At 62.4% G+C, this 110,394-nt stretch carries 108 protein-coding genes, 2 tRNA genes and 1 pseudogene; 55 read left to right on the top strand and 56 right to left on the bottom strand.

The window, feature by feature from the left end:
- Positions 1-11: 11 nt before the first annotated feature.
- The 7 genes from M511_RS19535 (at position 12) to M511_RS11030 (ending at position 5,578) form a co-directional block, all read left to right on the top strand.
- The gene (locus tag M511_RS19535; protein ID WP_085502257.1) at positions 12-731 is read left to right on the top strand and encodes a recombinase family protein; all 720 of its coding nucleotides are present in this window, start codon (positions 12-14) and stop codon (positions 729-731) included.
- A 280-nt stretch (positions 732-1,011) separates the two neighbouring features.
- Positions 1,012-1,563 carry a thioredoxin family protein gene (locus M511_RS11010; protein WP_085502211.1) on the top strand — a complete coding sequence of 184 codons (552 nt, stop codon included), beginning with the start codon at positions 1,012-1,014 and terminating at the stop codon, positions 1,561-1,563.
- Entirely contained in the window at positions 1,564-2,247 is a 684-nt protein-coding gene (gene gph, locus M511_RS11015) for a phosphoglycolate phosphatase (RefSeq protein WP_010399119.1), read from the top strand.
- Between the two features lie 108 nt (positions 2,248-2,355).
- Positions 2,356-2,784: a protein tyrosine phosphatase family protein gene (locus tag M511_RS11020; RefSeq protein WP_010399121.1), complete on the top strand. Its 429-nt coding sequence runs from the start codon at positions 2,356-2,358 to the stop codon at positions 2,782-2,784.
- Positions 2,785-3,033: 249 nt separating this feature from the next.
- Positions 3,034-4,854 carry a translational GTPase TypA gene (gene typA, locus M511_RS11025; protein ID WP_010399124.1) on the top strand — a complete coding sequence of 607 codons (1,821 nt, stop codon included), beginning with the start codon at positions 3,034-3,036 and terminating at the stop codon, positions 4,852-4,854.
- An 89-nt stretch (positions 4,855-4,943) separates the two neighbouring features.
- Entirely contained in the window at positions 4,944-5,129 is a 186-nt protein-coding gene (locus tag M511_RS19210) for a hypothetical protein (RefSeq protein WP_240547608.1), read from the top strand.
- Positions 5,126-5,578 (top strand): hypothetical protein, encoded by a 453-nt coding sequence (locus M511_RS11030; protein ID WP_240547609.1) that lies wholly within the window; start codon positions 5,126-5,128, stop codon positions 5,576-5,578. Before M511_RS19210 ends, M511_RS11030 begins: the two co-directional genes overlap by 4 nt.
- 14 nt (positions 5,579-5,592) lie before the next feature.
- Here M511_RS11030 and M511_RS11035 read toward each other — a convergent pair whose 3' ends face one another.
- The 5 genes from M511_RS11035 to M511_RS11055 form a co-directional block, all read right to left on the bottom strand.
- Complete coding sequence (locus M511_RS11035) at positions 5,593-5,916, bottom strand: 2Fe-2S iron-sulfur cluster-binding protein (protein ID WP_010399129.1); 324 nt, start codon at positions 5,914-5,916, stop codon at positions 5,593-5,595.
- A 165-nt stretch (positions 5,917-6,081) separates the two neighbouring features.
- A complete protein-coding gene (locus M511_RS11040) occupies positions 6,082-7,290 on the bottom strand; it encodes a beta-ketoacyl-[acyl-carrier-protein] synthase family protein (protein ID WP_085502258.1) in 1,209 nt (402 codons plus the stop codon).
- A gap of 137 nt (positions 7,291-7,427) precedes the next feature.
- The gene (locus M511_RS11045; RefSeq protein WP_085502212.1) at positions 7,428-7,688 is read right to left on the bottom strand and encodes an acyl carrier protein; all 261 of its coding nucleotides are present in this window, start codon (positions 7,686-7,688) and stop codon (positions 7,428-7,430) included.
- Between the two features lie 47 nt (positions 7,689-7,735).
- Entirely contained in the window at positions 7,736-8,830 is a 1,095-nt protein-coding gene (lpxD, locus tag M511_RS11050) for a UDP-3-O-(3-hydroxymyristoyl)glucosamine N-acyltransferase (protein WP_085502213.1), read from the bottom strand.
- A 28-nt stretch (positions 8,831-8,858) separates the two neighbouring features.
- The gene (locus M511_RS11055) at positions 8,859-10,505 is read right to left on the bottom strand and encodes a L,D-transpeptidase family protein (RefSeq protein ID WP_254901052.1); all 1,647 of its coding nucleotides are present in this window, start codon (positions 10,503-10,505) and stop codon (positions 8,859-8,861) included.
- A gap of 305 nt (positions 10,506-10,810) precedes the next feature.
- Between M511_RS11055 and M511_RS11060 the strand changes: the two genes are divergently transcribed.
- Complete coding sequence (locus M511_RS11060; RefSeq protein WP_010399140.1) at positions 10,811-11,371, top strand: peptidoglycan L,D-endopeptidase MepK; 561 nt, start codon at positions 10,811-10,813, stop codon at positions 11,369-11,371.
- Between the two features lie 70 nt (positions 11,372-11,441).
- Here the strand turns inward: M511_RS11060 and M511_RS11065 are convergent, their stop codons facing one another.
- Both M511_RS11065 and M511_RS11070 read right to left on the bottom strand, forming a co-directional pair.
- Complete coding sequence (locus M511_RS11065) at positions 11,442-12,194, bottom strand: SseB family protein (RefSeq protein ID WP_085502215.1); 753 nt, start codon at positions 12,192-12,194, stop codon at positions 11,442-11,444.
- Positions 12,178-12,795, bottom strand: coding sequence for a uracil-DNA glycosylase family protein (locus M511_RS11070; protein WP_010399144.1), 618 nt, complete (start codon positions 12,793-12,795; stop codon positions 12,178-12,180). The genes M511_RS11065 and M511_RS11070 overlap by 17 nt, the downstream gene beginning before the upstream one ends.
- Positions 12,796-13,002: 207 nt before the next feature.
- On the opposite strand from M511_RS11070, the gene M511_RS11075 reads away from it, so the two are divergent.
- Genes M511_RS11075 through kdsA form a run of 3 tightly spaced genes read left to right on the top strand, consistent with a single transcriptional unit; the run spans position 13,003 to position 16,215 of the window.
- On the top strand, positions 13,003-13,656 hold the full coding sequence (locus tag M511_RS11075) for an ABC transporter ATP-binding protein (RefSeq protein WP_010399146.1): 654 nt from the start codon (positions 13,003-13,005) through the stop codon (positions 13,654-13,656).
- Entirely contained in the window at positions 13,640-15,385 is a 1,746-nt protein-coding gene (locus M511_RS11080) for a KpsE/RkpR family capsule polysaccharide export protein (protein ID WP_085502216.1), read from the top strand. The genes M511_RS11075 and M511_RS11080 overlap by 17 nt, the downstream gene beginning before the upstream one ends.
- Positions 15,382-16,215, top strand: a complete 834-nt coding sequence (kdsA, locus tag M511_RS11085; protein ID WP_010399153.1) for a 3-deoxy-8-phosphooctulonate synthase — start codon at positions 15,382-15,384, stop codon at positions 16,213-16,215. Before M511_RS11080 ends, kdsA begins: the two co-directional genes overlap by 4 nt.
- On the opposite strand, the gene M511_RS11090 is transcribed toward kdsA, so the two are convergent.
- On the bottom strand, positions 16,216-17,445 hold the full coding sequence (locus M511_RS11090; RefSeq protein ID WP_085502217.1) for a BaiN/RdsA family NAD(P)/FAD-dependent oxidoreductase: 1,230 nt from the start codon (positions 17,443-17,445) through the stop codon (positions 16,216-16,218).
- A 95-nt stretch (positions 17,446-17,540) separates the two neighbouring features.
- Between M511_RS11090 and M511_RS11095 the strand changes: the two genes are divergently transcribed.
- Positions 17,541-17,615, top strand: a tRNA-Gln gene (locus M511_RS11095).
- Between the two features lie 325 nt (positions 17,616-17,940).
- Here M511_RS11095 and miaB read toward each other — a convergent pair.
- Positions 17,941-19,281 carry a tRNA (N6-isopentenyl adenosine(37)-C2)-methylthiotransferase MiaB gene (gene miaB, locus M511_RS11100; RefSeq protein ID WP_085502218.1) on the bottom strand — a complete coding sequence of 447 codons (1,341 nt, stop codon included), beginning with the start codon at positions 19,279-19,281 and terminating at the stop codon, positions 17,941-17,943.
- Between the two features lie 65 nt (positions 19,282-19,346).
- On the opposite strand from miaB, the gene M511_RS11105 reads away from it, so the two are divergent.
- Both M511_RS11105 and M511_RS11110 read left to right on the top strand, forming a co-directional pair.
- Positions 19,347-19,679, top strand: a complete 333-nt coding sequence (locus M511_RS11105; protein WP_085502219.1) for a TfoX/Sxy family protein — start codon at positions 19,347-19,349, stop codon at positions 19,677-19,679.
- 132 nt (positions 19,680-19,811) lie between these two features.
- Positions 19,812-21,173, top strand: a complete 1,362-nt coding sequence (locus M511_RS11110; RefSeq protein WP_040602310.1) for an aminotransferase — start codon at positions 19,812-19,814, stop codon at positions 21,171-21,173.
- A 19-nt stretch (positions 21,174-21,192) separates the two neighbouring features.
- Here the strand turns inward: M511_RS11110 and M511_RS11115 are convergent, their stop codons facing one another.
- The gene (locus M511_RS11115; RefSeq protein ID WP_010399665.1) at positions 21,193-21,462 is read right to left on the bottom strand and encodes a DUF3572 domain-containing protein; all 270 of its coding nucleotides are present in this window, start codon (positions 21,460-21,462) and stop codon (positions 21,193-21,195) included.
- Between the two features lie 115 nt (positions 21,463-21,577).
- On the opposite strand from M511_RS11115, the gene M511_RS11120 reads away from it, so the two are divergent.
- The 3 genes from M511_RS11120 to M511_RS11130 all read left to right on the top strand — a co-directional run bounded on the left by M511_RS11120 (position 21,578) and on the right by M511_RS11130 (position 24,228).
- On the top strand, positions 21,578-22,966 hold the full coding sequence (locus tag M511_RS11120) for a diguanylate cyclase (RefSeq protein ID WP_085502220.1): 1,389 nt from the start codon (positions 21,578-21,580) through the stop codon (positions 22,964-22,966).
- 105 nt (positions 22,967-23,071) lie between these two features.
- Entirely contained in the window at positions 23,072-23,506 is a 435-nt protein-coding gene (locus M511_RS11125) for a DUF983 domain-containing protein (protein ID WP_085502221.1), read from the top strand.
- Positions 23,503-24,228 carry an NUDIX domain-containing protein gene (locus M511_RS11130; protein WP_010399672.1) on the top strand — a complete coding sequence of 242 codons (726 nt, stop codon included), beginning with the start codon at positions 23,503-23,505 and terminating at the stop codon, positions 24,226-24,228. The genes M511_RS11125 and M511_RS11130 overlap by 4 nt, the downstream gene beginning before the upstream one ends.
- Before the next feature lie 21 nt (positions 24,229-24,249).
- Here the strand turns inward: M511_RS11130 and M511_RS11135 are convergent, their stop codons facing one another.
- From M511_RS11135 to M511_RS11165, 7 genes are all read right to left on the bottom strand, one after another.
- Positions 24,250-25,020, bottom strand: a complete 771-nt coding sequence (locus tag M511_RS11135; protein WP_010399674.1) for an enoyl-CoA hydratase-related protein — start codon at positions 25,018-25,020, stop codon at positions 24,250-24,252.
- A 63-nt stretch (positions 25,021-25,083) separates the two neighbouring features.
- The gene (locus M511_RS11140; protein WP_010399675.1) at positions 25,084-25,536 is read right to left on the bottom strand and encodes a cytochrome c-type biogenesis protein; all 453 of its coding nucleotides are present in this window, start codon (positions 25,534-25,536) and stop codon (positions 25,084-25,086) included.
- 3 nt (positions 25,537-25,539) lie between these two features.
- Positions 25,540-27,501: a heme lyase CcmF/NrfE family subunit gene (locus tag M511_RS11145; protein ID WP_085502222.1), complete on the bottom strand. Its 1,962-nt coding sequence runs from the start codon at positions 27,499-27,501 to the stop codon at positions 25,540-25,542.
- Positions 27,502-27,589: 88 nt separating this feature from the next.
- Positions 27,590-28,120, bottom strand: coding sequence for a holin family protein (locus tag M511_RS11150; protein ID WP_406611634.1), 531 nt, complete (start codon positions 28,118-28,120; stop codon positions 27,590-27,592).
- The gene (locus M511_RS11155; RefSeq protein WP_085502224.1) at positions 28,111-28,722 is read right to left on the bottom strand and encodes a holin-associated N-acetylmuramidase; all 612 of its coding nucleotides are present in this window, start codon (positions 28,720-28,722) and stop codon (positions 28,111-28,113) included. Before M511_RS11155 ends, M511_RS11150 begins: the two co-directional genes overlap by 10 nt.
- 75 nt (positions 28,723-28,797) lie before the next feature.
- Positions 28,798-29,241 (bottom strand): cytochrome c maturation protein CcmE, encoded by a 444-nt coding sequence (gene ccmE / locus M511_RS11160; RefSeq protein ID WP_010399685.1) that lies wholly within the window; start codon positions 29,239-29,241, stop codon positions 28,798-28,800.
- Between the two features lie 18 nt (positions 29,242-29,259).
- On the bottom strand, positions 29,260-30,072 hold the full coding sequence (locus M511_RS11165; RefSeq protein ID WP_010399687.1) for a glutamate racemase: 813 nt from the start codon (positions 30,070-30,072) through the stop codon (positions 29,260-29,262).
- Between the two features lie 487 nt (positions 30,073-30,559).
- Between M511_RS11165 and M511_RS11170 the strand changes: the two genes are divergently transcribed.
- Both M511_RS11170 and purL read left to right on the top strand, forming a co-directional pair.
- Positions 30,560-31,480, top strand: a complete 921-nt coding sequence (locus M511_RS11170) for a LysR family transcriptional regulator (RefSeq protein WP_010399690.1) — start codon at positions 30,560-30,562, stop codon at positions 31,478-31,480.
- A gap of 303 nt (positions 31,481-31,783) precedes the next feature.
- Entirely contained in the window at positions 31,784-33,952 is a 2,169-nt protein-coding gene (purL, locus tag M511_RS11175) for a phosphoribosylformylglycinamidine synthase subunit PurL (RefSeq protein ID WP_085502225.1), read from the top strand.
- Between the two features lie 345 nt (positions 33,953-34,297).
- Here purL and M511_RS11180 read toward each other — a convergent pair whose 3' ends face one another.
- Positions 34,298-34,561 (bottom strand): DUF7716 domain-containing protein, encoded by a 264-nt coding sequence (locus tag M511_RS11180; protein WP_139824576.1) that lies wholly within the window; start codon positions 34,559-34,561, stop codon positions 34,298-34,300.
- Positions 34,562-34,741: 180 nt separating this feature from the next.
- Positions 34,742-35,788: a DUF6630 family protein gene (locus tag M511_RS11185; protein ID WP_221397286.1), complete on the bottom strand. Its 1,047-nt coding sequence runs from the start codon at positions 35,786-35,788 to the stop codon at positions 34,742-34,744.
- Between the two features lie 183 nt (positions 35,789-35,971).
- Here M511_RS11185 and M511_RS11190 point away from each other — a divergent pair, with 183 nt between their 5' ends.
- Entirely contained in the window at positions 35,972-36,130 is a 159-nt protein-coding gene (locus M511_RS11190) for a hypothetical protein (protein WP_176224543.1), read from the top strand.
- Positions 36,131-36,276: 146 nt separating this feature from the next.
- Here the strand turns inward: M511_RS11190 and M511_RS11195 are convergent.
- The 10 genes from M511_RS11195 to coaBC form a co-directional block, all read right to left on the bottom strand.
- Positions 36,277-36,353: transfer RNA gene (locus tag M511_RS11195), tRNA-Arg, on the bottom strand.
- A 46-nt stretch (positions 36,354-36,399) separates the two neighbouring features.
- On the bottom strand, positions 36,400-37,611 hold the full coding sequence (locus tag M511_RS11200; protein WP_085502228.1) for a cysteine desulfurase: 1,212 nt from the start codon (positions 37,609-37,611) through the stop codon (positions 36,400-36,402).
- Positions 37,608-38,195, bottom strand: coding sequence for a Yip1 family protein (locus tag M511_RS11205; RefSeq protein ID WP_085502229.1), 588 nt, complete (start codon positions 38,193-38,195; stop codon positions 37,608-37,610). The genes M511_RS11200 and M511_RS11205 overlap by 4 nt, the downstream gene beginning before the upstream one ends.
- Positions 38,192-38,680 (bottom strand): hypothetical protein, encoded by a 489-nt coding sequence (locus M511_RS11210; protein ID WP_085502230.1) that lies wholly within the window; start codon positions 38,678-38,680, stop codon positions 38,192-38,194. Before M511_RS11210 ends, M511_RS11205 begins: the two co-directional genes overlap by 4 nt.
- Positions 38,677-40,023 carry a SufB/SufD family protein gene (locus tag M511_RS11215; RefSeq protein ID WP_085502231.1) on the bottom strand — a complete coding sequence of 449 codons (1,347 nt, stop codon included), beginning with the start codon at positions 40,021-40,023 and terminating at the stop codon, positions 38,677-38,679. The genes M511_RS11210 and M511_RS11215 overlap by 4 nt, the downstream gene beginning before the upstream one ends.
- Positions 40,023-40,778: a Fe-S cluster assembly ATPase SufC gene (gene sufC / locus M511_RS11220; RefSeq protein WP_010395188.1), complete on the bottom strand. Its 756-nt coding sequence runs from the start codon at positions 40,776-40,778 to the stop codon at positions 40,023-40,025. Before sufC ends, M511_RS11215 begins: the two co-directional genes overlap by 1 nt.
- Before the next feature lie 10 nt (positions 40,779-40,788).
- Positions 40,789-41,100: a heavy metal-binding domain-containing protein gene (locus M511_RS11225; protein ID WP_010395189.1), complete on the bottom strand. Its 312-nt coding sequence runs from the start codon at positions 41,098-41,100 to the stop codon at positions 40,789-40,791.
- Positions 41,097-42,623: a Fe-S cluster assembly protein SufB gene (gene sufB, locus M511_RS11230; RefSeq protein ID WP_085502259.1), complete on the bottom strand. Its 1,527-nt coding sequence runs from the start codon at positions 42,621-42,623 to the stop codon at positions 41,097-41,099. The genes M511_RS11225 and sufB overlap by 4 nt, the downstream gene beginning before the upstream one ends.
- A gap of 1 nt (position 42,624) precedes the next feature.
- On the bottom strand, positions 42,625-43,692 hold the full coding sequence (locus tag M511_RS11235) for a cysteine desulfurase family protein (protein ID WP_010395193.1): 1,068 nt from the start codon (positions 43,690-43,692) through the stop codon (positions 42,625-42,627).
- Positions 43,692-44,945, bottom strand: a complete 1,254-nt coding sequence (gene coaBC / locus M511_RS11240; RefSeq protein ID WP_085502260.1) for a bifunctional phosphopantothenoylcysteine decarboxylase/phosphopantothenate--cysteine ligase CoaBC — start codon at positions 44,943-44,945, stop codon at positions 43,692-43,694. The genes M511_RS11235 and coaBC overlap by 1 nt, the downstream gene beginning before the upstream one ends.
- A gap of 133 nt (positions 44,946-45,078) precedes the next feature.
- Between coaBC and M511_RS11245 the strand changes: the two genes are divergently transcribed.
- Together M511_RS11245 and M511_RS11250 are read left to right on the top strand one after the other, a co-directional pair.
- Positions 45,079-46,593 (top strand): YifB family Mg chelatase-like AAA ATPase, encoded by a 1,515-nt coding sequence (locus tag M511_RS11245; RefSeq protein WP_085502261.1) that lies wholly within the window; start codon positions 45,079-45,081, stop codon positions 46,591-46,593.
- A gap of 162 nt (positions 46,594-46,755) precedes the next feature.
- Positions 46,756-47,060 (top strand): annotated as a pseudogene (locus M511_RS11250) (integrase core domain-containing protein); the annotation flags it as partial.
- A 175-nt stretch (positions 47,061-47,235) separates the two neighbouring features.
- On the opposite strand, the gene gshB reads toward M511_RS11250, so the two are convergent.
- The 3 genes from gshB to rsmI all read right to left on the bottom strand — a co-directional run bounded on the left by gshB (position 47,236) and on the right by rsmI (position 49,582).
- A complete protein-coding gene (gene gshB / locus M511_RS11255) occupies positions 47,236-48,192 on the bottom strand; it encodes a glutathione synthase (RefSeq protein ID WP_085502232.1) in 957 nt (318 codons plus the stop codon).
- A gap of 69 nt (positions 48,193-48,261) precedes the next feature.
- A complete protein-coding gene (locus M511_RS11260) occupies positions 48,262-48,633 on the bottom strand; it encodes a YraN family protein (RefSeq protein WP_176224544.1) in 372 nt (123 codons plus the stop codon).
- Between the two features lie 19 nt (positions 48,634-48,652).
- Positions 48,653-49,582, bottom strand: coding sequence for a 16S rRNA (cytidine(1402)-2'-O)-methyltransferase (rsmI, locus tag M511_RS11265; protein WP_010395205.1), 930 nt, complete (start codon positions 49,580-49,582; stop codon positions 48,653-48,655).
- Between the two features lie 103 nt (positions 49,583-49,685).
- On the opposite strand from rsmI, the gene M511_RS11270 reads away from it, so the two are divergent.
- The 3 genes from M511_RS11270 to murJ all read left to right on the top strand — a co-directional run bounded on the left by M511_RS11270 (position 49,686) and on the right by murJ (position 55,256).
- Entirely contained in the window at positions 49,686-50,888 is a 1,203-nt protein-coding gene (locus tag M511_RS11270) for a penicillin-binding protein activator (protein WP_010395207.1), read from the top strand.
- Between the two features lie 65 nt (positions 50,889-50,953).
- Positions 50,954-53,701: a [protein-PII] uridylyltransferase gene (locus M511_RS11275; protein ID WP_406611653.1), complete on the top strand. Its 2,748-nt coding sequence runs from the start codon at positions 50,954-50,956 to the stop codon at positions 53,699-53,701.
- Between the two features lie 10 nt (positions 53,702-53,711).
- Entirely contained in the window at positions 53,712-55,256 is a 1,545-nt protein-coding gene (murJ, locus tag M511_RS11280) for a murein biosynthesis integral membrane protein MurJ (protein ID WP_085502235.1), read from the top strand.
- Here murJ and M511_RS11285 read toward each other — a convergent pair.
- A complete protein-coding gene (locus M511_RS11285; protein ID WP_010395214.1) occupies positions 55,247-55,960 on the bottom strand; it encodes a rhomboid family intramembrane serine protease in 714 nt (237 codons plus the stop codon). The genes murJ and M511_RS11285 overlap by 10 nt on opposite strands.
- Positions 55,961-56,043: 83 nt before the next feature.
- Here M511_RS11285 and trpS point away from each other — a divergent pair, with 83 nt between their 5' ends.
- Both trpS and bmt read left to right on the top strand, forming a co-directional pair.
- Entirely contained in the window at positions 56,044-57,063 is a 1,020-nt protein-coding gene (gene trpS / locus M511_RS11290) for a tryptophan--tRNA ligase (RefSeq protein ID WP_010395218.1), read from the top strand.
- A gap of 87 nt (positions 57,064-57,150) precedes the next feature.
- Positions 57,151-58,110 carry a betaine--homocysteine S-methyltransferase gene (bmt, locus tag M511_RS11295; protein ID WP_085502262.1) on the top strand — a complete coding sequence of 320 codons (960 nt, stop codon included), beginning with the start codon at positions 57,151-57,153 and terminating at the stop codon, positions 58,108-58,110.
- Here the strand turns inward: bmt and M511_RS11300 are convergent, their stop codons facing one another.
- Entirely contained in the window at positions 58,111-59,193 is a 1,083-nt protein-coding gene (locus M511_RS11300; RefSeq protein WP_085502236.1) for a PA0069 family radical SAM protein, read from the bottom strand.
- A 164-nt stretch (positions 59,194-59,357) separates the two neighbouring features.
- On the opposite strand from M511_RS11300, the gene M511_RS11305 reads away from it, so the two are divergent.
- The gene (locus M511_RS11305; protein ID WP_192826986.1) at positions 59,358-59,522 is read left to right on the top strand and encodes a hypothetical protein; all 165 of its coding nucleotides are present in this window, start codon (positions 59,358-59,360) and stop codon (positions 59,520-59,522) included.
- A gap of 92 nt (positions 59,523-59,614) precedes the next feature.
- Here the strand turns inward: M511_RS11305 and M511_RS11310 are convergent, their stop codons facing one another.
- From M511_RS11310 to M511_RS11320, 3 genes are all read right to left on the bottom strand, one after another.
- Positions 59,615-59,851 (bottom strand): hypothetical protein, encoded by a 237-nt coding sequence (locus tag M511_RS11310; protein ID WP_010395224.1) that lies wholly within the window; start codon positions 59,849-59,851, stop codon positions 59,615-59,617.
- A gap of 281 nt (positions 59,852-60,132) precedes the next feature.
- Positions 60,133-60,729: an HNH endonuclease gene (locus M511_RS11315; protein ID WP_010395226.1), complete on the bottom strand. Its 597-nt coding sequence runs from the start codon at positions 60,727-60,729 to the stop codon at positions 60,133-60,135.
- A gap of 134 nt (positions 60,730-60,863) precedes the next feature.
- A complete protein-coding gene (locus M511_RS11320; protein ID WP_085502238.1) occupies positions 60,864-61,184 on the bottom strand; it encodes a DMT family transporter in 321 nt (106 codons plus the stop codon).
- Positions 61,185-61,278: 94 nt separating this feature from the next.
- On the opposite strand from M511_RS11320, the gene M511_RS11325 reads away from it, so the two are divergent.
- Entirely contained in the window at positions 61,279-61,713 is a 435-nt protein-coding gene (locus tag M511_RS11325) for a VOC family protein (protein WP_010395231.1), read from the top strand.
- Between the two features lie 187 nt (positions 61,714-61,900).
- On the opposite strand, the gene M511_RS11330 is transcribed toward M511_RS11325, so the two are convergent.
- The 3 genes from M511_RS11330 to M511_RS11340 are packed head-to-tail and all read right to left on the bottom strand — an operon-like array spanning position 61,901 to position 63,829.
- On the bottom strand, positions 61,901-62,557 hold the full coding sequence (locus M511_RS11330; protein WP_010395238.1) for an alpha/beta hydrolase: 657 nt from the start codon (positions 62,555-62,557) through the stop codon (positions 61,901-61,903).
- 10 nt (positions 62,558-62,567) lie between these two features.
- Complete coding sequence (locus M511_RS11335; RefSeq protein ID WP_085502239.1) at positions 62,568-63,194, bottom strand: DNA-3-methyladenine glycosylase family protein; 627 nt, start codon at positions 63,192-63,194, stop codon at positions 62,568-62,570.
- Entirely contained in the window at positions 63,194-63,829 is a 636-nt protein-coding gene (locus M511_RS11340; RefSeq protein ID WP_010395242.1) for a GntR family transcriptional regulator, read from the bottom strand. Before M511_RS11340 ends, M511_RS11335 begins: the two co-directional genes overlap by 1 nt.
- A 65-nt stretch (positions 63,830-63,894) precedes the next feature.
- Here M511_RS11340 and M511_RS11345 point away from each other — a divergent pair, with 65 nt between their 5' ends.
- The 6 genes from M511_RS11345 (at position 63,895) to purF (ending at position 69,728) form a co-directional block, all read left to right on the top strand.
- The gene (locus M511_RS11345; RefSeq protein ID WP_010395245.1) at positions 63,895-64,581 is read left to right on the top strand and encodes a pyrimidine 5'-nucleotidase; all 687 of its coding nucleotides are present in this window, start codon (positions 63,895-63,897) and stop codon (positions 64,579-64,581) included.
- Between the two features lie 42 nt (positions 64,582-64,623).
- Complete coding sequence (locus tag M511_RS11350) at positions 64,624-64,821, top strand: hypothetical protein (RefSeq protein WP_010395247.1); 198 nt, start codon at positions 64,624-64,626, stop codon at positions 64,819-64,821.
- A gap of 18 nt (positions 64,822-64,839) precedes the next feature.
- Entirely contained in the window at positions 64,840-66,030 is a 1,191-nt protein-coding gene (locus M511_RS11355) for a UbiH/UbiF family hydroxylase (protein WP_085502240.1), read from the top strand.
- Between the two features lie 45 nt (positions 66,031-66,075).
- On the top strand, positions 66,076-67,440 hold the full coding sequence (gene radA, locus M511_RS11360) for a DNA repair protein RadA (RefSeq protein ID WP_085502241.1): 1,365 nt from the start codon (positions 66,076-66,078) through the stop codon (positions 67,438-67,440).
- A 52-nt stretch (positions 67,441-67,492) separates the two neighbouring features.
- Positions 67,493-68,098: a CvpA family protein gene (locus tag M511_RS11365; protein ID WP_010395254.1), complete on the top strand. Its 606-nt coding sequence runs from the start codon at positions 67,493-67,495 to the stop codon at positions 68,096-68,098.
- Positions 68,099-68,231: 133 nt separating this feature from the next.
- Positions 68,232-69,728, top strand: a complete 1,497-nt coding sequence (gene purF, locus M511_RS11370) for an amidophosphoribosyltransferase (RefSeq protein ID WP_138918315.1) — start codon at positions 68,232-68,234, stop codon at positions 69,726-69,728.
- 59 nt (positions 69,729-69,787) lie between these two features.
- On the opposite strand, the gene M511_RS11375 is transcribed toward purF, so the two are convergent.
- Genes M511_RS11375 through gmk form a run of 3 tightly spaced genes read right to left on the bottom strand, consistent with a single transcriptional unit; the run spans position 69,788 to position 71,996 of the window.
- Positions 69,788-70,840, bottom strand: coding sequence for an ATP-binding protein (locus M511_RS11375; protein ID WP_085502263.1), 1,053 nt, complete (start codon positions 70,838-70,840; stop codon positions 69,788-69,790).
- Positions 70,840-71,367: a gamma carbonic anhydrase family protein gene (locus M511_RS11380; protein WP_085502242.1), complete on the bottom strand. Its 528-nt coding sequence runs from the start codon at positions 71,365-71,367 to the stop codon at positions 70,840-70,842. Before M511_RS11380 ends, M511_RS11375 begins: the two co-directional genes overlap by 1 nt.
- Positions 71,364-71,996 (bottom strand): guanylate kinase, encoded by a 633-nt coding sequence (gene gmk / locus M511_RS11385; protein ID WP_029371855.1) that lies wholly within the window; start codon positions 71,994-71,996, stop codon positions 71,364-71,366. The genes M511_RS11380 and gmk overlap by 4 nt, the downstream gene beginning before the upstream one ends.
- Positions 71,997-72,189: 193 nt before the next feature.
- Between gmk and M511_RS11390 the strand changes: the two genes are divergently transcribed.
- Positions 72,190-72,933 (top strand): PAS domain-containing protein, encoded by a 744-nt coding sequence (locus M511_RS11390; protein ID WP_085502243.1) that lies wholly within the window; start codon positions 72,190-72,192, stop codon positions 72,931-72,933.
- A gap of 69 nt (positions 72,934-73,002) precedes the next feature.
- Here the strand turns inward: M511_RS11390 and M511_RS11395 are convergent, their stop codons facing one another.
- Positions 73,003-74,412 (bottom strand): class II 3-deoxy-7-phosphoheptulonate synthase, encoded by a 1,410-nt coding sequence (locus M511_RS11395; RefSeq protein WP_085502244.1) that lies wholly within the window; start codon positions 74,410-74,412, stop codon positions 73,003-73,005.
- Positions 74,413-74,528: 116 nt separating this feature from the next.
- Here M511_RS11395 and M511_RS11400 point away from each other — a divergent pair, with 116 nt between their 5' ends.
- From M511_RS11400 to M511_RS11425, 6 genes are all read left to right on the top strand, one after another.
- Positions 74,529-75,542 (top strand): GlxA family transcriptional regulator, encoded by a 1,014-nt coding sequence (locus M511_RS11400; protein ID WP_085502245.1) that lies wholly within the window; start codon positions 74,529-74,531, stop codon positions 75,540-75,542.
- Between the two features lie 122 nt (positions 75,543-75,664).
- On the top strand, positions 75,665-76,849 hold the full coding sequence (locus M511_RS11405; RefSeq protein WP_010395274.1) for an ABC transporter substrate-binding protein: 1,185 nt from the start codon (positions 75,665-75,667) through the stop codon (positions 76,847-76,849).
- Positions 76,850-76,955: 106 nt separating this feature from the next.
- Positions 76,956-77,834, top strand: coding sequence for an ABC transporter ATP-binding protein (locus M511_RS11410; protein WP_085502264.1), 879 nt, complete (start codon positions 76,956-76,958; stop codon positions 77,832-77,834).
- Positions 77,834-78,544, top strand: a complete 711-nt coding sequence (locus M511_RS11415; protein WP_085502246.1) for an ABC transporter ATP-binding protein — start codon at positions 77,834-77,836, stop codon at positions 78,542-78,544. The genes M511_RS11410 and M511_RS11415 overlap by 1 nt, the downstream gene beginning before the upstream one ends.
- A 2-nt stretch (positions 78,545-78,546) precedes the next feature.
- Entirely contained in the window at positions 78,547-79,548 is a 1,002-nt protein-coding gene (locus tag M511_RS11420) for a branched-chain amino acid ABC transporter permease (protein ID WP_010395281.1), read from the top strand.
- Between the two features lie 13 nt (positions 79,549-79,561).
- The gene (locus tag M511_RS11425; RefSeq protein WP_085502247.1) at positions 79,562-80,902 is read left to right on the top strand and encodes a branched-chain amino acid ABC transporter permease; all 1,341 of its coding nucleotides are present in this window, start codon (positions 79,562-79,564) and stop codon (positions 80,900-80,902) included.
- A 53-nt stretch (positions 80,903-80,955) separates the two neighbouring features.
- On the opposite strand, the gene purN is transcribed toward M511_RS11425, so the two are convergent.
- The 3 genes from purN to bhcR all read right to left on the bottom strand — a co-directional run bounded on the left by purN (position 80,956) and on the right by bhcR (position 83,509).
- Positions 80,956-81,552, bottom strand: a complete 597-nt coding sequence (gene purN / locus M511_RS11430; protein WP_085502248.1) for a phosphoribosylglycinamide formyltransferase — start codon at positions 81,550-81,552, stop codon at positions 80,956-80,958.
- Entirely contained in the window at positions 81,549-82,595 is a 1,047-nt protein-coding gene (purM, locus tag M511_RS11435) for a phosphoribosylformylglycinamidine cyclo-ligase (RefSeq protein ID WP_085502249.1), read from the bottom strand. The genes purN and purM overlap by 4 nt, the downstream gene beginning before the upstream one ends.
- Before the next feature lie 83 nt (positions 82,596-82,678).
- On the bottom strand, positions 82,679-83,509 hold the full coding sequence (gene bhcR, locus M511_RS11440; protein WP_010395292.1) for an HTH-type transcriptional regulator BhcR: 831 nt from the start codon (positions 83,507-83,509) through the stop codon (positions 82,679-82,681).
- 182 nt (positions 83,510-83,691) lie between these two features.
- On the opposite strand from bhcR, the gene bhcA reads away from it, so the two are divergent.
- The 8 genes from bhcA to M511_RS11480 all read left to right on the top strand — a co-directional run bounded on the left by bhcA (position 83,692) and on the right by M511_RS11480 (position 92,660).
- Positions 83,692-84,882 (top strand): L-aspartate--glyoxylate aminotransferase BhcA, encoded by a 1,191-nt coding sequence (gene bhcA / locus M511_RS11445; RefSeq protein WP_010395294.1) that lies wholly within the window; start codon positions 83,692-83,694, stop codon positions 84,880-84,882.
- Between the two features lies 1 nt (position 84,883).
- Complete coding sequence (gene bhcB, locus M511_RS11450) at positions 84,884-85,843, top strand: beta-hydroxyaspartate dehydratase BhcB (RefSeq protein ID WP_217809606.1); 960 nt, start codon at positions 84,884-84,886, stop codon at positions 85,841-85,843.
- Between the two features lie 10 nt (positions 85,844-85,853).
- Positions 85,854-87,017, top strand: coding sequence for a 3-hydroxy-D-aspartate aldolase BhcC (bhcC, locus tag M511_RS11455; RefSeq protein WP_010395298.1), 1,164 nt, complete (start codon positions 85,854-85,856; stop codon positions 87,015-87,017).
- Complete coding sequence (gene bhcD / locus M511_RS11460) at positions 87,017-87,979, top strand: iminosuccinate reductase BhcD (RefSeq protein ID WP_085502250.1); 963 nt, start codon at positions 87,017-87,019, stop codon at positions 87,977-87,979. Before bhcC ends, bhcD begins: the two co-directional genes overlap by 1 nt.
- Before the next feature lie 36 nt (positions 87,980-88,015).
- Positions 88,016-89,497, top strand: a complete 1,482-nt coding sequence (locus tag M511_RS11465) for a nucleobase:cation symporter-2 family protein (RefSeq protein ID WP_010395302.1) — start codon at positions 88,016-88,018, stop codon at positions 89,495-89,497.
- Positions 89,497-90,840: an 8-oxoguanine deaminase gene (locus M511_RS11470; RefSeq protein WP_010395303.1), complete on the top strand. Its 1,344-nt coding sequence runs from the start codon at positions 89,497-89,499 to the stop codon at positions 90,838-90,840. Before M511_RS11465 ends, M511_RS11470 begins: the two co-directional genes overlap by 1 nt.
- Before the next feature lie 16 nt (positions 90,841-90,856).
- Positions 90,857-91,207 carry a hydroxyisourate hydrolase gene (gene uraH, locus M511_RS11475; protein ID WP_010395305.1) on the top strand — a complete coding sequence of 117 codons (351 nt, stop codon included), beginning with the start codon at positions 90,857-90,859 and terminating at the stop codon, positions 91,205-91,207.
- A 205-nt stretch (positions 91,208-91,412) separates the two neighbouring features.
- On the top strand, positions 91,413-92,660 hold the full coding sequence (locus M511_RS11480) for a urate hydroxylase PuuD (protein ID WP_010395308.1): 1,248 nt from the start codon (positions 91,413-91,415) through the stop codon (positions 92,658-92,660).
- An 84-nt stretch (positions 92,661-92,744) separates the two neighbouring features.
- Here M511_RS11480 and M511_RS11485 read toward each other — a convergent pair whose 3' ends face one another.
- On the bottom strand, positions 92,745-93,641 hold the full coding sequence (locus M511_RS11485; RefSeq protein WP_010395310.1) for a LysR family transcriptional regulator: 897 nt from the start codon (positions 93,639-93,641) through the stop codon (positions 92,745-92,747).
- Positions 93,642-93,759: 118 nt separating this feature from the next.
- On the opposite strand from M511_RS11485, the gene xdhA reads away from it, so the two are divergent.
- The 4 genes from xdhA to guaD are packed head-to-tail and all read left to right on the top strand — an operon-like array spanning position 93,760 to position 99,507.
- On the top strand, positions 93,760-95,205 hold the full coding sequence (xdhA, locus tag M511_RS11490; RefSeq protein ID WP_085502251.1) for a xanthine dehydrogenase small subunit: 1,446 nt from the start codon (positions 93,760-93,762) through the stop codon (positions 95,203-95,205).
- Positions 95,202-97,502: a xanthine dehydrogenase molybdopterin binding subunit gene (xdhB, locus tag M511_RS11495; protein WP_010395317.1), complete on the top strand. Its 2,301-nt coding sequence runs from the start codon at positions 95,202-95,204 to the stop codon at positions 97,500-97,502. The genes xdhA and xdhB overlap by 4 nt, the downstream gene beginning before the upstream one ends.
- Positions 97,499-98,242, top strand: coding sequence for a xanthine dehydrogenase accessory protein XdhC (xdhC, locus tag M511_RS11500; protein ID WP_010395319.1), 744 nt, complete (start codon positions 97,499-97,501; stop codon positions 98,240-98,242). The genes xdhB and xdhC overlap by 4 nt, the downstream gene beginning before the upstream one ends.
- Complete coding sequence (gene guaD, locus M511_RS11505; protein ID WP_010395321.1) at positions 98,230-99,507, top strand: guanine deaminase; 1,278 nt, start codon at positions 98,230-98,232, stop codon at positions 99,505-99,507. The genes xdhC and guaD overlap by 13 nt, the downstream gene beginning before the upstream one ends.
- Before the next feature lie 21 nt (positions 99,508-99,528).
- On the opposite strand, the gene M511_RS11510 is transcribed toward guaD, so the two are convergent.
- The 8 genes from M511_RS11510 to M511_RS11545 all read right to left on the bottom strand — a co-directional run bounded on the left by M511_RS11510 (position 99,529) and on the right by M511_RS11545 (position 109,776).
- On the bottom strand, positions 99,529-100,188 hold the full coding sequence (locus tag M511_RS11510) for a response regulator transcription factor (protein WP_010395323.1): 660 nt from the start codon (positions 100,186-100,188) through the stop codon (positions 99,529-99,531).
- A gap of 8 nt (positions 100,189-100,196) precedes the next feature.
- The gene (locus tag M511_RS11515; protein WP_010395324.1) at positions 100,197-101,339 is read right to left on the bottom strand and encodes a sensor histidine kinase; all 1,143 of its coding nucleotides are present in this window, start codon (positions 101,337-101,339) and stop codon (positions 100,197-100,199) included.
- A complete protein-coding gene (locus M511_RS11520; RefSeq protein ID WP_085502252.1) occupies positions 101,339-102,052 on the bottom strand; it encodes an MgtC/SapB family protein in 714 nt (237 codons plus the stop codon). The genes M511_RS11515 and M511_RS11520 overlap by 1 nt, the downstream gene beginning before the upstream one ends.
- Positions 102,053-102,075: 23 nt before the next feature.
- Entirely contained in the window at positions 102,076-102,267 is a 192-nt protein-coding gene (locus M511_RS11525; protein ID WP_085502253.1) for a hypothetical protein, read from the bottom strand.
- Positions 102,268-102,455: 188 nt separating this feature from the next.
- Positions 102,456-105,155 (bottom strand): magnesium-translocating P-type ATPase, encoded by a 2,700-nt coding sequence (gene mgtA, locus M511_RS11530; RefSeq protein ID WP_085502254.1) that lies wholly within the window; start codon positions 105,153-105,155, stop codon positions 102,456-102,458.
- 777 nt (positions 105,156-105,932) lie between these two features.
- On the bottom strand, positions 105,933-108,167 hold the full coding sequence (gene ptsP, locus M511_RS11535; protein ID WP_085502256.1) for a phosphoenolpyruvate--protein phosphotransferase: 2,235 nt from the start codon (positions 108,165-108,167) through the stop codon (positions 105,933-105,935).
- 29 nt (positions 108,168-108,196) lie between these two features.
- The gene (locus M511_RS11540; RefSeq protein WP_010395338.1) at positions 108,197-109,453 is read right to left on the bottom strand and encodes an aspartate kinase; all 1,257 of its coding nucleotides are present in this window, start codon (positions 109,451-109,453) and stop codon (positions 108,197-108,199) included.
- Positions 109,454-109,575: 122 nt separating this feature from the next.
- Entirely contained in the window at positions 109,576-109,776 is a 201-nt protein-coding gene (locus M511_RS11545; protein WP_010395341.1) for a hypothetical protein, read from the bottom strand.
- A 345-nt stretch (positions 109,777-110,121) separates the two neighbouring features.
- Here M511_RS11545 and M511_RS19215 point away from each other — a divergent pair.
- Positions 110,122-110,394: transposase (locus M511_RS19215; protein ID WP_139824578.1), on the top strand; the 273-nt coding region annotated here is incomplete at its 3' end.

Genomic DNA, 110,394 nt, shown 5'->3' on the forward strand with positions numbered 1-110,394 from the left:
ATCGCCCGGGGCTGGAAAACGTGCTGAGAGCGCTGAAACCCGGCGATACGCTGGTGGTCTGGCGGCTCGACCGCCTTGGCCGGTCGCTGACCGATCTGGTGAAATTCGTCGAAGAGCTGGGCAGAAAAGGGTGCGAGTTCCGGTCGCTCAACGAATCCATCGACACCCGCACCTCGGGCGGGCGGCTGATCTTTCACATCATGGCCGCCTTTGCCGAGTTCGAGCGCAATCTGATCAGCGAGCGCACCCGCGCGGGCCTGGTGGCCGCCCGCCAGCGCGGCAGCCGGCTTGGCCGTCCGCGCATCGTGCTGACCGAGGCGGAAATCAACGAGGCACGGCGCGCCATCAAGGAAAAGCAGCAGACGTTGGACGAAATTGCCGCAGGTTATCAGATCTCATCCACCACCCTGAGGCGGCGGCTGGAGACGGCTCTGACCCGAGAGCGTGGCAAGGATCACATCTTGGCAAAACATGCGAACAGCCCACGTATGGCGAAAAGCCGGGCTGAAAATGAGAAAGATGGATGCCGCGACCTCGAAATGAGCAAGGGCGCTATGGCAGACACGCAGCAATCCTTCGATCTCTGCACGTCTTCAGAAGACAGCCGGCAGTTGCTTGCGGACGCGAGAAAAGGCCCCCGCCTGTGTCCGGGTGACAGGTGGAATCGGCCCGCAAAACTGGATACCGGACGGACAGAGAGGACAAAGCCATGTGCTCCTCCACCGTGCTGATCCCGTATCCCTTGGCGGTATCGGCTGCAACCGGCCACTGTTCGCAACAGCCCCGGCAATGGCCCGCATTACGGTCGATCGCAGGGACCGACCTGTGGCGGTTGTCAGTGCTGTTGCTGCCCCTTCATCCCCAATACACCGCCCGTACGAAGCTGCGGCAATAGGACGAACCGGGGACAAGCCGGGCAGCGCCCTTTCTTTCCCTGATGGCGCGGCATAGTCTGACCCGCGAATCCGCATGGGCGACAGCCCCGTCATCACCCACAAGAAAGGAGATCTCATGGCGGTCAGTCCTCCTGTCTGTGAATTTGGTGCCAAGGCGCCCGCCTTCACCCTGCCCGATCCCGATGGGCGCATGGTCTCATGGGCCGATATCGCGGGGCCGCGCGGGACGCTGGTGATGTTCATCTGCAATCACTGCCCCTATGTGCAGGCCGTCATCGACCGCATCCGGCGCGATGCAGCAGATCTGCAAAAACTGGGCGTCGGAGTCGTTGCGATCTCGGCGAATGATGTCAGCCAGTATCCCGAGGACTCACCCGGGAAGATGAAGGCGATGGCCAAGGAGCACGGCTTTACCTTCCCCTACCTCTATGACGAAAGTCAGGAGGTTGCGCGCGCTTATGGCGCTGAATGCACCCCTGATTTCTTCGGCTACAATGCGGCCGGAGAGCTGCAATATCGCGGCCGGCTCGATGCCTCGGGCCGCAATCCTGCGCCCCCCGACGTAAGGCGCGAACTTTTTGAGGCCATGGTGCAGATTGCAGAAACCGGTCAGGGCCCGCGCGAGCAGGTCGCCTCGATGGGCTGCTCGATCAAATGGAAGGTGTGAATGAACGTTTGTCTTGCCCCCCGCCCGGTTATCTTTGACCTCGACGGCACGCTGATCGACAGTGTTCCCGACATTCATGCCTGTGTGAACGCGGTCCTGCGCCTGCATGACATCCGGCCGCTGACACTGGATCAGGTGCGCGGCTTTGTCGGCGGCGGCGTCGATCTCCTCTGGCAAAAGATCTCGGGCGCGACGGGCTTGCCGCGCGAGGCGCATCGCGACCTCGTCGCCTCATTCATGACCCGCTATCACGGCGCAACCAACCTGACCCGGCTTTATCCCCATGTGACCGAGGCGCTGGGAGTGCTGGCTGATCGCGGCTATCCTTTGGGGATCTGCACCAACAAACCGCTTGGCCCCACACAAAAGGTGCTTGACCACTTTGGCATCGCCCAGCTTTTCCGCGTGGTGATTGGCGGCGACTCGCTGCCCCAGCGCAAACCCGACCCCGCACCGCTGCGCGCGGCATTCGCGGCGCTTGGTGCCGACTCCGAACAGCCACGCGGCGTCTATGTCGGCGACAGTGAATTCGACGAGGAATGCGCCCGCAATACCGGCGTTCCGTTCCTTTTGTTCACGCGCGGTTACCGCAAGACCCCGGTCGAGCAGATGACCCATCAGGCTGCCTTCGACGATTTCGCGACCCTGCCCCTGCTTGTCGAAGAGGCGGCCGCCATCGCCTGACATCCTGGTTCATGCGACGCTTGACAGTCGGGCGAAACAGGACGATCCGTCCTTCATGGCGCCTCGCGGCGCAACCATAGCCGCCCAATCGAAATCAGGGAGCCCCGCATGGACCTGCGTCAACTGACCCCCGATCTTGCCGTCTCGGCCCAGATCCAACCCGAGGATCTGCCCGCTCTGGCCGAGGCCGGGTTCCGTGTGCTGATCAACAACCGCCCCGACCAGGAAGTCGGACCGGACGAGGATCACGAGGCGATGCGTGCCGCAGCCGAGGCCGCAGGGCTTGCCTATCATTATAACCCCTTCGTTCCCGGCCAGATCACACCCGAAATGATCGCGGCACAGGCCGAGGCGCTGGCCACCCCCGGACCGAAACTTGCCTATTGTCGCTCGGGCAACCGCTCGACCGTCCTGTGGGCCCTGTCGCGCGCAGGCCAGGAACCAGTCGAGGATCTGCTGACCACGGCGGCCAAGGCGGGGTACGATATCTCGGGCATCCGGCCGCTGATCGAATCCCTCGCAAAACAAGAGGTCTAGGCGGCGACGGCCGGAACCTTTTTTACTTGCGGCGGGTTTTGTCAAAGACACCGTCCATCAACAGGATGGGGCATCTAACGGTCACCCAAGGGAGGGGAAACCGCCATGAACTCGATCATCTATCTTGTCGGCCTTGTCGTCGTGGTGCTGTTCATTCTCGGGCTTCTGGGACTGCGCTGACGTCGATTGGCGCTGGTGTTTTGCGGCACTCTGCGCTACCGGGGGCGCAAATTCTGACAAAGGCCCCCAATGGACATCCGCAATATCGCGATCATCGCCCACGTTGACCACGGCAAGACCACGCTGGTCGACCAGCTCCTGAAGCAGTCGGGCAGCTTCCGCGAAAATCAGGCCGTGGCCGAACGCGCGATGGACAGCAACGACATCGAGCGCGAGCGTGGCATCACCATCCTTGCCAAGGCCACTTCGGTCGAGTGGAAGGGCACGCGCATCAATATCGTCGACACCCCCGGTCACGCCGATTTCGGCGGCGAGGTCGAACGCATCCTCGGCATGGTTGACGGCGTCTGTCTGCTGGTCGACGCTGCCGAAGGCCCGATGCCGCAGACGAAATTCGTGACCTCCAAGGCGCTGGCGCTGGGGTTGCGGCCGATCGTCGTGCTGAACAAGGTCGACAAACCGGCCGCCGATCCTGACAAGGCGCTGGATGAGGTTTTTGACCTCTTCGCCAACCTCGGCGCAAGCGACGAACAACTCGACTTTCCGCATCTTTATGCCTCGGGCATCGGCGGTTGGGCGGATGAAGCCCTCGACGGGCCGCGCAAGGACATGTCGGCGCTGTTCGATCTCATCCTGCGTCATGTCCAGCCGCCCAAGCAGATCTCGCGCACGGACGAGCCGTTCCAGATGCTGGCGACGACGCTTGGCGCCGACCCGTTCATCGGCCGCATCCTGACCGGTCGGGTCGAGGCCGGCCGTGCACGTGCAGGCGACACTGTCAAGGCGCTGTCGCGCGACGGCCAGCGCATCGAACAGTTCCGCATTTCAAAGGTTCTGGCCTTCCGTGGCCTGACCCAGCAACCGATTGATGAGGCGGTCGCGGGCGATATCGTCACCATCGCCGGCATGTCCAAGGCAACCGTGGCAGACACGCTTTGCGCACCCGAGGTCGATGCCCCCCTGCCCGCCCAGCCGATCGACCCGCCGACGATCAGCGTCACCTTCGGCATCAACGACAGCCCGCTGGCTGGCCGCGATGGCAACAAGGTCCAGTCGCGCGTCATCCGCGAACGGCTGATGAAAGAGGCCGAATCAAACGTCGCAATCCGTGTCGAGGATACCCCGGGCGGCGAGGCTTTCATCGTCTCGGGCCGCGGCGAATTGCAGATGGGCGTTCTGATCGAAAACATGCGCCGCGAAGGGTTCGAGCTTTCGATCTCGCGCCCCCGCGTCATTTTCCAGGAAGAAGACGGCCAGCGGCTTGAACCGATCGAGGAAGTCATCATTGATGTTGATGACGACTACACCGGCGTCGTGATCGAAAAACTGACCGGCGACCGCAAGGGCGACATGGTCGACATGCGCCCGGCAGGCCATGGCAAGACCCGCATCGTCGCACATGTGCCGTCGCGCGGGCTTATCGGCTATCATGGCGAGTTCATGACCGACACGCGCGGCAATGGCGTACTGAACCGCATCTTCCACGGCTGGGCGCCATGGAAAGGCCCGATCCAGGGCCGCCGTCAGGGCGTGCTCGTCTCGATGGAGGACGGGGTCTCGGTCGCCTATGCGCTGTGGAACCTCGAAGAACGCGGCAAGCTCTTCATCGGCGCACAAGAACAGGTCTATCAGGGCATGGTCATCGGCGAGCATTCGCGCGACAACGACCTTGAGGTGAACCCGCTCAAGGGCAAAAAGCTCACGAACATCCGCGCCGCCGGCTCGGATGAGGCGGTGCGGCTGACGCCCCCCGTGCGGATGTCGCTCGAAGAGGCCATCGCCTATATCGACGACGACGAACTGGTTGAGGTCACGCCGAAAAGCATCCGTTTGCGCAAACGCTACCTCGATCCTCACGAGCGCAAGCGCCAGGCCCGCGCCGAAGGCTGAGAAAATAGTCTCCTGCAAAATCAGAATACAGGCTTCCGCAATAGCGGAAGTCTGTTAAGTTTCCAGATGCATGGCGTCAGGAGCAAACGATGGAACGCCCAGGCAACCTCTATCAAAAACTGATTTTTGCAGCACAGTCATTTCTTGAAGAAACCGGCCGCATGCCTGCCGATGCAGGCGAGCTGGCCCGACACATTGATATGGATGAGGGGGAGATCCTTGAGGTCTTTCCTCAGTTCAGGACCTGCACGAAGGTCTCGTCTACCACGCCGTGACACTGCTTAATGACCGGCAGAATCGCGACCTGGCAGACGCCAATATCACCGACCCAATCGAACAGCTGAACTGCTTTCTGCAGAGCTATCTTGACTGGGCCGACGAAAACCCGGTGTTTTTCGAGGTCATGGCCAGGGGGCTCAGCAGTCCGATCAAACCCGACGGCACGCTTCAACGTTACACCTTGTCGATGCGCGATCTCTGCCTACGCAAACTGCGCGAGGCACAGCAGCTCGGCATCCTGTCTGCGGATCTGGATATCGAAACCGCAGTGATGATGATGCACTACCTCGTCAAAGGCACAAACATGGTCTTTGCGACCCGCAGCATTGATCCATGGCTAAAATGTGACCCTCGCCCTTTCCGCGAACTGTCAGGGCACATCTTTTCCGAATTCATGCGCTACATGACCCAAGCCAACGCGCCGGCGAGTACCGAAAACGCGTAGGCCAAGGATCAATCTCAGATCTGGCGTTCGGGCAGGTTCACCACCAGCCCGTCCAGTTCAGGCGTCACCTTGATCTGGCAGGTCAGGCGCGAACGCACCGGATCAGGCTGCCAGGCAAAGTCAAGCATATCCTCTTCCATCGGATCCTTGGCCGGCAGGCGGTCTACCCATTCCGCTGCAACATAGACATGGCAGGTCGAACAGGCACAGGCCCCACCGCAATCCGCATCAATCCCCGGAACGCCATTGTCACGCGCTCCTTCCATGACTGTCATGCCGGGTTTGACGTCGATTTCATGGACGGTGCCGTTGTGCTCGATATAGGTGATCTTCGCCATGGGTGCCTTCCTTGGTTTTCCCTGCGCAAATAGGTCATCGCGCCAGCAGAGAAAAGCCCCAGATCGACGCACCCAGATGATTGAGCACAACCCCCGCTTCTTTCGTGCCCAAATATCCCGGGGGATGAGGAGCGGTAGCGACGAAGGGGGCAGAGCCCCCTTACCTCACGCCTTGCGCAGCGCAATCACCGCATTCAGCCCGCCAAAGGCAAAGGCATTCGACAACACCGCCTCAACCTTCGCCTCGCGCGCCTCGTTCGGAACCACATCCAGCGCACATTCCGGATCCGGCTCCTCATAGCCGATCGTCGGCGCGATCACCCCGTCGCGCAGCGCCATGATGCAGGCCAGCAGCTCGACCGCTCCCGTCCCGCCAATCAGATGACCATGCATCGACTTGGTCGACGAGATCATCAGCCGGTCGGCATGATGACCAAAAGCATGGGCAACCGCCGCGCATTCGGTCTTGTCATTGGCAGCAGTGCCGGTGCCGTGGGCATTGATATAGCCGATCTCGTCGGGCCGTATATGCGCATCCAGCATTGCACCGGCAATGGTACGCTGCGCACCGATAGCCGAGGGCATGACGATGTCCTGCGCATCGGCCGACATAGCAAAACCCACCACTTCGGCAAGGATATCAGCACCACGCGCAACCGCGTGTTCCCAATCCTCAAAAACGAATATCCCGGCGCCTTCGCCCTGCACCATACCGTTGCGGGTGGCCGAAAAGGGCCGGCAGGCGTCCTTGGACATCACGCGCAGACCTTCCCAGGCCTTGACGCCGCCAAAGCACAGCATCGCCTCGGACCCGCCGGTCAGCATCACCGTCGCCGCACCCGAGCGCACCATGTTAAAGGCAAGCCCCATCGCGTGGTTCGAGCTGGCACAGGCAGTCGCAACAGTAAAGCTGGGCCCCAGCAGCCCGTACTCCATGCTCAGATGCGAACATGCCGCATTGTTCATCAGCTTGGGGACGACAAAGGGGTGAACGCGGTTCTTACCCTCTTCGTAAACGGTGCGGTAATTTTCGTCCCAGGTGTTCATGCCGCCCGCCGCGGTACCAAGAACCACGCCAGATTGCGTGCCCAGCTCACCCTCGAAAATCAGGCCGGACTGCGCCACCGCCTCACGCGCGGCCAGCAGCGTGAACTGGGTGAACTTATCGTAAAGAACGATCTGCTGACGGTTGAAATAGGTCTCTGGCTCCCAGTCGCGGACCTGACCGCCGATGCGGATCGCCAGCCGCTCGACATCGCGGAACTCCAACGGGCCGATGCCGCAGCGCCCTTCCCGCATAGCCTCAAGCGTTGAGGGCACGTCGCGTCCCAGCGCATTGATGGTGCCCATGCCCGTGATCGCAACGCGGCGCATCCCATTGGCATGGCGGCCCATGATGACGCGGCCCAACATGGCACGCGCCAGCTTGGTGGCGGTCTTGACCTTTCCCTTGACCTTACCGGCCTTGCGTTCGGACTTGGGCTGCTTTTCGCCCTTGATCTTTTTGGCGCTCATGCCTTTTCGGCAACCAGTTTTTCCACGGCGCCGATGATGGCGCCAAGGCTGGAAATGTCGAAGTCCGACTTTTCGGGTTCATTGGCGTTAAAAGGCACCGAGATGTCGAAGGCTTCCTCGATAGCAAAGATGGATTCGACCAGCCCAAGACTGTCGATACCGATTTCCTCCGGCGACATTTCAGGCTTCAGCTCGGACGGGTCCAGCATCGCCTGTTCTGCGATGATCTGGATGATGCGCTCGCGGATTTCTGTCATCTCGGCCTCCGTTCTGTCCCGGTCAGGGACGATTACCTGCGGAAATGCTATCCCGCGCCGCCCTTGTCGAGCAGTTTCTTAACAGTTTCACGAAGCTCGGCCACTTGCGCATAGAGTCGCGGCAAACGGCGGATGTTCTTTTGCGCCTCAACATGGGTTTCCATCTTTACCGCGGGACTGCCCAGCAGCACGCGACCGGCGGGGGCGTTGGTAAAGATCTTGGTCGCTCCGCCCGCAATCACATCGTCACCGACAAAGATATTGTCCGAGACACCGACCTGCCCGCCCAAGACCACGCGGTTGCCGATCCGGGCCGAGCCCGCGATACCGACAAGGCCGCATAGCAGGCAATCCTCGCCCACGATGCAGTTATGGCCGATCTGGACAAGGTTATCGATCTTGGTGCCGCGCCCGACACGGGTCGCGCGGATAGTGCCGCGATCCACGGTCGAATTGGCCCCGATCTCGACATCATCGCCGATCTCGACCCCGCCCAGAGAATGAATGCGGGTCCAGTGCTGCTGGCGAATCTCGTTTCTCGCGCCAAGGGTCTCGCGGATTTCCTCCACCCCCGATTTCTCGGGCGTGACAAAGGAGAACCCGTCTCCGCCCAGCGAAACGCCAGGGTTCAGGATCACCCGGTCGCCAAGGGTGACACCATGGGCAATACGCACACCGGGATGAATCAACACATCGCGGCCGATCACCGTATCGGCCCCGATCGAAACATGAGACGCGATGCGTGCCCCAGCGCCGATCCGCGCACGTGGGCCAATCACCACAAAGGGTCCGATGGCCGCGCCTTCGCCCAGTTCGGCGGTCGGGTCGATCACCGCAGTGGGATGGATGCCGGGTGCGATCCCCGGACCGGGGTCAAAGGCGCGGGTCAGCCCGGCCATGGCAAGGCGCGGTCGCGCGACCAGAATCGCTGCGCGCAGACCCAGCGCCTCGGGGTCCGAGCTGTCGGCCAAAAGCGCCATGCCACCGGGGGCAAGCTTTGCGGCATAAGCCTCGGTCGTGGCAAGCGCGATCTGATCTTCACGCGCCTGCCCGGCCTCGGCCGCTCCACGGACGATCAGGCTTCCATCACCCCACAGGCGGGCATCAAGGGCGCGGGCCAGTTCCGAGATGGTCAGTGTCATGCGGAGACTCCCCCTTGGTTGGGTTCATCTATTCATCCATGGCAGCAGAATCCAGCCCGGCCTTGACCAGCGCCGCATGGATCAGCGCATCACGGCCATAGATGTCGGGGAAACGATGGATCTGCCCGGTTTCATCCGGGAAAGCGGTGAAATAGACCAGATGCACAGGCAACGGAGGCCTGATGTTCAGATAGGTCTCGCGCCCTGAACGCAGCGCCTTGTCAAAGACCGCCGCCGGATCGGCGACCTGTCCGCGCAGCAGTTCATGTGCAAGATCAATCGGCCGTCCGACACGGATGCAGCCATGCGAATAGGCCCGGCTCGACTGATTGAAAAGATGCCGGGTCGGGGTGTCGTGCAGGTAAATGTTCCACGGGTTGGGGAACATGAACTTGACCTGACCCAAGGCATTGTCGTCGCTGGGCTTTTGCCGCATGCGATAGGGAAAGGTCTTGGCGGTGTATTGACGGAAATCGATGCGGTCGCGCGGGATCACGTTCCCCGCCCCGTCCACCACATCAAGATGGCTGACCGCGTTACGATTCGCCTGCAACCGGGGCAGATACTCTTTGACGGTGATCGAGCGCGGAACGTTCCAGCGCGGATTGACCACCATATATTTCATCGTCTCGGTGAATTCGGGCGTCTCGAAATCAGGCTTGGCTTTGCCGATTACGACGCGGGTCTCAAAGATCTCTTGCCCGGCCTCATAGATGCGGGCGTTGAATTCGGGCAGGTTTACCCAAACGTGGCGGGCATTGAGGTCATGGCCGTACATCCAGCGCATCCGCTCAAGCGCGGCCAGGATCGGGGCCGCCTCGGCCCCCGGGCCACGGTTGATCCGCGCTACGGTCCGCGGGCCGGCCACCCCGTCAGCCGGCAAACCGGCCGCCTGCTGAAAACCGGCGACGGCTTGCGCCAAAGGGGCATCAAAGGTCAGCGGGCTGCCGGCTGGCGCAGCCGCAAATCCGACCGAAGCCAGACGCACCCGCAAGGCGGCAATGGCCGGGTCGCTCATCCCCTCGCGCCACAGTCCTTCGGGCACCTGCGGCGCATCAGAAGGGGCGACCAGCCGCGATTGCTTCGCCAACGCCTTGCGCAGCGCCTCGTAACGGGGGTCTTGCGAAGGCAATGCGGCCAGCATCGCCGCCGGATCGGCGCTGGTCGCAAACTCACGCAGCAGATCGCCCGGGCGCGGACGCAGAACCTCACGCTTGATTCCCGGCTCAACCCTGGCCGGATCAAGGATACCGCCGGTGATGTCGTGGCTCCAATCGGCAAAGACACGGGCAAAGCGGATCTCTTCCTCAGCGGTATCAACCCCCTCACGGTCCAGCTGCCGCAAGAGCTGCGCCCGATAGCGCGAAGGCGGCAATCCGTGCGAGGCAGCCTCGTCAATAGCCGCGATCAGGGCCGCGCGGCGTACAGCGCCCTCCGGCCCCGAAAACAGCGGTTTCAACCCGTTCGTCCCATAGAAATCGGCCAGCCCCGGATAGGCAGCCGCCTGCCGGGCAAGCAGCATCTCTTGTTCCGAGAAGGTCAGCCGCGGCGCGGGCAACGCTGCTACGGGTGCGGTTTCCAGCGCCTGGGCAATCGCAAGACGGGGCACAGCCGTCAGAACAGCACCCAGAACGGTCGCGACAACCGTTGCGCGAATCAATCCGGAGAGACGCACCCGACACATCCTTTCCCTAGTGTTGGAAATCTTCGCACCAGCCTGTTTTACGGTCCAGCGAGCCGCGACGTTTTCCCTGATCAATGATGCAGCGCAAGCACAGCCATGCAGAAACGTGGAATCGGGTTCCATCGGGACTTTCATTCGGCGGATTCTTGCCGAGAATGGCAAGTATCCGCCGCGCCCTGAATCAAACGCTTCCCTCGGGTCGCGCGCTGGTGACATATTCTTCACAGGTTCCGGCTAAACCGGGGCAGCCGTTCAAACAGGCGGCAAAACAACGAAAGCAGGACAGGCGATCTGACATGACGTTTGAATCTATCTCGCGTCGGGGCATCCTAGGTGTCTTCGCGGCGACGACGGTGGCAGCAGCGCCGGTTATGGCCAATGCCTTCGGACTTTTGCGTGGCGCTGGCGACATCCGCCGCATCCGCATGTACTCGGGGCGTACGGGCGAAAGCCTCGACACGGTCTATTGGGTCGATGGCAAGTATATCCGGGACGCTCTCAATGAAATCAATATCTTCATGCGCGACTGGCGGACCGGTCAGGTGATCGGAATCGACCCGCGCACAGTTGATATCGCTGCAGCCTCGCACCGTCTGCTGCAAACCAACGAACCCTACATGATGTTGTCGGGCTACCGCTCGCCCAAGACCAATGCGATGCTGCGTTCGCGTTCGTCCGGCGTTGCCCGGAACTCGCTGCATATGGTCGGCAAGGCTGCAGACCTGCGGCTGAAATCGCGTTCGGTTTCCCAAATGTACAAGGCTGCTTCTGCCTGCCAGGCAGGTGGGGTTGGCAAATACTCGCGCTCAAACTTTGTCCACATGGACTGCGGCCCGATCCGCCATTGGGGCGCCTGACTCGCATCAGATCAACTTGCAGTGATCTTGCTAAGACCCGCCCCTTGGGGCGGGTTTTCGCTTTTACCCCCTACCGCAAACGAGGCGGGGCAGCAGGATCGCGTCGCGCCGGTTCAGGCGCAGGCGGGGGTGACGGCGGCTCAATAACCAACGCGCCCGCCGGATAATCACCTTCAGAAAACCCGATATCAACGCCACCCGGCAGCTCTGGCAGAAAGGCCAGCAGTTCGGCCAGCGCCTTGGCCACAGCAGCTTCATGAGCCGAATCAACCCCACGCAAAATCAATGCGTGGCGCTGTCCATCGCCATCCCATTCGGCCGAAACCAGGGCGAGCTGCCCGACCAGCCCCGACATATCGCCCAGCCGCTGAGCCAAGGGCTCGGCCAAAAGCGCGACCGCTTCTGGTGTCGGCGCCCCCAAAGCACGCGCCGCCTCGGTCGTTGCTATGCTCGGCCGCGCCTGAAGTGCCTGCACCAGCCAGCCCAGCACCCCGGCATCAAGCATCAATTGCGAGGGATGGCCGGGATTGACCAAAAGCCCCCGCCCCTCTTCGGCCAGTGCACCGGCGAGTATCCGACCCGGCAATGCAACATAGGCAACCGGGGCGCCAATGAACCCTGCCAGCCGCTCTTCCTGATCACAGGCCAGTGCAAAGCGGCCCTCGGGCAGATCATAGATCTGCAGTTCGACATTATCCCCCACCGGCTCGGCCACCAGTGCCGCGAACAGTTCGGTGTCGGCAAGACGCGACAGGATACGGGCGCGCGCGGGGGCGTCGGCCTCGTGAAAGGGGACCTGGCAAAGCTCATCCAGCGGGGTCATCAGAACCTCTCAACAGCTTGGCAACGGCGGCGCGCAGCTCGGGCAACAGCTCGGCCTCAAACCAGGAATTGCGCCGCAACCAGCCGGTATTGCGCCAGGACGGATGAGGCAAGGGAAAGATCTGCGGCGCATGATCGCGCCAGGCAGCAACAGTCCGGGTTACCCCCTGTCTCGCAGCAGCGCCCAGATGCCAGCACTGCGCGTGACCTCCGACAAGCAGAGTGAGCCGCGGACGCAGCTCAGTCATCACCTGCTTGCGCCATGTTTGCGCACATAGCGGCGGCGGCGGCAGGTCAGCCCCCCTGGCGTCATAGCCGGGAAAGCAAAACGCCATGGGCACGATGGCAATGCGGCTGCGGTCATAGAACTCGGCCTCAGAAACACCCATCCAGTCACGCAACCGATCACCCGAGCGATCTGCAAAGGGCCGCCCGGCCAGATGTACGCGCATCCCTGGTGCCTGACCGACCACAAGAAGCCGCGCCCCCGGCTGAAACCACACCACGGGCCGCGGGCTGTGCCGCGTCGCCGTTGCCGCAAAACGCGGCGCACATAGACGGCAGGCGGAAATTTCGCGGACAAGACCGGTCAGTTTCGACATGATTGGCACATAGAGAGCCAGGGGCAGCCAGAAAAGGGGGGAGCGTTCACTATATCTCAACCCTTGATCGCCATGGTGGACAGCGCAATTACCCGGACATATTGTGCCGACCGCGGCAGCCGGGCCGTTCAGGCTCGGTCAGAGACAGTGTATATAGTAGCTATTGTAAACCTGCACTGAGGCAGGCGAAGGGATCAGGCCGGCCAGATGATCGAATTCGATAACGTTTCCAAGTCGTTCTGGACTGGAACCCAGCGCAAGGTGATCCTTGACCGCGCCTCGTTCCGGATCGAGCTTGGCAAGTCTATGGGGATTCTGGCCCCGAATGGCACCGGGAAAACCACGATCATCAATATGATGTGCGGGCTGGAAAAACCTGATGAGGGCACGATTCGTTCGGATTGTCGCGTTTCATTTCCGCTGGGCTTCATGGGCGGGATCACATCAAGCCTGACAGCGACCGAAAACGCCCGCTTTATTGCCCGCATTTACGGGCTCGACCCTGACTATGTCGAAGCCTTCTGCCGCTGGCTTACCGATGTCGGCGAATATTTCGACATGCCGGTCGGCACCTATAGCGCCGGTATGCGCGCGCGCTTTACATTCTCACTGATGTTGGCGCTGGAATTTGATATCTACCTGATCGACGAGGGGATGCCCGCAACAACAGACCCGGAGTTCAACCGCAAAGCCGGATCGGTGCTATACGAACGCCTGAAATCCGCCACCGTCGTGGTCGTCTCGCACCAGGCGGAAACCATCGAGAAGTTCTGCAGTTCAGCTTCCGTCCTGCGCGACGGCAAGCTTTATCACTTTGAAACCCTCGAAGAGGCAAGGCAATATTATGACTACACCGCCTAAGGCGCGCGCCTATCGCATCAACCGCGAAGAATCGGTTCTGGCGACCGGCACGGCCTCGCGCGCAGTCGAAACGGCTCGCAAGGTACAGGTGCAGGTTCACAAGCACAATCCGCCCCCCGCGTCCGGAAAGGCGCCGGAGCAACTCTTCAGCACCAACGAGGATGGGTTTGGCGACATGCGCTTTCCCGGTGCGGAGCCGAAACCGGCCAAAGCCGTCGAGCGCCCGCCGGACGCCTTGACAGAAGAGCAGATCGCCGGAGTGCGGGCAGAAAACCTGACCGACCGCCAGCTGCGCATGGCCCGCCGCATCGCTGCCATGCACGAGATCGAGGTTCAGTCGGACTACGAGGCCGTCGTGCGTCTGCGCGAACGCGGCATCGACCCCTTTCACCGCGCCTCGGTTGGCAAACTGCTGTCCGAAGAGGGCGCGCGGCTGCAAGGCCCGGGCCATCCGGACAGGAAAGGCGGCTCCAATATGCCGGTCCCCGCCCCGAACGGCGGACGCCGCCGCGGGACCGAAATCGTTCCGGTACCACCCGGCGGACCCCAGCTTCCTTCCCGCGAGGCGATGACCGAGGATCGCCGCGCCGCCGAGATCCTGCGGATCCAGCAGGACATCGCCCGCCGTCGCCGGCGCAAGCTGATCATGCTGTTCCTGCGCCTAGCGGCTTTCGTCGGCCTGCCGACGCTGATCGCGGGGATCTACTATTTTACCATCGCAACGCCGCTGTACTCCACGATATCGCAGTTCCAGATCCAGCAGGCCGAAAAGGCCGGATCCAGTGGTGTAGGGGGGCTGTTTGGCGGCTCGATGCTTGGCAACAACACCGATTCAGTCTCGGTGCAAAGCTATCTGACCTCACGCGATGCCATGTTGCGGCTGGACAAGGATCTGGGCTTCAAGCGCGCTTTCCAGGCTCCTGAGATCGACCCGATCCTGCGTCTGCCCCCTGATGCGACGAACGAGCAGGCCTACAAACTGTATAAAAGCCTGGTAAGAATCGGCTACGACCCCACCGAGGGCGTGATCAACATGGAGGTGATCGCCCCCAATGCGAACCTCAGCCAGGAATTTTCTATGGCCCTGATAAAATATGCCGAGGGTCAGGTAGACCAGATGACCGCCCGTCTACGCTCTGATCAGATGAAGGGCTCGATCGAAAGCTATGAGGACGCCGAAGCGAAGGTGCAGCAGGCGCAGCGCCGCGTTCAGGAATTGCAGCAAAAGCTGGGTGTACTTGATCCCGCGGCCGAGGGTTCGGTGATCATGAACCGGATTGCTGAACTTGAACGCCAGATCTCCGGGAAAAAGCTTGAGCTGGGGCAGTTGCTGTCCAACGAGCAACCCAACCAAAGCCGTGTTGCGGGGGTCAGGGGCGATATCAGCCGGCTTGAAGAGATGTTGGCCGAGACGCGCGATCAGCTGACCGAGGGCGATGACGCCCGCGGTTCTTTGGCTGCGATTTCGGGTGAAATCCGCATCGCAGAATCTGATCTGCTTACCCGGCAGGAACTGCTGGCCACCGCCGCTGCACAGATGGAAGCTGCGCGGGTCGAAGCGAACAAGCAGGTGCGTTATCTTTCCCTTTCGGTCGCACCGGTCCCCCCGGACGAGGCGACCTATCCTAAAGCACTTCAAAATACGATCGTGGCGCTCCTGATCTTTTCGGGAATTTACCTGATGCTTTCGCTGACGGCCTCGATCCTTCGCGAACAGGTATCTTCATGAAACATGTCCAGGCTGGAAACGTCACCTTTGGAAACGATCTGCCGCTGGTGTTGATTGCTGGCCCCTGCCAGCTTGAAACTCTGGATCATGCCCTGATGATTGCTGAAACCATGGCAGAGGCATGCCGCAAGGCTGGTGCGGGGTTCATCTTCAAGGCCAGCTATGACAAGGCCAACCGCACCTCTCTGAAGGGCCGGCGTGGCATTGGCATTCAAGAGGGGCTGCGCATGCTGGAAGAGGTGCGCAGCCGCATCGGCTGTCCGGTCCTGACCGATGTTCATGATATCGAGCAGGCGCAAACAGCCGGGACCGTGGTCGATGTGATCCAGATTCCGGCATTCCTGTCGCGACAGACCGATCTGCTGCTGGCAGCGGGAGAGACGGGGGCAGTGGTAAATATCAAGAAAGGCCAGTTTCTTGCCCCTTGGGACATGCCCAATGTCGCCGAAAAGGTCGCCTCTACCGGCAATGAGCGAATCCTGTTGACCGAACGCGGCGTCAGCTTTGGTTACAACACTCTGGTCGCCGATATGCGCAGTCTGCCGATCATGGCGCGCACCGGCTGGCCGGTGATCATGGACGCTACCCATTCGGTGCAGCAGCCCGGCGGCCAAGGCGGAGCGTCGGGCGGACAGCGCGAGTTTGCCCCCGTTATGGCCCGTGCCGCAGTGGCCATCGGCGTTGCCGGCGTCTTTATCGAAACGCATCAGGACCCGGACAACGCGCCCTCTGACGGACCGAATATGATCCGGCTTGAGCGGATGCCGGCGTTGATCGAATCTCTGATACGCTTTGACGCGCTGGCAAAGTCCGATCCGGTGATGGAGTAATCAGCTGGCGGCCACTACTTTGGCCGCCGCAATCGCCTTGCCTGCAGCATGAGCCGAGGCCCATGCCCATTGGAAATTATAGCCACCAAGCCAGCCGGTTACATCCACTACCTCTCCAATGAAATAGAGGCCCGGGATTGATTTCACCTGCATGGTCCGGGAATCAAGCGCCCGGGTATCGACACCGCCGACGGTAACCTCGGCGGTGCGCCAGCCCTCTGAACCGACCGGGCGCAGCGTCCAGCGATTGACCCGCGCTGCCAGCCGGTCAAGCACAGCATTGTTTTGATCAGCAAGGCGCGCACCATCTGATCCGGTCTCAGCGGCAATTGCATCAGCCAGCCGGGCCGGTAACCAGCGCGCCAGCGCAGTTGCTACAGCGACGCGCCCGCTCTCACCACGAAGCGCGCGCAGCTCAGCAGCCAGATCGGTGTCTGGAGCCAGATCGACTATGATCTGCTCTCCCGCCCGCCAAAAATTCGAGATCTGCAGAATCGCCGGCCCCGACAGGCCACGATGGGTGAAAAGCAGCCCATCGCGGAACCGGCTGCGACTGCGGCCTGCCCCATGGCTGACCTCGGCCGACACCGACAGCCCGGCCAGAGGGCGGCAGAGATCCAGATCCTGCTGAGCAAAGGTCAGAGGCACCAGCCCTGCCCTCGGCTCGATCAGCGACAGCCCAAAGCGCGTGGCGATGTCATAGCCAATGCCGGTCGCGCCCATCTTCGGGATGGATTTCCCTCCCGTCGCCACAACCACCTGCTGTGCAGTAATCACACCTTGCGAGGTCGCTATCCTGAAGCCGCCCTCCGGTTCCGGTTCGACCCCCTCTGCCGTGATCCCAAGCCGTAGCTCAGCCCCGCGCATACGATGAAGCAGCAGATCGATGATCTGCCGGGCGCTGCCGTCGCAAAACAGCTGCCCGAGGGTCTTTTCGTGCCAGGCAATTCCCGCCCGGTCAACCAGCGCGACAAAGTCGGCAGGCCTGAAACCCGCCAGCGCAGAGGCGGCAAAGCGCGGGTTGGCCGAGACAAAGCGATCCGGCGCTGTAGCAAGGTTGGTAAAATTGCATCGCCCGCCGCCCGAGATGCGAATCTTTTCCCCCGGTGCACGGGCATGATCTAGGATCAGGACCCGGCCCGCCCGCTCACTCAGCAGCTCAAGAATCGTACCGGCACAGAAAAGACCTGCGGCGCCGGCGCCCAGAATGACGGTGTCGACCTGTTCCATGCGCGGCGCATAGAATGTCTGTCAGCTATCCACAAGATTTTTCCTTTTTGCCTCTTGCACCCCTCGGACAGCTTGGCTAGATACCCCCACACAGTTGGGGCGTGGCCAAGTGGTAAGGCAACGGTTTTTGGTACCGTGTACCGTAGGTTCGAATCCTACCGCCCCAGCCAAAAACTTCCTCTGAAATTTCAGTAGCTTACCGTCACAGCGGTTGCCTTTAGGTGTTGCACGTTTCCGAACCTCAAGCCCGTAACGAATGACAAAGAAGCGTTTCTCTTTGTTAGCAAGACGGGACCGCAAGCACCCCTCGGCAGGGTACGGCAGCGCCGAAACTGCTGGCCGATAGCGCCAGTAACATTCGATCTGCAGGGCCAAGAACCTATCCAGATCGCCCCCCCACAAAGCGCAGAGAGGGCCTGCACGGTTGCTCGGCCCTGAAACTAAAAAGCCCGCCATTCACAGGCGGGCTTTGTGTTTGCGAGCCTACAGACTGCTTCAGGCAGCCAGTTCGCCAGCCAACGAGTTCGGGGCGCTGTAGGTGATGCGCACCCGGACCAGATCGCCAACCCTGGCCTCAGGCGCCTCGACAAAGACCGCATGAAGATAGTCGGACTTGCCGACCATCTGTCCCGGATTGCGGCCCGGTTTTTCGAACAGGACACCCAGTTCGCGCCCGACCATGCTTTCCTGAGCCGCACGCTGCTGGCTTGTCAGCAGGGTCTGCAACTCTTGCAATCGCGCATCGGCAACCGCGTCGTCAATGCAAGGCCGTTCATAGGCCGGTGTACCGGGGCGTGGGGAATATTTGAAACTGAAAGCCGTGCCGAAATTCACCTCGCGCACAAGCGCCAGCGTGTCACGATGGTCCTGATCAGTCTCTCCCGGAAAGCCGACGATAAAATCGCTGGTCAGCATGATGTCAGGACGGGCGTTGCGGATACGCTCGACCAGACGCAGGTACTGGTCCACGGTATGCCGCCGGTTCATCGCCTTCAGAATGCTGTTCGAACCAGATTGCACCGGCAGATGCAGATAAGGCATCAGCTTTGGCTCATCCCGATGCGCCTCGATCAGGTCATCAGCCATGTCATTGGGATGGCTGGTGGTATAGCGGATGCGGTCCAGCCCCTCGATCTCGGCAATGGCGCGGATCAGGCGGCCAAAACCCCATTCGCGGCCCTCGGGCCCCTCGCCATGCCAACCGTTGACGTTTTGCCCCAACAGCGTGATCTCGCGCACACCACGAGAGACCAGATCGCGCGCTTCGGCCAGAATGCGCGAGACGGGACGCGAGACCTCGGCCCCGCGGGTATAGGGCACCACGCAGAAGGCGCAGAACTTGTCGCAACCCTCTTGCACGGTCAGGAAGGCCGCGGGGGCGCGGCGGGTTGCGGCAGCAGGTTTGGGCAGATGCTCAAATTTGTCCTCTGCCGGGAATTCGGTATCGACGCCCCGCCCGGCACGAGCCATTGCCGGCAAGCGGTGATAGGCCTGCGGTCCGACCACCAGGTCAACGATGGGCATACGGCGCTGGATCTCTTCGCCCTCGGCCTGCGCGACGCATCCCGCGACGCCGATCTTCAGATCAGGCTTTTCCAGTTTGAGCGGTTTAAGCCGGCCAAGATCGGAATATAGCTTTTCTGCCGCTTTTTCACGGATATGGCAGGTGTTCAGCAAAACCATATCAGCTTCGGCCTGGTTCTCGGTCAGGACGTAGCCCTCGGCGCCCATGGCCTCGGCCATGCGCTGGCTGTCATAGACGTTCATCTGGCAGCCATAGGTCTTGATGAAAAGTTTCTTCACCACCGGAGCGGTCTTGCTGGCTTCGTCACTCATGCCGTGCTGTCCTTGAGGTCCGCATGCTGATACAGGAATAAGCCCGGCTTGGAAAGTGTGGCGAGATGAGCGACCTGACCTCAGTCCCGAATATCGGCCCTGCGACCGCCCGCACCCTGATCGGGGCCGGGATCCCCGATGCCGCGACCCTGCGCCGCCTCGGCGCGCATGAGGCCTATCGCACCCTGATCAACGCCGGAGAGCGGCCCCATTTCATCGGCTATTACGTCCTGCATATGGGGTTGCAAGGCAGGCCGTGGAACGATTGCCGGGGCGCAGAAAAAGCGGCGCTGCGCGCGCAATTCGATGCGCTGGTGGCCGAGACACGCGCCAACCCGCTCAGCGCCATCGAGGCTGAGCTTGACCAGATTGGCCTGCCTCGCCCGGCGGCAGTTTAACCGTCCCGGCTGGCAGTTTGCCAAAGGGCGACCCCCGCGCCCGGCACTTGGCCCAAAGGGCCACACCGCCCCATTGAACCGCCTCTGACGCCCGGATAGCCTGCAGATAAAGCGCAGATGGAGGCTGACGAGATGAACAAACCGCAAAGCTGGGAAGCCCGGGCCGAGACCTATTCGCTCTATGGTTTCACCGACATGCCTTCGCTGCATCAGCGCGGCACGGTCGTCGTGACCCATGGCGAGGGACCCTATATCGTCGATGTGAATGGCCGGCGTTATCTGGACGCCAACTCGGGCCTGTGGAACATGGTCGCGGGCTTTGACCACAAGGGGCTGATCGACGCCGCCAAGGCCCAATACGAGCGTTTTCCCGGTTATCACGCCTTTTTCGGCCGCATGTCCGATCAGACGGTAATGCTGTCGGAAAAGCTGGTCGAGGTGTCGCCCTTTGATTCGGGCCGGGTGTTCTATACAAACTCGGGGTCCGAGGCGAATGACACCATGGTCAAGATGCTATGGTTCCTGCATGCAGCCGAGGGCAAACCGCAAAAGCGCAAGATCCTGACCCGCTGGAACGCCTATCACGGCGTGACCGCCGTTTCGGCCAGCATGACCGGCAAGCCCTATAATTCGGTCTTTGGCCTGCCGCTGCCGGGCTTTGTGCATCTGACCTGCCCGCATTACTGGCGCTATGGCGAAGAGGGCGAAACCGAAGAGCAGTTCGTCGCCCGCCTCGCCCGCGAGCTGGAGGAAACGATCCAGCGCGAGGGCGCCGACACCATCGCCGGTTTCTTTGCCGAACCGGTGATGGGCGCGGGCGGCGTGATTCCTCCGGCCAAGGGGTATTTCCAGGCGATCCTGCCAATCCTGCGCAAATATGACATCCCGGTCATCTCGGACGAGGTGATCTGCGGTTTCGGACGCACCGGTAACACCTGGGGCTGCGTGACCTATGACTTTACACCCGATGCAATCATCTCGTCCAAGAATCTTACAGCGGGCTTTTTCCCCATGGGGGCGGTGATCCTTGGCCCGGAGCTTTCCAAACGGCTGGAAACCGCAATCGAGGCGATCGAGGAATTCCCCCATGGCTTTACCGCCTCGGGCCATCCGGTCGGCTGTGCTATTGCGCTGAAAGCAATCGACGTGGTGATGAATGAAGGGCTGGCTGAGAACGTCCGCCGCCTTGCCCCGCGTTTCGAGGAAAGGCTGAAACATATCGCCGAGCGCCCGAACATCGGTGAATATCGCGGCATCGGCTTCATGTGGGCGCTGGAGGCTGTCAAGGACAAGGCAAGCAAGACGCCGTTCGACGGCAACCTGTCGGTCAGCGAGCGTATCGCCAATACCTGCACCGATCTGGGGCTGATTTGCCGGCCGCTTGGTCAGTCCGTCGTCCTTTGTCCGCCCTTTATCCTGACCGAGGCGCAGATGGATGAGATGTTCGATAAACTCGAAAAAGCCCTTGATAAGGTCTTTGCCGAGGTTGCCTGACCTGACTTGGGCGACCCCCCTACCAGGGGTCGCCCCCACCCAGAACCACACGCGCCATCTGCACCCGCTGCGGGGCGATATGTTCGCTTTCAGCGAAATCCAGCACGCGCTGATCATTTTCAAGCAGAAAATCCAGCACAAAAACCGCGAATTCCGGCCGCGCAGCCATGGCACGCAAACCAGCGGCATCGCTGCCCGATTGCATCAACAGCACCCGGACCAGTTCTGCATCCCTGGCGATATAGGCAAAGCCTGCATCTGCGATATCTCGCGCCTCTTTCGGTGTCATGCTGCTCTCACATTCTTGAACGATCAGGGCGATTTCACGCGACCCGGAAAGGATTTGTTAAACAATCTGGCGCATGATTGCGGGGCGGGAAAGCTGATAAGAAGCGAAATTGACCATGACAGGGCATATTCTTGTCGTCGACGGCGTACCGACCAATCGCATCACCATGAAGGTGCGGCTGGCTGCGGCATGTTATGAGGTCACGACCGCCACTACGGGGGTCGAGGCGCTGCAGCTCGCCCGGCAGATCCATCCGGATATCGTCCTGATCGGAGGCAGCCTGCGCGATATGGAAGGCGCCGCACTTTGCACGGCTTTGCGGTCGCTGCCCGGCGGCGCCAAGCGGCCAATCCTCGTTCAGGCAAGTGGCGGCGAGCGGGTCGAGGCTCTGCGCGCCGGCGCAGCAGGACTGATTGACCCCGGTGGGGACGATCTGACCTTGCTGGCCCGCATTCGCGGATTGATGCGGCATGAATGCGCAGCGGCCGAGGAATCGATTCCCGGCCTGGCCGAGGAACCTGCGCCATTCCTGGACGACAGCCACTCGCGCGCAGTGTTTATCGCCGACCAGCCAAGCACGGCAATGGGATGGCGCAATGCCCTGCAAAACCGGGTCGATTTCTCCATCTCGATCAGCGAAAGCGAGCGCGCCCTGGCCGAGGCCACCTCGGGGCGGGCTGCCGATCTTTATCTGATTGCGGCGGATATTCAGCAGCCTGGCGACGGGCTGCGTCTCTTGTCCGAACTGCGCTCGCGTCCGCTGTCGCGCGACGCAGGCCTCGTCGTCGCGCTGCGGCCAGATCAGGCGGTAATGATGCCGGTCGCGCTGGATCTCGGCGCGGGGGATGTACTGCCCTGGAACCTTGCCAGCCCACAGACCGCGCCCGAAGCGGCGATTCGCCTGCAAACGCAACTTGCACGCAAGCAGCTCGCCGACCACCGCCGGCAAGAGACTCAGCGCAACATGCGCTGGGCGATGACCGATCCGCTGACCGGGCTTCACAATCGGCGCTTTGCCCTGCCACGCCTCGCAGAGCTGGCCGCCGAAGCCCGCGAAGTTCAGATAGATCTGGCCGTGATGCTGCTGGATCTCGACCGTTTCAAACAGGTCAATGACATCCACGGCCATCCCGCCGGCGACGCGGTACTCACCGAAACGGCCGCCCGCCTCGCTGCCACTTTGCCCGAACACGCCTTGCTTGCCCGCATAGGCGGAGAAGAGTTCCTGGCAGTCGTACCCGATTGCTCTGGGCAGGGGGCGCGGCGTGTGGCTGAGCAGATGCGCCACGCGGTCATGGCCAGCCCCGTCACCCTGCCCCCGGGGGGGCTCGGCAAGGAGCTGACCGTCACCGTTTCCGTCGGCGTGGTGGTCGGTCAGGGACGAGGTGACGCGCTTTCGCTTGAACCCGACGTTCTGCTTGCCAGCGCCGACCGGGCGCTTTTGAATGCCAAATCCTCGGGGCGAAACCGCATCGTCATGGCCTCGCATATAGCTATGGCATGAACTCCGCATGCAGCCGATTGTCGCGCCCGGATCCGACTCCCGCCGTACTTTCCTTTCGGGGGCGGTTGTCCTACATAGTTTGGGAACAGGAAAGGAACGTGCCCAATGGCTCATGCCGCCTCGCCCAATGCCTATTCCGATGCCGCCCAGCCCGAGCGTCCCGTCAAGCCCGCGATCCTGCGTGGCGCTATGGGCCGCTGCCCAAGCTGTGGGCATGGCCGGCTGTTCAAAGGCTATCTGACCGTCCGCGCAGCATGCCCGCATTGCGGAGAAGAGCTGCACCACCAGCGCGCCGATGACGGGCCGGCTTACCTGACCATCCTTTTGGTCTCGCATCTCGGCGCGCCGCTGCTTTTGGCAATCTTCATGGCATATCGGCCCTCGGCCATGGCCATGCTGATCGGCTTTGGCCTTGGCGCGGTGGTTCTGTCTCTGCTGCTGCTGCCGCGGATCAAGGGAGGGATGATCGGCTTTCAATGGGCGCGCCGCATGCATGGCTTTGGCGGGAACTCAGCCAGAGTCGAGGCCGGCGCGCCGTGACTACCGCAACCGGGATCCTTACCCCCAATCGCGCCACCAGAGAGCAGCCGATCCGCGATGCCGCCACCGTCATTGTGCTTGATCGCAATACGCCGGATGGGCCATCGGTCCTGATGGGCCAAAGGGGTGCTTCGGCCGCCTTCATGCCCTCAAAGTACGTCTTTCCTGGCGGCGCAGTCGACGCGGCCGACGCAGATGTGCAATTTGCTGCGGAGTTGCAGCAACAGACGGCCGCACTATTGGCGGCAGAACCACGTGAAGATGTGCAGGTGTCGCCCCGTGCACTCGCCGCCGCCGCTCTGCGCGAGCTCGCTGAGGAAACCGGGCTGATGATCGGCCCCCCCGGCCCCGCCCCAAGCGGATGGAGCCATTATGCCGACGCGGGTCTGGCCCCCGATCCCTCAACGCTGATCTATATGTTCCGCGCGATCACCCCGCCCGGCCGTCCGCGCCGTTTTGATGCACGTTTCCTGCTGCTTGACGCCGAGCGGCTGCATGGCAACCGGCATGATTTCAGCGGCGCCTGTGACGAACTCTCACATCTGCACTGGGTGCCGTTAACCGAGGCGCGGGCACTAGATCTTCCCTTCATCACCGAGGTGGTGTTGGCCGAGGTGGCAAGCCTGCTGTCCAGCGCCGGCACCGGGCCACTTGGGCCACCGCAGTCCGTACCATTCTTTGACAACCGGGCGGCGACACCACGATTTATGCGTATCGCCTGAAGCCGCCCGGCTATCTTGGCTTCACCGCCCCCTAAAGCGGGGGGCGCGTTTTTCCAGAAATGCCGTAACACCCTCTGCGAAATCGGCGGTTCGGGCCATTTCTCCCTGCAATTTCGCCTCAAGCTTCAGTTGGCTGGCCATATTGTTTCCACTTGAGGCCCGCAGAGCCTGGCGGATGGCCAGAAAGGCCGCTGTCGGCCCTTCGGCCAGCGATTTGGCGCGGGCAGCAATCACCGAATCAAACTCAGCGTCCGAAACCGCCTCCCAGATCAGGCCCCACTCTGCCGCCTTGGCAGCCGGGATACGGTCGGCGAAAAGCATCATCCCCATGGCCCGCGGCACCCCGACCGAGCGTGGCACGATATAGGTCCCGCCCGCGTCGGGGATCAGCCCGATGCGACTGAATGCCTGCACAAAACCGGCACTTTCCGCAGCGATCACCACGTCGGCGGCCAGCGCCAGATTAGCCCCCGCCCCTGCCGCGATCCCGTTTACCGCTGCAATCACCGGGACCGGAGCATCGGCGATCGCGGCCAGCATCGGCTCATATTCCTCGCGCAGGATCTCTTCGACGTTGAAGCCCGCAGTCGCATCCGTCAGATCCTGACCCGAACAGAAACCGCGCCCGTTCCCGGTCAGCACCACACAGCGTGTGCCCTGCGGCAGGTTCATCATCGCAGAAACAATCTCAGCCCGCATGGTGCGGTTAAGCGCGTTCACAACGTCAGGCCGATTCAGCGCCAGACGTGTGATTCCGTCCTGACTCGTCAGTTCAATTGTCTGAAAGCTCATCCTCATTCCCCTCTTTCAGCCATCCTGCCGAAGAGCGGCACAGGGGGAAAGCCCGACCCAGCGTCAGTCGCGCATGATCTTGTCAAGCCGGGCCTTTTCCTCGTCGCTAAGCTCAGTCGGGCCCACTTCGGCCACATTCCGCGACCGCAGGAAGCGCCAGCCCAGCACAAGTGCAAGCAGCGCCATGACCGGTCCGGCAAGATAAAGCAGCCAATTCACGCCCTGCGCCGGAGGTTCAAAGAGAACGTATTCACCGAAACGGTCTGCGACCGCCTGAATCGCCTGATCATTACTGTCGCCTGCGACCAGCCTCTCGCGCAGATAAAGCCGTAGGTCACGGCTGATCGGAGCGTTTGATTCGTCGATCGTCTCACCCTGACAGACTGGGCAGCGCAGCACGCGCGAGATCTCGCGCGCCCGTGCCTCAAGCGCGGGATCGGCCAGCACCTCGTCGGGCTGAACCGCAAAGGCAGGAAACGCGAATACAAGCGACAGGCAAAGAAGCAGGATGCGCATGTTTCACTCGGCCGGCTGAGGGCTGGGACGGGACTGACGCGCACCGGCTGCAACGCGATAGCGACGGTCCGACAGGCTGATGCAACCGCCAAGCGCCATCAAAGCCACACCAAGCCAGATCCAGCTGGCAAAGGGTTTGATATAGGTGCGGACCGCCCAGCCTCCGTCAGGCTGCGTATCGCCGATCACCAGATAAAGGTCGCGGAACATACCGTTCTGGATCGCCGCCTCGGTCGTTGGCATTGCCTGAACCGGATAGATCCGCTTTTCGGGATAAAGCACCGCGACCTGACGGCCATCACGGGTGACCTTCATCGTCGCAACGGTGGCCTGATAGTTCGGGCCGGGACGCTCGTCTACCTCGGTAAGGGTGATGTCATAGGCAGAGACGCGGAACGTCTCGCCAATGTGGGCGACGCGAATATCCTCGACCTGCCAGGCCATCAGAAGGCTGATGCCGATAAAGGTAACGCCCAGCCCGGCATGGGCCACCGCCTTACCCCAATCAGCGCGCGGCAGCCGCCGCAGGCGCGCAAAACCCGAACTTCCGGTGCGCAACCACAAATCCGCAACCGCGCCGCCGACCAGCCATACCCCCAGCCCGCCTCCGATCACGGCAAGCGCAGAACGCCCGGTCGAGACCGCAAAGATCAGCGCCATGACAGCCCCGGTCAGTACCAGTGCCCCGCGCAGCGGATATAGCACACGGGCAAGCCGGCCGCGTTTCCACGGCAGGATGGCCCCCAGCGGCAGAATGATCGCCAGCGCCACCATGAAGGGCGTAAAGGCCTGCTCAAAGAACGGCGCGCCAACCGATAGCTTGCGATCCCACAGCATTTCGGCAACCAGAGGCCACATCGTCCCGACAAAGACCACAAAGGCTGAGACAGCCAGCAGGATGTTGTTGAGCACCAACGCCCCTTCGCGTGATACGGGGGCGAATGCACCCCGCGCCTGCATCGCCGGGGCACGGAAGGTGAACAGCGTCAGCGCCCCACCCAGAAATACCCCGAGGATCAGCAAGATGAACACGCCGCGCTCGGGGTCGCTGGCAAAGCTGTGAACCGAGGTGATGACGCCAGAACGCACAATGAAAGTACCGATCAGCGAAAAGCCAAAGGCCATGATCGCCAGCAGGATGGTCCAGCTTTTCAGCACTTCGCGCTTTTCGACGACAATGGCCGAATGCAGCAGCGCAGCCGCAATAAGCCAGGGCATGAAGCTGGCATTTTCGACCGGGTCCCAGAACCAGAAGCCACCCCAGCCGAGTTCGTAATAGGCCCACCACGAACCAAGGCCGATACCGATGGTCAGAAATATCCAGGCGGCCAGCGTCCAGGGCCGCACCCAACGCGCCCACGCGGCATCGACACGCCCCTCGATCAGCGCGGCGACCGCAAAGCTGAAGGCCATGCTAAGCCCGACATAGCCAAGATAAAGAAACGGCGGATGAAAGGCGAGGCCCGGGTCCTGCAGCAACGGATTCAGGTCGCGGCCATTGAAAGGCGGGCTAGCCATGCGCAGGAACGGGTTCGAGGTGAATAGAATAAAGGCAAGAAACGACATGCCAATTGCCGCCTGCACTGCCAGCACCCGCGCCCGCAGTTTCGGCGGCAGGTTGGCGTCAAAGACCGCGACCGCCGCCCCAAAAAGCGACAGGATCAACACCCACAGCAGCATCGAGCCTTCGTGGTTTCCCCAGACGCCGCTGATCTTGTAGATCATCGGCTTGGCGGTATGCGAGTTCTCATAGACCAGTGCGACCGAAAAATCCGAGGTGACAAAGGCCACGGTCAGCGCCGCAAAGGAAATGCCGATCAGGCCGAATTGCGCCAGCGCAGCGGGGCGCGCGGCCTCGATCCAGCCACTCCACCCCCGGGCGGCACCGACCATCGGCACGATGACCTGAAAGATCGCCACCGCAAGGGCGAGGATCAGGGCGAAATGGCCAAGTTCGGCGATCATAGGCTTCCTCCGGGTGGCTGGCCCGCACAATAGCGACGGCGCGGACAGCAAACCAGCCCTCCGCGCCTGCCATCTTGTCACAGCCTCGCTAGCGTGTCCCGCCAGCAGCAAGCCAATCGCTCAAGGCCGGGTTGTCGGCTACACTCTCGGCCCGATCTGCCTGTGCCGTCGCAAGAGGTTTTACCCCCATCTGTCCCGGACCTGCACTTGCCGGAATGATCGGCCGGGTACGGAAATAATGCGCCTCACGCGCACCAAAGTAAAAGCTGATGACAGCACCCAGCAGCCACCACAACGGTTCGGGAACAAGGTTCAGCCCCTGCATACGCAGACCGAACCCTTCGGGATCAGCCATGGCATAGACGAACAGTCCGACCGTCCCCAGCGTCATCAGCGGTCGCGGCAGACGGTTCAGCCCGTTCATCAGGCTGTCGAACCAGTTGCAGGGCTGGATCGAGAACTCGGCCCCGTACTGGGCAATCGCGCGGGCATAGGCCTCTTCGTCCAGCTCCATGCGGCGGGTCGCGTTCTCACGAAACAGTCCCGCCATGCCGGTTGCGGCATTGGTTACGGTGGCGACAGCGGCGCCGGCACCCAGGAAACGATCCATTACCCCCATTTTGCGATCCTCTCGCGATGTTCTGTCATGGTCAGGTGATAGCGGGCCGAGATAAATTCTTCGGCACGCCGGATCCATCCGCCCTTGCCCCCCGAACGCGTACGGGCGAATTTTCGGCTGGCCGGACGGGTGTCAGCCAGCGCGTAGTAGTAATTGCGCCTCGCAATACCATAAGCGTCAGCGAAATGATCGGGCGCAGCGGCATCGGCCTGATGTGCCGCAGTGATCGTCAAAGGCCCGACGATGCCGTCATCCGCGATCAGAAACCCCATCTGAGAGATCAGCCGTTGCAGGATCTTCACTGCATTGGCCCCGGCATTGACATACATGTCAAAGACGGACGGCTGCACCGATTGAGGCAGCTCGGCAAGACGCGGCCTGCGAAAGTAATGCTCGACAAGAATGGCGTTCGCGTCAGCGCGGGTCAGTGCCTTGACATCCGCCGCATCAATCCGCCCGTCGCCGGTCTTGTCGATACCAAGCCGCCTTAACGTCGCAAGTGTGACGCCGAAATTTGTCGCCCCACCCGGATCGTCGGGATCGTTTACATATCCACCTTCGCGGGCGACGATTTCGGCCGCGATCTGTTCTACAGTCTTCATTCCAGCCCCCGGTCTGAAAGAGACCAAAAGCTGGAGAAGTCAGGTTAACGGGCGGTTACCACAGCGCGCGTTGCGTCAGGAGTTCGGATCCTCGTAAACGCCCTGTTCCTTAAGCGAATCTATCACCTCACGAGGCATATAATTCTCGTCATGCTTGGCGAGAATTTCGGTGGCGATGAAGGTGTCACCCTCCATCCGACCGGTACCGATCATGCCCTGACCCTCGGCGAAAAGGTCGGGCAGAACACCGGTAAAGCGCACGGGAATGCTCGCGCCGCCATCCGTGACGCGAAAGCTGACCGTTTCACCCGCGCCACGGATCAGGGTGCCGTCCTCGACCAGGCCTCCAAGGCGGAAAATCTCGCCCAGAGATGGCGGATTCTCGGCCATCTGGCTGGGCGAACGGTAAAGGTTGATGCCATCACGAAACCCATATCCGATCAGCCCCACCGCCAGAACAAGGGCCACCGCAGCAGCGATGATGATCTGGATACGACGCTTTTTCTTAAGTGATTTCATGGTATAAACTTCCCAAGTTCAGGCACCTTCAAACCTGATCGAATGGCGCATGAACTGTGTTGCCTTGCCCGAAACCCGCGTGGGATCGCCGGTGGTCAGAAAACGCGAGACCGTGCCTTTCCCGACCATTTCCGGGTGGCGGCCCAGATAATCCTCAAGGCTTTCGGCAACCAGGTTGGGCTGGGAGTAAACCTTGACCTTAGGCCCCAGCGCCTTCTGGAACGCGTCCTGAACAAGAGGATAATGGGTGCAGCCAAGGATCGCCGCCTCGGGATGGGGCATCCGGCGCAGCAGCGCCTCGACATGAGAGGTCACCAGCGCCTCGGCCAGAATTTCATCACCCATCTCGATCGCATCGACGACACCGCCGCAGGGCTGCGCCTCGACGTCGACGCCAATGGCACGGAACGCAAGCTCGCGTTGAAAGGCGCGGCTGGCGACCGTCGCGGGGGTGGCAAACAGCGCCACATGCTTAACTGCGACCTCGCGCGGCGGAGAGTTGTCACCCCAGCCCCGTTCCGTCAGCGCCTCGATCATCGGGACAAAGACGCCAAGCACCCGCTTATCCGAAGGAAGCCAGGTCTCTTGCATGCGTTTCAGCGCAGCGGCCGAGGCCGTGTTGCACGCAAGGATAACCAGATCGCAACCTTCGGCCCACAGCCGTTCGACCCCGGCACAGGTCAGGTTGAAAATGTCATCGGCATCGCGCACGCCATAAGGCGCATGGGCGTTGTCGCCCAGATAGACCAGCGGCAGGTCAGGCATTCGGGCGGCTATTGCGGCCAGCACTGTCAGACCGCCCAAACCCGAATCGAATACGCCTACTGCCATGATCAGCCTCCTGCACGCGACGCGCCTTTTTAGGACGCACGGCCTCTGATTGCCATGATTTATGTCAGGCTGCACCCGTTGGGGCAGCCATGCCCGACCAAGGCCGCAAAACACATACACCGCAAGTCCTTACGGGCCCGGTGCTGCCCTGCCGTGCGCCATGCTTGACCTGCGGCGCAAGGTCGCGCATCACGGCTTTGCCTTTAGCCCAGCTTCGTCGCATTGTCCTGAACGCCAGCCAAAGGCCTTGGGCCGGGCATTGCTGTTCAAAACGGCGTGACCGCCCCTTGGGTTGAATCGCCAGCGCACATGGAATTTTTATGTGCTCTTGCAGCCCTCATCCTTGGCTTGGCCGCTCGCGCGGCAGGACAAGTCAGCAACACTGACCGAGAAACAGTTTTCCCGGCATCTTGCAGACTTGTTCCGCTAACCTACTGTGATAAGGGTTGCACAAAATGCATGGCTGATGCCGCAAGAAAGCATTGTTATGGATTGGGACAAGTTAAGAATATTCCACGCCGTCGCCGACGCGGGCAGCCTGACCCACGCGGGCGATGTGTTGCACCTGTCCCAATCTGCCGTCAGCCGTCAGATCCGTGCGCTTGAGGATTCTCTGGGCACGACCCTGTTCCACCGGCATGCCCGGGGTCTGATCCTGACCGAACAGGGCGAATTGCTGTTCGAGGCGACCTCGTCCATGGTGCGCAAGCTCGACACCACCGCTGCCCGGATCCGCGACAGCGAGGAAGGCGTTTTCGGCGAGCTGAAGGTGACGACCACCACGGGCTTTGGCACGCTGTGGCTGGTGCCGCGTCTGGCCAAGCTTTATGACCGCTATCCCGATCTCAAGATCGACCTGATGCTGGAAGAGCGCGTTCTCGATCTGCCCATGCGCGAGGCAGACGTCGCCATCCGTATGAAAGAGCCGAACCAGCAGGACCTGATCCGCCGCCGGCTGCTCAATATCCGCATGCGCCTTTATGCAACGCCGGAATACCTTGAACGGGCCGGCACCCCCGAACGGGTCGAGGATATGGGCGCGCACCGGCTGATCTGCCAGAACCCGCAGACGCCTCAGGTCAGTTCGGGGGCAGTCCTGTCGCAAATGGTCCTGGCGCAGAACATGAAATCGACGCTGATGGTGAACAACTATTTCGGCGTGCTGCAAGCGGTGCTCAGCCATGTCGGCATCGGCGTGCTGCCTGACTATCTTAGCGTGGACTTTCCAAACCTGATCCGCGTGCTGCCTGATATTCAATCAGGCGAAGTGCCGGTGTTTCTCGCCTTCCCCGAAGAGCTGCGCACCTCGCGCCGGGTCGCGGCCTTCCGTGACTTCGTGCTGGAAGAGATCCAGTCCCTGCGCCGTCAGCAGACCGAGGAGGAAATTGCCAATCCATCCGTGGATTGACCGGTAAAGCGGCAGGAATTCTGCCGTTTTGCACGAGGCATTCGCAGATTGCATATCGGCCATGTGCTGCAATGCGGAAATCAGCCTTGAACCATTCGCCAACTGCACATATTTCCGATCTCGAAGGGGATGATTTGAGGAAACTCTCATCACCTTCAACCTCCCTGTTGGACTTGAGCCGGGCTTTATGCCCGGCTTTTTTTTCGCCCTTTCGTGACCTTGGTGCCGTCCACGCGCGCGAGCCTCTTTCCTAACCGGGCCGTGGCGCTTAAAAGGCCGCAAACCGGGGAAAAGGGCGCCAAGATGAACGAACCGCAGATCACCGAGGAACTGATCGCCGCACATGGGTTAAAGCCTGATGAGTACCAGCGCATCCTCGAGATCATCGGCCGCGAGCCGACTTTCACCGAGCTTGGCATCTTTTCAGCCATGTGGAACGAGCATTGTTCCTACAAGTCGTCCAAGAAATGGCTGCGTACCCTGCCGACCACCGGCCCGCAGGTGATCTGTGGCCCGGGCGAGAATGCAGGTGTTGTGGATATTGGCGACGGTCAGGCCGTGGTCTTCAAGATGGAGAGCCACAACCACCCAAGCTATATCGAACCCCATCAGGGTGCCGCGACCGGTGTTGGCGGCATCCTGCGCGACGTCTTTACCATGGGTGCCCGCCCCATCGCCGCCATGGACGCGCTGTCCTTTGGCCGCCCCGAGCACCCCAAGACCGCCCATCTCGTCAAGGGCGTAGTCGAGGGGATCGGCGCTTATGGCAACGCTTTCGGCGTGCCGAACGTCGGCGGCGAAGTACGCTTCCACAGCAGCTATGATGGCAACTGCCTGGTCAACGCCTTTGCCGCGGGCCTGGCTGACGCCGACAAGATCTTTTATTCGGCGGCCTCGGGCGTCGGCATGCCCGTCGTCTATCTGGGTGCCAAGACCGGCCGCGATGGCGTTGGCGGCGCGACCATGGCCTCGGCCGAATTTGACGACACCATCGAAGAAAAGCGCCCGACCGTGCAGGTCGGCGACCCCTTCACCGAAAAATGCCTGCTCGAAGCCTGCCTTGAATTGATGCAGACGGATTCGGTGATCTCGATCCAGGATATGGGCGCGGCGGGGCTGACCTGTTCGGCCGTCGAGATGGGCGACAAAGGCGGTCTTGGGATCAAGCTGGTGCTCGACAACGTGCCCCAGCGCGAAACCGGCATGACCGCCTACGAGATGATGCTCTCGGAAAGCCAGGAGCGGATGCTCATGGTCCTGAAACCCGAGAAAGAAGCCGAGGCCCGCGCGATCTTTGAGAAATGGGATCTGGATTTTGCCATCGTCGGCGAAACCATCGCCGAGGATCGTTTCCTGATCGTGCACGGAAATGAGGTCAAGGCGGATCTGCCGCTGTCGAAACTCAGCTCCAGCGCCCCTGAATATGACCGTCCCTGGGTCGAGATCCCGGCCGCGGCCGAGATGCCCTCTCTGCCCGCCATCACCCCGATCGCTGCGCTCAAGGCGCTGATCGGCAGCCCCAACCACGCCCATAAAGGCTGGGTCTGGGAACAATATGACACGCAGGTCGGTGCTGATACCGTCCGCCGCCCCGGCCTTGGCGCCGGCGTGGTGCGCGTCCATGGCACGCAAAAGGCCCTGGCCTTTACCAGCGACGTGACCCCGCGCTATGTCCGCGCCAATCCCTATGAAGGCGGCAAACAGGCCGTGGCCGAGGCCTATCGCAACCTGACCGCCTGTGGCGCCCTGCCCTTGGCCGCAACGGACAACCTGAATTTCGGGAATCCTGAAAAACCCGAGATCATGGGGCAATTCGTCGGCGCAATCCGCGGTATCGGCGAGGCATGCAAGGCGCTCGACTTCCCGATCGTTTCGGGCAACGTCTCGCTTTACAATGAAACCGACGGCAAGGGTATTCTGCCCACCCCGACCATTGGCGGCGTCGGCTTGATTGCCGATCTGGACGATCTGATCGCGGGCCTGCCGTCCGAGGGTGATCTGGCGCTGGTCATCGGTGAAACGCGTGGCCACCTTGGCCAGTCGGCGCTTGCCGCCGAGGCCTTTGGTATCGAGGCCGGGGACGCCCCCCATGTGGACCTGAGCGCCGAACGTCGGAATGGTGAATTCCTGCGCGCCGAGCGCAAGCTCGTTTCGGCCGCAACCGACCTGTCGGATGGTGGCCTGGCCCTCGCCGCCTTCGAAATGGCCGAGGCAGCTGGGCTGGGTGTCACGCTTGACAGCGCCGAAATCGCCCAGCTTTTCGGCGAAGATCAGGCCCGCTATCTCGTCGCCTGCTCGTCCGAAAACGCCGCCAAGCTGACCGAGGCCGCCCATGCCGCCGGCGTGCCGCTGGCACAGGTTGGTCGCTTTGGGGGGGAGCAGGTTCAGTTCGGTGGCGATGCAGCACCCTTGGCCGAACTGTCGGGTCTCTACCGTACTGCCTTTGAAAAAAGCCTTAAGCTCGAAGTTTGAGGCGGCCTGCATAAGATCCGGGTGCGCCTTGCCTGGGCGCACCCCCATACCGCTTTGTCCTTGTTGGTCACTGCACCCGCCCAGAACAGCCCCTGCTCTAGCTGATCCGGTGTACAGTCTCAAACACTGATGGTCGGTTTGACAGATGATGGATGGCTAAGCTACATACGGGCCAAAGCCATAATGGGCCCATCGCGTCTCCCTGCCGCGCAGATGCGCATAGCAGCAGAAAAACACTGAAAATCAAAAGCCTATAGCATTGAGACTCTGCCATAGCGATGCGGCAGATCTGCCTGACGATCCCCCCAAAAGCGTTCGGCAAATTCTGATAGATGCCTACGAAGGTCAGAGCACTGCGCCACCGCGAACACCTGCACCCTGCCGAGCTTCACGGGCAACCGCCCATGATGTGCCCAGATCGCACCAAGGCCGATGCCAGGCTTCCGGCAGGTCGTCTTCGCCGTCGTCGACATCGTCCGGATCGTGAACGATACAGGCCGTCGCCAGCGTCAGCCCCTGCGACCTGTCAGCGAAAAGCGCATCGCCCCACAGAAAAGCAGGACAATCAGACAGCACGGCAGCCAACGACAGCATCTGGTGTTGAGTCATATCTGCTGGCTCCTATCGGCCTTGAAGCCATTACGGGTTAATCGTTCTCATGCACCTGCCAGACTCTCCGTCACTGGAAACTGATCCATCGCACCCCTGCCAAGATTGAGCCCCCAAAGGGGGTAGCGCAGTCGGCGACCCCGCAAATACATGTACGGATTGCAGTAGACTGCAGCGGGATCATCGTGACCGGAAGAGTCCGGACAGGCGGCGTGCCCAGCTTGGCTGCAACTGGTCGTTTGGAGAGAGCATTGTTATCTCAAGATCAAGACATTGGCCGAGTTCGATGAACTCTCTCGTCTTCGATAACTCCAACAGGGTGAATAGATAAGAGTCTCCGCCATTGCTGATGAGCACGATGCTCCAGCCCAATTGCTTGAGTTGGCTAGCAGCGCAAAGTAACCAGTAGTCCGCCGTACGATTCTCGCCGTCACTGCTGAGTTTGATAGTCTGCTTGTATTTCGGCGTTACCGCTGCAAGTATAGCGTTGACGTTCCAGGCGACATCTTCTGCATCCGCCTTCCAATCGACCTCGCAGATGTACCGGCTTTCATTGAAGAACCCATCGAAAACGATCGAGCGCCAGGAAAAGTGGCGGCAATCGTGCCCTGACATGCCAGCAAGCAAGCCCTGCGCCATAAGGTAGTTATGCGGGTTGAAGGCCGCAAAAATTACATGGTCCTCAATGTAGGAGCGCGTTTCATGGGTATCGCGCCCGAGAATGGTGCAGAACGCCGCCAGTTCGTCCAGAGGCACGTCATATCGATGAACCATCCGGAGTTTATCTTCGTCGTTCGTCTGAAGGTGGCCGTGCTCGATGGCGTAAGCTTCTACGGCAACGAAGTGCGACACCATCTCCGCCACCATATCCGTAGAAACAAGAGGCGCCCAATACGCTTCAATCTCCTCTATGGTCGGCGTATCGTTCCCCTGCCAAGGCGACCTTTGGGCGCCGGATCGCGTAAAACGTGCGTCCACAACGTCATCAAGAAGGCAGAGGTGAAAGCCTGCAGCATCTGGCTGCATGCGGCCGAAACTGATCGATCGAGGAACATAATATCCCTTGTAGTCGTCATGGGCGTCAGCGCGACGGGTGAACCAGAGCCCACTGAGGCCTGCGCTAAAGCCGTTAGGTAGCGCATCAGCAAGTCGTTCAACGCGTGTGCGAGTTACTACCTCGGAAATGAGTGGGGCGAGCGCTTCGCGTTTCAAATAGTACGGCATCATGGCTCCCGATGGATATCACAAGGGCTCGACAGGAGACTTCCAGCAGAACGGACAGCGGGCGGCATGCATGCCCTGCACCTGATCACGCTGCAAAAGGAAGAGGGGATTGCTCCGTGAAGGCAGGTGCCTTCCGTCGGTAGAGGCTTGGATCTTACAAGCCATGGGCCAGGTTGAGGGGCGAGAATGAACGAAACCGACGAACTGATACGCGCCGAGATTGCCGCTCTCATTAGAGACACCGCACGTATCCGCGAACGACCTGTCTGGCAGCCTATGTTGGCTGGCGCCGCAATTGTTGTTCCGGGTGTCACCCTTGGCGCTGCTCTGGCTTCGCTTAGCTAAGGTGTGAACGTTGTAGCCGCTATATCTGTGGGGTGCGCGGACACTATTGCGATCTATTCCAATGATTTATGAGGTATTCAGCCTGATCGCGAGGCAGCTCCCGTGATCAAAAAGGCAAAACTATCTGCCTTTTCTCAGTTCTGAAATGGCGCACCCGACAGGATTCGAACCTGTGACCTTCGCCTTCGGAGGGCGACACTCTATCCAGCTGAGCTACGGGTGCAGCGCCCCCGCTGCTTAGCCGCAAAAACGCGGCTCTGCAATGGGGTTCAGGCGAAAAGCTCGCGGCAAAAAACAAGCCCGTCGATCAGCGCATCGACCTCGGCGCGGGTGTTGTAAAGGGCAAAGCTGGCCCGAGCCGTCGCGCTGGCGCCAAAGAAATCCAGCAGCGGCATGGCACAATGAGTCCCCGCGCGAACCGCAATGCCGCGCTTGTCGAGGATGGTCGAAATGTCATGCGCATGCGCGCCCTGCATCGTCATCGAGAAGATGGCGCCCTTGTCCGCCGCGTCGCCCTGAACCGACAGCCAGTTCAGACTGCGCAGCCGTTCGCGCGCATAATCACGCAGGTCACGCTCATGCGCGGCGACATTCTCCATGCCCAGCGACATCAGATATTCCAGCGCCGCACCAAGTCCGATCTGATTGACGATACCGGGCGTTCCCGCCTCGAAGCGCAGAGGTGGGTCGGCATAGTCAACAGCATCCCGGGTCACCGTGCGGATCATGTCACCGCCACCCATAAAGGGCCGCATCTCGGCCTGACGCTCGGCCCGGATCCAGATCGCACCCGAGCCCGAGGGGCCATATAGCTTGTGCCCGGTGATGCAGTAGAAATCAACGCCAAGCAACGAAAGGTCCACCGGCATATGAACGGCCGCCTGGCTGCCATCTACCAGAACCGGAACCGAAGTGCTGCGTGCAATCGCCCCCACATCGACTACGGTACCCGTTACGTTCGACATATGGGTGACGGCGATCAGCCGGGTGCGCGGACCGACCGCGGCCAGCACCTTTTCTGCCGGAAGTGAACCGTCGGCCTCGGGCTCAACCCATTTCAGCTGCACGCCCTGACGTTCGCGCAAAAAATGCCAGGGCACGATATTGGCGTGGTGCTCAAGCACCGAAAGCACAATTTCATCCCCGGCCTGCAGGCGCGGCGCGGCCCAGCCGTAAGAGACAAGGTTGATCGCCTCGGTCGAGCCCGAGGCGAAGATCACCTCATCTTCACGCGGGGCGTTCAGGAAACGGGCGATGATGGCGCGGACACGCTCATAATTCTCGGTCGCGAGGTTCGACAGGAAATGCAGGCCACGATGAACATTCGCATATTCGGCCTCATAGGCACGCGTCACCGCGTCGATCACCACGCGCGGCTTTTGTGCCGAGGCACCGTTGTCCAGATAGACCAGCGGGCGGCCATTCACCTGCCGCGACAGGATCGGGAAATCGGCACGGACCTTTTCGACGTCGAAGCTCATGGTGTCACCTCGGGGACAATGCCGAATGCAGCCGCAAAGAGCGACAGCACAAAGCCAATCAGAAAGATGCTGCCGATCAGCCCCACCACCACCTTGCCGGTGCTGGTAAACCCGTGCAGCGCCTTGGTCATGATCACGGCAAGATAAAGGAATAGGCCAAAGGCCAGCATCGAAAGCAGCGTGGTCGTGGCGGGAAACAACGCCATCATCACCACCTGCACCGCTTGCAGGCCGACAAGCATCAGCTCGACCCAGCCGACCACCAGCAGCGCATCGGCAAAGTTGCCACGCCCACCGAAAAGCCGTCCGATCTGGGCCACGCACAGCGCCGACAGCACCATGGCGCCAAGCTGGATACCCGCCAAAGTCATCGGCTCGGAAAGCATGCGAGAGACCGGGTTGTCCACCTCGATCGGAAACAGCATCAGGGACAGCCCGGCCAGCAGCGTCGAAAGCGTCACCGCCAGTAACAGCACCATCCAGCGCGCCACCATCGGCAGATCAAGACTACGCAGTACCCGAAGGGCACTTTCGGGGTCGCGCAGAGTCAGAACCGTCAGATCGCCAAGATCACTGAACCTCATCGCCCGCCCGCCAGACTGCGCAGCCCGGCGCCCCAAATGCAAAGGAACCCAAGCCCTGCAAGCGACTGCGTCAGGGTCAACGCCCTGCCCGGCCCCACCAGACCCGCCGTCAGCCCGGCAAGCAACATGGCGGGAGCAACCGCCAACAGTGCCCAGAACAGCGCCAGCCGCGAATCCTGCGGGGCGACTGGCCATGGCGTCAGCCGCGACAGGGCTGCAACCAGCGCCGCAAGGCCATAGGCGACCAGCGGCATGATGAACATGACCGCCAGCAAGGCCCCGCCCATACGCGCACCCAAGGGGACATCGGGCTGCAATTGCGCAGCCCGGGCATGGCCCGGTGCCTGCGCGATCAGAAAGATCAGCATCGCCGTCATCAGCACGACGATCAGCACCCGGTCGGGCATGCCGCGCAAGGAAGCAACCACCCTGCCCGGCGCCCACCAGCTTTGCAGGATGCGCGGGACGATGCCAGCCTGGCTCATGCCTTGCCCTGATTGCCCGCGCGCTGGGTCAGCCAGTCTTCCAGACGGCCGAGGATGTCGTCGCGCAGCCGCTCATCTTCGATCTCTTCCAGAGCATCGGCAAGGAAGGACAGGATCAGCAGCACGATCGCACGCTCTTTCGGCACCCCGCGCGAACGCAGGTAGAAAAGTGCCGTCTCGTCCAGCGCACCGGTAGTCGAGCCATGCGAGCATTTCACGTCATCGGCATAGATCTCAAGCTCGGGCTTGGCGAGGAACTGGCTGCCTTCGTCCAGAAGCAGCCCTTGGCTGATCTGGTAGCCGTCGGTCTTTTGTGCGCCCGGCTTGACAAGAATCTTGCCCTGGAACACGCCTTCGGCACTGTTTTTCAGCACCTTCTTGAACACCTGCCGGCTTTCGCAACGCTCAGCCCCATGGATGATAAAGACGGTGTCATCATGGTGGAAACGGCCGGTGTCGCCATCACCGAGAACGGCAGCGGCGATATGGGCTATCGCATCATCGCCGGCGATGTCGATCACCGCCTCATTGCGCATCATCCGTCCGTTGACGGTCAGGGCAAAGGACTTGAACAGCGCCTCGCTCTCAACCCGGGCAAAGATATGGCCGATCCCCAGTTTGGGATCATTGGCCCGCTTGGCGCTGACATGGTGGAAACGCGCGCCTTTGCCGACCTCAACCTCCAGCACCACGTTCGAGCGTGCGCCGATGGCCCCGGTCTCAAGCAGGGTCAGTTCTGCCCCCTCCTCAAGCTTGACAACATGGTGCAGGGAGACATCCGCATCCACAGCCGAGCGGTGATAGGTAATGTGAACCGGACGCCCGATCCGGCCAGTAACCCGGATCAGCACACCATCCGAGGCGGTCAGTGTGTTCAACACCGCAAAGGGACGTTTGACCGGCTGCTGACCAGCCGCCTCAAGCTTGCCATAAAGGCCCGCCGCCCAGTGGTCAGCACGACCCTCGGCCGAAGCGAGGTTCTCAATCTCGACCCCTTCGCCCTCCAGCTTGTCCGAAGCCGCGGCGTCAAAGCGCCCGTCAACAAAGACGAGGTTCAGCCGCTCGATTTCTGTGAACAGCGTCGAGGAATCGCCAGCAATTTCGGCCGCTTCGGGCCGGGCGGCATTAAACAGCGCGGGATCGGTATAGCGCCAGTATTCGTCGCGCGGGCCAGGCAGGCCCATGGCCTGAAGCCGCTGCGCCGCATCCTCGCGCGCAGCGCGGGTAAACCCGCCCTCAGGCAAGGTCAGCACGTCAAGACGCGCAGCCAGCGCGGCATCACCTGGACGAGCCTTGTCGGCACTGGCCGCGGCCTGCGCTGCAAGAACAGCCGTGTCCGCCATTATCCGACCTCCGCCAGAAGATCTCCGTAACCGTTTTGTTCGACCTCCAGCGCCAGTTCAGGACCGCCGGTGCGCACAATACGGCCATTGGCCATGATGTGGACGACATCAGGGCGGATATGGTCAAGCAACCGCTGGTAATGGGTGATGACAAGGAAGGCACGGTCGGGCGAACGCAGCGCGTTGACGCCATCGGCGACCAGCCGCATCGCATCGACGTCAAGGCCCGAGTCGGTTTCATCCAGAATGCACATGCGCGGCTCAAGCACCGCCATTTGCAGGATCTCATTGCGCTTCTTTTCGCCGCCAGAGAAGCCGACGTTGACCGAACGCTTCAGCATCTCGCTGTCGATTTTCAGCGTCTTGGCCTTTTCACGGATCAGCTTGAGAAAATCCGCCGCGCTAAGCTCGGGCTCACCCCGGGCTTTGCGCTGCGCATTGGCAGCGGTGCGCAGGAAGGTCAGGTTGCCAACGCCGGGGATTTCGACCGGGTATTGGAAAGCCAGGAACAGGCCTGCGCTGGCGCGCTGTTCAGGTTCCATTTCCAGCAGGTCCTGACCGCCCAGCCTGGCCGCGCCGTCAGTCACCTCATAGCCGTCACGGCCCGACAGAACGTAGGACAGCGTCGATTTACCCGAACCGTTCGGACCCATGATCGCATGGACCTCACCAGCCGGGACAGTCAGATCGACGCCTTTGAGGATCTGCTTGTCCTCATCCTCAAGCTTGACGTGCAGATTCTTGATTTCCAGCATAGTTCGGTTCCTATTCGACAGTCACGGCGGTGCCCGAGGCGGACACCATCAGCATGTTGTTGATCACTTCATAGTCCAGATCGACGCCGACCACGGCATTGCCGCCCAGTTCGCGGGCGCGGTCCTGCATCTCGGACAAAGCGGTTTCGCGGGCCGAGGCCAGCGCGGTTTCGTAGGCGCCTGAACGGCCGCCCACGATATCGCGAATCCCGGCAAAAAGGTCACGGAAGATATTGGCACCGATGATGGTCTCGCCCGTCACCACGCCATGATAGGCACTGATACGACGGCCCTCGATGGTGGGAGTGGTAGTGACGATCATCCGACCGACCCCTCCAGCGAGATGGCGACCAGCGACTGCGCCTCCATGGCGAACTCCATCGGCAGGGCCTGCAGCACCTCGCGGCAGAAGCCGTTCACCACCAGCGCCACCGCCTCTTCTTCGTCCATGCCGCGCTGACGGCAATAGAAGAGCTGGTCATCATCAACCTTGGAGGTTGTCGCCTCATGTTCGACGCGCGACGAGGTGTTCTTGACCTCGATATAGGGCACGGTATGGGCACCGCATTTGTCGCCAATCAGCAAGCTGTCGCATTGCGTATAGTTGCGGCTGTTCGTTGCACGGGGATGCATCGACACAAGGCCGCGGTAGGTGTTCTGCGCATGCCCGGCAGAAATCCCTTTGGAAACAATGCGTGAGCGGGTGTTCTTGCCAAGATGGATCATCTTGGTGCCGGTGTCAGCCTGCTGATGGTTGTTAGCAATTGCGATCGAGTAGAACTCACCCTGGCTTTCCTCGCCGCGCAGGATGCACGACGGATATTTCCAGGTGATGGCCGAGCCGGTCTCTACCTGCGTCCACATCACTTTGGCCCGCGCCTCGCGGCAGTCGGCACGCTTGGTGACAAAGTTATAGATGCCGCCCTTGCCTTCCTCGTCGCCCGGGAACCAGTTCTGGACAGTCGAGTATTTGACCTCGGCATCCTCCAGCACGACAATTTCGACCACGGCGGCGTGCAGCTGGGCAACGTCGCGCTTGGGCGCAGTGCAGCCTTCCAGATAGCTGACGTAAGAGCCCTTGTCGGCGATGATCAGCGTACGCTCAAACTGGCCGGTGTTCTCGGCATTGATGCGGAAATAGGTCGACAGTTCCATCGGGCAGCACACGCCCGGCGGAACATAGACAAAGCTGCCGTCCGAAAAGACCGCCGAGTTCAGCGTCGCAAAAAAGTTGTCCGACTGGGGCACGACCGAGCCAAGATATTTGCGCACCAGTTCGGGATGTTCGCGGATCGCCTCGGAGATCGAGCAAAAGATCACGCCGGCCTTTGCCAGTTCGTCCTTGAAGGTGGTGCCCACGCTGACGCTGTCAAAGACCGCATCGACCGCAACCTGGCGCGCCTCGGCCGGGGCGCCTTCGGCACCTTCGATCCCGGCAAGGATCATCTGCTCTTTCAGCGGGATGCCCAGCTTTTCATAGGTGGCAAGCAGCTTCGGATCGACCTCGTCCAGCGACCTGGGCTTGACCTCCATGCTTTTCGGGCGGGCGTAGTAATACTGATCCTGATAGTCGATCTCAGGATAGTTCAGCATCGCCCATTTGGGTTCGGTCATGGTCTGCCAGCGGCGGAAAGCCTGCAGGCGCCATTCCGTCATCCATTCGGGCTCTTCGTTCTTTTTCGAGATCAGCCGGACGATGTCCTCATTGATGCCCTTGGGGGCATATTCCATCTCGATCTCGGTGTCCCAGCCGTATTTATAGGACCCCATGTTCTGCACGGTCTCGACGGTCTCGCGGTCTACGCCCTCGCGGATCTCGATTGCATCGCCGATCTGTTCAGTCATTTCAAACCCTTCCCGCGGTCGCCCGCCGATCATCCCTTTGCCGCCAGCGGTCATAGGCCGCAAGCCAGGCCTCTGCGAAACGCATCACGTCCCGAGCTTCCGTCGTCGGACCGATCGAGACGCGGATCGCATCACCCGCCAATTCCGGCGCGATTCCCATGGCGGTCAGGACCGAGCTTGGCCGGACCTTGCCGGAAGAACAGGCCGAGCCTGCCGAAACGGCAAATCCGGCCAGGTCCATCTGCATCACCTGCGTCTCTCCGCGCCATCCCGGCGTCAGAATCGACAATGTATTCGGCAGGCGACGGGCCTCGCGCCCCGGGAATGTAACCATTTCCGCCCGGGATTCCAGAGCAGCCATCAGGGAATCGCGTAAATGCGACACTTTTTCTCCGATTCCTTGATCCAGATCATTCTGGGCTGCTTTTGCCGCCGCCGCAAAGCCCATGATGCCGATCAGGTTCTCGGTTCCGGCGCGGCGGCCCTGCTCTTGTCCGCCGCCCTTGATGCGCGCCTCGATCTCGGTGCCGCGGCGGACGACCAGCGCGCCTGTTCCACGTGGTCCGCCAAGCTTGTGGGCCGATACAAAGCCCGCCTGAATGCCCAGCCAGTTAAAGGCGAAAGGCACCTTGCCAAAGGCCTGCGTCAGGTCGCTGACCGCCAGCCCGGCCGGCAGATCCTGCAGAACGCCGGTTTCGGAATTGGCCATCTGCAGTGCCGCACGGGAAGGATCGGACACCGTCACCAACCCCGCTGCGTCGGTATCAAGCACCGCCTCGCACCAGGCCAGAACCGCGGCATGTTCGACCGCAGAGCAGGCAAGCCCGCGTCCCGCCAACACCAGTGCAGCAGCCTCGGTCGCGCCCGAGGTAAAGATCACATCCGCCCCTTCGGCGCCAAGTGCCGCCGCGACATCCTCGCGCGCCTGCTCCAGCGCGGCCTTTGCCGCCCGCCCCTCGGCATGGACCGATGAGGGGTTGCCGACAATCTCCATCGCCGCCCGCATCGCCTCGCGCGTCTCGGGACGCAGCGGGGCGGTCGCATTCCAGTCCAGATAGACCCGCTCCATCACCGACCCTCCCCGACAAGCACATCGGCCATGCGCTCGGCCAGGCGGCGCCCGACATCGCCCTTGGACAGGCGCGGCCAGCTTTCTGCCCCCGCCTCCGAGATCAGGGTGATCGCATTCTCGGACCCGCCCATGATCCCGGTCGCCGGGGTGACGTCATTGGCAACGATCCAGTCACACCCCTTGCGCAGCCGCTTGCGGGTCGCGTTTTCCAACACATCGTCGGTTTCGGCGGCAAAGCCCACGACAAGCCGCGGCCTGCCCTGCTGCAACTGACTGATCCACGCCAGAATGTCGGGGTTTTCACTGAACTCCAGTGCCGGAGGCCGTCCAGATCCGTCCTTTTTGATCTTACCCGCCCCGGCATTGGCAACATGCCAGTCCGCCACGGCGGCGGCCATGACCGCCGCATCAGCGGGAAGAGCCGCCTCAACAGCGGCCCGCATCTCGCGCGCGGTCTGGACGGTGATGACCTCAACCCCCTCGGGCGGCGCGGCCTCGGCGGGACCCGTGATAAAGCTGACCCGCGCACCCAAATCGCGCAAGGCGGCAGCAATCGCGGTACCCTGCGCACCGCTTGAGCGGTTGGCGATATAGCGCACAGGGTCGATCGGCTCATGGGTCGGACCCGAGGTCACGATCACATGCTGCCCGCTCAGCCTTTGTGACGGCAGCGAGATTGCGGCTTCGGGTGGCAGGCGCAGGGGCTTTTGCCGACCAAGCGCAGCCCGGATCGCCTCAAGGATCGCCTCGGGCTCGGCCATGCGTCCGGGGCCAAATTCACCGCAGGCCATATCGCCGTCTTCCGGGCCGACAAAACGGATGCCGTCATTCTCTAGCGTCTCAAGATTGCGCTGGGTGGCCGGGTGCTGCCACATGCGCACATTCATTGCCGGGGCAGCCAGCACCGGCTTGTCGGTCGCCAGAAGCAGCGTCGAGGCCAGATCATCGGCCATGCCCGCCGCCATCCGCGCCAAAAGATTGGCAGTCGCGGGGGCGACCACGACCAGATCGGCAGCCCGCGACAGCTGAATATGGCCCATTTCGGATTCGCGCGTCAGGTCGAACAGCTCGGTATGGCAAGGGGCTTCGGCCAGCGCCGAAAGCGTCAGCGGAGTGACGAATTCAGCGCCTGCCTTTGTCAGCACCGGGACGACCGAACCGCCCTCTCGCCGGATCATGCGGATCAACTGGGGAATCTTGAAGGCGGCGATTCCCCCGCCGACGATCAGCAATATGCGGCTGCCCTGCATGGTCGCCTCCTGTACCTTGATGGTTGCTTTGCACATAGGCGGATCAGGCGCGCACGACAAGCAAGCGACGACGTTAACTTAACATTAAGACCTGCCGGATTAGACCGTCCCGGATGTGACGCTGGGGGCGCTGATGGCGGCGATTGCATATACCGTTGCCTTCGACGGGATCGAGGCACGGCTGGTCGAGGTGCAATGCTCGGTCTCGCCCGGACTTCCGGGCTTCGGCATCGTCGGCCTGCCCGACAAATCAGTCAGCGAGGCCCGCGAGCGGGTCAAGGCCGCCTTTGGCGCGCTATCAATCGCCATGCCCTCGCGTCGGGTGACAGTGAACCTCTCACCCGCCGACCTGCCGAAAGAGGGTTCGCATTTTGACCTGCCCATCGCTCTTGCCGTGCTGGCGGCGCTGGAGATCGTGCCCGCCGACGCGTTAGAGCGCGTCGTCACCCTTGGCGAGCTCGCGCTGGACGGCCGCCTTGCGCCCATCGCGGGCGCCCTGCCCGCCGCCGTAGCAGCGGCCGAGGACAACCGCGCCTTGCTCGTCCCCCACCCTTGCGGCGCCGAAGCTGCCTGGGTCGATGCTGTACCTGTCTTTGCCCCGCGCAACTTGCGTGAGGCGGTCGATCATCTAAGCGACCGTGCCCCACTTGGCCGCACCGCCGCAGGGACGCTTGCCGAAACCGTTCATGACCTTGACCTGGCCGAGGTCAAAGGACAGGAGCGTGCGCGACGCGCCCTGGAAATCGCTGCTGCCGGGCGTCATCATCTGTTAATGGTGGGACCGCCCGGGGCCAGCAAATCCATGCTCGCCACCCGGTTACCCAGCATCCTGCCGCCCCTGACACCGCAAGAGGCACTGGAAACCTCGGTCATCCAATCAGTGGCCGGCTTATTGTCAGACGGTAAAATCTCACGTGCTGCGCCCTTCTGTCAGCCACATCACACCGCCTCTATGGCGGCGATGGTCGGTGGCGGACGCAATGCCCGGCCCGGGCAGGTCAGCCTTGCGCATAATGGCGTGCTGTTTCTCGACGAACTGCCCGAGTTTGAACGCCGGGTCATCGACGCCCTGCGCGAACCACTCGAAACCGGAGAGATCCATGTCTCTCGTGCCAACGCCCATATCCGCTACCCGGCGCGTTTTCTTTTGGTTGCCGCGGCGAATCCCTGCCGCTGCGGAGACATTGCCGATGCCGCTCGGGCTTGTTCAAAGGCGCCACGCTGCGGAGCAGATTACATGGGGCGGGTCTCGGGCCCGATGATGGATCGTTTCGATCTGCGCATCGAAATGCCTCAGGTCTCGATCGAGGACCTGTCCCTGCCGGCAACAGGCGAGAGCTCTGCCACAGTGGCGGAACGGGTCACCGCCGCGCGAGCCATGCAGACCAAACGCTTTGCTGGCCATCCCAAAGCGCGGGTGAACGCAGACGCATCAGGTCGCCTGCTAGAAGAAATCGCGCCGCTGGACAAGGATTGCCAGTCCTTACTGACCCTTGCAGCCAACCGGCTGGGCCTCACTCCGCGCGGCTATCACCGCATCCTGCGCAGTGCCCGGACCATTGCCGATCTGGATCAATCTGCTGAAATCCGCCAACCGCATTTGGCCGAAGCGCTTTCATATCGCCTGCCTTTCGGCCGCGCAGATTAAAAGCCGGCGCTGTTTTTGCAGAAAACAAGAAGTAAGGGGAGAGGTGGTTTGATTAACCTGAACAGGTCCCCTGCATTTTCCAGGTGCTTTTCCGCCTCAGCTACCCCGCCACCGCTTCGGGCATTGGCGGTTTGAAGCAGGCCTGATCGGGAGGGTACCCTACGCCGCCCGCCACCGGGATGTATTCGCCACACGGATCGCGGCGCGCAATACTGCGCCCATGACTACCAGAAACTTTTGCGCAAAAACGGGTCAAGGTATCAATGAGTGACAAGGGCAACTGTTATGATAACCCGGCCGTCGAGAGCTTCTTCAAGTCCCTGAAGGCAGAATTGGTCTGGAGGCGCACCCGGCGCGACGTCGAAATCGCCCTCTTCGGATACATCAATGGCTTCTACAACCCGCGGCGCAAACACTCAGCCCTCGGCTGGAAATCACCCGCGGCCTGCGAGCAGAGGGCCGCTTAACATGAGCACCTCACCGGAACAGAACCGGGGCAGGTTCAAGGTGCTCATGGGACATCATGTTACGTTTCAAGCTCATCCCTCATGCAGAGTGAACCTGAAACGCTAATGCTGGATCAGCAGAACTTCTCGCGTCCGCATATCTTAAAAATGCCGACGGGACGCAAACAGCCCGCAGTCACTCTGGCCCTTTCTCACCCAATCTCCGCTCGATGGCTTCCCAAATCAACGCTGCCGCATTGATCCCATCAAAGCGCTCCAGCTCTTGAATGCCGGTAGGAGAGGTCACGTTGATTTCGGTCAGCCAGCCGTCAATAACGTCGATGCCAGTGAAAATCAGTCCCTTCTCGCGCAGAACCCGACCAATCCGGGTACAAATTTCATGCTCACGTTCCGTTAGTCCGATCTTTTCAGGACGACCGCCCACATGCATGTTTGACCGCGCCTCACCCGCTGCCGGAACGCGATTGATGGCTCCGACCGGCTCTCCGTCGACTAGAATGATACGCTTGTCCCCCTTGACCACGGCGGGCAGATATTTCTGCGCAATGATCGGCTCGCGGCTGTTGGCAAGGAAGGTCTCGACCAGAGAAGAAAGGTTCGGGTCATCCGGGCGCATATGAAAGATGCCGACCCCGCCGTTGCCATAGAGTGGCTTCAGGATGAAATCCCCATGCCGCTCGCGGAAGGCGCGGATCTGCTCAAGATCGCGGGTAATTAGAGTGGGGGGTGTCAGGTCAGGGAAATCAAGAACGAGCAGCTTTTCAGGGCAGTTGCGTACCCAGAACGGATCGTTGACTACATAGGTATCTGGATGCACACGTTCGAGAAGATGGGTTGTGGTGATATAACCCATATCGAAAGGCGGGTCCTGACGCAGCCAGACCACATCGAATTCCGCTAGATCGACATCGACCCAGTCGCCGAAAGTAACATGGTTCCCTAGCTCACGCCGCAGCGTGATGTGACGGCCGCGGGCCATGATCCGGCCTTCGCTATAGCTCAGCCGATCAGCGGTATATTGAAACAACCGGTGACCACGGACTTCAGCTTCAAGCCCGAGCCGGAAGGTGCTGTCGCCATTAATCGAGACATCCTCGATCGGGTCCATCTGCAGAGCCACATAGAGACTCATCTTATCAACTCCCGCCTGTTACGTGCAGGGTTGTCGCGCGCAAAGCAGAGCTTTGCAAGTCAATGCAGATCAGTTGGCACCAAAGGCGTTCTCGATTATCTCGACACGCCCGAACTGATCGACAAGCGCGGCATCAAACCTCATGGCGGTCAACAGCCCGGCAGGAAGGCGGCCGCAATATTCCAGCGCAGCATTACAGATGCGCGCGATCTGTCTGGCACCAAGCCTGAGCGCCGCCCAATCATGGCTGCGCGACTTCTTGACCTCGACAAAGATGTATTCGTCACCCTTGCTCAGGATCAGGTCGATTTCGCCGCTACGCCCGCGCCAGCGTTCAGACATGACCTGATAGCCGCTCTGAGAGTATTCCCGAGCCACCGCCTCTTCTGCAAGCCGGCCAGCGGAGCAGGAAACAGCACCGCGATGGGCATTCCAGCTCATCACCGCGGGGGCCTCCGTTTTAACCTTCTTCCTCATTCCCACTTTCGCCTTCCTTTCTCATTTCCACGGCCAGCGCATAAACCTCGCGCCGGGGCAGACCAAATCGGGTTGCCACCTCTGCAGCGGCCTGCTTGACTGGCAGTTTATCCAGAAGAGCACCCAAGGCGGAACGCAGGCTCGGTTCATCAGCTGCGACCGGCTCTGGCCGCCCGAACAGCACGACGACCTCACCGCGCAGCCCCTCATCAGGGATTCGCGCAAGCAGTTCCGCCGCAGTGCCGTGCATCACCTCTTCGAACTTCTTTGTCAGCTCTCTGCAAATCACCGTAGGACGATTCGCCTCACTCTCGCACAAGTTTTCCAACAATTGCTTAACGCGTCTGGGGCTTTCAAAGACGATCACGGTGGCATCGACCCCTTGCCAGCTTTCGATCCATTTGCGCCGCGCTCCTGCCGCCGCCGGAGGGAACCCGACAAAGAGAAACCTGTCGCTTGGCAGCCCCGACACCGAAAGCGCCGCGAGCGCGGCCGAAGGTCCGGGCAGCGCGCGGACCACAAAGCCCGCATCGGCGGCATCCCGCGCAAGGCGGTAGCCGGGATCAGCCACCAGCGGCGTGCCCGCATCCGAGGCATAGGCGACCGACTTTCCCTCTCCCAAGGCGGCAAGAATAGCTGGGCGCTGACGATCAGCGTTGTGATCGTGATAGGCGACAAGCCGGCGCCCGCGCAAAGGAATGCCGTGAATATCCAGCAAATGTCGTAGGTTACGCGTATCTTCTGCGGCAAGAACATCTGCCGCATTCAGCACATCGAGCGCCCTTAGCGTGATGTCCCGCGCCGCCCCGATGGGGGTGGCGACAAGATAAAGCCCGGGCCCGGGGCTTGCCGACGAGACGGTCAGGGACAGCGACCTCGCGCCCGTTCCTGCTGCATTGGCGCTGTATTCCATCGCCGCTTCCTTTCTCATTGCCGGGGCAAGTTGCCATGCCCGGAATATGGCAATAACCTGCCCGCAGCAAACCCCCAGCCTCGATCCAACAGGGAATCACGCCATGACCGTCCTGAAAACGATCCGCGGCGCCTTCGGCCTGCGCCGTCCGCTCGTGCGCATCGGAGCCGTCCTTTCCGCCCTGGTCCTAGCCGCTTGCGAACCGGTCGAGATGGGGGCCTCGGGCCCTCAGACCGGACAAGCCATTGATCCGTCGCAACCCGTCCCGGTTGCGCTGCTGGTGCCCGGCGGTACGGGCAGCGCAGATCTGGACTGGCTTGCCCGCTCGCTGACGAATTCGGCGAAAATGGCTGCGGCCGATGCGCGCGGGGCCACCATCGACCTGCGCATCTATAATGCAGGATCCGAACCCGGAACCGCAGTTGCACAAGCCAATAAGGCCGTGGCCGAAGGGGCCAAGATCATCCTTGGCCCGTTGTTCGCCGACAGCGCCAATGCGGTTGGCAATGCCATGGCTCCACAGGGCATCAACGTGCTGTCTTTTTCCAACAACACCGACATTGCCGGCGGCAACGTCTTTGTGCTGGGCAATACCTTCGACAACGTCGCCGACCGCTTGGTCAAATACGGCGTTCGCAATGGCAAGCGCCGCATCCTGATGGTGGCCGAGGATGACGCCGCTGGTCAGGTCGGCGCCCGCGCCATCGAGCGCGCGATCCAACGAAACCGCGCGACGCTGGTCGGAACCGCCGTCCACCCGCTGTCAAAGCAGGGTATTGACGGCATCGTGCCGAACGTGGCCCAGGCGGCGCTGTCGGGCAATGTCGATGCGGTCTTTCTGACCGCAAACCAGGGCGCAGTCCTGCCCTATCTGACCGATAAGCTTGCCGATGCCGGCGTGACCTCGGCCAGCGTGCAGATGATGGGGCTGACGCGCTGGGATCAGCCTTCGGCCCGGCTGCAGCTGCGCGGCGTGCAGGGCGGCTGGTTCGCCATCCCCGATACGACGATGAAGGCGCAGTTCGACCAGCGTTACCGTGCCGCCTATGGTGAAACCCCGCATGAGCTGGGCTCGCTGGCCTATGACGGCGTTTCGGCCATCGCCGCGCTGGTACGGGCAGGCAAGCGCAATGCGCTGACCACCTCGGGCCTGACGCAAAACGCAGGTTTTGCCGGGGTTTCGGGCGCATTCCGCCTGCGGCGCGATGGCACCAACGAGCGTGCATTGGCAGTCGCCACCGTCCGCGGCGGGCAGGTCGTCGTGCTGGATCCCGCTCCGCGCAGCTTTGGCGGCTTCGGGTTCTGATCTTGAACGCCAAGGATAGCGAGAATTTGCCGCAAAGCGCCCCGGCTCTGCCCGGGGCGCATTCACTGTTTGCGCCCGAGGTCTTTCTGCCCACGCTGGCCGGGGCGCTGCAGCACCTCTCGGAACCGCGCGAGATCAGGGCACGTACAGTTGCCATTCTGGCCGAGGCCCGCGCTGCGGCTCTGGCCGATATCGCCACAGGCTTTATGTCCCACCCGCGTGCCGCACGGGAAACCGTGCGCGCCATCGCCAGCCTGACCGACGCCACGGTCACGGCGATCCATCACGTCGCCACCACCATCCTGCACCCTTCGCAGAACCCCACCGATGCCGAGCGGTTGGCAATCCTTGCCATCGGCGGTTACGGTCGCGCCGAAATGGCCCCGCAATCCGATGTCGATCTGCTGTTTCTGACCCCGTGGAAAGTCAGCGGCTGGGCGGAAAGCGTCGTTGAATCGATGCTGTACATGCTGTGGGATCTGAAGCTGAAAATCGGCCAGTCCACGCGGTCAATCGACGATTGCCTGCGGTTGGGTGCAGGCGACATCACCATCCGCACCAGCCTGCTGGAACACCGGCTGATCTGCGGTCACGCCCCCGCCGCCGAGACCCTGCGCGACCGGCTGTGGTCCGAGCTTTTCGACAAGACCGTCCCTCAGTTCATCGAGGCCAAGCTGGCCGAGCGAGCCGAACGCCACCGCCGTCAGGGTGGCCAGCGCTACGTGCTTGAGCCGAACGTCAAAGAAGGCAAAGGCGGCCTGCGCGACCTGCAGACCCTGTACTGGATCGCCAAATACATCCACCGGGTCGACCGTGCGGTCGAACTGGTCGATCTGGGCTTTTTCACCCGTGAAGAGCATCTGACCTTCTGGCAGGCCGAGGATTTCCTTTGGGCCGTGCGCTGCCATCTGCATCTGATCGCCGGGCGTCCTCAGGATCAGCTGACCTTTGACATGCAGGTCGAGGTTGCCAGGCGCATGGGCTATCGCGACCTCGGCGGGCGCCGCGCGGTCGAGATCTTTATGCAGGACTATTTCCTGCACGCGACCAGGGTGGGTGAGCTGACACGGGTGTTCCTCGTCGCGCTGGAGGCACGCCACCTCTACAAAGCGCCGATCATGAACATGCTGTTTCAGCGTCGGCGCCGTGTCCGCACGGGCTTTCGCGTTGATCGCGGCCGGCTGACCTATGCCGATGAAAAGCAGTTCCTGTCCGATCCGCTGAATATTCTGCGGCTGTTTGAAGAGGCGCTAAGAACCGGCATCCTGATCCACCCCGACGCCATGCGCGCCGTGACCGCCAATCTGGACCGTATCGACGACAGTATGCGTTCGGACCCCGAGGCGGTGCGCATCTTTCTTGATCTCTTGCTGAAACATGGCAACCCCGAACGCTCGCTCAGGCGGATGAATGAACTGGGCGTACTGGCCGCCTTTATCCCCGAGTTCGCTCCGGTGGTGGCGATGATGCAGTTCAACGTCTATCACCATTACACGGTGGACGAGCACCTGATCCAATGCGTTGCCGCCCTTGCCGCCATCGAGCGCGGCGATGATGCCGAGGACCTGCCCGTGGTCAGCAAGATCATGAAGGGCAAGGTGAACCGGCGGGTAATCTATCTGGCGGTGCTGTTGCATGACATCGGCAAGGGCCGGACCGAGGATCACTCGATCCTTGGCGCACGCCTTGCCCGGCGTGTCTGCACCCGTTTCGGCCTGCCTGCGGATGAGATCGAAACCATCGAATGGCTGATCCGCAACCACTTGCTGATGTCGGATGTGGCGCAGAAACGCGACATTGCCGATCCGCGTACGCTGCGGGACTTTGCCAAGGCGGTCAAGACCACCAAGCGGCTGGATATGCTGCTGGTGCTGACGGTTTGCGATATCCGCGGCGTCGGCCCCGGCACCTGGAATAACTGGAAAGCGATGCTGCTGCGCAAGCTGCATCAGGAAACCGAACGCGGGCTGGAAAACGGCCTCGAAGAGCTGAACCGCGACAAGCGCATCGGCGAGGCCAAACGCTCGCTGCGCCATCTGCTGGCCGCCAAGGGGTGGGAGCCGAAAGAGATCAAGGCAGAGCTGGCCCGCCATTACGACAACTACTGGCCCGGGCTGCCGACCGATACGCATTACGTCTTTGCCGAGATGCTCAAGGATCTGGGCGACGACGAGATCCGCACCGACCTGCATCCCGACACCGACCGCGACGCAACCCGGGCCGCATTTGTGCTGGCCGACCATCCGGGGATCTTTTCGCGTATGGCCGGGGCTCTGGCGCTGGTTGGCGCGAATATTGTCGACGCGCGCACCTATACCACCAAGGACGGTTTTGCGACGGCGGTGTTCTGGCTGCAGGACGCGGACGGCCATCCCTATGCGTCCGACCGCCTGCCCCGCCTGCGCGCCATGATCCAGCGCACGCTGAAGGGCGAGATCGTCGCGCGTGAGGCGCTGGCCGGCCGCGACAAGCCGAAAAAGCGCGAATCCGCATTTCGCTTCCCGACCCATATCACCTTCGACAACGAGGCATCGGACGTCTATACGGTGATCGAGGTCGATACCCGCGACCGTCCCGGCCTGCTATACGACCTGACCCGGACGCTGGCCGACAATCACATCCAGATCGCCAGCGCGGTTATCGCGACCTTTGGGGCGCAGGTGGTGGACACCTTCTATGTCAAGGACATGTTCGGACTGAAACTGCATCAGCAGAACCGCCGCGAGGCGCTGGAGAAAAAGCTGCGTCAGGCGATCAAGGACGGGGCCGAGCGCGCCGAACGGGCCGAGCGCCCCCTGGGCCGGACGTTCTAAGGGACAAGGGATGCAACCGATCAGACTTATTCGCGGCTTTCTCTCGGTCGGCGCGTGGACGCTGGCAAGCCGCATCGTCGGCTTTGTCCGCGATGTGATGATCGCCGCCTATCTGGGCACCGGCCCTATAGCGCAGGCCTATATCGTCGCCTTCACCCTGCCCAACATGTTCCGCCGCTTTTTCGCCGAAGGCGCATTTAACACCGCTTTCGTGCCGATGTTCGCCAAGCGGCTGGAAAGCAACGACAACCCGCGCGGCTTTGCCGAAGAGGCGTTCTCGGGGCTCTTTACAGTCGTGCTGGCGGTGTCGCTGATCGCGCATCTGGTGATGCCGTGGCTTGTGCTTATGCAGGCAGCGGGCTTTCAGGGGGACGAGCGGTTCGAACTTGCGGTAATCTATGGCCGCATCTGCTTTCCCTATATTCTGTTTATCTCGCTGACGGCGCTGCTGTCGGGGTTGCTGAATGCGGGAGGGCGCTTCATGGCCGCCGCCGCCGCGCCGGTGCTGATGAACCTGATCCTGATTGCGGCGATGCTTCTGGCCGACTGGCGCGGCTGGGATATGGGGCTGGCGATGGCATGGTCAACGCCGGTCTCGGGGCTGGCGCAGCTTTTCACCGTCTGGTGGGCGGCCAGGCGCATGGGCTTTCCGCTGCGCCTGCGCAGGCCAAGGCTTTCGCCCGATATGCGCCGCCTGCTGGCTATCGCCGCACCCGCCGTCCTTGCGGGGGGGGTGGTGCAGGTCAACCTGCTTGTCGGGCGGCAGGTGGGTTCATTCTTTGACGGGGCGATTGCCTGGCTGACCAATGCCGACCGGCTGTATCAACTGCCGCTGGGGGTGGTCGGTATCGCTATCGGGATCGTGCTGCTGCCCGATATCTCGCGACGGCTAAAGGCCGGGGACACGGATGGTGGCCGTCATGCCTATAACCGCGCCGCCGAATTCGCGCTGTTTCTGACCGTGCCCGCCGCCGTGGCGCTGGTGGTCGCGGCCGAGCCGCTGATCTCGGTCCTGTTCCAGCGCGGCGCCTTTCTTGCCGCTGATGTCGGGCCGACAGCGCTGGCGCTGGCAATCTATGGGCTGGGTCTGCCTGCGTTTGTCCTGCAAAAAGTGCTGCAGCCGCTGTATTTCGCGCGAGAGGATACGCGCACGCCCTTTCGCTTTGCCATCTGGTCGATGATCGTCAATGCGGTGGCAGCGCTGGGGCTTGCCCCTTTTATCGGCTTTTCTGCAGCCGCGCTTGGCACGACTATCGCTGGCTGGACCATGGCCGCACAGCTTTGGCGCGGGACCAGAGCCTTTGGCGAGGCGACCCAGCTTGACGCGCGCTTTCGCCATCGCCTGCCCCGCATCTGCGCCGCCTCTGTGGTGATGGGCGCGGTGATCTGGGGGCTGATGCTGGTGTTCGAAGAGGCGTTGCATACCCCCGGCACGCGCTATCTGGCGCTGGCCGCGCTGGTCTTTGGCGGAATAGCAACCTATGGCGCTGCGGCGATGGCCCTTGGGGCTTTCCGTCCCTCGGACCTGCGCGCAGGCTTCCGGCCTCAGCGTTGACGGATCTGGCGCATCACGCGCCCGATCCCGCCCGGGATCAGCACAAAGGACAGCAGGAACCCGCAGCCAAAGCCCGCGATCTCGGCGATCCAGGTCATGCTGCCGTCCTGAAACAGGATGGCAAAGACCAGTTGAAAGGCCAGCAGCATCCCGATCAGCGTAAAGGCACGCAACCGGTTCGCGTTCTCTTGCCCAAGCCGGGTCCAAAGCAGAAAGGTGAATGCACCGACAAAGCCATAGACCGCCGGATAGCCCCCGATCAGCGCCTGAAAGCGGAACTGCGGCAAAAGCGCATCCGCCAGCGTATAGACCAGTGCTCCACCAATCGCCGAGCCAAAGAACAGCGCCAGAACCGCCCATGCGCGGAACTGATGCGCGATCAGGTTCCCCAGCGCGAGTGTAAAGACGATCACAAACAGCGCATGCGTCAGTGACAGATGCACAAAGGGATAAGTGACGATGCGCCAGCTTTCATCAAGGAAAAAGGTCCGCAGCTGCCACTGGCGCACCAGCAGGTCGGGAATAAAGGCAACGCGTTCGACTGCCAGCTGGCGCATGGCCAATCCCATGCCTTGCGCGCCCCCTCCGACAAAGCCAAGCTTTGCCAGACCGAACACAGCCTCGCAGGCGATCATCGGCAGGGCAAGTACCCAGACCACGGCGGGCACGGGATTCAGGGGCGATTCATCGTAACCGGGGCGCATCGTGGTTCCTCTGTGGTGGGCGGTTGCGCCCGGACTGGTCAAGGGGTAAGCCAGCGACCGGGAATTTCCAAGCAGGTAGTGCCATGACCACGAGCTTCGCTCCGCGCATCTTTTCCGGCATCCAGCCCTCGGGCGGATTGACGCTGGGCAATTACCTTGGCGCGCTGAAACGCTTTGCCGATTATCAGGGCCAAGGGGCCGAGACGATCTATTGCGTCGTCGACCTGCATGCGATCACCGTCTGGCAAGACCCCGAAAAGCTGCGCCACAACACCCGCGAGGTAGCGGCGGCCTTTATGGCTGCGGGTGTCGATCCTTCGGTGTCGGTCCTGTTCAACCAGAGCCAGGTCAGCCAGCATGCCGAGCTTGCCTGGCTTTTCAACTGCGTCGCGCGCATCGGCTGGATGTACCGGATGACGCAGTTCAAGGACAAAGCCGGCAAGAACAGCGAAAACTCCAGCCTTGGGTTGCTTGCCTATCCTTCGTTGATGGCCGCCGACATTCTGGCCTATCACGCGACCGCCGTCCCGGTGGGCGAGGATCAGAAGCAGCATCTTGAGCTGACCCGCGATATCGCCGCCAAGTTCAACCATGACTATGGCGTGAACTTTTTCCCGATCACCGAACCGCTTATCGAAGGAACCGCGACCCGGGTGATGAGCCTGCGTGACGGCAGCAGGAAAATGTCGAAATCCGATCCTTCGGACGCAAGCCGCATCAACCTGACAGACGATGCCGACGCCATCGCGCAAAAGATCCGCAAGGCGCGGACCGATGCCGACCCCCTGCCCGGCTCGATGGAAGGGCTCAAGGACCGGCCCGAGGCCCGCAACCTCGTCAATATCTATGCCGCGCTGACTGGTGAAACCGGCGATCAGGTGCTGGCACGGTTCGAGGGTCAGGGCTTTGGTGCGTTCAAACCGGCGCTCGCCGACGTGGCGGTGACCGCTCTCGCGCCTATCACCAGGCGGATGACCGAGTTCATGGCCGACCCGGCCGAGATCGACCGCATCCTTGGCCGCGGCTCGGAAAAGGCTGCCGCAATCTCCGCACCGATCATTGAGCGTACCAAAGAAATCATGGGTATGATCCGCTCACGCTGAGCGGGTCCCGACGCTCGACGAATGGACCAATGACTTCCCGGCAGGATGGGCTATGCTTCCCCAACCTGCCGCAGAATGGGAAAGACCATGCCTGACCAGCTGTCGCGGATGCTTGGTGAACGCTCCTGGCTACTGGCCGACGGGGCGACCGGCACCAATCTCTATAATATGGGGTTGGCACCGGGACAGGCGCCCGATCTCTGGTGCGAAACCCATCCCGACAAGGTGCGTGAACTGCACCGCCAGATGATCGCCTCGGGTGCGGATATCATCCTGACAAACAGCTTCGGCGCCAATGCCAGCCGCCTGTGGCTGGCCCGTGCCGAGTCGCGGGTCACCGAACTGAACCGCGCCGCCGCCCGCCTTGCCCGCGAAGCAGCAGCCGAGGTCGGTCGCGCCGTGATCGTCGCCGGCTCGATCGGCCCGATTGGTGAGATCATGACCCCCATGGGCCGGCTGACCGAAGCAGAGGCGACGACGATGTTCACCGAACAGGCGCAGGCGCTGAAAGAGGGCGGCGCCGATGTGCTGTGGATCGAAACCGTTAGCGCCGCCGAGGAAATGCGCGCCGCAGCAAGGGCCGCGCAGACCGTCAGCATGCCCTGGTGCGGGATGATGAGCTTTGAGCCCGGCGGACGCAGCATGATGGGGGTGACGCCTCCACAGCTTGCCTCGCTGATCGACCGGCTGCCTCATCCACCTCTGGCCTATGGTGCCAATTGCGGCACCGGCCCGGCCGAGCTTTTGCTGGCCGTGGCAGGCTTTGCCGCCTCGGGCAATGAACGGCCGCTGATCGCCAAGCCTAACGCCGGTGTGCCGCGCTATCAGGATGGCGGGCTGATCTATGATGCGACGCCTGAGGTGATGGCCGAATTCGCCATTCTGGCACGCGATCTGGGCGTGCGCATCATCGGCGGCTGCTGTGGCACCACGCCCGGCCACCTGAAGGCGATGCGCGATGCGCTGGTCAGCGCGCCGCGCGGCCCGCGCCCCACCCCAGAACGGATATCGGCCCGCATCGCCGAAGTCATGGGGCCGGGCGAGTAATCAAAACAACGAAAGCTGGTCCCCCGCCCGCGGCGGAGGCCCGAACCGGCTGCAATCCAGCACCTCTGCCTCACGCTGCAGGCCCAGCCGTTTGCGCGCCAGGCGAAAGCGTTGGTGCAGCAGATCGGCCTCATGCCCCTCGCCGCGCATACGGCTGCCAAAGCGCGGATCATTGTCGCGCCCGCCCCGCATCGCCTGCACCCGCGACATGACATGCGCAACCTTGCCGGGATGGTGGCGCTGAAGCCAGTCCCTAAAAAGCGGTGCCACCTCAAGCGGCAGACGCAAGGGGATCATGCTGGCAGCGGTCGCCCCGGCATCAAGGGCAGCCTGCATGATATGTTCAAGCTCATGTTCAGTCAGCACAGGGATTACCGGGGCGACCATGACCCGCACCGGCACCCCCGCCTGAGCAAGCTCTCGGATCATGCGCAAACGGGTCTGGGGCGTGGGTGCGCGCGGCTCCATCTGTCGGGCCAGGTCAGGGTCAAGCGTTGTCAGGGATACCCCGACCATAACCTGCTTTCTGGCCGCCATCCCTGAAAGCAGGTCCAGATCACGCAGAACCGTGGCCCCGCGGGTCACAAGGCTGAACGGATGGTTCCAGTCATGCAGAACCTGCAGGCAGCCGCGCATGATGCCAAGCCGTGCCTCGATCGGCTGATAAGGGTCGGTATTGGTGCCAAAACCGATGGGTGCGACAGCGTAGCCCCGCCGCCCGATCTCGGCTTGCAGAAGTTCGGGCGCATTGGGCTTGGCGACGATCTTTGTTTCAAAATCCAACCCCGGAGACAGGCCAAGATAGGCGTGGCTCGGGCGGGCAAAGCAATAGATGCAGCCATGTTCGCAACCGCGGTATGGGTTAACCGAGCGATCAAAGGGAATATCGGGCGAGTTGTTGCGATTGAGGATCGAGCGTGCCCGTTCATGCTCAATCTCGGTGCGCAAAAGGCCCTGCTCTTCGCCGATATCCCAGCCGTCATGCTCGCGCACACGCTGATAGGGCTCGAACCGCGCAGCAGGGCGCGAGTCAGCGCCGCGGGCGCGCAGAATCTCGTCAGGGTTCCGGGGTGGCAGACTCATGCTCCAAGAATGGAACATTTAGAGAACATTTTCCAGAACGAAGCCGTCAGAGATCAAAATTTGTGCAATTGCCTAGGCTTTACCGGCAAGAAAGCCAGCAATGCATGAACTGGGGCTTTTCGCCGGCTACCGCGCGGCCCATATTGAAGGGAATGGAGGATATCATGCCCTTGCCGCATTTCCTGATCATGATCCTTGCAGTCATCCTGACCGGAGGGCTGACGATCTGGGCGGCAAGCGCAGCGGGTGTTCCGCTATTTGCACTGGGTCTGCTGGTTTTGCTGGCGGCGGCCATCGCCCATCTTTCAACGCACGATCACCGCAGCTGATCGGCACCGGGTATTTCAGTCCGGCGCATCTCCCCCGCCCTTGCAGCGGATCGGAGGGAGGAGGCAGCGGATGCCGCTGCCCCGATCTCACGTCATGCAGCGGCGCAGCCCTGCTTTTCGGCGCAGTCCTTGACCGAGGCAAGGGCCGCTTCTTCGGTCCAGGCACGTCCACCTGCAGCCGGATCATCCAGCATCGTCCAGACCCAGGCAGCAACGCCGGGCTCTTGCGGATTGTGGCTGATACGTCCCACGGGCACATCATTGCGGCAGATCGTCCAGTCACCAGAAACGGGCTTTCCGTCAACCACGGTTTGAATACGTGTCCACATGCGAGATCCCTCTCTTGTCTTTGGTTGATCGCCCTGCATGGCCGCAAAAAGCGGAAGATCCATGCGCGCGGACGACAGTCGCTGCGCCGCGCATTAGCGAGCGGCGCAAGACAGGTCTGGATGTCATCACGCAAACCTGACGGGTCGTTTTAACCGGCGTAGCCCGGAACTGCAATCTCCAGACCGCTAAAATGCCGGGTAAATAGGGCATCCGGCCCGTGTGACCGCGACAGATGTGCAGATGAAATCCGCGTAAAGACAGGGCGTTGCACCGCCCCGCCCTATTCCGAGAGCAGCTCGGTATCCCAGTAAAGAAAATCCATCCAGCTTTCGTGCAGATGGTTCGGCGGGAAGCGTCGGCCGATAGCGTGCATCTCTTCCGGCGTGGGCCGACACGGCGGGCGACGCAGACGCATGCCCGAGTTTTTCAGCGATTTATTCGCCTTTTTCAGATTACAGGGCGAACAGGCAGCGACGACATTTTCCCAGCTGGTGATTCCCCCGCGCGAACGCGGCACCACATGGTCAAAGGTCAGCTCGCCCCGCGCACCGCAGTACTGGCAGCAGAACTCGTCCCTTAAGAAAAGATTAAAGCGCGTGAAGGCCACGCGCTTTTGGGGTTTGATGTAATCTTTCAGTACCACAACCGAGGGAATGCGTATGCTATAGCGTTGGCTTCGCACCACCTCGTCATATTCGGCGATTATCTGGACCCGGTCTAGAAACACCGCCTTGATCGCCTCCTGCCAGGGCCACAGGGACAGCGGGTAGTAGCTGAGTGGCCTGAAGTCCGCGTTAAGCACAAGTGCGGGATGGTGGCGCAAACTGGATGGCTCGCGCACGAATTGGGTTCGAAAGTCGCTGTTATCGTCCAGCATCGGCCCTCGCTTCGCCTTGCCCAGGACGGGTCAGAACATGGCTCCGACTATATATCGCGGCTCCGGGCTGACAAGTCCCTGAATATATGCCCTGCATCAAATAGCCGCGCGGCGTGACAGGGGCATGACAATCATCAGTGCGGCGATGCGATCTTCATCAACACCAGCCCCGCAAGGATCAAGACTGCCGCGACAAGACGCAGCGCATCGGCCGGCTCGCCAAGGACAAGAACCCCCAGCACAAAGGTCCCCACCGCGCCGATTCCGGTCCAGATGACATAAGCGGTGCCAAGCGGCAGCACCTTCATCGACAGCGACAGGAACCAGACGCTCGCGACCATGGCTACAAGCGTGATTGCCGTGGGCCAAAGCCGGGTAAAGCCCTCGGACTGTTTCATGGCAAGCGCCCAGACGATCTCTAAAAGCCCGGCCACGCCAAGATAGATCCATGCCATCGCTGTCTCCTGTTCAGGCGCGCAGGCTGCGGCAGCAACGGGCCAAGGTCAAGCTGGGCTGGCCCCAGGGTCGGATTGCTGGCAGGATGGGCCCATGTCTATACCGCCCAAACTGATCGGCACGCTGGAATCGGCCCTTTATGCCGAGGACCTGGACGAGGCCGCCCGCTTCTGGACCGGGATCATTGGCTTGCCCGAAATAGCCCGCGTTCCCGGTCGCCATGTGTTCTTTCGCTGCGGCACTCAGGTGCTATTGGTTTTTCGCGCCAGCGCCACGCGCGTCCCGCCCAAAGCCGATGCCCGCCTGCCCGTTCCGCCGCATGGCAGCGAAGGGCCGGGCCATTTCTGCATAGGGGCCGCGCCAGAGACTCTGGACACCTGGCGCACGCATCTGGAGGCAAGCGGTGTCGAGGTTGAGGCAGATTTTATCTGGCCTCAGGGCGGCAGGTCGCTGTATTTCCGAGATCCTGCCGGCAATTCGATCGAGATAGCCGACCCGGCGATCTGGAACTCTGACGCCCAGCCCTGACTTAGCGGCGTCTGGCGCGTGCCGCGACAGCCTGCGGCTGCGGCGCCCGGAGACGCAGGGCAACCATGCCAGCCGAAACCATGGCGATAGCGGTCATCCAGATCAGGGTCATGTGGCTTCTCCTCGTCTCTCTCATATCAACGTAGGGAAGGAAGAGGGTTACGCAAGAGCAGAATCGCACCAGATGCTATTCCGTGGCGGCAAACCGCTCTTTCAGGAAGGCCAGCGCCACCGACAGCCCATCGGGCGAGATGCCGTGCCCGGTTCCCTTCATCACATGGCCATACACGGTAAACCCGGCCTTTTGCAGCGCCTCACCGGCGACGCTCATGCTTTCGAACGGAACCACCGGGTCCTGATCGCCATGGACAAGCAGAATCGGGGGCCTGACGCGGGCCGCAACATTCTCGGGGTCAAGCAGACGGCCAGAAAAGCCGACAACGCCGGCAATCTCTTCCTCGCGCTGCGGCGCGACGGCCAGCGCCATCATCGTACCCTGCGAAAAGCCGACCACGGCCAGACGGCTTGCAGGCAGCCCCTCATCCGTCAGAACTTTGTCCAGAAAGGCATTGATGTCATTAAAAGATTGCGTGGCCGAAGAGCGCGCCTGCTCTTCGGATGAGCCATCCATCCACGGGATCGGAAACCACTGATAGCCCATGGGATTGTTGACACAACGCTCGGGCGCGTTCGGGGCGTAGAATGCCGCACCCGGCAGATGCGGCGCCAGAGGATCAGCAAGGCCCAGCAGGTCGGCACCATCAGCGCCATAGCCATGCAGGAACACCACCACTGAATCGGCCTTGGCAGGGCCTTTGCGTTCGGATTTCAACTCGCGCAGCATCTCGTCCCCCTCAGCGGACGCCCTCGCGCCCTTTTGCGACCCGGTAATAGGCCCACAGCGCCCGGGCCGCAACCGCACGCCAGGGCCGCCACGGCTCGGCCAGTTCGGTCAGTATTGCCGGGCCGGGCCGCTCGGGCTGGGCATAGAGCAGCCGCGCCGCTTCGGCGAGCGCCAGATCGCCCGCAGCAAAGGCATCGGCGCGGCCAAGCGCGAATTTCAGATAGATGTCGGCGGTCCAGCGCCCGATACCGGGCAAGGCGGTCAGCCGGGCGATCACCTCATCATCAGGCAGGTCGCGCAGCGCAGCCCAATCGACCCCAGCCGCGACGATACCGCGCAGATAGCGGGCCTTGGGACGGGACAGGCCGACGGCGCGCAAAGCGTCCTCATCAGCAGCGGCGATCCCAACCTCATCAGCCAGCCCCGCCTCGGTCATGCGCGCGGCAATCGCATTCGCCGCATGGGTCGAGATCTGCTGGGCGACCACCGCGTCACGAATGGCGGCAAACCCCTCGGACCAGCGTCGCAAAGGCAGAGGCATCAGCGCCGGCAGTTCGCGTTTCCAGACCGGGCAGACCTGCATCAGATGCGCCGCACCTTCTTCCAGATCGGCGGAGGCGCGGATCTCGCGGGTCATCAGCCCTCGCCTTCCTCAAGGTGGCGGGCCTCTTCCTTAAGGCGGGTCTCAAAGGCCATCGAGATATGATGGCGCAGCGCCTCTTCGGCGCGGGCGCTGTCATGGGCGGCAATGGCATCGACGATGGCCTGATGCTCATCAAGCGTGACCACGTCGCGCCCCTGCGCGGCAAGGCTCGTACGCGCCATCAGCGCCATGCTGCGATGCACAAGGCCCAGCTGCTGAACCAGATAGCGGTTATGCGAGGCCAGATGAATCTGATGATGAAACCGGCGGTTCGCCCGCACCAGAGCCTGCGGGTCGCCAAGGATGGCGCGGTCCTCTTCGACCATACCGGCCAGCACGCGGACCTCTTCGGGTGTGGCGTGACGGGCCGCCAGCCGCGCCGCCAGCGCCTCAAGTTCGGCGCGCACGGTATAAAGCTCGGCCAGCTGATTGTGGTCCAGAGTGGCGACAATCAGGCTGCGTCCGTCGCGTTTGAGCATCGATTGCGTCTCAAGCCGCTGCAACGCCTCGCGGACCGGGGTGCGCGAAACGCCGAAACGCTCGGCCAGTTCGGATTCGACCAGGCGGTCGCCGGGGCGGTAAATGCCATTATCAATGGCAGAGAGGATCAGGGAATAGGCGTCTTTCATGTCAGGCACGATCCGCGCTCGGAACGGCGATTGCAAGCGCCATGCCGCAGGTTTAGGCAGGGAATATGAATTTTGGACATGTAACAACCTGGATCTTTGATCTCGACAACACGCTTTATGCGCCCGAGATCCGCCTTTTCGATCAGATCGAACGGCGCATGACCGCCTATGTCATGCGCGAATTGCGCGTGACCGAGGCCGAGGCCAGCCGTCTGCGCGCCCATTACTGGCGCGAACACGGCACCACTTTGGCCGGGCTGATGGCCGAACATGGCATCGACCCGCTGCCTTATCTGCGCGAGGTCCATGACATCGACTTTTCAGAGCTGCAGCCCGACCCCGAACTGGCCGGGCTGATCACCGCCCTGCCCGGCCGCAAGATCGTCCACACCAACGGCGACAGCACCTATGCTCTGCGGGTACTGGAACGGCGCGGCCTGACAGTTTTCGATGCCATCCATGGAGTTGAGGAAGTGGGCTTTCACCCTAAGCCCGATCCGCGCGCTTATGCCGCAGTTCAGGGCACCGAGGGCTTCGACCCCACCGGTGCCGCCATGTTCGAGGATGATCCAAGGAACCTTTCCGTGCCACATCACCTTGGAATGACAACGATTCTTGTGGGTGAGGGGCGCCACGGCCCCGATGCTCTGGCCCCGGATCACGATCATGGCCCGCACGTCCATTACCATACGCAGGATCTGACCGCTTTCCTGCGCGGACTTGCCGGAACTGCCGCCTTGGGCCAGAACTGAAGCCTTCGCCGACAGGAAAAACCGCAAGCCAAGGAACGCGCCATGTCCGAATCCGTACACCCCGCCAACGCCAAGGCAGATATGCGCACCGCCGCAGCCCTTTTCGTTTTTGCGCTGCTGGTGGTGGTTCTCTCGGTCGTTGCTCTCGTCATCTGGGGGCTGCCCGCGCTGAGTCTGATCGCGCTGGCGGCGACTATCCTGGTATTTGGCATGCTTGTCGCCTACGCGGCAGGCTTTTAGCAGCGCAGGGCGGTGCAGATGGCAATCGACGACACGGATATCCTCGTCTCGGGCGGCGGCATTGCCGGGCTGATCACCGCAGCCGCTTTTGGCAGCGCGGGGCGCAGCGTGATCTGCGTCGATCCCGCCCCGCCCGTGACCGAAGAAAGTGCGCAGGGGTCGGACCTGCGCAGCACCGCCTTTCTGCAACCCTCGATCCCGGTTTTGCAGGCGGCTGGCTTGTGGGAACGGCTCGCCCCCCATGCAACGCCTCTGCAGATCATGCGCATCATCGACGCCGGCGGAAAACTGTCGCAGGCGCGGCTGACGCGGGAATTCGACGCCTCCGAAATCTCGGACCAGCCCTTTGGCTGGAACTTGCCCAACTGGCTATTGAAACGCGAAATCTCGGCCCGGCTTACCGGCCTGCAAAACCTCCGCTTCCTGCCCGGCACCGGCACGGCGGGACTGGTCGTCCGCGACAGCGAGGCGCTGGTCACGCTGACCGATGGCAGCCGTATCCGCGCCCGGCTGGTGATCGGGGCCGATGGCCGCAACTCGCCCGTGCGGCAGGCGCTTGGCATCGGCGTTCGCACCTTTCGCTATGGGCAAAAGGCGCTGGCCTTTGCGGTCACCCATGAGCGCCCGCATGGGAATGTCTCGACCGAGATCCATCGCTGGGGCGGTCCCTTTACACTGGTCCCGCTGCCCGACCGCGGGGGCAAGCCATCCTCGGCCGTGGTCTGGCTTGAGCGCGGCGCCGAGATCGGCCGCCTGCGCGCCCTGCCCCGCGAGGAATTCGAGGCCGAGCTGAACCGCCGCTCGGCCGGGGTACTGGGCCATCTGACCCAGGCGACCCGCCTGACCGAATGGCCGATCATCAGCCAGATTGCCGACCGGTTCACCGGCCCACGCACCGCCCTGATCGCCGAGGCCGCCCATGTCGTCCCGCCGATCGGTGCGCAGGGGCTGAACATGAGCCTGGCCGATCTGGCCTCGCTGCTGGACCTCTCGGCGGATGATCCGGGCAGCGCCAGATCGCTTGCCGCTTATGAGCGTCACCGCCGCCCCGAGGCGATGGCCCGGCTGATCGGCATCGACGCGCTGAACCGGGCAAGCATGATCTCAGCCCGGCCATTGCGCGATCTGCGCGCCGCGACGCTGGGCGGGCTTTATGCCGTGTCGCCGGTACGTCGCATCCTGATGCGCGCCGGGCTGGGCGCCGCCTGACATGCCCGGCTGGCGCGCCCGCGCACAATCTGCCAGATAGGCTGCATGGCCAAACCGATCACTGCCTTTACCTGCACCGCCTGCGGCGCCAGCCATCGCAAATGGGCCGGCCGCTGCGATGCCTGCGGGGCATGGAACACTATCATTGAGGAAGCACCCTTGTCGCAGGGTCCCGGCCGGGGCCTTGGGACGCTGAAGGGCAAGCAGATCCCCCTGTCGGGCCTCGCGACGCAAGAGGCCCCGCCCCCGCGCGCCATCTCGGGCATAGCCGAGCTTGACCGGGTGCTGGGTGGCGGGCTGGTTCCCGGTTCGGCCCTGCTGGTCGGAGGCGACCCGGGTATCGGCAAATCCACCCTGCTTTTGCAGGCCGCCGCCGCCTTTGCCCGTTCGGGACAGCAGGCAATCTATATCTCGGGCGAGGAGGCCAGTGCTCAGGTCCGGTTGCGCGCACAGCGGCTTGGCCTTGGCGATGCGCCGGTGCGGCTGGGGGCCGAAACAGCCCTTCGCGACATTCTGACGACGCTCGACACCGAGCGGCCAGATGTCGCCATCATCGATTCGATCCAGACACTGTGGTCCGACCGGATCGAGGCGGCGCCCGGCTCGGTCGCGCAGGTACGCGCCAGCGCGCATGAGCTGGTGACATTTGCCAAGCGGCGCGGCACCTCGGTCATCCTTGTCGGCCATGTCACCAAAGAGGGCCAGATCGCCGGCCCCCGCGTGGTCGAGCATATGGTCGATACGGTGCTTTATTTCGAGGGTGAGCGCGGCCACCAGTTCCGCATCCTGCGCGCCCACAAGAATCGTTTCGGCCCTGCTGACGAAATCGGCGTTTTCGAGATGACCGGCGGCGGGTTGGCCGAGGTTGCAAACCCTTCGGCGCTGTTTTTGTCGGAACGTGGTGAACCTAGTGCCGGTTCGGCGGTCTTTGCCGGGATCGAAGGCACGCGTCCCGTACTGACCGAGGTTCAGGCTCTTGTCGCCCCTTCGACATTGGCAAGTCCCCGCCGAACGGTGGTCGGGCTGGACAGCGGACGGGTCTCGACCATCCTTGCCGTGCTGGAGGCCCGTTGCGCCATTCCCTTTGCCGGGCTTGACGTTTTTCTTAATGTTGCCGGGGGGATGCGCGTGAACGAGCCCGCCGCCGATCTTGCGATTGCCGCCGCCCTTCTAAGCGCGCGCGAGGATGTTGCCCTGCCTGCCGAGGCCGTACTTTTCGGTGAAATCAGCCTCTCGGGGGCGCTGCGGCCGGTCGCTCAGGCGGAAAACAGGTTGAAAGAGGCACAGAAACTTGGTTTTTCACGTGCGATCCTGCCCGCGGCCACCAAGGTCGAGGGCGTTGCCGGGATGCGGATCGACCGCATTGCGGATCTGACAGGTTTCGTGGGCGAGACATTCGGCGCCGGTTAAAGGCGGCGGATCTGGCCTTCAAACGCGGGAAAGACCGCGAAAGGGCGTGAAAATGGACGGATTCACCATCATCGACGGCGTTGTCGCGGCCGTGATCATCCTCTCGGCGATCCTGGCCTACGCGCGGGGTTTCGTGCGCGAATCGCTGGCGATCCTGGGATGGATCGGCGCGGCGGCGCTGGCCTTTATCTTTGCGCCGACGGTGCGGCCGATGGTGGCGCAGGTGCCGGGGCTGAACAAGTTCCTGGCCGACAGTTGCGAACTGGCCACCATTGCGGGTTTCGCGGTGGTCTTTGCACTGGCGCTGGTGCTGTTCTCGATCATCACGCCGCTATTTTCATCGGTCGTGCAGCGCTCGGCGCTTGGCGGCGTCGATCAGGGGATGGGCTTCCTCTTTGGTGTGGCACGGGGCATCCTGCTCGTCGCGATCGCCTTCATCGTCTATGATCGCGTGATGACCAGCCAGCCTGTCGCCATCGTGGACAACTCGCGCTCGGCGCAGGTATTTGAGCGGATGCGCGGCAAGATGGACCAGCAGATCCCGCAGGACGCCCCGGGCTGGGTCGTCAGCCGTTATGAACAGCTGGTGCGCAGCTGCGGGGCCACCGGCCAGCCGGTCGATACCTCCGCTCCGGCTCCGGCCAGCACGGCAAACTAGGCTCATATGGCTATTTTGTGACATAAAATGCGCCCTGCTGTGACCGCAGGGCGTGACTTCGGCGGTCTGAAAGCCTAGATTGGCGTCAAGCGTCCCCTAATCCTTCCCGGAATAGCCCCAAGAGTCGGTGATGATGCAGCCATTCCTTGCCCATCCTTTTGATTCCGATCGTCTGCACGAGGAGTGCGGCGTCTTCGGTGTCATCGGAGTCGCGGATGCCGCGAATTTCGTTGCCCTGGGGCTGCACGCCCTGCAACACCGGGGTCAGGAGGCGGGCGGCATTGTCGCCCATGATGCCGAACAGGGCTTTAACAGCGCGCATCGCTTTGGCTATGTCCGCGACAACTTTACCAAGCAAAGCCTGATGGAGACCCTGCCGGGTGCCCTTGCCATCGGCCATGTGCGTTATTCGACCGCCGGCACCAAGGCCGCGACAGCAATCCGCGACGTGCAGCCCTTCTTTGGCGAATTTGCCATGGGCGGCTGTGCGGTCGCCCATAACGGCAACATCACCAACGCACTGGCGCTGCGCCGCGAACTGATCGAGCGTGGCTCGATCTTTCAGTCCAGCTCTGATTCGGAATGCATCATCCACCTGATGGCACGCTCGATCCAGCGCAACATCCCCGAGCGGATGAAAGATGCCCTGCGCCGCGTCGAAGGTGCCTTCTCGGTCATCGCGATGACCCGTACCAAGCTGATCGGTGTGCGCGACCCGCTGGGCGTGCGGCCGCTGGTGCTTGGCCGGATCGGCGACGATGGCTTTGTACTGGCCTCGGAAACCTGTGCCCTTGATATCATCGGCGCGGAATTCCTGCGCGAGATCGAACCGGGCGAGATGGTCGTCATCTCGAAGGGCGAAATTGAAAGCTCACGCCCGTTTGGCCCCTCGACCGGCCGGTTCTGTATCTTTGAACATGTCTACTTCTCGCGCCCCGATTCGATTATCGGCGGTCGCTCGGTCTATGAGACCCGGCGTCAGATCGGGGTCGAACTTGCCCGCGAAGCACCGGTCGAGGCTGATCTGGTCTGCCCCGTTCCCGACAGCGGCACCCCCGCAGCCATCGGCTATGCCCATGAAAGCGGCATCCCCTTTGGCATGGGAATCATCCGCAACCAGTACATGGGCCGGACCTTCATCGAGCCGACCGAGCAGATCCGCAACATGGGCGTGCGGCTGAAGCTCAACGTCAACCGGGCGCTGGTCAAGGGCAAGCGCGTGGTGCTGGTCGATGATTCGGTGGTACGTGGCACGACCAGCCGCAAGATCAAGGACATGATCCTGGACGCCGGCGCGGCCGAGGTGCATTTCCGTATTGCCTCTCCGCCGACTGCCTGGCCCTGTTTCTACGGCGTCGATACGCCCGACAGGGGCAAGCTGCTGGCCGCACAGATGTCCGAAGAAGAAATGCGCGAATGGATCGGCGTTGATTCGCTGGCCTTTGTCACGCTGGACGGGCTTTACCGCGCAGTGGGCGAGGCCAGGGGCCGTAACAATGCCTGCCCGCAATATTGCGACGCCTGCTTCTCGGGTGACTATCCGGTCGCGCCCTTCGACCAGCTTGAGCGCGGCTTCCGCATGAAATCCGACGCAGCACCCAATCCGATCACCGGCCACGCGGCCGAATGACAGGTGCTGGTGCCACAGAATCATTAAAAAGGCGGGTACCTGGCCCGCCTTTTTTCGTTTCAGATCCGGCCGATGGTTTCGGGCAGAATGACGGTAAAGCGACTGCCCTGCCCCCGCTCGCTTTCGATGCGCAAACGACCGCGATGGCGATTGATGATATGCTTGACGATCGCCAGCCCCAATCCGGTACCGCCCTTTTCGCGCGAACGATGGGTGTCGACGCGGTAGAAACGCTCGGTCAGGCGCGGCAGGTGCTGAGGCTCGATCCCTTCCCCCCGATCCACCACCGAAACTGACCAGGCCGGGCCGCGCAGCACCGGCTCATGCGTCAGATGCTCAAGCGTTACAGTGACGACCCCACCCGAGCTGCCGTATTTCACCGCATTCTCGATCAGATTGTGAAAGACCTGCACCAGCTGATCAGCATCGCCGGGAACCGAGACCTTGCTATCTGCCCCCAGCAGCTCAAGCCGTACCGAGGCCGAGGCGGCAGCGGGGTTCAGCGTGGTCACAACGCTGCGCAAAAGCCCGGCCAGATCCAGGGCCTGCGCGGGGCGACGGCGTTCATCCTGCTCGACCCGGCTAAGTGACAGCAGGTCGGCGACCAGACGGTTCATCCGCCCCGCCTCGCGCTCCATAATGTCCAGAAAGCGGTCGCGGGCGGCGGGATCGTTGCGGGCCGGACCTCGCAGCGTCTCGATAAAGCCCATCAGCGCGGTCAGCGGGGTGCGCAATTCATGGCTGACATTGGCGACGAAATCGCGACGCATCTGCTCGGTTTCCTCGTCGCGGGATCGGTCCTCGATCACCACCGCCGCGCCAGATAGCCCCGGCGCCGCAAGCGCGGTGACTGTCACCTCGCAGAACACCCGCCGGTCGGCAGAGCCCAGCGTGACATTCAGCCGCGCCCGATCCTGCCCGGCAAGAACCGCGTCCAGCGCCGCGTTGACCTCGGGGTGGCGCAGGGCGGTAACAAAGGGCCGGTCGCCCGGCACTGCACCAAGCAAAGCTTCAGCAGCCTCATTGGCACCGATGACGCGCGCCCGCTGGTCTACGACCAGCATCGGCACCGGCACGGCGCGCAGCAATGCGTGCAGCCGCGCCTCGATCATCATCCCTGCCCGGCCTGAGCCAGCCCCTGACGAAAGCGGACGGCATTGCGATTATAACCCTCGGCCGATTTCAGCAGCCTCGCGCGCGCAGCCTCGTCCAGCTCGCGTATAACCTTGCCCGGCGTCCCCATGACCAACGATCCGGGCGGGATCACCTTATTCTCGGCAATCAACGCCCCGGCCCCGATCAGCGATCCGGCCCCGATCCGGGCCCCGTTCAGGATGATCGCGCCCATGCCGATCAGCACCCCATCCTCAATGGTACAGCCGTGCAGAATGGCGCGGTGGCCGATGGTGCAATCAGCACCAATGGTCAGCGGATAACCGATATCGGTATGGCAGACCGTCAGATCCTGCACGTTCGAGTTCCTGCCGACGCGGATTTCTTCGTTATCACCGCGCAGCACGGCCCCGAACCAGACGCTTGAACCCGGCTCAAGGACCACCTTGCCCATCAGCTGCGCATCAGGCGCGACCCATGCATCATCCGCGATTTGCGGCGCTATGCCGTCCAGCTGCCAGATCATGCGCTCTCTTCCTCCATGAGCTTGCGGACAAAGGGGCCAAGACCCACCTGCCGGGCGCGACGCATCCGCTCGGCGGTCAGGATGGTTTTCAGCGCCTCGGTGCTGCGTTCAACATCGTCGTTGATGATGACATAATCGTATTCGGCCCAATGGCTGATCTCATCCCGGCTTTTGCGCATCCGGGCGGCGATCACCTCCATCGAGTCCTGCTGGCGGCCGATCAGCCGCCGCTCCAGCTCGGCCAGGCTCGGTGGCAGGACAAAGATCGAGATGACATGATTGCCCAGAGCCGAGGCGCGGATCTGCTGTCCGCCCTGCCAATCGACGTCAAACAACGTGTCGCGGCCGGCAAGCATCGCCTCTTCGACCGGTTGGCGCGGGGTGCCGTAGAAATTGCCGAACACCTCGGCATGTTCAAGCATCTGTCCCCCCGCAACCATTGCGCTGAACTCTTCGGGCGTGCGGAAATAGTAATGTTCACCCTCGACCTCGCCGGGGCGGGGTTTGCGGGTGGTGGCCGAAACCGAAAAGCGCAAAGCCGGATCCCATTCCATCAGCCGCCGCGCCAGCGTCGATTTGCCCGCCCCGGAAGGCGAGGACAGGATCACCAGAAGTCCGCTGCGCCCGATCTCCATGCCCTTATATCCCCTGCCGTTCCAGCGCCGTCTGAATGACCCCCGCCGCCCGCAGGGTCAAGCCCCGCGGCAGGGCATCCGGGCCGATTTTAACCATTGGTCAAGAATTTGCTCGGCAGCGCGGCGACAAGGGTTTAGGCTGCGAAAAAACCGTTTGTGTTACGAGTAGGCAGGCAAGACCAACCCGATGTCGGATGACCCCGGAAAAGAGAATGACCGCACATATGAGGCAGGTCCCTCGCAGAATCGCGGCAAGCTCTTGCGTCTGGCCGATTATGAACTGCCGATCCGGCCCGGCAGTATCCTTGGCGAAATCCGCAGCTATTGGGAAGGATTGCGCCAGGGGCGCGCCATCCCCGACCGCGCCGATATTGATCCGCATGGCATCCGCCGGGTGCTGGATTACACCTTTATCCTTGAGCGCATCGCCCCGGGCGCAGCGCGCTTTCGACTGGCGGGGCGACATCTTATCGACCTGATGGGGATGGAGGTGCGGGGCATGCCGCTATGCGCCCTTTTCAACACCACCTCACGCGGGCGACTGTCGGACGTGTTGGAAAGCGTCTTTCGCGGGCCGCAGATCACCGAAATCACCCTGCAATCCCCGGCCAGCTACGGCAGGCCGGCACTGGAGGGGCGGATGACGCTTTTGCCGCTGCGCTCGGACCTTGGGGACGTGACCCGGGCGCTTGGCTGTCTGGCCGCCGAGGGTCAGATCGGGGCCAATCCGCGCCGCTTTGATCTGCTGGCAGATCGGCAATTCCCGGTTATCCCGGGCGCCAGAGTGCTTGAGCCTTCGCCCTCTTACATAAGCTTTTCCGAACCTCCTGCGCCATGGACCGGTCCCTCGGCCCCGCAGTGCGAGCCGACGACGCCCGAGGCGCGGCGTGCCCGTTTCCGCCTGATCCGAAATCCCCGTACGCCTGCCTGACCCGCCCAAATGAAAAGGGCGGCAAGGCCAAAGCCCCGCCGCCCCCGTTCAGAGGGAAATCTTTGCAGATCAGCCCGCCGCGCGGGCACGGCCTGCGCCGCTGACGCGGCGGTTGCGCAGCTCTTCGGCAACCAGAAATGCCAGCTCAAGCGACTGACTGGCGTTCAGGCGCGGGTCGCAGGCGGTGTGATAGCGATCCGACAGATCCTCGTCGGTCACGGCACGCACGCCGCCAGTGCATTCGGTCACATCCTTGCCGGTCATCTCGAAATGGACGCCCCCGGGGATGGTGTCCTCGGCGCGGTGAACGGCAAAGAACTCGCGCACTTCGCGCAGCACCGAATCAAACGGCCGGGTCTTGTAGCCCGAGGCAGATTTGATGGTGTTCCCATGCATCGGGTCACAGGACCAGACGACATTCGCACCCTCTTCCTGAACCGCCTTGATCAGGCGCGGCAGGTGGTCGCCGACAGTGCCGGCCCCAAAGCGGGCGATCAGGGTCAGTCGGCCCGGCTCATTCTCGGGGTTCAGCTTGGCGATCAGGGTTTTCAGATCGCTGTCGCTGATCGAGGGGCCGCATTTCAGCCCGATCGGGTTCTGCACACCGCGGCAGAACTCGACATGGGCTCCGTCGATCTGACGGGTGCGGTCGCCAATCCAGATCATATGGCCCGACCCCGCGACCGGCAGGCCCGTCGTCGAATCAATACGCGCCAAGGCCTCTTCGTATTCCAGCAACAGGGCTTCGTGGCTGGTATAGAAATCGACCTTGCCCAAGTCATGGGCGGTTTCCGAGGTCACACCCGCCGCCGCCATAAAGGCCATGGCGTCACTGATGCGGTCGGCGATGTCGCGATAACGCGCCGCCTCTTCTCCACCGGTGAAATCGCTGATCCAGCTCTGGACGCGATGCATGTCGGCATAGCCGCCGGTCGAAAAGGCGCGCAGCAGGTTCAGCGACGCCGCCGCCTGCGTATAGGCCGCAAGCATACGCTGCGGATCAGGCACCCGGGCCCGGGCCGAGAACTCAAAGCCGTTGATGATATCGCCGCGATAGCTCGGCAGTTCCTGGTCACCGATCTTTTCAGTCGCGGCCGAGCGCGGCTTGGCGAACTGGCCTGCCATGCGGCCGACCTTGACCACCGGCAGCTGCGCCCCCCAGGTCAAAACGACAGCCATCTGCAACATGACCTTGAATGTGTCGCGGATATTGTCGGCCGAGAATTCGGCAAAGCTTTCGGCGCAATCGCCCCCCTGCAACAGGAAGGCGCGGCCCGCCGCGACCTGCGCGAGCGAGGCTTTCAGCCGCCGCACCTCGCCCGCAAAAACCAGCGGGGGGTATTTGGCAAGCTGCGTCTCAACAGCCTCAAGCGCGGCCTGATCGGGGTAATCGGGCATCTGAGTACGGGGATAGGCGCGCCAGCCGCGCTTGTCCCATGCCGGTGCCGGGGTCGCGGGACTGGAATTCGTCGGAGCCATGATCCTATCCTTCTGCAAGCGGTGCCTGCCATATAGAGACTGCAAGACCAAAGGAAAAGCCTTGCACGCATCGAGTTAGCCTGCTGATCTGCATCTGTTAGTTACGCGCGTCCGACATGCCAGATATCGTCCCAGCTGTTACCCCTGCCCCGGCAGCGATTCCGCCCCCCTCCCAGCCGCGTCCGCAGCGCTATCTGTTCCTGCTGCTGGACCGGTTCACCATGATTTCCTTTGCCGCCGCAATCGAGCCCCTGCGCCTTGCCAACCGTCTGGCAGGGCGCGAGCTTTATGACTGGCGCCTGATCGGAGAGGACGGCACGGCCGCCACCTGCTCAAACGGTGCGCGGCTGATGCTCGACAGTGGCCTGACCGAGACAGCGCGTGGCGACACGGTGCTGGTCTGCGGCGGGCTGGACGTGCCGCGCGCAGCCAGCCGGCAGGTACTGGCGTGGCTGCGGCGCGAGGCGCGGCGCGGCACCCGCATCGGTGCCTTGTGCACCGGCGCATGGGTGCTGGCCGAGGCTGGCTTGCTCGACGGTCGCCGCTGCACGATTCATTGGGAAAATCAGGACGGGTTTGCCGAGAAGTTCCCCGATGTCACCCTGATCCGCACCGTCTTTGTCGAGGATGGCAACCGCCTGACCGCCGCAGGGGGCACCGCCGCCATCGACATGATACTGCGCCAGATCGCCCGCGACCACGGCCCTGAACTGGCCGGACGGGTGGCCGATCAGATGATCCACACCGCCATCCGCTCGGAAGAGGACCAGCAGCGCCTGTCGATTCCGCCCCGGCTTGGCGCGCGCCACCCAAGGCTTGCGCAGGTCGTCGCGCGGATGGAGGCCAATATCGAGGACCCGATCAGCCCTGCCCGACTGGCGACCGAGGCGGGCCTGTCCCCCCGCCAGCTTGAGCGGCTGTTTGCCCGCTACCTTGGCCGGTCGCCCAAACGCCATTACATGGAGCTGCGGCTTGAACGCGCCCGGAACCTGCTTTTGCAGACCGAAATGAGCGTCATGGAAATCGCGCTGGCCTGCGGCTTTGCCTCGGCGGCGCATTTCTCGAAATGCTACCGCGCAACCTACGGCTGCACGCCCTATCGCGAACGCGGCGCTGCCTCTGGCAGATAGCCGGTTTCCGCCACGGCAAGCCGCCGAATTGCCACATTCTCCGGCCTCCAACATGCTTTTCTTTTTTTTGCCGCCCCTATAACCTGTCTGACAGGACAACGATCCACTCAGGGAGACAACGAATGAAAAAGCTTCTTCTGGCCAGCGCCGCCGGTGCTCTGCTTGCCAGCGCTGCCGGTGCCGAAGAGATCAAGATGGGCATTTCGCTGGGCCTGACCGGGCCGCTGGAATCGATCTCGCCCGCAATGCAAAAAGGCGCGGAACTGGCGATGAAGGAGGTTTCGGACAGTGGCAAGTTGCTGGACGGCTCGACCATCGTGCCGGTTGTAGCCGATAACACCTGCGCCGATGCTGCCGCCTCGGTGGCCGCTGTCGAACGGCTGGTAACTGCCGAAGGCGTCAAGGGCATCATGGGCGGCATGTGCTCGGGTGAAACCATCGCCTCGCTGGAACGCGTGGGCGTGCCGAACGGTGTGGTGATGATCTCGCCCTCTGCAACCTCGCCTGCGCTGTCGACCATCGACGACAAGGGCTTCTTCTTCCGCACCTCGCCTTCGGACGCGCGTCAGGGCGAAGTCATGGCCGATATCGTGCTTGAGCGCGGCATCAAAAGCGTCGCGGTCACCTATACCAACAACGACTACGGCAAGGGCCTGGCCGACAGCTTTGCCGAGGCCTACAAGGCCAAAGGCGGCACTGTGACCGTGGTTTCAGCCCATGACGACGGCAAAGCCGACTATTCGGCCGAGGTCGCCGCACTTGCCGCCGCCGGCGGTGATGCGCTGGTCGTCGCCGGTTATGCCGACCAGGGCGGCTCGGGCGTGATCCAGGGTTCGCTTGACACCGGAGCCTTTGAGACCTTCGTGCTGCCCGACGGCATGGTGAACAATGTGCTCGCCGAGAAATTCGGCACTCAGCTTGAAACCTCGTTCGGCCAGAACCCCTCGGCTGAAGGTGAGGGGCATGAGAAGTTCGAGGCTCTGGCCAAGGAAGCAGGTTTCGACGGCACCTCGGCCTATGCCGGCGAATCCTATGACGCCTCTGCGCTGATGCTTCTGGCCATGCAGGCCGCCAAATCCTCGGACCCCAAGGTCTATAAGGACAAGGTGATGGAGGTTGCCAACGCGCCGGGTGAAAAGATCCTGCCAGGCGAACTGGCCAAGGCGCTTGAACTTTTGGCCGCGGGTCAGGACATCGACTATGTCGGTGCAACTTCGGTCGAGCTGATCGAGCCGGGCGAAAGCGCGGGTGTCTACCGCGAAGTCGATTTCAAAGGCGGCAAGCTGAACGTGGTCGGCTATCGCTGATATCATGAGATCGCGAAAAGGGTCCGAGAAACCGGACCCTTTTCTGAATTAAAAACAATCCCATAAGGGAAGATCTTCATGCCAACGCATGAAGCTGGGGGGTCTGATGATCCAGGTCCACGACCTGCAAAAGCATTTCGGGGGCTTTCGCGCCGTAGATGGCGCCAGCCTAACCATCGAGACCGGCTCCATCACCGGGCTGATTGGCCCGAACGGCGCCGGAAAGTCTACATTATTCAACGTGATTGCCGGAGTTTTTAAACCAACCTCTGGCCGGGTGATGATGGCCGGTGAGGATATTACCAGCCTGCCCCCGCATGAGCTGTTCCGCAAGGGGCTGCTGCGCACATTCCAGCTGGCGCATGAGTTCTCATCCATGACCGTGCGCGAAAACCTGATGATGGTGCCTGCCGGACAGAGTGGCGAGACGCTGATCAACACCTGGTTTCGCCGTCGCCGCATCCGCGAGGAAGAGCGTGCGCTTCGCAAGAAAGCCGACGAAGTTCTTGAGTTCCTGACCATTTCCCATCTGGCCGAGGAAAAGGCGGGCAACCTCTCGGGCGGACAGAAAAAGCTGCTTGAGCTGGGCCGCACCATGATGGTCGATGCCAAGATCGTCTTTCTGGACGAGGTCGGCGCAGGGGTGAACCGCACGCTTTTGGGCACCATTGGCGATGCCATCGTGCGGCTGAACAAGGAACGCGGCTACACCTTCTGTGTAATCGAACATGACATGGATTTCATTGGCAGGCTTTGCGACCCGGTCATCGTCATGGCGGCGGGCAAGGTGCTGGCCGAAGGCTCGGCCGACAGCATCATGAAGAATGAAGCGGTGATTGAGGCCTATCTGGGTACCGGCCTTAAAAACAAGGTCGCAGCAGAAGTGGCCGAAGAGGCGGCCTTTGCGGAATCGCACGGCGCCCAGCCCGGCCTTGGCTCTGAGGCCGGGCATGGCGGCGACGGCAAGCCGGAAGGAGGGTTGTGATGGCAGAGCCCTATCTTTCCGCCACCGACATGCGCGGCGGCTATGGCAAGGCCGATATCCTGAACGGCTGCACCCTGACGGTCGAGCGCGGTCAGATCGCGGTCATCGTCGGCCCCAACGGGGCAGGTAAATCGACCGCGATGAAGGCGGTGTTTGGCATGCTGAACCTGCGCGAAGGCAGCGTTCGGCTGGCGGGTGAGGATATCACCCAACTGACCCCGCAAGAGCGGGTGCGCAAAGGCATGGGTTTCGTGCCCCAGACCCACAACATCTTTCCGACCATGACGGTCGAAGAAAACCTTGAAATGGGTGCCTTTATCCGCGACGACGATTTTCGCGACACGATGGAGCAGGTCTATACCCTGTTCCCCGCCGTCGCTGAAAAACGCAAGCAGAACGCGGGTGAGCTGTCCGGAGGGCAGCGCCAACAGGTCGCCGTTGGCCGGGCGTTGATGACCCGGCCCAGCCTGCTGATGCTGGACGAACCGACCGCGGGCGTCTCTCCCATCGTCATGGATGAGCTTTTCGACCGTATCATCGAGGTCGCACGCACCGGCATCTCGATCCTGATGGTCGAACAGAACGCCCGTCAGGCACTGGAAATCGCCGATATTGGCTATGTCCTCGTGCAAGGCGCCAACCGCTACACCGACACCGGGCAGGCGTTGCTGGCCGATCCCGAGGTCCGCCGTACCTTCCTTGGGGGCTGAAGATGGATATTCTGAACGCCCTGGTGGCCATCCTGAATTTTGTGGTCATCCCCGCCGCCGCCTATGGCGCACAGCTTGCGCTTGGCGCGCTGGGGGTGACGCTGATCTATGGCATCCTGCGCTTTTCCAACTTCGCCCATGGCGACACCATGGCCTTTGGCACGGCGCTGGTCATTCTGGTGACATGGGGGCTGCAGGCGCTTGGCATCAGCCTTGGCCCACTGCCGACCGCCCTGCTTGCCCTGCCCATTGGCATCGCGCTGACCTCGGTGCTGGTGCTTGGGGTTGATCGCGCAGTCTATCGCTTTTATCGCCGCAAACGCTCGGCGCCGATCATTCTGGTCATGGCCTCGGTCGGGGTCATGTTCATCATGAACGGGCTGACCCGGCTGGTTATCGGCGTGGACGAGATCCGCTTTGATGACGGCGCGCGCTTTCTGATCAGCGTGCAGCAGTTCCGCGCCTGGACGGGCCTGTCAGAGGGGCTGTCCCTGCGCGTGAGTCAGGCGTTGACGCTGGTTGTCACTGCGCTGGCCTGCTGGGCTCTGTTCAGGTTCCTGAACCGCTCGCGGGCCGGCAAGGCGATGCGCGCCTATTCCGACAACGAAGATCTGGCCCTGCTGTCAGGCATCGACCCCGAACGGGTGGTCCGGCTGACCTGGCTTATCGCCGCCGCGCTGGCGGTAACGGCGGGCACGCTGTACGGGCTCGACAAGTCCTTCAAGGTCTTCAACTACTTCCAGATCCTGCTGCCGATCTTTGCCGCCTCTATCGTCGGCGGGCTCGGCAATCCGCTGGGGGCGGTGGCGGGCGGCTTTATCGTCGCCTTTTCCGAGGTGGCCGTCACCTATCCCTGGCGCAAGATCGCGGCCTATCTGGGCTTTGAAACAGACGGCCTGCTGCAACTGCTGTCCACCGAATACAAATTCGCGGTCAGCTTTGTCATCCTGATCGTCGTCCTGCTGTTCCGGCCAACCGGCCTGTTCCGCGGCAAATCCGTCTGAGGGAGGGGCATCCATGTCGAATACACGTCAAGCCGATGCGGTCAGCCCCTGGCGCGCACCGTTCCTGTTTCTGATCCTTGTCGCGCTGTTCGTGGCCGAGGGCACCATGCGCAACGCCCTGTTTTCGGGCAGCTGGAACACGGCGCTGGCCATCCTGAACATGGGGCTGATCTCAGCCATCATGGCGCTGGGTGTGAATATGCAATGGGGCTATGCGGGCCTGTTCAACGCGGGTGTCGTCGGTTTTCTGGCACTTGGCGGCCTTGCCCCGGTCCTGATCTCGACCGAGCCGGTGCAGGGCGCATGGGCGGCAGGCGGCGCGCGGGTTCTTGTCGCGCTGGTCGTCGGGCTGGGCACGCTGGTCCTTGCCGCGCAGGTCTGGAGCCGTTTTTCCGGCCCCCTCCGTGTGCCCGCACTGATCGCGGTGCTTATCATCGGCTTTGTTGTCTATCGCGGGCTCTTTGATCCGGCTGTCATGGCGATCGAGGCCAATGACTCGGCCCGCACGGGCAATATCGGCGGGTTGGGCTGGCCTGTGCTGCTGTCCTGGCCGGTAGGCGCACTTTTCGCCGCCGCTGCCGCCTGGGGCGTGGGCAAGGTGGCGCTGGGGCTGCGCTCGGACTATCTGGCCATCGCGACGCTGGGGATTGGGGAAATCATCGTCGCGGTAATGCGCAACGAAGAATGGCTGTCGCGCGGGGTCAAGAACGTCTCGGGCATCCCGCGTCCCGTCCCGTATGAGCTGGATTTGCAGAACAGTCCGGATTTCGTCGCCCGCGCTGCCGATTGGGGGCTTAGCCCGACAGTCGCCTCGGGGATCTGGGTCAAGCTGCTATATGCGGGCCTGTTCGGGCTGGTGCTTCTGGGTCTGATCCTGCTTGCCGAACTGGCGCTTAAATCGCCGTGGGGCCGGATGATGCGCGCGATCCGTGATAATGAGACCGCAGCCGAGGCGATGGGCAAGGATGTCACCCGCCGTCATCTGCAGATCTTTATCATCGGCAGCGCGGTGATCGGCCTTGCAGGCGCGATGATGGTGACGCTGGACGGGCTGTTGTCGCCAACCAGCTTTAACCCGCTGCGCTATACCTTCCTGATCTGGGTGATGGTGATCGTCGGCGGCTCGGGCAATAACTGGGGTGCGGCGCTGGGAGCTATCCTGATCTGGTTCCTGTGGATCAAGGCCGAGGTCTGGGGTCCCGAATTCATGCGCCTGGTCACCGCGCCCATGCCCGAAGGCGTGCTGCGCGATCACCTTCTTGGCAGCGCGCCGCATATGCGTTTTATCGCGCTGGGGCTGGTGCTGCTGGTGGTGCTGCGATTTGCCCCGCGCGGGCTTGTGCCCGAGAAATAATGGCCGCTGCCCCCGCACCCATCAGGGCGCCGGGGGCGCTACCGCCCTACCCCTCAGGCAGCGGTCAGGGTAATCGGCGACAGTTCGCCCCGCGCAAAGCGGCGCAGCACCTTGGGATAAAGCCGGTGCTCCTGCACCAGTACCCGGGCGGCCAGAGACTCGGCCGTGTCCTGGGGTAACACCGGCACGCGAACCTGACCCAGAATTGGCCCAGCATCGAGTTCAGGCGTCACCAGATGAACGGTCGCACCGGCCTCGGCATCGCCCGCCTCGATGGCGCGTTGATGGGTGTGCAGCCCCGGATATTTCGGCAAAAGCGAAGGGTGGATGTTCAGCATCCGCCCCTCAAACTGCTGGACGAACTCAGAGGTCAGAATACGCATGAATCCGGCAAGGCACAGAATGTCAGGCTGGGCAGCAAGCAAGGGTCCAAGCAGCCCTGCCTCAAAAGCGGCGCGATCGCCCCTGAAATCGCGGTGATCCACGGCAAAGGTCGGCACGCCAAGGGCGCTCGCACGTGCCAGCCCCGCAGCCTGCGGGTCATTCGAGCCGACGATGACCGGACGCGCCGGATGGTCGCCGGTCATCGATTCGACCAGCTTGACCATGTTCGAGCCCCCGCCCGAGATCAGGATCGCGACGCGTTTCACCGCAGGCGGCCGCTATAGCGCACCCCTGCGCCGGGGCGAACGTGGCCAAGGCGGACGACAGTCTCACCCTCGGCCTGCAACAGCGCCTCAAGCTCGGCTGCACGGTCGGCGGCCACGCTCAGGATCATGCCGATGCCACAGTTGAAAGTCTTGAGCATCTCGGGCTCGGCAATCGAGCCAGCCTCGGCCAGCCAGTCAAAGACCGGCGGCAGGCTGAAGCTGTCAAGGTCGATCTCGGCGCCCAGCCCTTCGGGCAGAACGCGCGGCAGGTTCTCGGTGATGCCGCCACCGGTGATATGGGCTGCGGCATGAACACCGCCGGCACGGATCGCGGCCAGCACCGGGCGGACATAAAGCCGCGTCGGCACCAAAAGCGCCTGACCCAGCGTCCCGCCGCCAAAGGGCGAGGCCGAATTCCAGTCAAGCCCGGCATGTTCGGCCACCTTGCGCACCAGCGAAAAGCCGTTCGAGTGCACTCCGTCCGAGGCAAGACCCAACAGCACATCACCATCGGCAACGCCCGAAGGCAGCGCGGTCCCGCGCTCCATTGCGCCGACGGCAAAACCGGCAAGGTCGAAATCGCCGCGCGCATACATGCCCGGCATCTCGGCCGTCTCGCCACCGATCAGCGCAGTGCCCGACAGGCGGCAACCCTCGGCAATGCCGTTGATGACGCGGGCGGCCTCGGCAACCGACAGTTTCCCGGTCGCAAAGTAGTCCAGAAAGAACAGCGGCTCGGCACCCTGGCACACCAGATCGTTCACGCACATGGCGACAAGGTCGATCCCCAACCCGTCCAGCTCGCCGGTGTCGATACCGATGCGCAGCTTGGTTCCAACGCCATCGGTTGCAGCCACCAGAACCGGGTCCTGATAGCCAGCGGCGCGCGGATCAAAAAGCGCGCCGAAACCGCCCAACCCCTCCATCACGCCGGGGCGACGGGTGGCAGCGGCGGCGGGCTTGATCCGCTCGACCAGCGCATTGCCAGCATCAATATCCACTCCGGCCTCGGCATAGGACAGGCCGCTTTTGCGCTCGGTCATCTTGGGTCCCCTTTGCTTTGCCGCCCCGATAGCGCAGCCGGGGCGCGCAGGCAATGACCGGCTGCGATTCCGCTGCAAAAGGCTCAGCCGCCGTCAGCCGCAGGGGGCGCGCCAAAGGACAGCTCGCGCGCGGCAGCGATCACCGCCTCGGACATGGCGGCCAACCGCTCGTCCGACATGCGCAAGGTCGGCCCCGAAACCGAGATCCCCGCCGCCGCCTCGCCCGCAAGGTCAAAGATCGGCGCGGCGATACAGCGCATGCCGGGCGTGCGCTCTTCGTTATCAAGCGCATAGCCGCGGGCACGGATGCGGGCCAGATCCTCAAGCAGCGCCTGCGGGTCGGTCAGCGTCATCCCGGTAAAACGCTCAAGCCGCATTTCGCGCAGCATCCGCTTCAGATCCATCATACTGGCATGGGCAAGCAGCGCCTTGCCGATGCCCGAGGCATGCAGGGCCGAGCGGGTACCAGGGGGAAAAAAGGCGCGGATCGTCTCATGCGTCTCGGCCTGACTTAGGAACAGAACCGCATCGCCGTTCAGGATGCCAAGGTTCGCCGTCTCGCCCGTCACCTCCATCAGCCGGCGCAGCAGCGGCCGCGCCCGCTCAACAAGGCCCGAACGGCGCATAAAGGCCGAGCCGTGGCGAAAGGCCGTCGGCCCGACGTGCCACGCCTGTGTCTGGCTGTCACTTTCCGCCACACCGCGCGCCGCCAGAGTCACCAGAACCCGGTGCACGGTGGATGGTGCCATTTCCAGCCTTTGCGCAATTTCGGTCAGCGTCAGCCCGTTCGAGGCGGCGATCAGATCAAGGATATCCAGCGCCCGATCCAGCGCGCGGATGCCGCCCGAATCTTCGGCGCCAAAGCCGCCGGCGCGACCCCTTGGACGACCGCGTTTTCGCACCTGAACCGACATTCAACGAATCCTTTCGACAGCTTGTCAAATTTATTTAAAATCAATTCCCAGCTTTGGAAAAGGCCAACTGTTTGATTCTGCGCCAGTTTAAACCATTTTTCCGCGATTGCGAAATATTTTTCAGAAAAATTGCTTTAATGGACAGCGGGCCGTAGCCTGTTCCACAAGCAGGAGGAATTGCCATGACCAGTCAGAACCCGATCTTTATTCCCGGCCCGACCAACATCCCCGAGGAGATGCGCAAGGCCGTGGACATGCCGACCATCGACCACCGCTCGCCGGTGTTCGGCCGGATGCTGCACCCGGCACTGGAGGGCGTGAAGAAAGTCCTTAAGTCCACGCAGGCCGAAGTGTTCCTGTTCCCCTCGACCGGCACCGGCGGCTGGGAAACGGCGATCACCAACACGCTGTCGCCCGGCGACAAGGTGCTGGCTGCGCGTAACGGCATGTTCAGCCATCGCTGGATCGACATGTGCCAGCGCCACGGGCTGGACGTCACCTTTGTCGAAACGCCCTGGGGTGAAGGCATCCCCGCCGACCGTTTCGAAGAGATCCTGACCGCCGACAAAGGGCATGAGATCCGCGTGGTTCTGGCCACCCATAACGAGACCGCGACCGGCGTGAAATCCGACATCGCCGCTGTCCGCCGCGCGCTCGACAATGCGAAACACCCTGCGCTGCTATTCGTCGATGGCGTCAGCTCGATCGGCTCGATGGATTTCCGCATGGACGAATGGGGTGTCGATATCGCCGTCACCGGCAGCCAAAAGGGCTTTATGCTGCCCCCGGGTCTGGCCATCGTCGGCTTTTCACCCAAGGCCATGGCTGCGGTCGAGACCGCGCGCCTGCCCCGCACCTTCTTTGACATCCGCGACATGGCTCAGGGCTATGCGCGCAACGGCTACCCCTATACGCCGCCGGTCGGCCTGATCAACGGGCTGAACGCCAGCTGCGAACGGCTGCTGTCCGAAGGGCTTGAGAACGTCTTTGCCCGTCACCACCGCATCGCTGGTGGCGTGCGCGCCGCCGTCGAGGCCTGGGGCCTGAAGCTTTGCGCCGTCCGGCCCGAGCTTTATTCGGACAGCGTCAGCGCCATCCGCGTGCCCGAGGGTTTTGATGCCAACCTGATCGTCAGCCATGCACTGGAGACCTATGACATGGCCTTCGGCACCGGCCTTGGCCAGGTTGCGGGCAAGGTGTTCCGCATCGGCCACCTTGGCAGCCTGACCGACGCCATGGCCCTGTCCGGCATCGCCGTGGCAGAAATGGTGATGGCTGATCTGGGCCTGCCGATCAAGCTGGGCTCGGGCGTTGCCGCCGCACAGGAACATTACCGCCAGACCACTGCCACCGCTTTGAAGAAGGCCGCCTGAGATGAAGGATGTGATGTATATCCCGACGCTTGGCGACATGCTGGCCGCGCGTGAACGCATCGCCCCGCATGTCCACCGCACGCCGGTGCTGACCTCGCGCATGCTGAACGAACTGACCGGGGCCGAGCTGTTCTTCAAATGCGAGAACCTGCAAAAGGCCGGTGCCTTCAAGGCGCGCGGGGCCTCGAACGCAGTCTTTGGACTGTCGGATGAGCAGGCGAAAAAGGGCGTTGCGACCCATTCCAGCGGCAACCACGGCACCTGCCTCAGCTATGCTGCCGGTCGTCGTGGCATCCCCTGCACCGTGGTCATGCCGCGCACCGCGCCGCAGGCCAAAAAGGACGCTGTGCGCGGCTATGGCGGGCGCGTGGTGGAATGCGAACCCTCGACCAGCTCGCGCGAGGCGGTCTTTGCCGAGGTCGTGGCCGAAACCGGCGCCGAATTCGTCCATCCTTATAACGACTGGCGCGTGATCGCCGGTCAGGCCACCTGCTCGGCCGAACTGATCGAGCAGGTCGAGGGGCTGGATGCCGTGGTCGCCCCAATCGGTGGCGGCGGCATGGTCTCGGGCACCTGCCTGACGCTGTCGAACCTTACGCCGCAGGTGAAAATCTACGCCGCCGAGCCAGAACAGGCCGATGACGCCGCCCGCAGCTTCCGCGCCGGCCATATCATCGCCGATGACGCGCCCAACACCGTCGCCGACGGTCTGAAAGTGCCGCTGAAGGAACTGACCTGGCATTTCGTCCGCAACCACGTCACCGACATCCTGACGGCCTCGGAGCAAGAGATCGTCGACGCGATGAAGCTGATCTGGAAGCGCCTGAAGATCGTGATGGAACCCTCCAGCGCCGTGCCGCTGGCGACCATCCTGAAAAACCCCGAAGCATTCGCCGGCAAGCGCGTCGGCGTCATCGTCACCGGCGGCAATGTCGATCTCGACAAGCTGCCCTGGAACTGAGGAGAGCCCCATGAACGCGAAAACGGATTTCTCCGGCTACGAAGTCGGTTACGACATTCCCGCCCTGCCCGGCATGGATGAAAACGATATCCAGACGCCATGCCTGATCCTCGACCTGGACGCGCTTGAGCGTAACATCAAGAAAATGGGTGATTACGCCAAGGCCCATGGGATGCGTCACCGCAGCCATGGCAAGATGCACAAATCCGTCGATGTGCAAAAGCTGCAGGAATCGCTGGGCGGCGCCGTCGGCGTCTGCTGTCAGAAAGTCAGCGAGGCCGAAGTCTTTGCCCGCGGCGGCATCAAGGACATCCTTGTCACCAACGAGGTGCGCAACCCCGCCAAGATCGACCGCCTTGCCCGTATGCCCAAGCTGGGCGCGACGGTCACTGTCTGTGTCGATGAGGTGGCCAATATCGCCGATCTGTCGGCCGCCGCGCAGCGCCACGGCACCGAACTGGGCATCTTTGTCGAGATCGACTGCGGCGCAGGCCGTTGCGGCGTCACGACCAAAGAAGCCGTGGTCGAGATCGCCAAGGCTGCCGCTGCCGCCCCGAACCTGACCTTCAAGGGCATTCAGGCCTATCAGGGCGCCATGCAGCACATGGACAGCTATGAGGATCGCAAGGCCAAGCTGGACGCCGCCATCGCACAGGTCGAAGAGGCCGTCGAGGCGCTGAAGGCCGAGGGTCTGAACCCCGAATTCGTCTCGGGTGGTGGCACCGGCTCGTATTACTTCGAAAGCAACTCGGGCGTTTATAACGAGCTTCAATGCGGCTCTTACGCCTTCATGGATGCCGATTACGGCCGTATCCATGACAAGGACGGCAACCGTATCGACCAGGGTGAATGGGAAAACGCCCTGTTCATCCTGACCTCGGTCATGTCGCATGCCAAGCCGCATCTGGCGGTGGTGGACGCGGGCCTCAAGGCTCAGTCCGTCGATAGCGGCCTGCCCTTCGTCTATGGCCGCAATGATGTGAAATACATCAAGTGCAGCGACGAACATGGCGTGGTCGAGGACAAGGACGGCGTGCTCAAGGTCAATGAAAAGCTGCGGCTGGTGCCCGGCCATTGCGACCCGACCTGCAACGTCCACGACTGGTATGTCGGCGTGCGCGGCGGCAAGGTCGAGGTGGTCTGGCCGGTCTCGGCGCGCGGAAAGGCCTACTGATGTATGTCGTCGCCGAAAAGGAAATCGCGGGTCTGATGAACCCCGAGGCGGCCTTTGAGGCCATCGAGGCGGTCTTCGCCGCGATGGCCCGGCGCAAGGCCTATAACTTTCCCGTGGTGCGCGAGGCCATCGGGTATGAGGACGCGCTTTATGGCTTTAAGGGCGGCTTTGACGCCTCGGGACTGGCGCTGGGGCTGAAGGCCGGGGGCTATTGGCCGAACAACCAAAAGCACGGGCTGATCAACCATCAGTCCACCGTCTTTCTGTTCGACCCGGATACCGGCCGGGTCTCGGCGGCGGTGGGTGGCAACCTGCTGACCGCGCTGCGCACGGCGGCGGCCTCGGCTGTGTCGATCAAGTATCTCGCGCCCAAAGGTGCAAAGGTGCTTGGCATGATCGGCGCCGGCCATCAGTCGGCCTTCCAGATGCGCGCCGCGGCCAATGTGCACGGCTTTGAAAAGGTCATCGGCTGGAACCCGCATCCCGAGATGCTGTCACGCCTTGCCGATACCGCTGCCGAGCTGGGTCTGCCCTTCGAGGCGGTCGATCTGCCGCAACTCGGCGAAGAGGCGGATGTGATCATCTCGATCACCTCGTCCTTCTCGCCGCTGCTTCTGAACGAGCATGTGAAGGGGCCGACGCATATCGCCGCCATGGGCACCGACACCAAGGGCAAGCAAGAGCTGGATCCGGCGCTGGTCACGCGCGCCCGGATCTTTACCGATGAGGTCGCACAGTCGATCAGCATCGGCGAATGCCAGCACGCCATCGCCGCAGGGCTGATCAAGGAGGAACAGATCAGCGAACTGGGCGCGGTGGTGACCGGGGACAACCCCGGCCGTGCTGATGCCGAAGTCACGCTGTTCGACGGCACTGGCGTCGGCCTGCAGGATCTGGCTGTCGCGCAAAAGGTCCTTGAGATCGCAAAAGAAAAAGGGATCGCGCAACAAGTCGAAATCTAAGCGGTAACGTCCTGAAAATAGGGAGGTATGGGACGAATGCAAAATCTGGACACCAGCCCCGGCTTTGATCCGGTCGAGGAGCGCATTGCCGCTCCTCGGCTGTTTGCCCTGGGCTTCCAGCATGTTCTGGTCATGTATGCCGGCGCTATCGCAGTGCCGCTGATTGTGGGCCGCGCCCTGCAGCTTTCGCCGCAGGACGTGGCCTTTCTGATTTCTGCCGACCTGTTCGTCTGCGGCATTGTCACCATCATCCAGTCCTTTGGCGCCACTCAGTGGTTTGGTATCCGTCTGCCCGTGATGATGGGCGTCACCTTTGCCGCTGTCGGTCCCATGGTTGCCATCGCCTCGGCCAACCCGGGACAGGAGGGCGCGCGGATGATGTTCGGTGCGATCATGGCCGCGGGGGTCATCTCGATCTTTTTCGCCCCGATCGTCAGCCGGCTGTTGCGGTTCTTTCCCAGTGTCGTCACCGGCACGGTGATCCTGGTGATCGGGGTCAGCCTGATGCCGGTCGGGATCAACTGGATCTTTGGCCTGCCGGTCGGCCCGACCGCGCCGCAGCTTGTCGATCCCGCCGCGCAAGCCTGGCTTGAGGCCGCCCGCGCCGCAGGAGAGGTTCCGGCAAGCGTCAAGCTGATGCCGACGATGCCGAATCCGGAATATGCCTCGGTCGAGCGTATCATCATCGGCATCACCGTTCTGGCCGCGATCCTGCTGATCGCACGCTATGCACGCGGCTTTGTCGCCAATATCGCAGTGCTGCTTGGCATCGTCATCGGTGGGGCTCTTGCCGCCGTCATGGGCATGATGCATTTCGACGGCATCGCCGAAGCCGCATGGTTCGCCCCGATCAAGCCGCTGCATTTCGGCACGCCGATCTTTGATCCGGTGATGATCGTGACCATGCTGCTGGTCATGTTTGTGACCATGATCGAATCGACGGGCATGTTCCTTGCGCTCAGTGACATTTGCGGCCGCCGCATGACCCCGCAGGCGCTTAGCGCCGGGCTGCGCGTGGACGGGCTGGGCACCGCTATCGGCGGTCTGTTCAACACTTTCCCCTATACCTCATTCAGCCAGAACGTCGGGCTGGTGGGTGTGACCGGGGTGCGCTCGCGCTTTGTCTGCGTGGCGGGCGGCGCAATCATGATCGTCCTTGGCCTGATCCCCAAGATGGGCGCGCTGGTCGAATCGCTGCCGACCACGGTGCTGGGCGGCGCAGGGCTGGTCATGTTCGGCATGGTCGCCGCGACCGGGATCCGCATCCTTTCGACCGTCGACTTCAAGGGCAACCGGCACAACCTGTTCATCGTTGCCGTATCGCTGGGGCTGGGAATGGTCCCGATGATTGCCCCTGACTTCAACCAGTGGCTGCCGCATTCGCTGCACACTCTGATCCATTCCGGCATCCTGCTTGCCGCCGTGGCCGCAGTAGGGTTGAACTGGTTCTTCAACGGCGCGCCGCATGCAAGCGAAGAAGAACTTGCCGCAGCCGCACACGCAAGCGAGGCACATTGATGACGAAACGCCTGCTCATCAGGGGCGCAGAAGTGGTGGTCACCATGGACAGCGCCCGGAGCGAGATCGCAGGCGGCGACATCCTGATCGACGGCGGAGTGATCTCTGCCGTCGGCACCGGGCTGGTCGCCGAAGACGCCGAGGTGATCGAGGCTCGGGGCTGTGTTGTCACCCCGGGCTTTGTGAACACCCATCATCACCTGTTCCAGACACTGACCCGAGCCGTCCCCGCCGCACAGGATGCGGCGCTGTTTGGCTGGCTGCGCACCCTTTATCCGATCTGGGGCCGCATGGGTCCCGAGGACATCCGCCTGTCCACCCGTATCGGCCTGGCCGAACTGGCGCTGTCAGGCTGCACCTGTTCGTCGGATCATCTCTATCTCTTTCCGAACGGCGCCCGGCTTGACGACAGTATCGAGGCCGCGACCGAGATCGGCATCCGTTTCACCGCCACCCGCGGCGCCATGTCGATCGGCGAATCCAAAGGCGGGCTGCCCCCCGACGCGCTGGTCGAGGATGAGACCGCGATCCTGAAAGACAGTGAACGGCTGGTCGCCGCCTTTCACGACCCCAATCCCGGCGCCATGGTGCAGGTGGGTCTGGCGCCCTGCTCTCCTTTCTCGGTCAGCCGTGAGTTGATGCGCGACGCCGCGATCCTGGCGCGCGAAAAGGGCGTGCGGCTGCATACCCATCTGGCCGAAAATGACGAGGATATCACCTATTCGCTGGTGAATTTCGGCATGTTGCCCGGTGATTACGCCGAAAGCCTGGGCTGGACCGGCGATGATGTCTGGCATGCTCATTGCGTGAAACTGTCCGACAAAGAGATCGACCTGTTTGCCCGCACCGGCACCGGGGTCGCACATTGCCCCTGCTCGAACGCTCGGCTTGCCTCGGGCATCGCGCCGGTCCGGCAGATGCGCGACGCGGGCGTGCCGGTCGGTCTTGGGGTCGACGGTTCGGCCAGCAACGATTGCAGCCATCTGGGGCTTGAGGCCCGGCAGGCGATGCTGGTCGCACGGCTCAAGGATGGCCCGGCCGCCATGGGCGCACGTGAGGCGCTTGAAATCGCCACGCTGGGCGGCGCACGGGTTCTGGGCCGCAGTGATATCGGTTCACTCGAACCCGGAAAACGCGCCGATCTGGTGCTTTGGGATGTCGCAGAGCTGCCCGCCGCCGGTCAATGGGACCCGGTCGCGGCGCTGGTCTTTTGCGCACCGATCCGGCCGCGCGCGGTTTATGTCGAAGGCCGCGCCGTGGTGCAGGATCACGACCTGCTGACCGCAGACACGAATCGCCTGAACGAACAGGCCCGCGCCGCCATCGCCCGGCTCGCGGATTGACAAGGAAAGGAAGAAAATGCCCGGCTATCTTACCACCCATGTGCTCGACACCGCGAACGGCACCCCCGCGCAGGGCATGCGGATCGAGCTTTACCGCCTTGACCCCGAGCGCCGGCTGATCGCCGAAACCGTCACCAACCATGATGGCCGCACCGACAGTCCGATCCTGCCCGAAGCCCAGTTCGACACCGGCGAATACGAGCTGATCTTTCATGTCGGCGCGTGGCTGGACGCACAGGGACATCAGGCCGCAAAGCCGCGCTTCCTTGATCAGGTGCCGCTACGGTTCGGCATGGCGGATCAGGACCACTATCATGTGCCGCTGCTGATCTCGCCCTACGGGTTTTCGACCTATCGCGGCAGCTGAGCCGCGCGCCCGTTTCCGGGGCCACTTACGCAGCAACAAGGTGCGGCCCGGCGCGGGTCCGAGGGGGCAATGCCCCCTTTTTTTCATTCCCCCCGGTCCGGATTAAGGATTTTCAACACATCGTTAAGACAGCAAGGGGAAATGTGTGAATACTCGCAACCCTTAGAAGCCGTTAGTCTTTCGCCAGCTAGACAGGAGACAGAGTATGTCCGATTTCGCCGTCATCTGGGATTGGCTCGCCTTTGCCATCCGCTGGACGCATGTCGTCACCGCCATCTGCTGGATCGGCTCTTCGTTCTATTTCGTCGCCCTTGACCTTGGGCTGCGCAAGGTGCCCGGCCTGCCCCCGGGTGCTCATGGCGAGGAATGGCAGGTTCACGGCGGCGGCTTTTATCACATCCAGAAATACCTCGTCGCACCCGAACGGATGCCCGAGCATCTGATCTGGTTCAAATGGGAAAGCTATATGACCTGGATCTCGGGGGCCGCGCTCCTGATGGTCACATATTGGGTCGGCTCAGAGCTGTTCCTGATAGATCCCGCCAAGATGGAGCTGGCGCCCTGGCAGGCAATCCTGATCTCGGGCGGGTCGCTGTCGATCGGCTGGCTGATCTATACCAACCTGTGCAAATCGCGGCTGGGTGAAACCCCGACCCTGCTGATGCTGATCCTGTTTGCACTGCTGGTGGTCATGGGCTGGGCCTATAATCAGGTGTTTACCGGCCGCGCGGTCATGCTGCATCTGGGTGCGTTTACCGCCACTATCATGACGGCGAACGTGTTCTTTATCATCATGCCGAACCAACGCATCGTCGTTGCCGATCTTAAGGCCGGACGCCCTGCCGATCCAAAATACGGCAAGATCGCCAAGCTGCGCTCGACCCATAACAACTATCTGACGTTGCCGGTGGTGTTCCTGATGCTGTCGAACCACTATCCGCTGGCCTTTGCCACCGAATACAACTGGGTCATCGCGGGGCTGATCTTCCTGATGGGTGTGACGATCCGCCACTTCTTCAACACCATGCACGCCGGTGGCGGCATGCGCTGGTGGACCTGGGCGGTAACCACGATCCTGTTCATCATCGTCATGTGGCTGTCGACCGCACCGATGTTCCGCCAGACGCTGGAAGAGGCCGAGGCCCGCGTCCTGACCCCCACCCAGCAGGCCATGGTTGACGTGGCCGGATGGGAGGACGCCTATAACGCGGTGATGGGTCGCTGCTCGATGTGCCACGCAAGGGAGCCCTCGTATGAGGGCATCCACACCGCACCCAAGGGCGTGCTGCTGGAAACCCCCGACGACATCACCCGCGCGGCGCGCGAGATCTATATCCAGGCTGGCGTGACCAATGCCATGCCGCCCGCCAACGTCAGCTTCATGGAGCCCGAAGAGCGTCAGGCGATCGTGGACTGGTATCGCAGCCTGCCCAAGACCTTTGCATTGAACTGAAATTACGCGCAGGGGAAAAAACACCCCCATCCGATGCCAGCCGCTGCCGTTCCCGGTCAGCGGCTGCGGCATTTTCAGGGGGCTTTATCCGAACAGCCCCCGCACCTCGCGGGCGATGAAATCGGCAAACAGCCGTACCTTGGGATCTTGCAAGCGGCGGTGCGGGGTCAGCACGCCGAATTGCGAGGGGATGGGCGGAAACTGCGGCAGCACCTCGACCAGCCGCCCGGCGGCAAGATGTTCGGCGACCTCATAACGCGGACGGTTGACGATCCCCCTGCCGGCCATGGCCCAGCCGCTGAGCACATCGCCGTCATCGGCATCGAACTTGCCGTTCACCAGCAGCTTTTGCGGCCCCTCGGGCGTTTGCAGCACCCAATAATATTCCGGGCTGCGCGGGTAACGCAGCAACAGGCAGTTATGCGAGGTCAGATCCTCGGGCCGCTCGGGGTGCCCGTGCTTTTCCAGATACTCGGGCGTCGCCACCAGCGCCCGGCGACATTCTGCAATCCGCCGCCATTTCAGTGCCGAATCCTGCGGCTCGCCCAGAAAAAAGGCGAGGTCGATTCCGTCAGCGATAATATCGACGTTGCGGTCCGACAGCCGCAGCCGCAGTTCGACCCCCGGATATTCGTCGCAGAACTTTGGCACCAAAGGCGCGATCAGCCTTCGCCCCAGACCCAAAGGCGCGGTCACCCGCAAGGCGCCATGGGGGTTGCCCGAAAAGCCCGAGACCACCGCCTCGGCCTCGTCCAGCGTCTCGATCACCCTGCGGGCGTTGTCGTAAAAGGCGCGCCCCACCTCGGTCGGCACCAGTTTGCGTGTGGTGCGATTAAGCAGGCGCACGCCAAAACGCGTCTCCAGATCCTTGATACGGTTCGAGGCCACCGCAGGTGACATGCGTAGGTCGCGCCCGCCCGCCGTGATTGAACCCAGCTCGACGACGCGCACGAAGACCCGCAGACTTTCAAGATATGGCATGGTCTCGCCCCCACTCTTTCAAGGAATCGCTGAAAGTCTTATGCTCAATCTGTGATTTCGCAAAGAGCAATTCACGCTTAGGCTTTCCCTATCCCCAGCCATTCCCAGCGAGGACCGAATGGGCCAAGAATTGCGCTTTCTTCTGAACGACAGCGAGGTGCGCCTGACCGAGGTCGGATCACGCGACACGCTTCTGGACTTTTTGCGGCTGAACCGCCGCCTGACCGGCACCAAAGAAGGCTGCGCCGAAGGCGATTGCGGCGCCTGCACCGTTCTGGTCGGCCGGCTTTATCAGGGCCGGTTGCATTACGAACCGATCAACGCCTGCATCCGCTTTCTTGCCTCGTGCCACGGCTGCCATATCGTGACGGTCGAGCATCTGCGCGGACCACAGGGCGGGCTGCATCCGGTTCAGGCCGCAATGGTCGAACATCACGGCAGCCAATGTGGCTTTTGCACGCCGGGCTTTGTCATGGCGCTTTACGGTCTGTGGATGCAGAACCCGCGCCCCGACATGCTGGCGATTGAAACCGCGCTGCAGGGCAACCTGTGCCGCTGCACGGGTTATGAGCCGATCGTGAAAGCCGCCTTTGCCGCCTCGGAGGCCGGAGGGCAGCATATGGATGCGCTGAGCGTCGAACGTGAGCACGTCATTGCCGCATTGAACGCCATCCCGCGCGAGCGGGTCGAGGTTGCGCGCGGCGATGACCGCGCCATCCTGCCCGCCGATGCCGCCGATCTGGCACAGGTGCTGGCCGCCCATCCCAGGGCGACCATCGTCGCCGGGGCCACGGATGTCGGGCTGTGGGTGACGAAATTCCTGCGCAACATCTCTCCGGCCGTGTTCATCGGCCATTTGCAGGACCTCAAGCGGATTGAGCTTGCCGGGGGTCGGATCACCATCGGCGCTGGCGTCACCTATAGCGAGTTTGAGCCGTTCTTGCGCGAACACTTCCCCGAGGCGGTTGATTACTGGCTGCGCATCGGCGGCTGGCAGGTCCGCAACGCCGGGACTATCGGCGGCAATATCGCCAACGGCTCTCCTATCGGCGAAACGCCGCCCCTGCTGATCGCGCTTGGTGCTACCCTGCGGCTGCGCAGCGCCGAGGGTACGCGCGAACTGCCGGTCGAGGATTACTTTATCGAATACGGCAAGCAGGACCGCCGCCCCGGCGAATTCGTCGAGGCGATCACCGTGCCGCTTAAAGGTAATGCCCGTATCGCCGCCTATAAGGTCAGCAAGCGCCACCACGCCGATATCACCGCCTCTGCCGCCGCCTTCCGGGTGGAAACCGACGGGACGACGATCATCGACGCACGCGTGGCCTTTGGCGGCATGGCCGGCACGCCCAAACGTGCGACCGGGGCCGAGGCCGCACTGAAGGGCCAGCCCTTCACCGCCGAGACCTTCGAGGCTGCGGCGCGCGCAGTCGCCAATGACTTTCAGCCGCTCACCGACTGGCGTGCCACCAAGGAATATCGCCAGACGCTTGCCGCCAATTTTTTCCGCCGCTTCTGGCTTGAACAGCAGGGTGAGGACCACCGCCTGAGGAGGGTCGAATGAAACAGGACGTTTTCGTCAAGGGCGCTGCCCATACGCCGATCATCCATGACTCGGCGGTCAAACATGTCACCGGCCAGGCCGATTACACCGACGACCTGCTGGAACCGGTGGGAACGCTGCACGCCTATCTGGGCCTTTCGACGGTCGCGCATGGCCGCATCCGTTCGCTGGATCTGTCCAAAGTGCGCGAGGCGCCCGGGGTGCATCTGGTCCTGACAGCCGAGGATATTCCCGGCGTGAACGACATCTCTCCCTCGGGGCTGCATGACGAACCGCTGCTGGCCACCGATGAGGTGCAGTTCCACGGCCAGCCGATCTTTGCCGTGGTGGCCGAGACCCGCGATCAGGCACGCCGCGCCTGTCAGCTGGCACAGATCGAATACGAAGAGCTGCCCTTTGCCATCGACGCCATCGGTGCCCGCGACGCCGGTATGGGCTATGTGACCAAGCCGCTGAAGCTTCAGCGTGGCGACATGGCCGGGCTTGAGCGCGCGCCCCGCCGCATCTCGGGGCGGCTGACCGTCGGCGGGCAGGAGCATTTCTATCTTGAAAGCCAGATCGCCATGGCGATCCCGGGCGAGGATGATGAGGTGGTCGTCAACACCTCTACCCAACACCCCAGCGAAGTGCAGCATATGGTCGCCCATGTGCTGGGCGTGCCCTCGAATGCGGTGGTGGTAAACGTCCGGCGGATGGGCGGCGGGTTCGGCGGCAAGGAATCGCAGATGAACCCCTTTGCCTGCATCTCGGCGCTGGCAGCGAAAAAGCTGAACCGGGCCGTCAAGTTGCGGCCCGACCGCGACGACGATTTCGCCATCACCGGCAAGCGCCACGATTTCGTCATCGACTATGAGGTCGGCTATGACGAGACGGGTAAGATTCATGCGGTCGAGGCCGATTTCTACGCCCGCTGCGGCTTTTCGGCCGATCTGTCGGGTCCGGTGACCGACCGGGCGCTGTTTCATGCCGACAACGCCTATTTCTACCCGGCGGTCGAGCTGCGCAGCCATCCGATGAAGACCAACACCTGCTCAAACACCGCCTTCCGCGGCTTTGGCGGGCCGCAGGGCGTCATCATGGCCGAGCGCGTGATCGAAGATATTGCCTATACGCTGGGCCGCGATCCGCTGGAGATCCGCAAGCTGAACCTCTATCAGAACGGCCAGCTGACCCCCTATCATCAGGAGGTCGAGGACCAGATCCTGCCGCGCATCTTTGATGAGCTTGAGGCAAGCAGCGACTACCACGCCCGCAGGCAGGCCGTGCTGGACTGGAACGCCAAAGGTGGCGTCATCCGCAAGGGTATCGCACTGACCCCGGTCAAGTTCGGCATCAGCTTTACCGCAACCTGGTACAACCAGGCTGGCGCGCTGATCCACATCTATTCCGACGGCTCGGTCCACCTGAACCATGGCGGGACCGAGATGGGTCAGGGCCTGAACACCAAGGTCGCTCAGGTCGTGGCCGAGGCGCTGGGGATCGACATCGACCGCATCCGCATCACCAGGACCACGACCGAGAAAGTGCCGAACACCTCGGCCACCGCCGCATCGTCAGGGTCGGACCTGAACGGGATGGCGGCGCTTGATGCCTGTCAGCAGCTTATCGCCCGCCTGACCGCATTTGCGGCCGAGACCAAGGGCGTTGCCCCCGAACTGGTCAGCATCGGCGAGACGGTGCAGATCGGCAATGAAACCATGCCCTTCGACGCCTTTATCAAAAGCGCCTATATGGCGCGGATCCAGCTGTCGGCAGCGGGCTTTTACAAGACGCCAAAAATCCATTGGGACCGCGAAACCGGCCGGGGTCGCCCGTTCTACTATTTCGCCTATGGGGCGGCCTGCTCCGAAGTCTCGGTCGATACGCTGACCGGCGAATACGTCATCGAGCGCGCCGATGTCCTGCATGACGTTGGCCGCAGTCTGAACCCTGCGCTGGACAAGGGGCAGGTCGAGGGCGCTTTTGTACAAGGAACCGGCTGGCTGACCAGCGAGGAACTGTGGTGGGACGACAAGGGGCGACTGCGCACGCACGCGCCTTCGACCTACAAGATCCCGCTGGCCTCGGACCGACCCAAGGTCTTTAACGTCAATCTCGCCGACTGGTCAGTGAACCGCGAGGCGACGATCAAACGCTCAAAGGCCGTGGGCGAGCCGCCCTTTATGCTGGGGATCAGCGTCTTTCAGGCGCTGAACATGGCGGTCGCCTCTTTCAACGGCTATGCCGAGAACCCGCGCATCGACGCCCCCGCAACGCCCGAGCGGGTGCTGATGGCGATCGAGCGGGTGCGGCGATGATCCGGGTCGAGGTTACGCGCACGCGCGGTTCAGCCCCGCGCGAAAAGGGGGCGGTGATGCATGTCACCGAACAGGGCCTCAGCGGCACGATCGGGGGTGGCCAGCTTGAATATATGGCCATCGACCGCGCCCGGCAGATGCTGGCGCGCGGCGAAGAGGCGGCTTGCATGGACGTGCCGCTGGGACCGCAGATCGGCCAATGCTGCGGTGGCCGGGTCGAGCTTGTGCTGACCCGCGTCGCCGAAGCGCCGCCCCAGCCCGAACATCCCCGGGTGCTGATTTTTGGCGCAGGCCATGTCGGGCGGGCGCTTTCGCGCGCGCTGGCGCTTTTGCCGCTGCGGCCGATCCTGATCGACCAGCGCGCAGGCGAGCTCGCGCAGGCAGAGGGCGAAACCCGCCTGACCCCCCTGCCCGAAGCCGAGATCCGCCACGCCCCGTTTGGCACCAGCTTTGTCGTCGTTACCCATGATCACGCGCTGGATTTCCTGCTGGCGGCCGAGGCGCTGCGCCGTATGGACGCGCCTTATATCGGCATGATCGGCAGCCGGACCAAGCTGGCGCAGTTTCGCCGCTTTGCCCGGGCGCAGGGGCTCGACACCGACCGGCTGACCTGCCCCATCGGCGCAGGCTGGTCGCGTGACAAGCGCCCCGAGATCATCGCCGCCTTCACCGCCGCCGAGATTATCGGCCGTCTGACCGAAACCGTTTCTTCACCGAAAAGACACCCATGCGAAAGCTGATCCGGGGGCGCACGCTCTCATTCCATGCCGACCCGGTCGAGGTCGAAAACGCGTTTACCTATCACGAGGATGGCGCCGTCATCGTCGAGGATGGCAAGATCGCCGCCGTCGGCGATTACGCCGATCTGCGCCAGCCCGACCTGCCGGAAACCGATCACCGCCCGCATCTGATCCTGCCGGGCTTTATCGACACCCATATCCATTTCCCGCAAGTGCAGGTGATCGCCAGCTGGGGCGCGCAGCTTCTTGATTGGCTGAACACCTATACCTTTCCCGAGGAATCGCGCTTTGCCCAGCAGGGACACGCCCCGGCCATGGCCGAGCGGTTCCTCGACCTGCTGCTGGCCCATGGCACCACCACCGCCGTCGCCTTTTGTTCGGTCCATCCGCAATCGGCCGAGGCGCTGTTTTCAGCAGCCGAGGCACGCAGTATGGCGATGATCGCCGGCAAGGTGATGATGGACCGCAATGCGCCCGAGGCGGTGCTGGACACCCCCCAACAGGGCTATGACGACAGCAAGGCGCTGATCGCCAAATGGCACGGCCGCGGCAGGCTGCGCTATGCGATCACACCGCGCTTTGCCATCACCTCGACGCCCGAGCAGATGCAGATGGCGGGCCAGCTTGTCCGCGAACATCCCGACTGTCATGTGCAAACCCACCTGAGCGAGAACCGCGACGAGATCGCATTTACGCTAAGCCTATACCCGCAGGCGCGCGACTATCTGGACATCTATGAGACCTACGGCCTGCTTTCGGATAAGCTGCTGCTGGGCCACTCGATCCACCTTGAACCGCGCGAGATTGCCCGCATGGCCGAGACCGGCTCACGCGCGGTGTTCTGTCCGACCTCGAACCTGTTCCTCGGCTCGGGCCTGTTTGACGAGGCGGGCTTGCGTGCTGCGGGCGTGGTCAGCGGCATCGCCACCGATGTCGGCGGCGGCACCAGCTATTCGATGCTGCAAACCCTGAACGAGGGTTACAAGATCCTGCAAATGCGCGGGCAAAAGCTGCATCCCTTTGCCGCCTTCCATTGGGTCACGCGTGGCAATGCGCTGGCGCTTGGCATGGCCGACCGCATCGGCACGCTGGACACCGGCAGCGACGCCGATCTGGTGGTGCTCGACAGCCGCGCCACCCCGGCGATGGCACTGCGTATGGATCGGGCCGGGACGCTGGCCGAAGAGCTGTTCATCCTGCAAATCCTGGGCGATGACCGCTCGATCGCGCAGACCTATGTCGCCGGAGAACCGATGCTTGGCTAAGGGCCAGACCAGCTGACGGGTTCAGTCCCGCCAGCCCCGGTCTGCCTCGTGAATACGTTCCGCAAAGCGGACCAGATCGGCAAGTGACTGTGCCCCGATCTTGCGCATCACCCGGCCGCGCCGGACCTTGACGGTGATTTCGCTGACATCCAGCATCCCGGCGATCTGTTTGTTCAACAGCCCCTTTATGACCAGATCCATCACTGCGCGTTCGCCTTGGTTCAGGCTGGCATAGCGGCGGCGCAGATCCTGCCTGACCGCCTCTTCCTGCCGGCGGATGCGGTCCCGGGCGATACCCTGCTGAATGGCATCAAGCAGGTCCTGATCCCGAAAGGGCTTGGTCAGAAACTCGATGGCGCCGCCCTTCATCGCACGGACGGACATGGGGATATCGCCATGGGCAGTGATAAAGACGATGGGGATATGCAGCCCCTGCCGCGCCAGCTCGTCCTGAAAATCAAGGCCGCTCAGCCCGGGCATACGCACATCAAGCACCAGACAGGCCGGGGCATCGGGCCGCTCAGCCTGTAAAAACTCCTGGCTTGAGGCAAATAGCATGCTGCCCAGTCCGACCGAGGCCAGCAGATCCTCAAGCGCGTCCCGGACCGATCTGTCGTCATCGACGACAAAGACCACAGGCTGATCCTGCTGACTGTCTTTAGGCATATTGTCCCGGTTCATAGGCATCATCACCCCCGTGTCTGGCGCGCGCGCAGGGTAAAATGAAATACCGCCCCGCCCTCGGGTTGCGGCTCGACCCAGATCCGTCCGCCATGCGCCTCGACGATCGAGCGGCTGACGGCAAGCCCAATCCCCATTCCCTGAGGTTTGGTGGTGTAGAAGGCATCGAATATGCCTGCAACCGCCTCGGGCGGGACACCTGTGCCATGGTCGCGGATCGAGAAGCGCACGAAGCCCGGCACTTCGCACGCCAGATCAATCGCCAGCTCGCGTCGCTCGGCCGGGGTGGCGGCCATGGCGTCGATGGCGTTCAGGACGATGTTCAACAGGACCTGCTGGACCTGCACGCTATCGGCCAACACAAGGGGCAGGCCATCGGCCGGTCTGACACGCACCCGGACCCCGTTCCGGTCCAGCTCACCGCGGCTTAGCGCGACGACCCCGGCGACCAGTACCGGGGCCTCTTGCCAATCTGCCCGCGGATCGGCGCGTTTGGACAGGTTGCGCACCTGCGCGACGATATCGCTGGCCCGGTTCGCATCGCCGATGATCCGCTCAAGCGCCTGTCGCGCCTTGCCAAGATTGGGCGGACCCGCCGCCAGCCAGCGCAACCCCGCATTGGCGCTGGTTACCACCGCCGTCAGAGGCTGGTTCACCTCATGCGCGATTGATGCGGTCATCTCGCCCAGCGTATTGACCCGGGCAAGCCGGACAAGCTGAGCCCGCGCCTCATGTTCGGCCAGAATGACCGAAGATCGGGTCAGGGCCAGATATGTGGTGATGGCAATGGCGCAAAGGCTCAGCGCGCAATTGATCACGCCAGCTTCGTAAGCCCCGGCGTGAGTAAAGAAGAAACTGGCCAGCGTCAGCACGATGCAGCTTGCCGCCACTACCAGCACACCGCGCCGGCGCAGGAACCCATCGGCGATCAGCACCACGGCGACGTAAAAGACCGCCACCGCGATTTCCAGCGCAGTGATGGTATCGGCGACGAATATCACCACCATCAGCCCAAGCATGAATGCCCAGCGCAGGGTGACGGCGATTTCTGCAAGACCCGGACGATTTTCGATCACCCCATCATCCTTTTCGGCTGTACCGACTGCTGTCGGGCGCGGTTCTACACCTTCGACGCGGGCGGAACGACGCATTAATCCCGCCCCGTCCCGGCCGCGTCCAGACGCCATCGGGCGGCAGTGACCATCGGCTCAATGCTCAGCCGGCCGACGATCTGCTCAAGCAGCCGGTCCTGCCGGTTGTCGGCGCGCACGAAGGCCAGGACCTCGACCCGGTTGCTGTCCTCGATATTGCTGCTTTCCAGCTCGTGGATATGCAGGGCTGTGCCCAGATCGCGCAGCAGCAGCGCGCGGATCTGGGCCTCGACCTCGCCATGACAAACGATCGAGATGTGGTACTCCGCCCCGGCCTCGCTGGAGGCGACGGGGCGGCGTCCGATGACCCGCACCAGTGGTCGCAGTACCAGATTGACACCGATCACGAAACAGGCGGCAATGGTGGCGTGGGGATAAAAACCGGCGCCACACAGCACCCCCACCGCCGCCGAACACCAAAGCGTCGCTGCCGTGTTCAGGCCGGTGACGTTGAGGCCTTCCTTGAAGATGATGCCGGCGCCCAGAAAGCCGATCCCCGAAACGACCTGCGCCGCCATCCGGGTCGGGCTCATCTCGCCCGAGACAAGGCTTGCAAACAGCACGAAACTCGCCGCACCCAGCGCCACCAGCGTGTTGGTGCGCAGACCGGCGAGCCTTTGGCGCCATTGCCGCTCAAACCCGATCAGGCCGCCGAGCAACACCGCTGCGCTGAGGCCGAAAAAAGTCTGCGGAAGATGGTCAGTATTCAACATCGCACTCTCTCCTTCTGCCTGGGTCAAAGGGTCCGCGCCGGAGCGGGTAGCGGGGCCACCCCCTCTGCCTCGCGGATCGGCGCAACGAGCAGCAGGAGCGTGATCAGCAACAGATAGACGGCAACCGTGACCCAGCGGGCTGCACGAAGCGCAATAGGCACGGGCTGGACAAGAGGCTGGGGGTTGCGTGACATAAGGATCGGACGTTGAAACATGGCGAAACTCCGTGGCAGGCAGTAAGAGAACGCCTCATCCGCCTGCCGTGGTGCCGCGCTCAGAATATCCAGATGAACTGGCCGCAACTTGAAGGGTCGTCCATTGTCCCTGTCCTTTCTGTCATGCAGTGATCCGGCCAACGGCATCGCCGGGACGCGCCGCTGGCCATTCCGGTTCTGACCGCGCCTTACAGCCAGGCCTTGAAACGGCGGATGTAGAGCGTTTTCACCAGCTGGGTCAGCACACAATACCCTGCCAAAGTCGCCACCAGCCAAGGAAAGTAGGACCAGGGCAGCGGTTGCAGCCCAATCATGCTGCCAAGCGGCGAGAAGGGAATATAGATGCCCAGCACCATGATCGCCCCGGTCAGCAGCAGAACGGGCCAGGTCGCCGTGCTCTGGACAAAGGGTATCTTACGCGTGCGGATCATATGCACGACCAGCGTCTGGGACAGCAGCCCCTCGATGAACCAGCCCGACTGAAAGAGCGACTGTTCCCCGATCGTGTTGGCGCTGAAGACGAACCACATCAGGCAATAGGTGGTGATATCAAAGATCGAGCTGATCGGACCGATGACCACCATAAAGCGGGCGATGTCCCCCGCATACCATTGGCGCGGCTTTTCCAGATACTCCTCATCCATGCGGTCCCAGGGCAGCGACAGCTGCGAGACGTCATAGCAAAGGTTCTGGATCAGCAGGTGGATCGGCATCATCGGCAGAAACGGCAGAAAGGCCGAGGCCACCAGCACGCTGAACACATTGCCAAAGTTCGAGCTGGCCGTCATCTTGATATATTTGATGATATTGCCAAAAACCTCGCGGCCCTTGATCACGCCCTCTTCCAGCACCATCAGGCTTTTCTCAAGCAGGATGATATCGGCGGATTCCTTGGCAATATCTGCGGCGGTATCGACCGATATCCCCACATCGGCATCGCGCAGCGCCGGAGCATCGTTGATCCCGTCGCCCAGATAGCCGACGGTATGACCCAGCGATTTCAGCACCTGAATGACGCGCGCCTTGTCCAGCGGCGACATCTTGGCAAATACCGTCGTACGCCCGGCAACCTCGGCCAGCTGCGTATCGTCCAGCCTTGCGATGTCGCGCCCAAGCAGCGGGGTTCCGACCTTTAGCCCGACTTCATGACAGATCTTGGCGGTGACGACAGCATTGTCACCGGTCAGGATCTTGACCGCTACGCCATGGGAATGCAGCGCGGCAATCGCCGCCCGCGCGCTGTCCTTGGGCGGATCGAGAAAGGCGAGGAAACCGTGCAGCGTCAACCCGGCCTCATCGCTAAGCGAATAGGCAGATTTTGCCTCTGCGCTGGTGAATTCGCGGGTGGCGACCAGCACCACGCGCAGACCATCCTCATTCAGCGCCCGCGCGCGGGCAACCAGAGCGGCGCGCCGCTCGGCATCCAACGGGCACATGCCGTCAGGACCCGCGACGAAAGAGGAAATCGCCAGCATCTCTTCGACAGCGCCCTTGCAGACAAGCAGGTGCTCCCCCCCTTCTCCGGCGACCACGACAGAAAGGCGGCGGCGGACAAAATCAAAGGGGATCTCGTCCACCTTGTGATAGTTCAGGGGCCAGTCCGTGCCTTTGCGGTTTTTGTTGGCCGCGGCATAGTCCAGCACAGCAAGGTCAAGCAGGTTCTTGACCCCGGTCTGATGGTGGCTGTTCAGCCATGCAATCTGCAACACCCGGTCATCTGGCACGCCTTCGGTATTGAAATGCGCCTCAAGAATGACGCGGTCCTGGGTCAGCGTGCCGGTCTTGTCGGTGCAAAGCACATCCATCGCGCCAAAGTTCTGGATGGCGTTCAGGCGTTTGACGATCACCTTGCGCCGCGACATGGCAATCGCGCCTTTGGCAAGGTTCGCGGTCACGATCAGCGGCAGCATTTCGGGCGTCAGGCCGACAGCGACAGACAGCGAGAACATCAGCGCCTCAAGCCAGTCCCCCTTGACCACGCCATTGATGACCAGAACGATCGGCACCATCACCAGCATAAAGCGGATCAGCAAATAGCTGACACTTTTGACGCCGCGGTCGAACGAGGTCTCGGCCCGGGTGCCAACGATGGCTTTGGAAAGAGAGCCGAAATAGGTGTGATTGCCGGTCGCAACCACAATCGCGTGGCCCTGTCCGCTGACGACATTCGTCCCCATGAAGCAGATGTTGCTGAGATCAAGCGGCCCGGCATCGGCGGGCGCGACGGCACCGGCCGATTTCTCGGCCACCGCGCCGAGCGTGTCGTATTTCTCGACCGGGATGGATTCGCCGGTCAGGACCGCCTGACTGACAAACAGGTCCTTAGATTCGATCAGCCGCACATCGGCGGGGATCATGTCACCGGCACCAAGGCGTACAATATCGCCGACGACCAGTTCGCGCATGGGGATCTCGGACCATTGCCCCTCTGGCGCGCCCCCGGTACGGCGCAGCACGGTTGCGGTGGTGCGCACCATGGCCTGCAACGCCTCGGCCGCGCGGGTCGAGCGGAACTCCTGCCAGAAACGCAGGATAACGCTCAGCACGATCATGGTGCCGATGATGATCGGGCCGGTCAGATCCTCGGGCTCAAGATAGACCGAAATCGCCGCCAGCATCGCCAGAACCAGGATGAAGGGGTTTTTCAGTGTTGCAAGCAACTGGATCGCCCAATGCGGAGCCTTTTCGTGGACGGTCTCGTTCGGACCGTTCCTGTGCAGGCGACGTTCGGCCTCGGCCGCAGTCAGGCCGCTCAGCGAGGATTTCAGGTTCGCAATCGTGATGGTCAGGTCGTTGTTTGCCTCACGCACGGCCCGCATCGAAAGAAGGGCCGCAGGTTTCTGCGGCGTCTGCCTGTGTCGCTCGCGGGTGGAAAGTATCTGGTTCATTATCGGTTCTGCCTTGTCGTTTTGCACGCAGCGGCGCGGCAGAAACGGTACCCTGTCTCAGAAAAACAGCGGCCCGTCCCTCGCTGGCACGAGCCGCGTGGAGCATTGATCAAATCGCGTTTCTGCATGGGGCCGCCGCCCGGGCCTCAGGGCAAAAGCGGCGGCCGGTCAAGGTCCGCTATCCGTGTCGGAGCCTTTTCCCCGGCATCCTGCGCGGAAACGCCCGTGCGCCCCGCAAAAGCCCAGGCTCGGTGCCAGCGCCTTCATCGACAGTGACACGGGCGGCGTGCCAGGAAACCGTCAGTTGCCGGGTGCCAGGGCTGACGGACCAGCACATCCGCAGACGCGGCGCGGCCTGCATGGCCGACACCGGGCGGATGGGACGGATAACGTGATTGCGCCGGCCCTGGACCGGCACCACATTCCTGATGCGAATGCTGTTGTTCATGTCTCACCTCGTTATCCGCTGCAACGGACACCCCGAGGAGAGACCTGGCGGCCTAGCCCGTGCGGAGCATCTTTTGCAGCGCGTTAGATCGACTACTGTCGCTCGCCATTTCTGTACTTTCCTGTAGATGTCCGGTCGCGCAGGCGTCGGACGGCGTGGTTGCTCTTTAGACCAGGCGCGCACTCCTGACGAGTGCGCGTGAGGAAAGAACGGCCTGCTATTGGTATCCCGTTGATATACTTTTGTATAACCGCGCCCCGGACAGAGGGCCTGGCCGATCCGGGCTCAGCAGGGTTTGGTTGCGGCCGGGCGGTGTGGCGCGACCCGGGCTATTGCCGGGCCAGCCATTCGGTGACCGGGCGACGCAGATTGATTTCGCCCGCAGCGCGCGCGTCATCAATCACCCGCTTCAGCTCGCTCAGGTTCACCCGGCGGATCAGATGCTTGACCGGCCCGATCGAGGCCGGGCGCATCGACAGCCGCCGAAAGCCAAGCGCGGCAAAGGTCACCGCCTCGATCGGGCGGCCGGCATCCTCGCCGCAGAAAGATACGGGCACCCGCGCCTCATCGCAGCGCTGCACGATCTGCTCCAGCAGCGTGATGAACGAGGTGTTGAGCGTGTCATAACGCCGCCGCACCATCTCGTTTTCACGGTCAGCAGCAAAGAAGAACTGCTTCAGGTCATTACCCCCGACCGAGATAAAGTCGCACATCTCAAAGAATTTCTTCGGGGCAAACGCCATCGACGGCGTCTCAAGCATCGCACCGACCCGGATATCCGACGGCAGCGCGTGACCCAGACGCTGTTCACGGGCAAGCTGCTCCATCAGCAGCTTATGCGCCTCTTCGAACTCGTTCATCTCGGTGATGAAGGGAAACATGACATGCAACGGCTGGCCAATGGCGGCACGGATCAGCGCCTGCAACTGCATGCGCAGCACCCCCCGCTTGTCCAGCCCGACACGGATCGCCCGCCAGCCCATGGCCGGGTTCGGTTCGTCCTGTGGCTTCATATAGGGCAGCACCTTGTCCGAACCGATATCGAGCGTTCGGAACATCACCGGCTTGCCATGGGCATTGTCCAGCACATGGGCATAAAGCGCCGCAAGCTCACCCCGGCGCGGAACCTTGGTACGGGTCAGGAACTGCAACTCGGTGCGGAACAGCCCCACCCCCTCCGCGCCCGAGCTTTCAAGGCTGGGCAGATCGGCCATCAGCCCCGCATTCATGTAAAGCTGAATCGTCGTGCCGCATGTCGAGGTTGCAGGCAGGTCACGCAGCCCGGCATAGCGCTGTTGTGCTTCGGCCTGCATGGCCATCTTGTCGCGGAAAGCCTTGGTGACGGTCTCTTCCGGGCGCAGATGCACCGTGCCCATGTCGCCATCAACAAGGATCAGATCACCGTTAAGCGCCTCGGAGGTGATGCGCTCGGCATGGATCACCAGCGGAATTGCCAGCGCACGAGCGACGATGGCGGCGTGGCTGCCAACAGAGCCTTCCTCAAGCACCACGCCTTTGAGCCGTCGGCCATAGTCCAAAAGCTCGGCCGGACCGATGTTGCGGGCGACAAGGATCGGATCCTCGGGCATTTCGGCCCCGGTATCGCGACCCTGCCCGGTCAGGATGCGCAGCAGCCGGTTGGACAGATCGTCAAGATCGTGCAGCCGGTCGCGCAAATAGGGATCGGCGGCGCTTTCCAGCCGGGCGCGAGCCTGACTTTGTTCTTTTTCGACGGCCGCTTCAGCCGAAAGGCCAAGGTCGATCGCCTCTTCCATCCGGCGCAGCCAACTGCGCGAATGGGCAAACATGCGATAGGTCTCCATCACCTCGGCAGAATCGCCCGAGCCCATATCGGCGGCGGCCAGCAAGGAATCGACCGTGGTGCGCAACATGGCCACGGCCTCATTCAGCCGCGCCTTTTCCTTTAACGGATCGTCGGCAACAGGGTTCGTTATCACGACGCGCGGCTCGTGCAGCCAGACATGACCTTCGGCCGTGCCCTCTTGCCCGGTCGTGCCGCGGAACATGATCGGGAAATGGTGCAGGCTGTCCGCCTGCGAGCCAAGAAAAGCGCCCAGTTCGGCCATTTCGGCCAGAACCATGGCGACGACCTCAAGGCCATAAACCTCATCCTCGCTGAACTGGCGGGCACTGCGGGACTGCACCACCAGCACACCCAGTCTTTCGCCGACGCGCTGAATCGGCACGCCCAGAAAGCTGGAGAACACCTCTTCGCCGGTCTCGGGCATGTAGCGAAAACCGGGCTCACCCGGGGCATCGGCGGTGTTTACATGTCGCCCGGTGCGGGCAACACGACCTACCAGCCCCTCACCCAGACGCAGACGGGTCTTGTGCACGGCCTCGGGCTTCAGCCCCTCGGTCGCGCAAAGCTCCAGCGTTTCGGGGTCGCGAAACAGATAGATCGAGCAGACCTCGGTCCCCATCGAATCAGCGATATGATGGGTAATCTGGTCCAGACGATGCTGCCCCCCTCCGGGGGCCGCCAAAGTCTCGCGCAGCCGCCGCAGCAGCTTGCGCGATTCGCTGTCTTTGCGTTCGGGCATAATCCTCCCGCTTCAGCCGTCAGTCTGGTTCAGGACTGTTCCAGTTCAAAGGCATCATGCAGTGCCTGAACCGCCAGTTCCATATATTTGCGGTCGATCAGCACCGAAATCTTGATTTCGCTGGTAGAAATCACCTTGATGTTGATGTTTTCATCGGCCAGCGCCTTGAACATGCGCGCCGCAACACCGGCATGGCTGCGCATACCGATACCAACGACCGAAACCTTGGCGACCTCGGTATCGACGACCAGTTCGTCATAGGCGATGTGACCGGCGGCCTTGGCCTCTTCCATTGCCTTGCGGGCGCGGGCGACCTGGTTGACCGGGCACGAGAAGGTCATGTCGGTGACGGCACCCGGATGGTCCTCGTAGTTCCGTTCCGAAATGTTCTGGACGATCATATCCACGTTGACGCCAGCGTCGGCCAGCGGCGCAAAGATCGCGGCCGAAATGCCGGGACGATCCTCGACTGTGACCAGGGTGATCTTGGCCTCTTCGCGGGAATATGCGACGCCGTTAACGACTTTCGATTCCATGATTTCATCCTCATCGCAGACCAGAGTGCCGCTGTTTTCGTCGGTATCTTCGAACGAACTCAGCACCCGCAGGCGGACCTTGTAGCGCAGCGCCAGTTCGACCGAGCGCGTCTGAAGCACCTTGGCCCCCAGACTGGCCAGCTCCAGCATTTCTTCAAAGGCGATCTTGTCAAGCTTGCGCGCCTTGGAGGTGATGCGCGGGTCGGTGGTATAGACCCCGTCCACATCGGTATAGATATCGCAACGTTCGGCCCCAAAGGCGGCGGCAAAGGCAACGGCGGTGGTGTCCGAGCCGCCCCGGCCAAGCGTGGTGATGCGGTTGTCCACGGTGATGCCCTGGAAACCCGCAACCACGGCAACCCGCATGCCTTCGGCAAATTTCTGGTCGATGTTGTCGCGCGGAATATCGACAAGCCGCGCCGCCGAATGCTGGGACGTGGTATGGATCGGCACCTGCCAGCCCTGCCAGCTGCGCGCGGGCACACCCATTTCCTGCAGCGTCAGCGCCATCAGCCCGGCCGTGACATTCTCACCCGAAGCAACGACAGCATCATACTCGCGCGCGTCAAACAGCGGCGAGGTCGCCTCGACCCAGCCGACCAGTTCGTTGGTCTTGCCCGACATGGCACTGACGATGACGATGACGTCATAGCCGCGTTCGACCTCGCGCTGAACTTTCAGCGCGGCATTCTTGATGCGGTCCAGGTCGGCCACCGAAGTGCCGCCGAATTTCATCACCAGAAGCGGCATTTCTTGCCCCCAGCATCACCAGTTTTCCGGGGCGCGTTCTATGGGCCGCACAGGAAAAGAACAAGGGGCGGCGGGCAGTTCCAGCCGTTTCGGCTGCATTATTTTGCCAACCGCCCCGCCGCTCAGGCCCCGTAACGGTCGCGCCAGCGCAGATGGATATTCTCGCAATGGGCGGTTTCACGGAACATGCGGTCCATCAGCGCCATGAAAAAGCTGCGCCACAGCGACGGCGGCTGGCGATAGACACGAGAGCAAAGCGGCTCTGATCTTTGCCCCCCAAGTGTGCGGTTGATGCAGACGGATGCGATCCACCAGGCGTTCATGAAGACCTCGCTTACTCATCGAGGGTCTTTCAGCAGAGGAATGTGACATCTGGAAAACAGCCGGATCGCAGCCACAAGTTCACGCCATAGTGATACCACAAGGCCACACCTGCGGAAAAGCCGACGGGACCCGGGAAAACCCTGTGAATACGCAGATCAGACCGGGCAGATCAAAAAGCCGACGCAGCGTCAACAACCACAAGGTGTGTTGTGTATTTCCGGCGCATCAATTAGCCCCCCTCACTTCGCAAATATCACGCGAAAACCCCGACCCCACCGTGAGGTGGTGCCGGTTTCTGAGACAGGGGCATAAGGTGGATCGACCGATGAAAAGGACGATCCAGCATGAAGACACGCAGACGGTTTACGGCCGAGTTCAAGGCCAAGGTCGCGCTTGAGGCGATCCGCGGCGAGCGGACGATTTCGGAGTTAGCCACGAAACACCAGCTTCATCCCAACCAGATCACGCAGTGGAAGCGGCAGGCCATCGAGAACCTGGCCAAGGCGTTCGACGACAAGGCTTCCGACGCACAGGTCGGCCGGGAGGCCGAGGTCACGAAGCTGCACGCCAAGATCGGCCAGCTCGTCGTCGAGCGCGATTTTTTGGCCAAAGCCTTC

It is taken from the genome of Paracoccus sp. J56, assembly GCF_019633685.1.
GTDB lineage: Bacteria > Pseudomonadota > Alphaproteobacteria > Rhodobacterales > Rhodobacteraceae > Paracoccus > Paracoccus kondratievae.

Coding starts and splice junctions, on each gene's coding strand:
- bhcC (WP_010395298.1), top strand. CDS start 85,854: ATGAACGCGAAAACGGATTTCTCCGGCTACGAAGTCGGTTACGACATT.
- M511_RS11340 (WP_010395242.1), bottom strand. CDS start 63,829: ATGAAAGACGCCTATTCCCTGATCCTCTCTGCCATTGATAATGGCATT.
- M511_RS11125 (WP_085502221.1), top strand. CDS start 23,072: ATGGCTCATGCCGCCTCGCCCAATGCCTATTCCGATGCCGCCCAGCCC.
- M511_RS11425 (WP_085502247.1), top strand. CDS start 79,562: ATGTCGAATACACGTCAAGCCGATGCGGTCAGCCCCTGGCGCGCACCG.
- M511_RS11540 (WP_010395338.1), bottom strand. CDS start 109,453: ATGCCGCTTCTGGTGATGAAATTCGGCGGCACTTCGGTGGCCGACCTG.
- M511_RS11165 (WP_010399687.1), bottom strand. CDS start 30,072: ATGGCAGTAGGCGTATTCGATTCGGGTTTGGGCGGTCTGACAGTGCTG.
- bhcB (WP_217809606.1), top strand. CDS start 84,884: ATGAAGGATGTGATGTATATCCCGACGCTTGGCGACATGCTGGCCGCG.
- M511_RS11545 (WP_010395341.1), bottom strand. CDS start 109,776: ATGAACGCCTGGTGGATCGCATCCGTCTGCATCAACCGCACACTTGGG.
- M511_RS19210 (WP_240547608.1), top strand. CDS start 4,944: ATGGAACGCCCAGGCAACCTCTATCAAAAACTGATTTTTGCAGCACAG.
- lpxD (WP_085502213.1), bottom strand. CDS start 8,830: ATGACACTGACCATCTCGGAACTGGCCCGCGCCCTTGATGCCCGCCTG.
- radA (WP_085502241.1), top strand. CDS start 66,076: ATGGCCAAACCGATCACTGCCTTTACCTGCACCGCCTGCGGCGCCAGC.
- sufB (WP_085502259.1), bottom strand. CDS start 42,623: ATGACTGAACAGATCGGCGATGCAATCGAGATCCGCGAGGGCGTAGAC.
- M511_RS11325 (WP_010395231.1), top strand. CDS start 61,279: ATGTCTATACCGCCCAAACTGATCGGCACGCTGGAATCGGCCCTTTAT.
- M511_RS11075 (WP_010399146.1), top strand. CDS start 13,003: ATGATCGAATTCGATAACGTTTCCAAGTCGTTCTGGACTGGAACCCAG.
- M511_RS11020 (WP_010399121.1), top strand. CDS start 2,356: ATGGACCTGCGTCAACTGACCCCCGATCTTGCCGTCTCGGCCCAGATC.
- M511_RS11065 (WP_085502215.1), bottom strand. CDS start 12,194: ATGACCCCGCTGGATGAGCTTTGCCAGGTCCCCTTTCACGAGGCCGAC.
- xdhB (WP_010395317.1), top strand. CDS start 95,202: ATGAAACAGGACGTTTTCGTCAAGGGCGCTGCCCATACGCCGATCATC.
- guaD (WP_010395321.1), top strand. CDS start 98,230: ATGCGAAAGCTGATCCGGGGGCGCACGCTCTCATTCCATGCCGACCCG.
- M511_RS11235 (WP_010395193.1), bottom strand. CDS start 43,692: ATGGAGCGGGTCTATCTGGACTGGAATGCGACCGCCCCGCTGCGTCCC.
- purF (WP_138918315.1), top strand. CDS start 68,232: ATGCAGCCATTCCTTGCCCATCCTTTTGATTCCGATCGTCTGCACGAG.
- ptsP (WP_085502256.1), bottom strand. CDS start 108,167: ATGCCCGAACGCAAAGACAGCGAATCGCGCAAGCTGCTGCGGCGGCTG.
- M511_RS11470 (WP_010395303.1), top strand. CDS start 89,497: ATGACGAAACGCCTGCTCATCAGGGGCGCAGAAGTGGTGGTCACCATG.
- M511_RS11480 (WP_010395308.1), top strand. CDS start 91,413: ATGTCCGATTTCGCCGTCATCTGGGATTGGCTCGCCTTTGCCATCCGC.
- M511_RS11520 (WP_085502252.1), bottom strand. CDS start 102,052: ATGTTGAATACTGACCATCTTCCGCAGACTTTTTTCGGCCTCAGCGCA.
- kdsA (WP_010399153.1), top strand. CDS start 15,382: ATGAAACATGTCCAGGCTGGAAACGTCACCTTTGGAAACGATCTGCCG.
- M511_RS11170 (WP_010399690.1), top strand. CDS start 30,560: ATGGATTGGGACAAGTTAAGAATATTCCACGCCGTCGCCGACGCGGGC.
- M511_RS11040 (WP_085502258.1), bottom strand. CDS start 7,290: ATGCGCCGCGTTGCGATCACGGGCATGGGCACCATCAATGCGCTGGGA.
- M511_RS11090 (WP_085502217.1), bottom strand. CDS start 17,445: ATGGAACAGGTCGACACCGTCATTCTGGGCGCCGGCGCCGCAGGTCTT.
- sufC (WP_010395188.1), bottom strand. CDS start 40,778: ATGCTGGAAATCAAGAATCTGCACGTCAAGCTTGAGGATGAGGACAAG.
- M511_RS11330 (WP_010395238.1), bottom strand. CDS start 62,557: ATGCTGCGCGAGTTGAAATCCGAACGCAAAGGCCCTGCCAAGGCCGAT.
- trpS (WP_010395218.1), top strand. CDS start 56,044: ATGACCACGAGCTTCGCTCCGCGCATCTTTTCCGGCATCCAGCCCTCG.
- M511_RS11205 (WP_085502229.1), bottom strand. CDS start 38,195: ATGAGGTTCAGTGATCTTGGCGATCTGACGGTTCTGACTCTGCGCGAC.
- miaB (WP_085502218.1), bottom strand. CDS start 19,281: ATGAGTGACGAAGCCAGCAAGACCGCTCCGGTGGTGAAGAAACTTTTC.
- M511_RS11080 (WP_085502216.1), top strand. CDS start 13,640: ATGACTACACCGCCTAAGGCGCGCGCCTATCGCATCAACCGCGAAGAA.
- M511_RS11150 (WP_406611634.1), bottom strand. CDS start 28,120: ATGGGGGTAATGGATCGTTTCCTGGGTGCCGGCGCCGCTGTCGCCACC.
- M511_RS11375 (WP_085502263.1), bottom strand. CDS start 70,840: ATGATCGAGGCGCGGCTGCACGCATTGCTGCGCGCCGTGCCGGTGCCG.
- M511_RS11045 (WP_085502212.1), bottom strand. CDS start 7,688: ATGACAGAAATCCGCGAGCGCATCATCCAGATCATCGCAGAACAGGCG.
- bhcD (WP_085502250.1), top strand. CDS start 87,017: ATGTATGTCGTCGCCGAAAAGGAAATCGCGGGTCTGATGAACCCCGAG.
- M511_RS11510 (WP_010395323.1), bottom strand. CDS start 100,188: ATGAACCGGGACAATATGCCTAAAGACAGTCAGCAGGATCAGCCTGTG.
- bhcA (WP_010395294.1), top strand. CDS start 83,692: ATGACCAGTCAGAACCCGATCTTTATTCCCGGCCCGACCAACATCCCC.
- coaBC (WP_085502260.1), bottom strand. CDS start 44,945: ATGCAGGGCAGCCGCATATTGCTGATCGTCGGCGGGGGAATCGCCGCC.
- purL (WP_085502225.1), top strand. CDS start 31,784: ATGAACGAACCGCAGATCACCGAGGAACTGATCGCCGCACATGGGTTA.
- M511_RS11120 (WP_085502220.1), top strand. CDS start 21,578: ATGACAGGGCATATTCTTGTCGTCGACGGCGTACCGACCAATCGCATC.
- M511_RS11390 (WP_085502243.1), top strand. CDS start 72,190: ATGTCGGATGACCCCGGAAAAGAGAATGACCGCACATATGAGGCAGGT.
- purM (WP_085502249.1), bottom strand. CDS start 82,595: ATGACCGAGCGCAAAAGCGGCCTGTCCTATGCCGAGGCCGGAGTGGAT.
- mgtA (WP_085502254.1), bottom strand. CDS start 105,155: ATGAACCAGATACTTTCCACCCGCGAGCGACACAGGCAGACGCCGCAG.
- M511_RS11185 (WP_221397286.1), bottom strand. CDS start 35,788: ATGATGCCGTACTATTTGAAACGCGAAGCGCTCGCCCCACTCATTTCC.
- M511_RS11105 (WP_085502219.1), top strand. CDS start 19,347: ATGAGCGACCTGACCTCAGTCCCGAATATCGGCCCTGCGACCGCCCGC.
- xdhC (WP_010395319.1), top strand. CDS start 97,499: ATGATCCGGGTCGAGGTTACGCGCACGCGCGGTTCAGCCCCGCGCGAA.
- M511_RS11410 (WP_085502264.1), top strand. CDS start 76,956: ATGATCCAGGTCCACGACCTGCAAAAGCATTTCGGGGGCTTTCGCGCC.
- M511_RS11485 (WP_010395310.1), bottom strand. CDS start 93,641: ATGCCATATCTTGAAAGTCTGCGGGTCTTCGTGCGCGTCGTCGAGCTG.
- M511_RS11270 (WP_010395207.1), top strand. CDS start 49,686: ATGACCGTCCTGAAAACGATCCGCGGCGCCTTCGGCCTGCGCCGTCCG.
- typA (WP_010399124.1), top strand. CDS start 3,034: ATGGACATCCGCAATATCGCGATCATCGCCCACGTTGACCACGGCAAG.
- M511_RS11215 (WP_085502231.1), bottom strand. CDS start 40,023: ATGGCGGACACGGCTGTTCTTGCAGCGCAGGCCGCGGCCAGTGCCGAC.
- M511_RS11315 (WP_010395226.1), bottom strand. CDS start 60,729: ATGCTGGACGATAACAGCGACTTTCGAACCCAATTCGTGCGCGAGCCA.
- M511_RS11320 (WP_085502238.1), bottom strand. CDS start 61,184: ATGGCATGGATCTATCTTGGCGTGGCCGGGCTTTTAGAGATCGTCTGG.
- M511_RS11190 (WP_176224543.1), top strand. CDS start 35,972: ATGAACGAAACCGACGAACTGATACGCGCCGAGATTGCCGCTCTCATT.
- bhcR (WP_010395292.1), bottom strand. CDS start 83,509: ATGTCGGTTCAGGTGCGAAAACGCGGTCGTCCAAGGGGTCGCGCCGGC.
- M511_RS11310 (WP_010395224.1), bottom strand. CDS start 59,851: ATGTGGACACGTATTCAAACCGTGGTTGACGGAAAGCCCGTTTCTGGT.
- M511_RS11260 (WP_176224544.1), bottom strand. CDS start 48,633: ATGAGCTGGAATGCCCATCGCGGTGCTGTTTCCTGCTCCGCTGGCCGG.
- M511_RS11300 (WP_085502236.1), bottom strand. CDS start 59,193: ATGAGTCTGCCACCCCGGAACCCTGACGAGATTCTGCGCGCCCGCGGC.
- M511_RS11465 (WP_010395302.1), top strand. CDS start 88,016: ATGCAAAATCTGGACACCAGCCCCGGCTTTGATCCGGTCGAGGAGCGC.
- M511_RS11245 (WP_085502261.1), top strand. CDS start 45,079: ATGGCGGCGATTGCATATACCGTTGCCTTCGACGGGATCGAGGCACGG.
- M511_RS11355 (WP_085502240.1), top strand. CDS start 64,840: ATGGCAATCGACGACACGGATATCCTCGTCTCGGGCGGCGGCATTGCC.
- M511_RS11135 (WP_010399674.1), bottom strand. CDS start 25,020: ATGAGCTTTCAGACAATTGAACTGACGAGTCAGGACGGAATCACACGT.
- M511_RS11180 (WP_139824576.1), bottom strand. CDS start 34,561: ATGACTCAACACCAGATGCTGTCGTTGGCTGCCGTGCTGTCTGATTGT.
- M511_RS11035 (WP_010399129.1), bottom strand. CDS start 5,916: ATGGCGAAGATCACCTATATCGAGCACAACGGCACCGTCCATGAAATC.
- M511_RS11070 (WP_010399144.1), bottom strand. CDS start 12,795: ATGTCGAAACTGACCGGTCTTGTCCGCGAAATTTCCGCCTGCCGTCTA.
- bmt (WP_085502262.1), top strand. CDS start 57,151: ATGCCTGACCAGCTGTCGCGGATGCTTGGTGAACGCTCCTGGCTACTG.
- rsmI (WP_010395205.1), bottom strand. CDS start 49,582: ATGGAATACAGCGCCAATGCAGCAGGAACGGGCGCGAGGTCGCTGTCC.
- gph (WP_010399119.1), top strand. CDS start 1,564: ATGAACGTTTGTCTTGCCCCCCGCCCGGTTATCTTTGACCTCGACGGC.
- M511_RS11010 (WP_085502211.1), top strand. CDS start 1,012: ATGGCGGTCAGTCCTCCTGTCTGTGAATTTGGTGCCAAGGCGCCCGCC.
- M511_RS11525 (WP_085502253.1), bottom strand. CDS start 102,267: ATGTTTCAACGTCCGATCCTTATGTCACGCAACCCCCAGCCTCTTGTC.
- M511_RS11365 (WP_010395254.1), top strand. CDS start 67,493: ATGGACGGATTCACCATCATCGACGGCGTTGTCGCGGCCGTGATCATC.
- M511_RS11145 (WP_085502222.1), bottom strand. CDS start 27,501: ATGATCGCCGAACTTGGCCATTTCGCCCTGATCCTCGCCCTTGCGGTG.
- M511_RS11225 (WP_010395189.1), bottom strand. CDS start 41,100: ATGATCGTCACTACCACTCCCACCATCGAGGGCCGTCGTATCAGTGCC.
- ccmE (WP_010399685.1), bottom strand. CDS start 29,241: ATGAAATCACTTAAGAAAAAGCGTCGTATCCAGATCATCATCGCTGCT.
- M511_RS11400 (WP_085502245.1), top strand. CDS start 74,529: ATGCCAGATATCGTCCCAGCTGTTACCCCTGCCCCGGCAGCGATTCCG.
- M511_RS11420 (WP_010395281.1), top strand. CDS start 78,547: ATGGATATTCTGAACGCCCTGGTGGCCATCCTGAATTTTGTGGTCATC.
- M511_RS11140 (WP_010399675.1), bottom strand. CDS start 25,536: ATGCGCATCCTGCTTCTTTGCCTGTCGCTTGTATTCGCGTTTCCTGCC.
- uraH (WP_010395305.1), top strand. CDS start 90,857: ATGCCCGGCTATCTTACCACCCATGTGCTCGACACCGCGAACGGCACC.
- M511_RS11110 (WP_040602310.1), top strand. CDS start 19,812: ATGAACAAACCGCAAAGCTGGGAAGCCCGGGCCGAGACCTATTCGCTC.
- M511_RS11515 (WP_010395324.1), bottom strand. CDS start 101,339: ATGCGTCGTTCCGCCCGCGTCGAAGGTGTAGAACCGCGCCCGACAGCA.
- M511_RS11115 (WP_010399665.1), bottom strand. CDS start 21,462: ATGACACCGAAAGAGGCGCGAGATATCGCAGATGCAGGCTTTGCCTAT.
- M511_RS11415 (WP_085502246.1), top strand. CDS start 77,834: ATGGCAGAGCCCTATCTTTCCGCCACCGACATGCGCGGCGGCTATGGC.
- xdhA (WP_085502251.1), top strand. CDS start 93,760: ATGGGCCAAGAATTGCGCTTTCTTCTGAACGACAGCGAGGTGCGCCTG.
- M511_RS11345 (WP_010395245.1), top strand. CDS start 63,895: ATGAATTTTGGACATGTAACAACCTGGATCTTTGATCTCGACAACACG.
- M511_RS11305 (WP_192826986.1), top strand. CDS start 59,358: ATGCCCTTGCCGCATTTCCTGATCATGATCCTTGCAGTCATCCTGACC.
- M511_RS11380 (WP_085502242.1), bottom strand. CDS start 71,367: ATGATCTGGCAGCTGGACGGCATAGCGCCGCAAATCGCGGATGATGCA.
- M511_RS11200 (WP_085502228.1), bottom strand. CDS start 37,611: ATGAGCTTCGACGTCGAAAAGGTCCGTGCCGATTTCCCGATCCTGTCG.
- gshB (WP_085502232.1), bottom strand. CDS start 48,192: ATGAGTCTCTATGTGGCTCTGCAGATGGACCCGATCGAGGATGTCTCG.
- M511_RS11210 (WP_085502230.1), bottom strand. CDS start 38,680: ATGAGCCAGGCTGGCATCGTCCCGCGCATCCTGCAAAGCTGGTGGGCG.
- M511_RS11155 (WP_085502224.1), bottom strand. CDS start 28,722: ATGAAGACTGTAGAACAGATCGCGGCCGAAATCGTCGCCCGCGAAGGT.
- M511_RS11285 (WP_010395214.1), bottom strand. CDS start 55,960: ATGCGCCCCGGTTACGATGAATCGCCCCTGAATCCCGTGCCCGCCGTG.
- murJ (WP_085502235.1), top strand. CDS start 53,712: ATGCAACCGATCAGACTTATTCGCGGCTTTCTCTCGGTCGGCGCGTGG.
- M511_RS11350 (WP_010395247.1), top strand. CDS start 64,624: ATGTCCGAATCCGTACACCCCGCCAACGCCAAGGCAGATATGCGCACC.
- M511_RS11395 (WP_085502244.1), bottom strand. CDS start 74,412: ATGGCTCCGACGAATTCCAGTCCCGCGACCCCGGCACCGGCATGGGAC.
- M511_RS11060 (WP_010399140.1), top strand. CDS start 10,811: ATGACGTTTGAATCTATCTCGCGTCGGGGCATCCTAGGTGTCTTCGCG.
- M511_RS11405 (WP_010395274.1), top strand. CDS start 75,665: ATGAAAAAGCTTCTTCTGGCCAGCGCCGCCGGTGCTCTGCTTGCCAGC.
- M511_RS11335 (WP_085502239.1), bottom strand. CDS start 63,194: ATGACCCGCGAGATCCGCGCCTCCGCCGATCTGGAAGAAGGTGCGGCG.